The organism is Streptomyces sp. NPDC006643 (assembly GCF_042870175.1).
Taxonomy (GTDB): Bacteria; Actinomycetota; Actinomycetes; order Streptomycetales; family Streptomycetaceae; genus Streptomyces.
This window is the reverse complement of record NZ_JBIAHA010000036.1, coordinates 1-86,974: the sequence shown is the minus strand read 5'-3', so window position 1 is coordinate 86,974 and position 86,974 is coordinate 1. Positions and strand designations below refer to the sequence as shown.

The following is an 86,974-nucleotide window of genomic DNA, read 5'->3' as shown; positions in this document are numbered from 1 at the left end:
GGCGCCGGCCCGGCCCGGGGGCCCCCCGCGGGGGGGGGGCGCGGCGCCCGCCGCGCCGCGCCCCGCCCCCCCCCCCCCCCCCCCCCCCCCCCCGCCGCCGTCAGGTCGCGGGGGTGACGGCCACCTCCAGGTGGTCGAGACCGCGCAATCCGTTGTTGATCATCGGACGGCGTCCGAGTATCTCGAAGCCGGCGACCCGATCGGCGAGCCTTTCCAGCAGCGCCGTCATCTCCAGTCGGGCGAGATGCATTCCGACGCACACGTGCTCTCCCCGTCCGAAGGCGAGATGGTCCGAGGGGCGACGGGTGATGTCGAAGCGCGCCGGGTCCGGGTAGTGCCGCTCGTCGCGGTTGGCGGAGGCGTAGAGCAGCGCGACTCGTGAGCCGGCGGCCAGCGGAACCCCGCCGATCTCGTGGTCCTCGGTGAGTACCCGGCTGAACTGGGGCGCCGGGGTCTCCAACCGCAGCGACTCGTTGATCGCGTGCGGGATCAACGAGCGGTCCGCGCGCATCAGATCCCACTGGTCCGGGTTCTGGGCGAACAACGCGATCGTGTTGGTGATCGCGAGAATGGTCGTGTCCAGGCTGGGAGTGACGTAGTCGAGCATCATCACCGGGCACTTCTCGCGCGGGATCTCGCCCCGGTCCGCGGCCTCGTAGAGCTGAGCCGCCCAGCCGTCGGGGGCGATCTTCCCCGGCACCGCGTCATGCGTGGCGAACGCCATGAACTCCTCGACGACCGGCCCCGCCGCGGCTGCCCGCTCGTCGGCGGGCCCCTGGGTGTTCCAGATGGCCGCGGCCCACTCCAGCATCTTCTCCCGCCCGTGGTCGGGGAGACCGACCAGGTCCGACACCACGGTCATGGGCAGATACTCCGCCAGTTCGGTGACGACCTCGAACCGGCGCCTGTCGACCAGCCGCTCGACGACCCGGTCGGCCTCGGCCTCGATCCGCGGGGTCACCTCACGCATCCGCTCCGGCCGCAGTGGCCTCCCCAGCACCGAGCGCATCGCCGTGTGCTCGGGGGGATCACTGCACAGCGTGATCCCCTCCAGCTGGGCGTTCACGTCCGGATCGACGAACACCCCCCGCGCCGACGAGAACGTCTGCCAATCCATCAGGGCGGCGCGCACCTCGTCGTAGCGGGACAGCGCGTAGAGGTCGTAGCGGGACAGGTACACCACAGGTCCGAGAGCCCGGAGCCCGGCGTAGATGTCGTACGGGTCGCTGCGCGCCGATTCGGTGTAGAGATCGACGTCACTGGTGGGTACGGGGGACAACGGGCCTCCAGGAGAACGGGTGGAGCGAGTACGGCGACAACCGATGTGCCGGTGCCGCGAGGAAGGGAGAGCCGAAAGCGCCCGCACGGGCCGGCGCGGGGCCGGGGCCGGGACGGCCGGACGCGCCCGGCCTTGGTCAACCGCCCTCGGTGACGGGTGTGGGTGTCCCGTACGGCAATCGGCCCGCGAAGTCCAGCGACCGGTCCGGCCCTGGGCCCACCCGAAAGGGCGCCCGTGGAAAGACCCTCCCGCGACGGGCGATTCCTTCGCGTCGGCAACAACTACGTACCCCTGCCTACGTGGAGGCCCGTCCGGCACGGCGAGTCCGCGGGTCGCGTGCGAACGGGGCAGGCGTCCCATCGGGTACCGCGCCTTGAGGTCGGGTACGGCAGCGCCGTACAGGGTGGCCGCATCCCTGGATACGGGACCGGGATGCGGTTCGTTCTGCTGACGATTGCCGACAGAGCCGTATCGGCCGACCAGCCGGTCTACGCAATTTACGCCGACGCGAAGGCGCCCTCCGGCGCGCGACGGTGTCCCCATGAAACGACGCACAGCACTGAAGGCCCTCGGCATGGGAATCGGGGGCTCAGTGGTCCTCGCCGGCGGTGGTTTCGGTGTCTACTACGCCGCGGCGAAGCAGAACACGGTCGGCGAGGTCGCCTTCGACAAGGCCCTGTCGATCCCGCCGCCGGCGGAGTCGAAAATCAACGCTTCGGGTGCCCGGGTCTTCTCGCTCGGCATCCGGTCGGGCAGGACCCGGTTCAAGGCCGGCTCGGCCACCCGTACCTGGGGCGTGAACGGTACGTACCTCGGTCCGACGATCCGCGCGCGGCGTGGCGAACGGGTCGAGTTCGCCGTGGACAACGGACTGGACCGGGACACCTCGCTCCACTGGCACGGGATGCACCTGCCCGCTGCCATGGACGGCGGACCGCACCAGGTCGTCCCGGCCGGAGAGACCTGGCGACCGCGGTGGACGATCGACCAGCCCGCCGCGACGCTCTGGTACCACCCGCACGTACACGGTGCGACCGCCGACCACCTGTACCGGGGCCTGGGCGGGCTGTTCATCGTCGACGACGAGGCCACCGAGGGATCGAAGCTGCCGTCCGAGTACGGCGTCGACGACATCCCGATGATCGTGCAGGACCGTGCGTTCGACGGGGACAACCAGTTCGAGGAGCGGGTACCGCTGGGCGGCTCGCTGGGCGTCATAGGTGACGAGGTGCTCGTCAACGGCACGATCGGTCCGTACGTCGACGTGACGACCGAACTCGTAAGGCTGCGGCTGCTGAACGGCTCCAACGCCCGCCTGTACAACTTCGGGTTCTCCGACGACCGGACGTTCTCGCTCGTCGCCACCGACGGAGGACTGCTCGCCAGACCGTGGAACACCGAGCGCCTGTACCTCTCGCCGGGTGAACGCGCCGAGATCGTGGTCGCGTTCAAGCCGGGAGAGCGGGTCGAGCTGCGTTCCCACCCGTCCGAGTACGGCGGCACCCTGGGGCGGATCGACGGCTTCGACGACCGTCTCGACATCTGCCAGTTCCGGGCCGCGGCGACCCTGTCCGACGGCGCCGAAATCCCTGCCTCGCTCGGCGTCGCGCCGGACCTCGCCGGCGAAAAAGCCGCACGGGAACGCTCCTTCGTGCTCGCGTCGGACCAGATCAACAGCCGGTCGATGGCGATGGACCGTATCGACTTCGGTGTCCGCGAGGGCACCGTCGAGGTGTGGGACGTGGTCAACGACAACGGTTTCCTGCACAACTTCCACGTCCACGATGTGCAGTTCCAGGTACTCACGGTGGGCGGCGGGAAGCCGCGCCCCCACCTGCGCGGCTGGAAGGACACCGTCCTGCTGGCCCCGGGAGAGCACTACCGGCTGGCGATGCGCTTCCGCGGTCACACCGACCCGAATACGCCGTACATGTACCACTGCCATCTGCTCCAGCACGAGGACAACGGAATGATGGGTCAGTTCGTCGTCCTGGGCGAAGGCGAGAAGGTCGGCGTCGTGCCGCGGCAACACGACCACCCCTGAGATCTCCACCCCCAACAAGTCTCCACCCCTACAAGAAACAAGGAACAAGGAACTCCATGCACGTCTCCACCTCCCCTCGCCGCCCCGCCAAGAAGGCCGCCGCCGCGATCGCCGCGGCCGTCAGCCTGGCCATCGCCCTCAGCGGCTGCGGCTCCGGCGACGACTCCGACGACAAGGCCGAGGACAGCAAGACCCCCGCCACATCGGCCACCGCGTCCGCCACCGGATCGACCGGACAGGCCGAACAAGCCGAACAGGCCGGGCAGGCCGACGACAGCCAGTGCGGCGGGAAGAGCACCGACCCCAAGGCGGCCCTCACCCGCTCCTCCGACATCGACATCGACGCGCCCGTCGAACGGGTCTGGGACGTGCACACCGACGTCGAGAAGTGGAAGGAGTGGCAGGACGCGGTGCTGACCATCGAGCGCCTCGACTCCGGCGACTTCTCCTCCACCTCCAAGTTCCGGTGGACAACTCCCGTGCCCAAGTCGGACTTCGCTCCGGCGGACACTCTGGCGATCACCTCAAGCGTCAAGCACATGGAGTCGGGCGCCTGCGTGATCTGGGACGGGCCCGCGAAGGGCAAGGCGATCACCATCGACAAGGGAACGCACCTCTGGGTCTTCACGAAGACCGCCAAGGGCACCCGCGTACACACCCAGGAGTCCTGGGACGCCCCGCTGCTGGACTCCTTGCAAGGGGCTGACCGCGAGGCCGTCGCCGACATGCTCGGTGGAGGGCTGGACGTCTGGCTCAAGGAACTGAAGGCCGAAGCCGAGGCCCCGGCGAGCTGACGACCGTACACGGCGCCGCCGTACACGGCGCCGCCGTACACGGCGACTCGTGTACGGCGGGGTCGGGTCCCGCGGAGTCGTGTACGGCGGCGCGGGCGACGCCCCGGTCCGGCTCGGTGAACTACGCGCGGTAGCGTACGCGCTGTGCAAATCTTGGCTCCAACTCGTGGTCCGCTGCTCGGCAGGCAGTACGAGACACAGCGCCTGAGCGAACTGATCGGCGCGGCACGGGCGGGCCGGGGCGGCGCTCTGGTCCTGCGTGGTGAGGCGGGGATCGGCAAGAGCGCGTTGCTGGAGTACGCGAAAGAGGCCGCGTCCGGGTTCCGCGTACTGCGCGCGGGCGGCTCCCAGCTTGAGGCGGAGCTGCCGTTCGCCGGACTGCACCAGCTCTGCCTGCCGGTGCTGGGGCATCTGACCGAACTGCCCGACGAGCAGCGCCAGGCGCTCCGCGTCGCCTTCGGCCTGGCGTCCGGGAAACCGGATGTGTTCCGGGTTGGCCTGGCGACCCTGGGGCTGCTGACGGCGGCGGCCCAGGAGCGCCCGGTGCTCTGCGTGGTCGATGACGCGCACTGGCTCGACGCGGCCTCGTCGGGGGCGCTGGCCTTCCTCGCCCGTCGCGTCTCCGTCGAGTCGGTCGCCATCCTCCTCGCCGTCCGACTGCCGTGCGAGGCAAGCGAGTTGGACGCCCTGCCGGCCCTGAACGTCGAGGGGCTGAGCGACGCCGACGCACGGGCGCTGCTCGCCGCGCGGAGTCACGAGACACTCGACGAACAGGTGCGTGACCGGCTCGTGGCAGAGGCTCGGGGCAACCCACTGGCTCTGGTCGCCCTGCCCAGGGCCGGTGGGTTCGCCCCACCACGACCTACCTCGGTGCCGACGCGGATCGCGCACGAGTTCCGGACGATGCTCACCGGTCTGCCCGCACACGCGCGGCTCCTGCTCACGATCGCCGGCGCCGACCCGACCGGCGACCCCGGGCTGCTCTGGCCCGCCGCGCGCCAACTGGACATCGACCTGTCGACCGCCGGCGCGGCGGCCACCGCCACCGGACTGGTCGAGTTCGGCACCCGCGTGCACTTCTACCACCCCCTGGCGCGGGCCGCGGCCTACGACGCCGCCTCGGCGGGCGAGCGGCAGCTGGCCCATCGCGTACTCGCCGAAGTCACCGACCCGGTCGCCGACCCCGACCGGCGCGCATGGCATCGCGCCCAGGCCGCCACCGCCCCCGACGAGGATGTCGCCGCCGACCTGGAGCGCTCGGCGTCCCGCGCCCAGGCACGTGGTGGTGCGGTGGCCACAGCCGCCTTCCTCGAACGCGCGGCGGAGCTGTCGCTCGACCCCGCACGGCGGACCGAACGGACCCTCGCGGCCACACGCGCCCACCTCGACGCGGGCTCCACCGACAAGGCGGCCATGCTGCTCAAGACGGCCGAGAACGCACGGCTGGACACCTTCCAGCAGGCGGAGACCGACCTGCTGCGGGGCCGGATAGCCCTGGTCCGGGTGGACGACAGTGAGGGCCCGGAGTGGATGCTGCGCGCCGCGCGGCGGCTCGCGTCCGTCGACGTCGAGCGCTCCCGGGAGAGTTATCTGGAGGCGTTCGAGACGAGTCTGCTCGTCGGACGCGCGAACGGTGTGATGGACCTGGTCCTCGCCGAAGCGAAGTCCGCACCGGCGCACCCACCGGACGTCCTCGACGCACTGGACACGCTGGCCACGGACGGGCACCGGGCGGCCATACCCCTGATCCTGGAGGCCCTCGACGGGTCGAAGGGGCCCCTGTGGACCCGGCACCCCGCACTCGCGATCATTCTCGCGGCGGAGTTCTGGGACCCGCACACCCATATGCGGATCATCGAGTGGCTGCTGAAGTCCGGCCGTGAGTCGGGATCGCCGCTCGTCCTGAGGCTCGGTCTCGCGCAGGCCGCGTCCGCCGCCGCGCTCACCGGCGACCTCGACAGAGCGATGACCGCGATCGCCGAGGAGGAGGCGATCGCGGACGCGACCGGTGCGCCTCAAGTCATGTACCACCGGTTGCAGTTGGCCGCGATGCGCGGACGCCGCGAGGAGGCGTCCGCGCTGTTCGAAGCCGTCATGGCGACGGCGACGGCCACCGGACAGGTGGTCTCCAACGTCCACTGGGCGCGCGCCGTGCTCAACAACGGCCTGGCGGACTACCCGGCGGCACTGGACGCCGCACGGCTTGCCACCGCCGACGGGGAGCTGTTCACCGCGGGTTTCACGTTGCCGGAGCTGGTGGAGGCCGCCGTACGCTGCGGCGAGCACGCCGCCGCCGAGTCCGCGCTGGAGGAGCTGACCGAACGCACCCAGGCGTGCGCAACCTCCTCGGGCCTGGGGATCGCCGCCTACGCGCGAGCGCTGGTGACGGGAGCGGAGAACGACTACCAGGAATCAATCGCCCACCTCACCAACACACCGATGCTCCCGTACCGCGCCAGGGCCCACCTCCTGTACGGGGAATGGCTGCGACGGCGGGGCCGCAGACAGGACTGCCGACCCCATCTGCGCACCGCGCACGAGCTGTTCACCGGCGCCGGGATCGAGGGGTTCGGCCGGCGCGCGGCCGACGAGCTGCGCGCCACGGGCGAGATCGCACGCAGCCGCACCGATCACGCCCGCGACCAACTCACCATGCAGGAGCTGCACATAGCGCGGCTGGTCGCCACCGGCGCGACGTCGAAAGAGGTGGCCGCCCGGCTGTTCCTCAGCCCCCGAACCGTGGAAGCCCACCTGCGCAACATCTACCGCAAGCTGGGAATCAACTCCCGCAGACAACTCCGCGACCGGCCGGACCTGCGGCCCGCCGACTAGGAACTGTCCGCTCTGCCGGAGGAGTTGTACAGCGGCGCCGCCGATCAGCTGTCCGGCGATACCGGCCGGATCTTCGACGCCGTGACCGACTGCCCCGCGTAGCGACCGGCACGACGTGATCGCTGGGCGACGCGAGCGCGGTGCACCGGTCGCCGTCGTCCGGCATCATGGGATACGGCAGTCGAGTTCCCCTCCGGGGGACGGGAGTTGGGGGAAGCGTGGACGCTCTGACCGTCGCGAACGAGATCACTCCGTACGTCGCGGCAGCCGTCGGCGCGTACGGGACCGCCGTGCTGACCCGGGCCACCGACGCCGGCGCGGATGCCACCGTCGGCCTCGGGCAGCGCATCCTTCAGCGGATCCGGAGCGGCAGGGAAGGCTCCGCCGAGCTGGAGCGGCTGGACCAGGCCGTCGAGGAGGTCGCCGAGGCTCCCGGGGACGAGGACTTCCGGGCGGCGCTTCGCGCGCAGTTCAAGCGCGTCCTGCTGGCGGATCCCGAACTGGCCGCCGAGATCGCGCAGTTGCTGCCGTCGCGGTCGGATGTCCACCTCACCGCGTCCGGCGAGGGTTCGATCGCCGTGCAGAACAACTCCGGTGTCGTCAGTTCTGGGGGCGATGCCAGGATTCAGTGGCGCACGACATGAGCGGAGCGTCCCTGGAGGCGTCCGGCGAGCGGTCCGCCGCCGTCCACAGCAACGCGGGGATCATCAGTACGGGGCCCGGCACCACGTTCTACACCGCGCCCGCCGTGCGCCTGCCGCCCGCCCAGACCGTCGCCGGTCCGCGTGGGCCGTACAACCACAATCTGCCGCGTCCGCCCAACGCGCTGTTCGTCGGCAGGGACGACGACCTGAAGCGACTCGGTACGGCGCTGGCCGCCCAGAGACCGCTCAGTACACAGATCGTCGTCGGGCTCGGGGGCGTCGGCAAGACAAGTCTGACGCTCCAGTACGCGCACCGTCACCGTGCCCGGTACACCACCGTGTGGTGGATCACCGCCGACAGCCCGGACGCCATCACGGCGGGCCTCGCCGCGCTGACCAGTCGTCTGCTGCCCGATCTCGCGGCCCCGGCGACCACCAACGCGCTGGCGGAGTGGGCGATCACCTGGTTCCAGACACATCCCGGGTGGCTCGTCGTCTTCGACAACGCCGACGACCCGAGCCATCTCGCGCCCATCATCGGCCAGCTCGACACGGGCCATCACCTGATCACCAGCCGCCGCACGGCCGGCTGGCACCACCTCGCGCACCCGGTGCGGCTCGACACGCTCCACCCCGACGACGCGGCCGAGTTGCTGACCCGTACCGCCGGGCCGTACGCCACGGTCGAGTCGCGGGACGCCGCCGCACTCGCGGCCGAGCTGGGCCATCTGCCGCTCGCACTCGAACAGGCCGGCGCCTACATCAACAACCACGGCATCAGCTGCGGCGCGTACCTGGAGCGGCTACGCCGCTACCCGGCCCGGATGTTCGCCACCGCGTACGCCGGCAGCACCGACCGGCGCACCATCGCGCGGGTCTGGCGCGTCACGCTCAGCACCATCGCCGACCGGGACCCGCTCGCGGCGGAGATCCTGTCCACCCTGGCCTGGCTCGCTCCCGACCGGCTGCCGCAGGACCTGCTCGCCGGTTTCGGCGATCCGCTCGCCGTCGACGACGCCCTGGCGCTCCTCGCCGGATACAGCATGATCACGAAAATGCCGCCGCACCTGCGGGTGCACCGGCTCGTCCAGGCCGTGGCACGCACCGCCGACCCGGCCGACCCGCTCCGTACGGAGGAGGCGATCCTCGCCGCCCGTGAGCGGGCGGCCCGCGTCCTGCTCGACGGGCTGCCCGAGGGCGCGTCGATCGAGGTCCCGCAGTGGACGCGCTGGCGGAGCCTGCGTCCCCACATCGAGGCGTTCATGGAGCTGACGCCGCCCGCCGGCGACACCGCCGACGTGGTGAGACTGCTGCACGCGCTCTCGCGTTTCCTGCTGGACCAGGGGCACGTCGCGCAGGCCGCCGCATGCAGCGAACGTGCCCTCGCCGGCGGTGAGCGCCTGCTGGGTGCCGACAACCCCGACACCCTCACCTCGCGCAACCATCTGGGAAACATCTACCGGGCCGCCGGCGACCTCGGCCGGGCGATCCCTCTGTACGAGAGCACCGTCGCCGACCGCGAACGTGTCCTCGGCCCCGACCACCCCGACACTCTCTCGACGCGCAACTACCTCGCGAACGCCTACCGCGACTCGGGACGCGTCACGTGGTCGATCCCGCTGTACGAACGCACCCTGGCCGACCGCGAACGTGTCCTCGGCCCCGACCATATGGACACCTTCCTGTCCCGGAACAACCTGGCGAGCGGCTACCGGGACGCGGGCGACCTCAGGCGCGCCGTCCCCCTCTTCGAGGCCACGAGCGCCGACGCCGAGCGCGTACTGGGCGACAACCACCCCCGTACACTCCTCTTCCGCAACAACCTCGCCACCGCGTACGAGGCGGCGGGCGACCTGGAGCGCGCCCTGCCGCTGTACGAGCGGACGGTGGCCGACCGCGAGCAGCAGCTCGGCAGCGCGCACCCCGACACCCTCACCTCGCGCAACAACCTGGCAGGCGCCTTGCAGGAGAGGGGCGCTTCCGGCCTGGACCGGGCCGTCGGACTGTACGAGCGGACACTGGCCGAGTCCGAGCTCGTCCTCGGCCCCGAGCACCCGCGCACACTTCTCGTACGCAACAACCTGGCCGACGCCCTGTCGCAGAGCGGGGAGTACGAACGGGCCGTGGCGACCTGGGAGTCGGTCCTCGCCGACTCGGAACGCGTCCTCGGCGCGGACCACCCGGACACCCTCCTGGTGCGCGGCAATCTGGCGGCCGGGCTGCTGGAGAGGAGCGAGACGGGCGCGGCCGGCGGCGGGGAGGCCGACGGCGACGCCGATCGCGAACGGGCCGTCGCACTCTGGGAATCCGTGATCGGCGACGCCCGACGGGTCCTGGGGGACCATCACCCGGACACCCTGCTGGCCCGGAGCAACCTGGCCCGCGCGCACCGCTCGGCCGAAGCGACGGAGCGCGTTCTGGCCGACTGCGTAAGGGTCCTCAGCCCCGGCCACCCCCGCACCCTCACCACCCGCCGCGACCTGGCAAGGGCCCACCGGGCTGCGGGCGCCCTGCCCGAGGCGATCGCCGTGTGCGAGCAAGCGGTGCGCGACAGCGCGCGGGAGCTGGGCGACGACCACCGGCTCACCCTGACCATGCGGGATGAACTGGCCTCCTTGCGAAGGAAGTTGGTGACCATGGCGACCCCGTACGGCCCCGGGGCGTCATACCGGGTCGAATGGACAGCAGATTGATCAACCGGAGCGGGGGCCCCCGGCGAGGACGCGGGCGGCGGTGACGGCCGAGTGCGGGACCGCGGTGATCGCCCGGACCAGCGGCAGGGATGCGAAGGAGTCGCGCAGGATGTCGCCAAGAGGCCGGCCTCGACCACGGCGCGGGCGGCGAGTGATCTGCCGACGGCCGTGAGGATGAATCGCCGCCGGGCGGTCGAGGCCGAGCACTTCGCGCCTGAGGGCCTACACCGTGCCCGGCCTCCCCGGCCGCATCGTCATTCCCACGGAATGCTCGACGCCCTCGACGCCGTCGACCACAAGATCACCGTGGCCCACGAGCAGGCTCACCTGAACCACCACCACTACGCGCTCGTCACGCTCGCGCAACTGTCCGCCGCCGCCAACCCGCTCCTACGGCCGTTGGCCACGGCGGTCGCGTTCACCGTCGAACGCCGGGCCGACGAGGAGCGGCCCACAGCATCGGAGACCGGCGCACCGTCGCCGAAACCGTGACCAAAGCCGCCGTCGCCACCAGGCGCACCCGCACAGACACCTGCCCGGCCCCGCGCTGGGTGTCCTCGGATCCCGCCCCGGCCCGGGCGCCGGCCCCAGCCTCCTCCCGCAACACGGCCAAGCGATGCGCATCGGAGTTGAGAGCTTGGCGGCGGGGCAGCCTCGGGTCGTTGCGGTACCGGCGGGCGCCGGGCGAGGCCGTAGCCACGGCGCCGACGGTGTGCGACTGCGCGCCGTCGGCCGGCCCCGCACCCGCGTACGCGCAGGCCCGCGCTGACGGGCCCGGCGTCACGTGCCGGTGAGCTTGTCGAGGTTGGGGGCGTAGACGGTCATCCAGTGCGGGTTCAGCCGGTAGTAGACAACCTCGCGGTTCCAGTCGAAGGCGTCGCCGTCGCCGTAGAAGTCCTTCAAGTAGGCGAGGAGTTCCTGCCAGACGGCCGTGGTCTCGGCGTCCTCGGGGTTCATCTCCTCCACCGTGCCGTGGGTGAACACGCCGAGGTCCTCGCCGCGCATGTGCGCGACGCTGGCGGCCGGACGGGCCGCGAGATGACGGGCCTTGGCGGCGCTGCGCGCCGTGCCGAAGTGCCACCGGCCGTGCAGGAAGTGCCCGTCGGCGCCGCTGATCCGCGGTTCGCCCTTCGCGCTCACCGTGGAGAGGGCGAGCGTGCACATGCCGGTGAGGACCCCGGTGAGCTGCGTCGCCGAAATGGTGTGGCCCTCGACGATCGAGCGGAGGTGTGGGGTCGAGCCGGAGAGGGAGGAGTCGAGGAGGGACTGGAGCTTGTCGAGTTCCTCTGGGGTTTCACGCATACGTCCATCGTCGGCCGTAAACCCGACACCCTCTGTCGTCATTGGCTCGGCGAGCCAGCCCTCGAAGAAGAGTTCGCTGTCCTCCTCGAAGATCCCCATCTCCTCCAGGACCGTGACGACGTGGCGGACCGGGAGGACGCGGGACCGGAGCGGGGTTGAAGATCTCGCTGACCTGCATCTGTGATCTGGCAGGAGAAGACTCTGGCACAGGCTAGGAGTCCGCCGAATGCCTCGGCGAGACAGCCGGCCTCCGCGAAGTCAGCGATGAGCCGCGCGAGTTCCTCCCGGGGGTACCGGGAGGCGATTCCTGGGGTGGGACGTGTCCATAGCTACCGCTCCCTCGCGCGGTCAGCCGAGCGGCGGACCTCACGTACCCGGAGCCGGCCGCGCCCCTGTCGCTCCGTTTCATGAGCACGGCCCGAGCGGGAGGCTGTCCTGGTCGCCCGCTCGGGCCGTACGCGAGAACCGCTCGGCCTCCGACGGAGAGCGCGCGGAAAGCGTGAATCAGTCGGTGAGGGCGTCCTTCGCCTTCTCCTTGGCCTGCCGCGCGTCACCCTTGGCCTCCTCGGCACGCCCCTTCGCGGTCAGTTTCTCGTTACCCACGGTGCGACCGGCGGCCTTCTTGACCTTGCCCTTGGCCTGCTCGGTCTTGGCCTTGCTCTTCTCATCAGCAGACATCTCGCACATCCCACTCATGTCGGTGAAACTGTCCCTAACCATGTATCCGCGCCAGCGATACGCAAACGTGAACCCACCCCGGAGGGGTCGCAGAGAGAAAGACGGCGGGCCATGGCGTAGCCCCGGGCGCTCCGCGGCCCCCGCGTGAAAGAGCCACGCATGAACTCGGCGAAGGCGGGCACAAGCCGTAGCGGATCCGGTGCCCACCGCTGAGATCGGACCCGGCCGCCCCACTTCCAGGGGCTGTGCCGCGAGTCGGGCACCGAGGACGACAGGACATCCGCAACGGCGCGGAACGGACCTGTCCGCCTTGTTGACGAGAACACATCACGAGGAAGGCACCTGCCCATGCACTCGCAGGCCGTAGCAGCTTCATCGAAGGTCTTCACGTTCGACCGGATGCTTGAGACCGTGCGCTACGAAGGTGCCTACCCCACCCGTGCGCGGGCCGAGGAGTCGGTGACCTGTGTACTGACGGCTTTTGGACGGCAACTGCCAGATGGTGAACGAGCCCTTCTGGCCGCTCAACTGCCCGCCGAGGCCGCTCAACTGCTCATCGCCGCCGTCCCGGGCGAGCCGCTGACCGGCCAGGAGTTCGTACAGGAGCTGACCGTCCGCACCGGTGGAACGCCGGCCACCACACGCTGGGACACCAGCACGGTCCTCACCCTCGTCGGACAACTCGCCGGGAGCGATGTCCTCACCCGGGTTCTCACACAGCTTCCGCCGGGTTACGCCCTCCTCTTCGGCCGCGCCGAACTCGCTCAGGTCGCACGCCTGAAGCGCGAGGACACAGCGCTACCAACCGCTCACGCTCACCGGACCCCGCGCATGACGCTGAAGTCCACGTCGCCGAACCTGGGCCCGAAAATCGCGACGGCGGGGCTGTAGGTCCAGCGAAAGGCCGCGCAACGGCGTGCATGCCGTCCACCGTCCCGGCGTTCTGGTGTGTGTACACAGCGGTCAGCTCTTCCTCTGTTACGGCGAGCGTGCGGGCCAGGTCGGCGACCATTTCGGGACTCGGGCCGACGGAGAAGGTGCGCGCCGCCAACGTCGCTGTCGCCGCCCTCTCGGCCAAGGTGAACCAAAGAGCTGGACCTGCTCGCCGAGCTGTCCGACGGCAGCACGGACGGCGCGACGCCGATGGCGCCCCGGTGTCAGCGATCCGCTGACGGCCGCTCAGGGGCGACGGGATCCGGGTGCCCGCGCATGCGGGAGCGACGGGCACCCGGCCAGTTCGGCCGGAAGCCGGGCGGAGGGCCGGTGTCGTACCTCGGTGGTACACATGTTCCATGAGCCAGTTCCGCGACTTCAACCTCAAGCTGCTCGTCATCGAGGAGCTCATGTACGGCCCTGAGCCGCTCCTCCCCGTCTACGACCTGCCCGTGCGGCTGGCTGGGCGGGGCATCGGCGATCCCGCGTCCTACGTCCTGGAGAACGGCCTCCACGCGGAGGTGCTGCCGGAGTCCCAGGCCTATTTCGAGGCCCTGGAGATCCCGGCCGAGCTGCTCGCCCGCGTCGAGGAGCTGTGCTTCGACGCCGGGGCGAACGTCTTCCAGCACTGCGCCCCCGCCTGGGACGGCGAGGACGATCTGTTCGACGTCCGCTCGCTCGATGACCTCGACCTCCTGCCCAACCTGCGGGAGGTCACCTTCGTGGAGGACGGCGTCCTGGCGGTGCCGGACGCGGCGAAGGTCTTCGCCGCACGCGGAATCGACACCGACTGAGCCCCGTTCCGTCGCTGACGAACCGACACCAGTTGGTGTCGGCCTGGCCGGGACCAGCCCCGCGCCCGCGGGGATGGTCCCCTGGCCAAGAAGGACGGCACCCGGGATCTGAGCACCAAGGAACTGGGCCGCCGACTCGCGCTCTACGGCTTGACGGCCTGCATCGGCCCCAGTACGCGCGGCGTTCAACGCCCTCTACTTCCACCCCGCTGGTGAGCTTGTCGTTAATCTCGTCTCCGTTGGGGGTGGAGATGGAGCAGGCGGTTTTCGAGTCCGTCAGGTACTCCGCCGAGTGCCAGGACTGCGGTGCGGAGCTGGAGTGCCGGGGAGTTCAGGCACTGGTGGACCGTCGGTTGCGATGGGATGTTGAGTCAACCTGTTGCGCCTGTGGATTTGCGGTAGCCGTATGCGGTGGCGACATGCCGGCCGAACGGCGGGATCAGATGGTCTCCGAGCATGGATCCGCGAGACTCCAGGTGAGTAGTCCGCCGACGAAGAGCGTCGCAATCATGCGCGTGCTGCGGGCAGAGCTCGGCATTGACCTGAAGAACGCCAAGGCTGTGCTGCGCCGTGTACTGGACGGTGATTACTCAGGAACGCTGCCCGAGATGGAACACCTGGCCCGGACGCTTCGGGAGGTCGGCATCGCCGCTACCGCAACTCGCCCTTAAGGCGTCTGATCTGGCAGCTCCGTGACGGTTCGCCTGGGCTTGGCGCCCTTCTTGCGGTGAGCGGGCCGGCTGTCTGCCTGGCCGGTGGCGAGGATTCGGCCCACGTCGTGACGGGCGGCCGTGCGGTGATTTTCCGAGATGCTGCGCGGTTCGTCGGGCGCCAAGACCTTCGACCAAGCGTGTGCCGACTCCACGAGAGAATCTCTGGCTCCGTGTTCGGCGGCCAGCACCACGCGGTCGGGGCGCAGCAGAGCCGTGCCCGCGCGCAGCCACGTGGCCAGGGCGCCTGTCGTGTCAACGACGCTCGCGGGGTTCGTTGCCGTGCCGGTGCCGGCGGCGGGTTCGCTGCCGGGGGGCAGCACGGTGACGATGCGGGCGGGCAGGGCCTGTGCCAGGCGCTTCTCCGCAGGGGTGAGAGCACGGCAGGTGAGGAGGGCGAAGCTGTCTCCCAGGAGGTCGTCGAGGCGTGCGAGGCGGCCCGCGGAGGTGCGCACCTGCGGTTGGGGGCCGAGTTCGCCCGGTCGGGGCCCCTGACCAGGCAGGCGGGCGAGGCTGAGGTGTCGGCTGGTGAGGGCTCCTCCGCGCAGGGCGGGACTGAGGGTGGCCAAGGCGGCCTGCGTGAGCAGCCCGGTGTGCCGGCCGACGGCGAGCCCCGCTCGGCGAGAGACCCGGGCCACGGGGTGGGCGCTGGTCATCGCCCGGCCGATACGGACCGCGGTTCTCACCAGATGGACCGCGTGGGGCCGTCGTTCAGTTTCGTAGGTGTCGAGGAGGGACTCTGAACTCTGCCCCTTGAGGACTCGGGCGAGTTTCCAGGTGAGGTTGTGAGCGTCGCGAAGGCCCGCCCCGAGGCCCTGACCGATGAAGGGCGGGGTGAGGTGGGCGGCGTCGCCGAGAAGGAAGACGCGGTCCTGGCGCCAGCGGTCGGCGACCTGTGCACGGAAGGTGTACCGCGCCACACGGACCACCTCCAGCTGATGCTTCGGGATGGATCCCGTCCATGGCGACAAGAGTTGCAGAGTGCGGGAGCGATCGGTCGTCGCCGCCTCGGCGGCCTGGTCGTTGAGGCGGAATTCCCAGCGGTAGCGGTCTTCGCCTATGCGCATGTAGGTGGCGGGCTGCGCCGGATCGCAGACCTGGTGGACTCCTTCCCATGCGGGGAGCGGGACCGGACAGCGGACGTCGACGACGAACCAGTGCTGCGGTCTGCTCAGGACCTGCTGGCCTGAGCCGATGGCCTGGCGGGTCAGACTCGCGGCGCCGTCACACCCCAGGACGGCCGCCGCGCGCACAGTGCGCTCCGTGCCGGTGGTGAGGTCCTGCACGCGTACAGCTGTCGGCATGCCCGCGCCGGGGGCCGGGAGGGTCAGTCCGAGAATCTCGGTGTCGCCATGCAGGCTCACCAAGGGTTGCTGCTCGAGGAGGTCGCGGAGGATGTGTTCGAGTTCGGGCTGGTCGAACATGTTGGCCTGAGGGAAGCCGTGGGCTCCCAGGGGTGCGTCGCGCAGGAAGCGTGCCAGGACGCGGTGCTGGGAGTCGACGAGCTGCATGCCGAGGGATGGCCGGCTGCGGGCAGCGAACGCGTCGGCGGCTTCGACAGCCTGGAGGATCCGCATGACTTCGTCGTCCACGTGGACGGCGCGGGGCAGCGGGTAGGGGGCCGGGTGACGTTCGAAGACCTGGCACGGCACCCCGTACCGTGCGAGCAGGAGAGCCGCGATCAGGCCGACGGGGCCCGCCCCCAGCACAGCGACGGGTGTGATGCCGCTGTCACCGGGCCCTCCCGGGCAGGACGCTTGGTGTTTCTGACCGGGGGCGGGGGTCATGACTTCATGGCTTTCATCAGTGCGGTCAGGCGAGCCGGGTCGAGTTCGTTGTCCTCGCGCAGCGCGCCCAGCACGGTGCGCAGGAGGGCCGGTGAGGGGGTGGCGCCGAGGAAGTCGCGGGTGGCCGGGGGTCCCCACTGGGCGAGTCCGGAGGCGGACATGGCCGCCCATCCCGGTTCGAGGGTGTGGTCGAACAGGTCGCCGTCGGTGAAGTGCTCGACGAGGAAGCGGTCGGGGTCGCGCCAGTAGTCGAAGATCTGGCTGCCCTGGATGTGGCGGCCGATGCCCCAGGAGCGCCGGTAGCCGCGCTGGGCGAGGTACTCGCCGCCGGCGGCGAGGGTGTCGAGGTCGGCGACCTGGTAGGCGGAGTGGACGTAACCGGTGTCGGGGCCCAGGTGCATGGCCAGGGTGTGGTGGTCTGCCGGTCGGCTGCCGCGGTCACAGCGGATGAACGCCATCGTCGGCCCCCGCTGGCGCTGGCCGTCGAGGTAGAGGAAGTCGCTGACGATGAGACCGAGGTGCTGGAGATACCAGTCCAGGGCGCGGCGGAAGACACGGGTGGAGAGCACGACGTGGCCCAGGCGCTCGACGCGGGCCGGCTCGTGTGGCGGCCGCTGGGTCGCGTTGAGGCGGGCAGGCTCAGCGCCCGTGTTCAGCGGCAGCGGCTGCTGGCCGGGCAGGGCGGGATGTTCAGTGACTCCGTGAACCACGCGCACGGGGATACCGGAGGGATCGAGGAGGTCCACGGCGTGGCCCCCGCCGTACTCGGTCGACGCGTGAACGTGCCGACCAGTGGCAGCTGCGAGCCGGTCGAGGTCGGCTCGGTCCGCGGCAAGGAAGACGGGGCCCAGAAAGCGGGAGGCCGGGCCCTTGCGGATGACGAGGCAGTGCGGCCCGGGCAGGGTACCTCGCAGGTACAGGGCGTCGGGGGTGCGGGCGGCGACGGTGAAGCCGAAGTCGCGGGCGAAGGTCTCCGCGCGGTCCAGGTCGGGTTTGACGAACTCCAGCCAGGCGATGTCGACGACCTTGATGACGGGCTGCCGGTCTCGTCCGGGGTGTTCGTCGCGGCGTGCGCCGTCCTGGCTGTGCAGCCCCTGATGTGGGTCAGACGTGGTGGGGATGGTGGAAGACATGGATGGGGCTCCAGGTGTCTGGTGCTCAGGCTGCGGTGAAGGACCAGGCGAAGGTGTACCGGCCGAGGGCGGCGGTGATGCGGTCTACGTCCTCGGTGGCTGCGGGCCGGGGAAGGGTGACGGCCAGGCGTGCTCCGTCGAAACGGCAGTTGACGTCCTTCGGGTCCGACGGAAGCCCGGCGGCGGTGAGTTCGTCGAGAACGGTCTGCTGAAGCGTCCGTATACGCAGGGGAACTTTGGTGGGTTTGCCGACGGCCGTGACCGGCAGGGCGTCGAGGACGATGACGTCCTTGGGGACGGCCGCGCTCTCCTGGAGGTGGCTGCGTGCGTGGCTGATGAGGTAGCCGGGACGGGTCAGCGCCTCGGGTGCGTCGGGGCCGAGGGTGACGTAGGCGATGGGCACCTCGCCGGCGTGGGGGTCGGGGCGGCCCACCGCGCTGACTCCGGTGACGTGCGGGTGCTGGAGCAACGCGTTCTCGATGACGGAAGGGTCGATGTTGTGGCCGCCGCGGATGATGAGGTCCTTCGCGCGGCCGAGGAGATGGATGAAGCCGTCCCTGTCGACGCGCGCAAGGTCTCCCGTGTTGAGCCAGCCGTCGCGTACGGTCTCCTGGCTGTCCAGGTGCAGTCCTTCGGGGCCGTGGCCGGCGACGTAGCCGGCGAAGACGGTGGGGCCCTTGACGAGCAGGACGCCGGGGCTGCCGGGTGGCAGGTCGAGCCAGTTACCTTGCGAGTCGACCAGAGCGGTCTTGACCTGCTGGTACGGCAGCCGCTGCCCTACGGATCCGGGCCGGTGGTCGCTGCCGGTGAAACTGCGGGCCGTCGCGCACGTCGCTTCGGTCAGGCCGTAGCCTTCGCAGATCTCGACGCCGGTGTGCTGGGTGAACGCGGTGCGGACGGTGGGGGGCAGCGCTGAGGCGCCGACGACGGCGAACCGCATGGAGCTGATGTCCGCGTCCAGGGGCACCTGTGCCAGGACGGAGTAGACGGTGGGCACCGCGGACATCGCGGAGATGCGGTAGCGCTCGACGATGCGCCAGATGTGGCTGTAGAGGGCGGGTTCGCGGTAGCCGAGCGGTCCCGTCCACACCACATGCTGTCCGCGCAGCAGGGGGGCGAGCACGGTGACGACGAGAGCGTTGACGTGGAAGAGCGGAAGTCCGGCGAAGATCACGGAGTGCTCGTCCAGGAGCGAGTTGGCCGCGATGCTCCAGGCGTCCACGACCTCGTTGTGATGCGTGTGCGCGGCGAGTTTCGGCGCGCCGGTGGTGCCACCGGTGTGGAACAAGGCAGCGAGGTCGGAGGCGTTCGGCACGCCGGAGGGCCGTTCGTCCGACCTGGCAGACAGCGCGGCGTCCAGGTAGGCAACGGTGATTCCCCCCAGAGCTTCCAGAGCCGGACCGGCGCCTGTGGTGCCCGTGGGCCGGAGCGCGTAGAGAGCTACGGGCTGGAGTTCGGCCGCCACCGCCAGCGCCGTACGCCACACCTCGGGGTCGAGTTCAGGTCCGGCGGCGACGAGAATCCGGGTGCGCCCCAGGCGCAGGAGCCGGGTGATGTGGTCGGCCGGTAGATGCGGGTTGACCGGGGCGGCCATCGCGGCGGTCTGCGCTGCCAGCAACGCGGTCGGCAGGAGCGCGGTGTTCGGGGCAAGCAGGCCTACCGACTCACGGCGGCTGATGCCGTGAGATCTGAACAGGTCGACGAGCCGGTGCACTTCGGTGCGCAGTTCGGCGAAAGTGCGGGTGTGGCCTTCCTCCCACTCCTCGGCGCGGGGCAGGAAGGTCACGGCGGGCCTGTCGGGCCACAGCCCGGCAGCGCGGTCCAGCACGGCGTAGGTCGACGTCGGCAGGTTCCGCGCGGCCAGCGGCACTCCCTCGATCGTGGCCAGGGAGTCGGGGGTGGCGTAGTCGGGCCACAGGGCGGGAGCCGATGAGGTCGTCATCACAGGGCCTTCGCTGTGGCGGCACGGACCGGGGTCTGCTGGGTGCCGAGATCAAGGGAACCGTCGGCGGTGCCGATGGAGGCCGTCACGAGGTCCCCGGGCTTGAGGTAGGCGGGATTCTTCGCCTGCCGGGCGAAGAACGTCTTCCACTTCTTCCCGGGCGGCAGGAGCGATCCGATCAGCTCGATGGCCTTGCCCGGGGAGCGCAGGGCGGTGCCACCCGGGGTGCCGGTCAGGAGGATGTCTCCGGGGGCCATGGTCTGGAAGCGGGCGAGTGTGGTCAGAGCCCGGTCCGGCTTGGTGATCATTTCAGCTGTGGTGCTGTCCTGGCGGACCTCGCCGTTGACCGCACACACCAGACGCAGCCGTTCCAGCGAAGCGAGGTCGTGCTCGTCGACGAGCACCAGTCGCGGGCCGAGCGGGGTGAAGGTCGGGTAGGACTTGCTCTCGTAGAACTGGGTCTTGGGCAACTGCACGTCGCGGGCGCTGATGTCGTTGGCGACGACCAGTGCACCGATGTACTGACCGAGTGTGGCGGTGGTGACGTCGACGTCGAGGGGCAGCGGGGCGCCGAAGACGAGCCCGAGTTCGACTTCGTAGTCGAGCAGTTGGACGTGTCCGGGGCGGATGATCTCCTCGGCCGGGCCCGACACCGACCCGGAGGCCTTACGGAAGAAGGTCGTGGGCACGAGGTCGGGGTTGAATCCGGAGTCGATGGCGTGGGAGCGGTAGTTGACCATCTGGGCGACGACGCGGCAGGGCGTGGTCACCGGGGACAGCAACTCGCGCGGTCCGAGGTCCTCCCAGCCGTCCTCGGACTGTGCGGCCCGCTCGACGGCCGGCCGGTCTGCGAGGAGCTCGGCGGTGGTGGCGGCGTCGGTGCGGACCGGGTGGACCCTGCCGTCGGCGCGCTGAACCCACCAGCCCTCGCTCGTACGGACAACGGCTGTGCTCATGGGATTCTCCTGCTCGGAGTTTCGGGAGGGGCGTGAAGTGCCCGACGCACGGTGCGGAGAGGGAAAGACATCCTCTGGTTGCGGATGCGTTACCTCCACCCACCTAATCTGATAAAAGCATCACTGTTGAGTGTCTCATCTGTCAACAGTGTGTTTCCGGCGAGTGGGTCGAGCGGGAGGCTCTCGCCCGCGCCTACGCGCCGAGGGCTTCACCCAGGCGCGGAAAGAGGCGCCGTGCGTTGCCGTGCAGCAGGTCCGTGCGCGTGGCCGGGTCCAGAGCCTCCACGAGCGGGCGCGCGAGGCCTTCGACGGCCCAATCGGGCGTGAAGGGGAAGTCGCTGCCGTAGAGCAGGTGCCGGGTGTCGGTGAGGTTGAGCAGGGCGGGCAGGGCCCGGGGAAGGGCGAAGCCGGCGAGGTCGAAGTGGAGCGTGGCCAGGTCTGCCAGAACGTCGACGGGCGGACTGTCCGCCCGCATCAGGGCGAACACAGCGATGCGGTCGGCGAGGACGGGCAGGGCGGCGCCGGCATGCGGAACGATGAAGGAGATGCGGGGGTGACGCCGCAGGGTGCCCGAAAGGATCAGATGGGCCACGGCCCGGGTGGTGTCGAAGGGGAACTCGATCATGGGGCGGGGATAACCGAGGCCGGTGTCCTTCCAGCACTGGGGTGAGGTCGGATGGAGGAACACCACGGCTCGCCGGTCGTCGAGGAGCTCCATCAGCGGTTCAAAGAGGGGGTCACCCAGGTAGTGGCCCCGGTAGTGGGTCTGCAGGGCGATGCCGTCGGCGCTTAGGTCGTCGAGGGCACGTTCGGCTTCGGCGAGGGAAGCGGGAACATCCGGCAGCGGGAGCGATGCCATCAGGCCGAAGCGACCCGGACAGGTGCGGACCAGGTTGGCGCCTTCGTCGTTGACGTTGCGGGCCAGGTCCCGGACGGCACCCGGGGTGCCGAAGTCGATTCCGGGCGAGGACACCGACAGCATCGCCGTCTGAATCCCCACCTCGTCCATGTGCCGCAACGCGGACTTCGGGTCCCAGTCAGGAATGGCAGGCATACCGTCCGGCTGGGTGATGCCCGCGTCCCGCATCGCCGCGCGCAGCCGGGTGGTGAAGAAGTGGGCGTGGACGTCGATCGCGCCGCGCAGCGGCGGGGCACCGGCGGACTCGTTCGCGGCAGCGCTGTTGTCAGTCATGGGGGCTCTCCTCGCCGGTGACGGGTCGTCCCCCCATCACCTAGGTGATGGAATCGTCAATTACGCGTGGACGATCAGTCAAGGAGAAATGACATCTTTCGCACCACAGCCGGAGTGCCCGCCCTCCCCCACCGACGCGAGAGCAGTCTTGTGGAGCCTTTGGCCCGGCCCCGCGTCACAGCCGACCGCGCACGGTGGACCGCAGGCAGCGACATGGACGGTCAACGGGACAGGGCCATCACCTCGCTTCGTCCTCGCCACCTGAAGCGGAAACAGATGCCGGGGTCCGGCGGCTGCCGGTGCCGGCCGTGCCTCCGGCGGGCGGGAGGTCGTCCTGGGGTGTCTGAGGGGCCTTGCCTTCGGTGTTCCGGGTGCGAGCCGGGGCGAAGATCAGGCAGGCGAGGGCGGCCAGGGCGAGGATCGCGGAGATGACGCCCATGGCGTCGATGAAGCCGCTCATGAAGGCGTCGCGCACGCCATCGGCGAGCCGCAGGCCCTGCCCTCCGAGGTGGGATGCGACCTCGAGTCCTCCGGCGGCGGAGTGGCGCACCGTCTCCGCGGCGTCTGCGGGGAGCTGCCCGATGGTGTCGGGGAGGGCGGATCGGTACTGGGTGGAAAAGACCGATCCCATGATGGCGATGCCGACCGCGGAGCCGACCTCGCGGGTGGTGTCGTTCATGGCGGAGGCCACGCCCTGGCGGTCGGGCCCGAGGGAGTCGACGATCGAACTGGTGCCGGCGGAGCCGATCAGGCCGATGCCGAGGCCCGCGACGACGAGGGCGACGAGGAAGGCGGGGTAGCCGCTGTCGGCGTTCAGGGTGGTCAGCCAGAACATGCCTCCGGCCAGGAACAGCAGCCCGGTCGGCAGTACCGCCTTGTAGCCGAGCCGGCGGGTGAGACGGGGGGTGAGCTGTGAGACGGGCAGGACCACTGCGGCCACCGGCAACAGGGCGACGGCGCTCTTGAGCGGGCTGTATCCGAGGATGAGCTGGAGGAACTGCAGGCCGACGAAGAAGAATCCGAAGACGGCCATGAACTGCGTCATGATCGCGATCGTGCCGGCGCGGAAGCCGCGCAGGACGAACAGGCGCGGGTCGAGGATCGGATGGCGATTGCGCAATCCGAGCACGATGTAGCCGGTCAGCGCGAGGGCGGAGACGGCGAAGGCGATGAGGGTCTGGGGCTCGGTCCACCCGCGGTCACTGCCTTCGATGATGCCGTAGACGAGCGTGCCCACCATGAGGGCGGTGGTCGCGGAGCCGCCCCAGTCGAAGGGCTCCGGCTCGGAACTCTTCGATTCCGGCGCCAGGAAGAGGGCGGCCAGGGCGCAGGCGAGGGAGGTGATCGCACTGACGACGAAGATCGACTTCCAGGTCCACTGCTCCAGGAGTCCGCCGGCGATCAGCATGCCGATGATGGCGCCGGCCGCGGCGAAGCCGGACCAGGTGGCCACTCCGCGGTCCTTCTTCTCCGCGGGGAACACCGAAGTGATCGTGGACAGTGTGCCGGGCATGATCATCGCTGCGCCGACGCCCATCAGTACGCGCCACACGATGAGGCGGGTGGTGGAGTCGGCGAAGGCGGCGAGCAGGGCGGCCGCGCCGAACACCAGGTTGCCGAGGATGAGGATCTTGCGGCGGCCGAACAGGTCGCCGAGGGCGCCCAGCGGCAGGACCAGCGCGGCCAGAGCGACGGTGTAGCCGTCGGCTATCCAGGTCAGGGACGAGTTCGAGGCATCGAGGTCCACGGCGAGGTCCGGTAGGGCCAGGTTCAGCGCAGAGACCGACGCGACGACCAGGACCAGCGACAGGCACATGGCAAAGAGCACGCCACGGGTGCCGGCGCGGCCCGGGCGGAGAGGGGTTTCCCCGGTTACAGGCTTCATGGAATCGATCGTAACTGATAGTTCCATCAGTTACGATCGAAAGATCCGGTTAAGTGGAGCAGGCCACGGGCAGGCGGTGCGCCGGACTGCCGACAGGGTGCGGCGAGGGGTGCGCCCGCCGAATCGACTGGCGTGGCGGCGCCGGGTGCCGCTGGGGCGCACCGGTGGGCCGCCCGAACGCGAGAAGCGGGTGGAGGCCATACCTCCACCCGCCCGATGTGCCGCCCTGATGCGGTTGCCGCGAGACGCTGTCTACCCCAGCGCGGGCAGGGGCCTGACGGAGATTTCGTGCGCTTCCTCGGCGGGCAGGCCGAGCATGCGCAGAACCAGCTCGGCCGTCTCCTCGCCCGCTGTGGCCTTGAGGTCGCTGGTGGCCCCGACCTGGACGAGGGCCAGCACGATGCCGCCGACAGCCCCGAGAGCGACTTGGGCGTCCTTGATGCCGAAGCGCCCGGACGCCTTTCCGACCTCCAGGTCACGCAGGGCCCGCGGGCCGAGTCCGGTTCCGCTGTGGACGTGCTGAAGTCCGCGGAAGCGGAGAATCCCAGTGATCTCCGGGTGGCTGGCGGCGAGTTGCAGCGTGAGGCGGACGCTGGCGGCGAAGGTCTCGGCTGTGTCCTCGATCTCCGCCGTTGCGGCGTCCAGCAGCTGTCCGTACTCCTCCAGGGCGTCGGCGACCGCTGCGTCGAAGAGAGCGTCCTTGGTCTCGAAGTGGTTGTAGAAGGTCCCGAAGCCGACGTCCGCACGGTCCGCGATCGCCTGAATGCTGACGTCCGTGTCTCCTTGCTCGGCCATGATCTGGCGAGCGGCGCCGATGAGGGCCTGGCGGGTCTTGGCTCGCCGGCGCTCGAAGCGGTTCGCGGGCTGGGTGGTCGAGGGCTGCATGAGTAGATCCTAGTTGACAACAGAACTGATGAGAACATCAATCCATTACGATGACGGAATTCTCAGAACTGATCAACCGAGCCCACCACTCGTCTGTCGGCAAATCCGCCGGCTCACCCGTGGGCGCCGCGCTACAGGAGGTTCCATGTCCTCGCCCCGCCACCTTCGACGACGCCGCATCACGGTGCTGACGGCAGCCATCGCCTTCGGGGGAGCCGTCGCGTCTCCCCTGATTGACAGTGCCGTCGCCAACCGTGCTGAGTACAAGATCGCGACGGCCTTCCAGGAGGCCACTGGCACCCCGCGAGAGCCCGAGGTGACTGTCCACGGCTTCCCGGCGCTGACACAGGTCGCGCGGGGTCGCCTCGACCGAGTCGACATCGCCGCCCAGGGCATACCCGCCGATTCCCAGAGGCCGCTGCCGATCAGCCAACTCGACGTTGCGATGGACGGGTTGACCGCCTCCGCCGACGCGCAGGCCGCCCGCGCACGCACAGCATCCGCGACCGCGTACGTCTCCTACGAGGACCTGTCCCGGACCTTGGGGGTCGAGGTGGGCCCCGCAGCCGCCCCTGGCCGGGTCCAAGGGAGCCTGCCACTCCCTTTGGGTGAGACGGCAAAGGTCACCGCAACCGTCAAGGCCGGCCACGGCAACGCGATCACATTCGAGAACGTGAAGATCACGGGCGCCTCGCTTCCCGCCGGCATGCGCGAGATCCTCACCGGGGCCTTCGAGCATCCCGTCCCGCTGCGCAACCTTCCGGCAGGACTCCACCTGAGCTCCCTGACCACCGGGCAGCAAGGCCTTGAGGCCCGCTTCGATGGACGGAACGTTTCCTTCCAGCCCTCCGGCAAAGCCGCCTGACACCTACGAAGGCATCGCCCGCTCGGGCGCCCCTTCAAGGCCGTCTCCGGCCGCAGCACCACCATTCGGCCGACCGCCCGCAGTATCCCGCTCCCGGAGGTCACGGCCGGCCCGTTGGACGCTTGTGGGTTCGCGAAGAGGTGCCGTTATCGCTCGACAGTTCGGACCGCTGACTGTCCGGGCGGCGTCAACAGCGGGATGATGGGGGTGACATGGGAGAAATCCCCTGTCGTCCCATCGGCCTGCCCTCAACCGAGGAGACAAGGGGCCTTGGCCCGCAAACAGCCCAATCGACTTCTCACCGCTCTGCTGGACGAGGCCGACTGGAACCGGGCGGAACTGGCACGCGCCGTCAACGATCTGGGCGCGGCCCAGGGCCTGCCGCTGCGCTACGACCGTACGTCGGTCGCCCATTGGCTGACCGGCTCCCGCCCCCGTACCCCCGTACCCGACCTGGTCGCGGCGGCGTTCAGCCGCCGTAGCGGCCGTCTGGTCACCGTCGAGGAGACGGGCCTCGCCCGGCCCCCGCAGGCGACGGGAGAATCCTTCCCCGGCCCGCTGTCAGTGGCGGACCCCGTGGGAGACCGGCTGGCCGCGCTGTCGCGCGCCGACACCGACCCCGTACGCCGGGCCCAACTCACCCGCTCCGTCTACGAACTGGCCGCCAAGGCGCCCTTCTGGCACCCCGGACGCCATCCCGCGCCGCGGAAGGGCGTGGGCCCACAGGCCACGTCCGGCGATCTCGAACGGCTGCACCGGATGATCCGGGTCTTCGCCGACCTCATGGAGCGTCATGGCGGTGACCACGCGCGTTCCGCCCTGGCGGCCTATCTCGCCGAGGACATCAGCCGGCTGCTGACCACGTCCGCCGTGCCCTCCCTGCGACGGGAGTTGTTCGCCGGCGCGGGGCAACTCACCCATCTCCAGGCCCGTATGAGCATGGACGCGGGCCATCACAGCGTTGCCCAGCGCTACTTCACCACCGCTCTCGACCTCGCCCGCGAGGCCGACGACCGCCGCCTGTTCGCGATCACGCTGCGCGCCATGAGCCTCCAGGCGCTGTTCCTCGGCTTCGGGGAGCACGCGGGGCAACTCTCCGGCGCGGCCGTGGACACCGCGGGCTCCGGGACCGATGCCGCCACCCGCGCGTTCCTGCTGAGCCAGCGCGCGCTCACCCACGCCCATGCGCGGGAGCCCCACCGCGCCGTCCGCGATCTCACGGCGGCCGAGGCCGAGCACGACCGCGCCACCAGCCCCGCCGGGCCGTTCACCGGCTATCCCCGGGCGGGTCTCGACTACCAGCGCGCCCGGGTGTGCCTCGCCCTAGGGGACACCGCGGAGGCGGTACGAGCCCTGACCGCCTCAGCCGACGACCGCGCCGACGACCGTCACCGCTCCAGCGCCCTCACCCGGGCCCGGCTCGCCGAAACGCTGCTCTCCGTCGGACATCTCGACGAATCCTGCGTCCACTGGCATATCTTCCTCGATCACTACCCCAGCCTGCGTTCGGCCCCAGCGGACCAGGCTCACCGACGCCTGCGGACGTCCCTGCGCGGCTTCCGCCGCCAGCCACAGGCCGCCGCCGTGATCCACCGCGCACGGGCCTTCCCGCCACGCCGCGCCGCCCGCTGAAGCGATCACCATCCGCCGGTCCCTCGCCCCTGTCTCCGACTGGGCGGCCGGTCGGGCCGACGGGCTCAGGACCAAGTGACGGGCAATTCCGTTGGCCGGGTGAACAGGTAAGTGTCCGGTTCCCAGGCGATGTCCTCGTGCTTGGCCGCCAGCGCCAGATCCGGAAGATGTGTGAAGAGAGTCGACAGTGCCGTTTGCAGGTACTGGCGGGCGATGTTGACGCCGAGGCAGAAGTGAGGGCCGGTGCCGAAAGTGATGGCGGGATCCTCACGCGTGCTGCGGTCGAGGCGGAATCGCTCCGGCTGCTTGTAGTGTTCCGGGTCCCAGGTCGCGGCGACCCAGGGAGTGACCACGGCGTCGCCGGCCCGGATGCGCACCCCGTGCAGTTCGGTGTCGGCCAGGGCGAGCCGGGGCATGGAGGTCATGCCGTTGTGATGCAGCCGCAGCAGTTCGGCCACCGCGGTGGGCCACAGACCGGGGTCGCGCCGTACGCGGGCGAGTTGGTCGGCGTGCCGCAGCAGGGTGTACACGCCCGTGGTGACCGGGCCGGTGACCGGTTCCGCGGAGGTGACGAACAGGTACATCACCGTGGCGTGCAGATGCTCCGCGGTGATGGTCCCGCGGTGGTGGGCGCGGATCAGCGCCTCGACCGGGTCGCGCGGTTCGCCTCCGACTTCGTAGTCGGCGCTCTTGGCTTCGATGACCTCGTCGGCGAAGTCGAGCATCCACCGGGTGGAGGTGTCGATCTTGGCGGCCGGTGTCGTGTAATCGACCTGTGAGCGCAGTCGGGGCACGATCTTGCGGCGTTGGCGTGGTGCCACGCGCATCAGGTCACAGGCCAGGGTCGCCGCGAGCGGATGTGCGTAGGCGCGGTGTAAGTCGGCGGGGTTGGGGCCGTCGCGCAGTGCCGTCGCCAGGTCGGCGGCGGCCAGGGCGATGGCGGGTTCGATGGCCTTCGCGGCGGCCGAGCTGAAGAACGGCTGCACTACGCGACGTACGGTGGTGTGCTCGGGCGGGTCGAGGTTGAAGATGCCGCCGGGCACGCTGTTGAAATCGTCTCCGGCGATGCGCTGCCCGCCGGGGCAGGTGAGGTCGCGGGAGAAGTCGCGGCTTGATCCGATCGCGGTGATGTCGGTGCGGCGGGTCACCAGCCAGGCGCGGTGGCCGGAGGGGAAGACCACCGGCGCCACCGGCCGTTCGCGCCGCAGGAGGTCGAACATCTCGGGGGGCAGGCCGTGGCCGCGGGTGGGGAAGGAGTCGGGCCAGGTCAGTTCATCGGGAATCGTCGTTGTCATGGTCGTTCCTCTCATCGGTGAGCACGGACAGGGCGTGGCCCGCCCCTACGGTGAGGCCGGGGACCAGGCCGGCGGCCACCACGTCGTAGACGGGCACCCGGCGGTGGTAGACGAACAAGGCGCTGGGCCGCGCGAGCATGCCGGCCGCGTCCAGCAGCAGCGGGGCCTCGGCGAAGATGTAGCGGGTATTGGTCTCGATCTGAGCCGAAGAGGGTTCCGTGTCGGTGGAAGTGGCCAGGGCTGTCCGGGTCATCGCGTGCACCGCTTCCCGCATCGGAGCTTGGGTGCGATAGGCGTTCTCGATGCGGGCACGGCTCTTCTGGTAGCCGGGGTGGGAGGCGAAACGGGTCATCACATGGACCCGCGTGTCCGTGTCGGTCACCCCGCAGTCGGCCAGGGTGCGCCGTGCGACGTTGCGCATGTTGTGGATGACGCGCTTGGAACGCTGGACCGCGTGCCGCGGCGCCTTGCCGGCGGATATGTAGCGCAGCGCCGATTCGGGGGCCCCGGGAAGGACCACGTGCACGTCGGAGAAGGACACGGCGGCACTTTGGCAGAGGTCGGTCACGGTCTGCGTGGAGTAGAAGGAGTTGAACGGTGACAGGCCCAGCACCAGGGTGCCGTAACGCTCTGCCAGGCGTGGGTTGTGCAGATCAAATCCCTCCACCCGGAATCCGCTGGGGCCCGGGGTGTCTTGTGCCGCCGCTCCCGGGGGTCCGTCTGTAGCGGTGTGGGGCGGTGAAGCTGTACGGACTCGGCTCATAGCGGCGGCCTCATTTCTCTGGGCGGTTGGGGCGGGTCGGTTCGGAGACCTGCGGGGGGGGGTGGGTCACGTGTTCGGTGCCGACGAGGTCTCTTCGGCCGGGCAGGCACGGCTGTCGGGTGCAGATCCCGGGCCGGCGTGCGCGTCGATGATCAGGGCGTGAGGGCAGTCGAGGTAGTTCGCCCAGAACGCCTCCCCGTACTTTGCGCGGCCCTCTTCGGACACGGTCGGGCGGCCCCATGAGACGCGGTCGAATCCGGCCGCCTTGAAAGCCTGCTCGTGCGCTTCCGCGGACCAGCGGAAGAAGTCGAGGTCCAGCACCTCCGGCCCCACCCACGCCCGCAGGTGTCCCGGTGTGCCCTCCGCCGGTGACTGCTGCGAGCTCAGAAGCATGCCGTAGCCCCGGTACCACTGCGGATCCGTGGAGAAGCCCGGGTTCAGGACCGCGGCCACGAACCGCCCACCCGTCGCGCGCAGCGCTCGCCGCGCCGTCGTACAGAACCCCTCCAGTGCCTCCCTGCTGGACGCGTAGGGCAGCACGTACACGGCTGTCACCACGTCGAATGAACCGGCGATGTCCGGCAGGTCTCCGGCGGCGGGGTCGGCGGCGTTCGCTGCCACGTACTCCACGCCCAGTCCCTCGCGCTCCTCGCGCCGCCGGGCGTGCTCCACCATGGCGATCGACTCGTCCATCCCCACCGCACGCGCCGCCCCGGCACGGCGCAGCCGACGGGCGTACAACCCGCTGCCACACCCGAGGTCGAGCACATTCCGCCCGCGGATGTCACCGACCGCGTTCAGGAAGCTGTACGCCTCGACGTGCTCCCGGAACGGCATCTCTTCCATGCTGCTCTCGTACGCCGCCACCGCTGTGTCGAATTGGGAATCCACCGTCATCTCCTCGTTTTCTGTGTGTCGTTGTGCTCGGCCGGCGCTGGAGTGCGCACGGCGGGGCACGGGTGCGTTGTTCCTCGTGTGCTGTTCCGTCTTGTCGCCGCGCCCCGGCGCCGTACGCGCTCGCAAGCGGCCGGAAGCGTGCACGCGTTGAACGCCGGAGCGGCGGTGCGGGCCGTCCGCTCCAGCGTCTTCTGCACCTGGTCCTCGTCGCCGGTGATCCACACCAGGACCATGGCGCTGTCGCCACCCTCGCCGCGCAGGGCCGGGACCTTGCCCAACGTCCAGTAGGACAGGGTCTGTTCGACCCCGCCCTCGGCCCCGATGCGCTCGGTGAAGGCCAGGCGGCGGGCCGTCGCAGAATCGATCAGGTCGGGTCAGCGCACCCGGCCACGTGGTTTCAGGGCTACCGACGGGAGTTCGGGGGCCGGGAGGCGGGTGCCGCCGTGGCGGGGTCGGCCGTCACCGATGTGGGTGCCAGGACGTGCAGGGCGCGGACGTTCGCGCCGTCGTACGGCCGTGCCCGTGCGCCGCTTCGGCTTCTTCGTCCGGGTGGGGCCGTTCTTCTTCGACGCTTCCGGGGCCGCGAACAGGGCCTGGCGCGCGAGGTCGACGCCGCTCAGCCGCGGCTGCGTTGCTCGCATCGAGCCGTTGCCGCGGGGCCGGACGCCGCAGAACACATCCGGCGCCGTGCCCTTCGTCGTCACCCGGGCGGGACCTGTCTGCGGAAGTCGCTCGGCGCCATCCCGTACGCGCGGCGGAAGGCCCTGCTGTAGTCCGCCTGGTGACGGAATCCCCACCGCTCGGCGATCTCGCCGATCCGGCGGTGACCGAGGCCCGGGTTCGCGAGGTCGGCGCGGCTGCGTTCGAGGCGGAGCCGGCGGATCGTGGCGCCCACCGTCTCCGGCTCGTCGCGGAACAGCAGGTGGAGCAGCCGAACGGAGATGTGGTGGTGCGCCGCGACGGCGACGGGGCCGAGGCCGGGATCGGTGAGGTTGGCCTCGATGAACGCCCGGACCCGCGCGAGGAGGACCTGGTGCCGGGTCTCGTGGGCCATCGGGACCGGGCTGTCGGTCCGGGCCGCGAGGAACGTGGCGGAGAGCGCGAGCGCGACGGTGCCCAGCCGGCGCAGCTCCTCCGGCTCGCACCGGCCGGCCTCGGCGCGCAGCCCGGTGAGGTACGAGGCGAGTAGCGCTCCCGACCCGGTGCGGGCGGCAAGGGCGGTGCCCAGCAGCTGGTCGACGCGGTCCTGCGGCAACGGCAGGGTGGCCCTGGGCAGGCGCAGCAGACTGACATGCGAAAGCCGGCCGTCGTCCCGGAACTCGCAGCTCAGCGGGTGGGAGGTGTCGAAGAGCGCCATGTCGCCCGCCGTGAGCAGCGTGTTGTTGCGGCGCTGCTCGATGCCGATCGGGCCGCCGTGGACGAGGAAGAGGAAGTACTGCTCGGGGTCCGCGCGCCGGATGTGGGCGGCGGCCCGCAGTGCGGTCATCGGTGAGAAGGCGAAGTCGGAGACGTCTGTGTCGGCCAGCCGGATCGCCGTGGCGGTGCCGCGGAAGCGGTCGGCGTACGGGCTGGAGATGGCCACGGGCATGACGGCGTCGCCGACCATCCCGGACCACCACTCGAAGCCGTCGTGTGCGCCGACGCTCGTGGTGGAGACCGTGGTGATCCCGTTCACGCTTCCCCCTCCGTGATGTGGACACGCCCATTGTTGGGGCCGGTCGGGCCGCGGCATAGGGCGAAGTCGGTCAACCGGCCCGGTCGTGCACGCGGTGCGAAAGGAACTTGCACACGACGCCAACGACGGGCGGGGCCCGCGCACCCCACAGTGATGATTCCGACGCATGACCACGACGAAGCAGAGGTGGCCCGATGATGAAACTGACGCAGAGATCCTCACCGACCGGCGGGTGGGCGAAGGCTCTCGCCGCCCTCATGCTGACCCTCGTGGCCCTCGTGGCCACCCCCGCCTCCGCCGGAGCAGCCGACGCCGCGCCAGGCGCCCGCACCGACTTCACGGCCCAGGCCACCAGCGCGGGGCTCAACGGCACCGAGGCCAAGGGCCTCCAAGCCCGGGTCGACGGCTACCTGGCGAAGACGCCCGGGACACAGGTCGGCGCCAACAAGATCGCCCTGGCCGGCGGCGGTGAACTGCTGCTCACGCTCCCCGGCGAGCGGAACGCCCGCGACCTCACCGCCCCGGACGCGGGGCGCGGCGCGGCCGCCGGCTGCCCGTACACCTATGTGTGCGCCTACTCGGGCGAGAACTTCACCGGTGACGAACTGCGCCTGTACACCTGCAACTACCTCATCTACATCCCCTGGAGCGGGACCGGCTCCTGGATCAACAACCAGCGCTCCACCCTGTACGCCAAGTTCTACGACTCGAACGGCAACCTCGGCTGGACCTCGCCCGGCGGCTACAGCGAGGACCGCCACGCCCCTTGGGGCTGGGTGTGGTGGCTGAGCCCCTGCTGACAGCAGAGGCGTAGAGCGACGCGGCGCGCCCGGGGGACGCGCCGCGTCCGGCCGTCGGGGACGATCCGCGCGGCGATCAGGCGCGGTTGGGTGCCGTACGCGGGCGAGTCGGGGCGCAGGCCGAGCCGGCCGGTCTCCGGGTGAAAGGCGACGGCCTGGACGGAGTCGGGCAGTTGGGGGGCGCCGCTCGACCGCGTCCAGCACGTCCGGGTCGCCGGCCCGAGCAGGCACAACTGAGCCCCCTCGCCGGTCCGGTGAGGGGGCTCGGTGAAGGCCGAATATCGCGCCGTCTGTCGAGCGTCCATAAACTGAGACCCCATACGTTCCTCCTGGATTCATACGCAGCTCCTACTTCTGTCGGAGGAACTTCGACACGCAAAGGCAGAGATGAAGTTCAAACCGACTCGCAGCGGCTCAGCTGCGCAACCAGTCACTGCGGGCTTGAACCAATGGTCCGCATGGTGGCCGGTTTGGCTAACCGGCGATCGTCGTCTATGTTGCGCGCCGCATCAGATGAATCCAACAACTTCTCGGTCCGCCGGCAGGACGGCAGCTGGTATAGACGCAAGACCGGGGTCGCACCGTCCGTGAAAAGCGCCAATAGCCCATCATCCGTTGGGCGCGAGACTTCACGCTGCGTCGCGCTCGGGTACCTCAATGGCGCAAGCAACGTGCCGAGTTGCAGCTCGGCGATGTGCCGCCACGTGTGCGAGGACAGCACTGTCACGACGGCAGACTGCATTGCAACGGGTCCTCGTCGAATGGGCTGGCCGGGCAGACGGACAGCCCGGCGAGCACAGTGCCGTCGGTACCCGCCACCTGGCCGGACCAAGCGTTCAGTGCTCCGAGCGCAAAGACAGCGGAGGAAGCGAAGCGGGCGGATCGACTAGCGGGATCCAGTAGAGGCGCCTCCTACTTAGCGACCATGTCGGCGAGGCAGTCTGATGTGGTGTGAGACTGCGAACCACCGCAGCCTCAGTCGCACCGAACTGCTGCGCTGTCTGACATCCGTTTCCGGGACGTTGTACGTTGACATAGCCCTGACCGGGGGTTCCAGTCTTTTGGAACTTGTTCTTGTCTGCCGTGAGCGAATGCCCCCGCTTTACCGAAGGGGCCGTAGCACAGGGCAATCAACACGCCCTGGGCCTGGGCGATTTGCTGGCGCCGACAATCTGTCGCTGGACCTTCCGGGCCGCCGATCTCAACAGTGAGTGCACTGACCGCCGACGAAGGAACCCCACCATGCGCCGCAGCGATCTGCTCTCTCCGTACTTTCTTCCGGACGAAGAGATCGTGGATTCAAATCCCGCCACTCCGACAGCCAAAGCGGCAGCTCAGGGACCTGATCCGCATTGCGGGTCGGGCCCCTAGCCGTTTCGGGGCCATCTTGGGAGCCATTTGGGATCCGACCTGGGAATTCAGCTACCCGACTCCAGCAGAATGAGGGTCCCGAGAGCGATGAGGCCGCCCGGCTCTGGTTGTCAGAGCAGGTGCAGGGCCTGGGCGACGTTCGCGTACTCGGGCAGGCTCACGACCGTGACGCCCGCGTCTTCGAGGAGCTCGGTGCCGTCGGCGCCTGCGACGAAGGTGTCGGGCTCGCTCCAGGCGGTGACGACACGGCGGAGGCCGCTGTCCCGGATGAGCTGGGCGCAGGGGCGGGGGCGGGATGCCCGCTTGGCGCAGGGTTCCAGGTAGCTGTAGATCGTGGCGGTGGTGAGCCGGGCGTCGTCGGCGGGACCGAGCATCCGTACCGCGTCCGGCTGACCGACAAGGAGCGGCGCGATGACAAGCTGGAGTTCGTCGGCAAGCGCTGCTTCGAGGAGCTGTGTGTGGATGGTGCCGCCGCCTTCGACCATCAGACGCTTGACGCCGTACACGCCGCCAAGGACGTCGAGAGCAGCCGGCCAGACAGCCTCGGCGGGGACGCTCTGGACGATAGCGAGGTCACCGAGGTTGGGCGCGCCTTGGTGGTGGCTGCGTCGCCGACAGCCAGGACGAGCTTGTCGCCGCCGTGTGCCAGAACTTCCAGCCGGGATCGAGGTCGCCCGTGCCGGTATGCACCGCGATCATCTCGCGTGAAAGATCGAGAAGCACCAGCGGGTCGCCGTCGGGCCAGCTCAGCGAGGTCGTGGTCACCGACGGAAATCCAGCACGTAGAAGATCTTGTCGTAGCGGTGTTCGCCCACGTCGATGAAGCCAGGTGGACGGCCGTATTCGGTGAAGCCCGGCAGCTCGCCCGGGCAACGGTCTTCCGATCTGCTTTCCCGCCCCACCCGACGAGGGGCTGGGACGAAGCGACGTGGACCTGCGGATCGGAGTCCTCTCCCGCTTCTACCAGTGGTCAGTCGGGGAAGGCCACTGCGCGAACGTCCCGTTCACAACGTCATGGGCACCCGGTACACCGAGGCCGGCCCGGTGCCCGTGAAGCGCAACACCGCAACAGTCCGCACCGCCGCGCCACCCTGACGAGCGTGGCGGCTGGCCGTCCGGTGTCGACGGAACGTGGACGGCCGCCTCTGGCCGCGTAGCAAGGCACGCAGGCGGCCGGGCCGGCCAGGAACCGTCCGGCGTGCGTTGATGCGTACGTACCTGATGTGCGGGCTACACCGGATCCGCTGTCACCAGTCCCGGTTGCAGCATCAGGGTGCGAAGTTGCGCACGGGTCAGGGGCGGGGTCGGGAGCAGAGGGCCGAGTTCTCCGTGGCCGCGGAACCCGGTGCTGTCGTGAATGAACAGGGTCTGGCCGTCGGGGAGCGCGAGCTGGCCGGTGAGTTCCTCTCCCCACGCCAGGGTGGCACTGTCGTCCTGTTCCTGCGGTTGCTGCCAGATCGTCAGCACCCGGTTGCCGGAGAGCTCTTCGCGTACGCAGTCGGCGCGGGGAACCTCGGTCTGTGCGCACAGGTTGTCGGTCAGGCCGTGCCGGCCCGGCATCTTGGCCTCCATCTCTTTCCGGTCGCGCAGGGCGATCCGGAGATAGCCGACGCCGCCGCCGCGCCGGACGGCGTAACTGCCGTCCAGTGCGCCGTCGCCGACCTCGCTGATCGAACTCGCCAGGTCCGCATCCTTCACCAGCATGGCCAGGGAGATTTCCTCGATCCTCCCGGTGCCGGCGGGTAGCAGCCCGGCGAGCTTCTGCTCCCGTCCGGAGCCGCCGGTCAGTTCCGTATGAGCTGGGGAGGAGGCCGCGGCAGGGGCCCGCTCCGCTTTACCGAGGGTCATGCCGACCACGGTGGCCAGGCAGCCTGCCACGGTGGCCAGCGCGGCGCCCGCCACTACGAGGCGGTGTCTGCGGCGCACCCTGGAGGCTTCGGCAAAGACCGCTGTCGTGGCCAGCGCGGGGTGGCCGGCCTGCTCGGCGGCCCGCGCCAGCAGGTCACGCACCTCATCAGTGTGTGTCTCGTTCATGCGAATTCCTTTCCCACTTCGGCACGGAGGGCCGCCAGCCCGCGGGCTGTGTGGCTCTTCACCGTGTTCTCCCGCATCCCGAGCAGCGCGGCGGTCGCCTCGACGCTCTGGTCCTCCCAGTAGCGCAGCACCAGTACGGCGCGCTGATGTGGTGTGATGCGGGCCAACGCGGACCGCACGAGCATCCCGGTCTCCGAGTCGGATTCGGGAGCAACCTGCTCGGGCATTTCCCCGTAGGCGCGCTCGCGCCGCCAGAACCGGCGCTTGCCCGCGATGAACGTATGGAACAGCGTCTTGCGGGCGTAGGCCTCGACGTTGTCCAGCCGTTGCAAGCGCCGCCAGCCCAGGACCACCTTGACCAGCGTGCTCTGCACCAGGTCCTCCGCTTCATCGCGGTTGCCGCACATCAGGTAGGCACTGCGGAAGAGTGCCAGGCGTCTGTCGCGGACGAAATCGTGCAGCGCCTGCTCACCGCGCTCCATCGCGCCCCCTCCTTACCGGTCCGCCGGTGCGGACTCCCTCCCCTTCAAGTGCGGTGGCCCGGGCGGCGGGTTGCGGCAGCGGCGAGGCAATGTGGCGAAGAAAAGTTGCCGGCCACCGCAACGCCGCACTGCCGCCGCCGCACTTGAAGGGGGTGAGGACGTTGAATCCGCACACGCATCAGGAGTGTTCAGCATGAGTGCAGTCCACGTACGCACGAGAACGGCCGTCGCGGCGCTGACAGTGACCGTAATCGCCCTGTCGGCGGGCACCGCGCACGCCGACGCCCGGTGGTCCGCCGCGGACTTGTCAGGTGTGGGGGATGCCGCGCTGACCGGAGTCACGCGCGTGGACGCCGACACCACCTGGGCCTACGGAGTGCAGGTCAGTCAGGAAGGCAAGGTCCAGCCCAGGACGCCGCTGCTGCTCGCCCGCGACGACGACGAGAAGGCCTGGCATCAAATACCGATGCCGGCGTTCGCCGACCGCTCCAACCAGATCAGCGAAATCAGCGCCGTGTCACAGGACGACGCGTGGGCGGTCGGACTGTACGAGGAGAAGCGCGGTGCCTTTCTCACCCAGCACTGGGACGGCTCCGCGTGGCAGGTGATCGGCGCGCCGGCACCGGCGGGCAAGCGGCTCTCGGGTGCCGGCCTGCTGGACGTGTCGGCGCGGGCTTCGGACGATGTGTGGGCGGTCGGCTGGCTCATCGTCGTCGACAGTGAGGAACCCGACCCGGACAAGCCCGGGGGAACGATCCAGCAGACGCACGCGGAGGCGCTGGTCGAGCACTGGGACGGCAAGGCGTGGCACATTGTGCCGGTGCCCGACGCGACCTCACTGTGGACGAATTCCGTCACCGCCCTTGCCGACGACGACGTGTGGGTCTCCGGCTACACCTCCGAGGACCGGCCCGTGATGCTGCACTACGACGGCGCTTCCTGGTCGCGCGTGCCGGTCCCGTACGACGGGGTCAACGGCGAACTCATCGACCTGGAGGCCCGCGGCGCCCACGACATCTGGGCAGCAGGCCGCAAGCTGAACGACGACGCGGACACCGGACACGCGCTGCTGGCGCACTGGAACGGCCGCTCCTGGCAGCAGGTCCCGGCGCCCGCAGGCACCGGCCGGGTGAACGACCTGGCACTCGCACCCAAGGGAGTTGCGATCACCGGTGAGCAGACGGACGGCACGCCGTACGTGATGCGGCTACGGGACGGCCGGTGGTCGAAGCTGTCCGTACCCTCGGACAGCGCGGGCGCCGGCAGGCACCTGACCGGAGTGGCCTGGACCCCTCATGGCGTTACTGCCGTCGGATACGAAGAGGGGGCAATGGGCCTGCCCAGCCCCCTGCTGCTCACCGGCGGGAACTGACACCAGCGCCGGACCCCGCATGGAGGTATAGCCGTGCCAGAGGTTGCGCAGCGAGTGCTCAGCAGCCTTGGCGAGCGCCGCCTCGGTCGCTGTATCGAGGTCAGTGCCCTGGGCGGCGTACAGATCCTGGATGAGCCGGGCCACATCTTCCGGACGCTTGCGCAGTGTGAGCGAGGCGTGCAGTTCACGGAGGAGCTGTTCGAATGTGGGCGACGGCATGAGTCTCACCTTGTCATCACCACGACCGGGTCTCCACTGCTTATCCGCACGTCGCAATCACAGAGCGAGCTATGGAGCGTTGGTCTCGACGTACTCCTTAACGGCCAGCCTTGAATCGAACTGCCTCGCCGCTGCGATACTCGCGCCCACGAATACGACGGCTCCGGAACAAGTGCGCTGCGCCAGCACCGCTGAAGAAGTTCGGCTCGTGCCTGGAGTGCCACGACGGCACTCCGGCCGACCCGACCACCTACACCACTCCCCCGGCGTCGGGCGCATACCGGCTTGCCGCCTGACCACATGTCATCACCCGGTGCGGAGGCGCACGCCCCGCCGAACACCTGGAGGACCCGTTGAAACTGCCGTGGATGAGCCGGAACGAGCGGCAGCGGTGGCGGGCACCGCAGAGCGTCGCCGGCCTCGGGGAGCCGATGGCCCTGTGGCTGGAGGGGAGGATCCGCTCCTGGCCCGGATACGCCCCGCGTTACGGCCCCGAGGAGGAGACCACCCACCTGATCCCCACGCTCGTCGCCCTGAACCGCACCGGATTCGTCACGGTCGGCTCACAGCCCAGCCAGGTCGGGCTCGGCGTAGACGGTCAGTAGTGGGAGCAGCGCGCCGCTGTTGAGGGGTACGTCAGCCATCGGACCCTGTGCTACCGGCTCCTGGACGTGGCCGACGACGCCGGGCTCATCACCGTGACGAACGACCCCGCGCTCGGGTGCTACGAGGACCCGGTCGCCGTCACCACCTGCGCCGGTGAGCCGTACACGTGATTCGGGCACAACCTCGGCTACCGCGACATCCGCGTCCAGTGGCCGCACATCAGCCAGGCCGTCTCCGAGGATCTCGGCACCGCCGTCAGTCTCGCGGTCATCGCCCCGGAGTACGGGGGCAGCGGCGAACGCCTGTGGCGCGCCCTCGACACCCTCACGACCGGAAACAACGGCGCCGCGAAGCTGCCCAGGTGGCTAGACCCCTGTCAATTAACCGCAAGTAACCGGTGAGGCCGAGGACCACACGCCGAACCACTGCTCGGCGTCCCACTCGTCGAACCGCTCCACCTCTGTGAACCCGAGCTTCGCCGCGAGGCTCATCGAGCGGTTGTTGGCGGTCTGGGTGCAGAGCACCACCGGCTCGGCAGGGAACGCGTCGGCGAACCAGTCGAGTGCCGCTGCGCACGCCTCGGCGGCGTAGCCGCATCCCCACGCTTCCGGCAGGAACATGTAGCCGAGCTCGGCCTCCCCGGCCTCCGGACGGATGTGTCCCGGACGCTGCGCGTCGCGCCGATCGAGAAGCGTGATTGTGCCGATCATCGCCCCGTCGAGAGCGATGACGAAAAGACCAGGGCGCCGCCCGGGTACCTCGGGCGTCGCGCGTTCGAGCTCATCGCGCGGACGAGGGCCACCGAGATAGGTGCGTACCTCTGGTGAGGCGAACAGCTCGATGAACGCCGCACGGTCCCGGGCCTCGGACTCACGGAGCACGAGTCGTTCGGTCCTTATCGGAGCGGGTGGCCAGGCGAGGGGTCTGAGCTCAGTCATGGCGGGCAACCTATCGCGGCGCCGTGAGGGTGATCCAACAGGAAAGGAGCCAGCCCGAGGTTCGTCTCTCGCCGAGTCTCAATCAGTGTCGGGGCAGCCGACCGCGCTGCTCGCCGGCGCGGCCATCAACGCCGGAACGCACGCCGCGATCGACCGCGGCGCGTTACTGCTGTGGCTGGCGAAGAAGACCAAGAAGACGGGCTACATCGAGCACTGCCAAGCGGTCCGTCTCGACGACGAAGGCGCGGTCACCAAGGAGATCAACGGGCCGGGCAGTGCGTGGATGGAGCTGGACGCGGCGCTCCACCGCGCCATCGGCATCGGCGCCGCCGCCGTCACCACGTGGCTCACCACCCGCCCCGGGACCCGCCGGTGACCCGCACCCGCCTGGACCGCGTACGCGCGGTGGCCGGGATCGCCAAGCTCGCTCTCCAGCAGATCGAGAACGAACTCACCGGCGAGATCGACGCCCAGGAGCTCGCGGAGATCCTGCGCGAGTTCCACCACGAAGACCACCGCCAGGACGGCGTCTTCGGCTCCCTCACGCAGCTGCTCACCGTCGCCGCGCAGGCCGCCGGACGGATCGAGCCGGACCGCGACGGCGAGATGTCCTGCCCGCTGCACGAGGCCGCCGCGCTCATCACCGAGAACGCCGGCCTCCAGACCTACTACGCCACCCGTGCTCTTGACCCGCAAGGAAAAGTCGCATGAAGCCGTTCCGCCTGGACAACGCGCTGCCCGTCGACACGACGATCCCCGACGACTCGCTCGTGGTCCTGATCGGTGCGGCCGGGTCGGGCAAGTCGACGTGGGCGCGCACCTGGCCCGCCATGCAGGTCCTGGAGCTCGACACGTTCAGGACCCTGGTCAGTGACGACTTCTCTGTCAAGTTCAGCGTGTTGAACTGAAGCAGTCCGCCCAGCTGACCGGCCGGTGCGGCCTCGCGCAGGTGGTCGGCGATCCTTACTCTGTCCCGGCGGCGGAATGGAGCTGGAAGTCAACGACGACGCAACTGACCTGTCCGTCTTCGGTGCGGCCGGTCCAGACGGGGTAGGAGCCGTCGCCTTGGCCGGCACGGAAGGCGATGAGATTCGGCTCGGGCTCTGTGCCGGGCAGTTCGACGCTGAAATGGCTGTCGCTATCGAGGGGTATGAAGATGTCGTCGTCCAGCTGGTCTTCGGTCACGGTCCGCGTCGCATCCATGAAAGCCGCTGTGCCGGTATCCACGCCAACCCCGTAGAACTGGCCCTCGCCAAGCAGCCCCAGGTCCTCGTCGGGCCGGAGGGTCATTTCCCACCTATGGGGAGGGGCGTCCAGAAACGTCACCCTGGCCGCGGCGACATCGGCCCCGTGTTTGGTGCGCAAAAGCGACAGTGTGACCGGGAAGTCGCCTAGCGGCACTGCGACGGTCCGTGGGTTGCTGATCCAGCCGGGGTCCGAGACCGCCAGCTGCCCTGAGGTGATCCGCAGCATGCCGGCGTCAATGGGCTCGACGACGGCCGGCCCCTCCCGGGTGTCGCACGCACCCGGATTGAACAGCTGCTCAATTTTGGTGGCACGCAGCGGTCCCGATCCTTCATCCACCGACCTGTCGTTCAGCACTACGGTCGTGGCGGACTCGTGGCCCCGCTGGGTGAGGAGCGGAGCGAACACTTGCCAGTCGCCGAATTCCGGTGCGGGACAGAGGAAGTCCTCGACGGGCGTCGCGAACCGCCGTCCGGGGACGCTCGACGGGCCGGATGCTCGATCGTGCGATGACTCCGTCGATCCGCCCTGCGGTCCGGCGAACTCGGACTTCACCTCGATCTGTCCGTCGGCTGAGACGGTGGTGGTCTCTTGAACATCCCACTTCCCGTACAAGTGCGCCTCATCGTTGGGAAACTGCCATCGGATGTTCTGCTGAGCCAGCAACATCCCCGTGCCGTGCGGCTTGAGGTCGATCATCTGCATGCACCAAGACCTGTCGTCGAACAGATACACACGCCACATCCGCCCCGGCCAGTATTCGATCAGTGCCAGCGGTTGCTCCCGCGCGGACAGCAGAACCGCGTAATCCTTCCCGGCCGCATGCTTGCGTGCCGCGAGCGCGCGTGACATCGGGCTCCGATGGGTCATTCCCCGATAGGAGCCCCACATCTCGCCGTACGACACATCAAGACTGTCGAAGATCACAGCCGAACATCTCCCCCGTGGCACCAGCCACCCCCGAGCAGTGCGTTCGACGGGTGACCCCTGCCGCGACGCCCTGCCCTTCCAAAACTTCGTCGTGCCGCAGTCTGCCACTGAGGTGTGACACAGAGGTTGTGGGAGGCCCGCAGCCTGGGGTTACCGACGAAATGTGACTGCGACGACCAGGCGCTGCGCTACCTGCTCATGCCGATCCGGCTCACCAACTGACGCCCCGACCACCGGCCCAGCCCCCGATCGTCCCCGGGCGCCACTCAGCACTCCCACGCCACGCCTTCGAGCGCCGCCCCGCCCTCCCCAAGCCCGGGGCGGCGCTCCGGCCCACCATCCCGTTCGACCCCGGAGGTCCCCTTGCAGCCCATTCCCGACAAGACATGCGTCTTCTGCGCCATCGCAGCCGGCACCGCCCCGGCTGTGATCGTCCGCGAATGGCCCGATGCTCTCGTGATCCGCCCGCGCAGCGGCGGAGTCACCGAAGGCCACGTCATGGTCCTGCCGCGCGTCCACGTCGACGACGCCAGCACCGACCCCGAAGTCACCGCCGCGGTGATGCGCCGCGCCGCCGAACTGATGGCTGAGCAGCCCGCCGCGAGCCTGATCACCAGCAAGGGCCGTGAGGCCACGCAGTCCGTCTTCCACCTGCACGTCCACGTCGTGCCCCGCCAGGCGGACGACCGCTTTCCGCTGCCCTCGACTCAGGGCAGAGACCGATTGCCATAAGACGGGTAGCCCACGCCCGGAGCACAAAGTCCCTCTACGTTCAGGCCAGAAGCAAGATCCGAACCATACTCGGCCCAACGTCACCCCGACCGCACCATCAAACGGCATCTCCGCTGGTCAGCGCCGGTGCGGCAGCCCAATCACCAGCAGTCGAAGAACCTGCCGGTGCTTTACACCAGTGCGAAGACGCAAGATCCCACTGGGACTTCTCTGGGACTTTCGTCGGCATAAACAGGCATGAAGGTGAAACACCAGAAAAGCCATCGCTGCTGGTCAGTACTCCTTGCCTGCTTATCGCAGCAGGTTACAGACCGAGCGGGCCTCTTCCGCTCGATCTGACTTGCTTTCACCCTCCGCGGCCTGGGCGCGGCCGGTCCTCGGTGGGACATCTCCTCACACCTGAGACGGACTGCGGCTTTACACATCGCCCCCATGTGGGTACTCGCTGTCAGTGGCGTGCGGCACGCTGTTTTCGTCGACACCCCTGTGTCGGCGAGTAGTTGGGGCGCTGCGGCGCAGAGCAGGAGAGTGCTGGCGATGGTGAACAGCTTGCTCTGGCACACGAAGTTCGGGCTTCTGGACCTTCGGGAGCCGGAACTCGGACGGCCGGACCTTCCAGGGCTGCGGGTTTTCCTGCTGGCCGACACCCGACGCCCCCTCAGCAAAAGAGGGTTGCAATGCGGTGACGTGTGCCGACAGCGCGGCTACGAAGAATGGATGCACGTCTACGAGCGCAACGGGCTGCTCATCGCCGCTCACCAGAAGACGTCTGCCGAGAAGCGTCACCATGCGAACGAGAGCCCGGAGCATCAGGCGTACAAGGAGCGCACGGTTCGCGTGGCCGTCGAGGCCGGCCACCGGGCCGAGACTGAAGTACGCACCCCCGATGGCAAGGTCCGCAGCGACGTACTGGTCTACGGGGCCGCGGCCAAACCCACCGCTTTCGAAATACAACGCACTCATGTCCGGGCCGCATCGGTCTGGCAGCGGAACAGGGCGGCTGCCGACCATGGCATCAGTGCCGCGTGGCACACCGATGATACGCAGATGTTCGAGCGCAACGAGGTCGCCTGGACGCGCACGGACAAGGACCTGCCCCCGAAGGCCATCCGTGACGGAAAGCATCTACTGATCCGCGGCGGATACCGACGGCTGGAGATGGAGAAGTGCGACGAACGCCGGGCCAGGCCGTGCCTGACCAAGCGGACCGGCAAGTGCGGTAAGTGGCATCCCGTCTCGCACCTGCGGCAGATCGCATACGACGACTTCGTGCGCGCCGTCGCTGCCAGCGAGATCGTCCAGGCCGGAGTCCGAGAGTTCCGGACCACGTTCCACTTCTGGACATCGACCGTCGAACTGAAGCAGTACGAGGACACCCTCGGGCGAACGGCCCGCTCCCTGGGCGCGGTCCGGCAACCACCGACATCCCTTTCCGTGGCGGACGCTGGCCCAACGTGCCGGAAACGCCCGATAAGCCGGTCGCGGATCGAGGTACGGACGGACCCCTGCCTGGACTGGAGCAGCCGAGACCACTGGTCCGAAACTCCGATGCCATGCCAGCACTGCGGCCGACCAAGCAACATGCTGGACGACCGAGGCAAGCCAACACACGAGGTGTGCGCAGAAAAACGATTGCCCGCGAACTGACACCAAGGATCGCAACACGACGGGATCAGTTCCGGAAACCGACTTCTTGGTGTGACGGTCCCCCTCTCCGGGCAGACCGAGGATCGCAACTGCCTGCATGAAACCGGAAAGGGCATCCATCAGGAGTGGGAGCCCTCTTGGGACTCCCGGCCCCACCAGCCGGTACGAACCTGAAATAGCTGAAAGGTCATTCACGCAGGCCAGCAGTGATCAGCCACTCATCGCGGCAAGCCACCGCGCTCGCTGGTCTCTTACCTGATATCTGACCAGCAGGACTCAATGGATCTGCGCTCAGTGTCGCCTAGCTGCGGCGCCCTATCGATATGCGCCACCCCGACAGAGCCCGACCCGCCCACCAGCTCACCCGACACACCATCAGAACGAGCGTCATTTCAGCGTCGAGATATCGCCCGTAACGCCCACACCGCACATAACGCGCACGCATAAGACTGCAGGTCAGAAGCTCTTCGCCGCCGGTTCGAGGATCGCCAGGCAGTCCACGTGGTGCGTCATCGAAAACAGGCAAAACCTCCGTTCGACCAACGCCGACTCGGCAGGAAATACGGGAGCATTCACGTTTCGCTTCCCGCGCGGTTTGGGCGGCACATCCTCCCCGGTGTCTGACCAAGCAGGCCGCCAGCACGGCTGCCAACGCGAACTCGTCCAGCATCGCGCCAACGACCGTACGGCACCCGACCTGATCATCATCTCGATGGCAGAACCTGATTACTCGTCAGTAAGGTCAGCAAAGGGTCAGCAAGTGTTTGATTAGACCTGGTCACAGGTGCCAACACCTGCGACCGCCGCCCACTCCGAGGGAACACCACCAGCAGGCAAAGTTGAGCCCCCTCGCCGGTCCGGTGAGGGGGCTCGGTGAAGGCCAGGCGGCGGGCCGTCGAAAGAATCGATCAGGTCGGGTCAGCGCACCCGGCCGCGTGGTTTCAGGGCCACCGGCGGGAGTTCGGGGGCCGGGAGGCGGGTGCCGTCATAGCCGGTGACCTCGCCGAAGCGGGTGGAGTTCATCCAGTCCTTGCGGGCCGCCTCGATCTCCTCGTGCGAGCGGCCGATGAAGTTCCACCACATCACGATCTCCTCCTCGAACGGCTCGCCGCCCAGCAGCATCAGGCCCGCCTCGGAGTCCGTGCGGATCGGGAGTTCCGTTCGGCCGCAGCCGAGGTAGAGCATCGAGCCCGCCGGGACCGGGACGCCGTCGACCTTCGCCTCGCCCGACATCGCCAGGACCGCGTACTCGAAGTCCGGGTCGAGGGGCAGTCGCGCGTCGGTGCCCGGGGTGAGGGACAGATCCGCGCCGACCAGAGGCGTGTACGTCGTGCCCGGGGAGGTGGTGCCGTCCAGGGTGCCCAGGATGACCGTGGCCGTCAGGCCCGGGGCCGTGACCACGGGGAGGTCCGCGTGGTGCTGGAAGTGCGGGGCCACGTCGCGGTGGGCGTCGGGGAGCGCGACCCACAGCTGGGCGCCGTGCAGCAGCCGGGCGTGGGGGCGGGGGCTCTCCTCGGAGTGGCTGATCGCGCGGCCCGAGGTCATCAGGCCCAGTTCCCGGGGGCGTACGGTCTGGAGGCTGCCCAGGCTGTCGCGGTGCAGGACCTCGCCGTCGTGGAGCCAGCTGACCGTCTGCAAGCCCATGTGCGGGTGGGGCGGGACCTGCATGCCGGGCTCGTCGGCGATGTCGTCGGGGCCGTAGTGGTCGACGAAGGCCCACGCGCCGACCATGCGTCGCCCGAGGTTGGGCAGCAGCCTGCGCACCTCCGTGGACTCGCCGAGCTTGACGTGTCGGGGGCTGAGGAGTTCACGCACCGGCTCGGCGACGACGAAGCCACGGCCGCCGCAGACGGAGAGCGTCGCCTGACGATCAAGATTGCTCATGGCGCCCAACCTAATCCCGTCCGGTGCCCCGCGGCAGCATCCACGCGATAACGGTCCAGGCGGTAGTGGAATGTTCAACGACCTCGGTGTGTTGTGCCGTCATGTAAGCAGTCGCCGGGCATCGCCGGGGAGCAAGGGAGGGCAAGTGAACAGCACCTACTACGACTTCGGAACCGCCGCCGAGCGCTGGGCGCGTGCTCAGCAGTTCTTCGACGCCCAGGAGTACGTCACGGCCGCCGGCATCCTCGACGGGCTCGTGGCCGAGGTCCCCGAGCAGGTCGGGCCGCGGCTGCTGCTCGCCCGTGCCTACTACCACTCCGCCCGGCTCCGCAAGGCGGAGACGGAACTGCTCGCCGTACTGGAGCGTGACCCCGTCGAGCAGTACGCGCGCCTCATGCTGGGCCGCACGCTGGAGCGGCAGGGGCGGGACGGCGAGGCCGCGCCGCATCTGCGGATGGCCGCCGCGCTCGCGGGCGACTTCCCCGCGACCGACAGCACCGACAACACCGGCGGCAGCGGCAACACCGGCAGCACCGTCTGAGGCGGCGTCCGGAGCGCGGCGTCTACAGCAGGGCGTCCAGCCGGCGTCGCGCCGGGGCGAGCGACCTGCCCCTGGTCGGAACATCGGACCAGGGGCGGGTGCGCGCCTGCTCCAGTACGTCTCCCACCGTCCAGCGCCGCGCCGTGACCGCCGGGTCCTTCACCTGGTCCCAGCTGATCGGCGTCGCGACCGGCGCGCCTTCCCTCGGACGTACGGAGAAGGGCGCGACGGCCGTCTGCGCGTACGCGTTGCGCTGCACGTCCAGATAGAGCCGCCCGGCGCGCGCGTCCGTGCGCTGCTCCGTGGTGAGCCGGTCCGGATCACGGGCGGCCAGCACCCGCGCCACATCCATGGCGAACGCCCGTACCTCGTCGAACGCGGTACGTCTGTCCAGCCGGACGATCACATGCAGCCCCTTGGACCCGGTCGTCATCGGCAGGGCGGGCAGGGCCAGTTCGTCCAGCAGCTCCCGGAGGAGCAGCGCGGCGGCGCGTACGGGCTCGAAGTCGTCCCGCGCCGGGTCGAGGTCGAACACCAGCCGGTCCGGGTGGTCCGGGCGGTCCGCCCGTGACAGCCAGCGGTGGAAGGTGACGGTCGCCTGGTCGGCGAGATACACGAGCGTCGCCGTGTCGTCGCAGACCGGGTGGGTGACGGTCCCGCCCTTCTTCGCCATCTCGGCCCGCCGCGCCCAGTCGGGATAGTTCCCCGGGATGTTCTTCTGCATGAAGCGGGGGCCGTCGAGTCCGTCCGGGTGTCTCTCCAACATCAGGGGTCTCCCCCGGAGTTCGGGCACCATGTGGCGGGCGACGGAGCGGTAGTACTCGACGAGATCCGCCTTCGTGAGGCCCGCCCCGGTGGAGCCGGGGAACAGGACCTTCCGCGGCCGGCGGATCCGTACGGTCCGACGACCGGCCCGTACGCTCCCCTCCTCCGCGCCGGCGGAGTCCGCGCCCATCGCGCTCACGCCTCCTCGGGGCCGCGCCGTTGCCCGTGGGTACGGGGACGGCGCGTCCCGCCCGGCCCCGCCGCCTGCCGGCCGCGCTGCGCGGGCACCCTGCGTCGTTCGTTGCGGCGCATCCGGCGCCGCTCGTCCTCGTCCGTACCGCCCCAGACTCCCGACGTACGGCCGGTGTCGAGCGCCCACGCCAGGCACTGGCGCTCCACCGGGCAGCTATGACACACCGCCTTGGCCCGTGCCACCTGCTCGGCGGCGGGGTCGGACTCCCCCACCGGGAAGAAGAGTTCGGGGTCGGCGCCCACGCAGGCCGCGTCCCGCAGCCATTCCCACGTGTCCGCGCCGTATTCCGTACGGCTCCGGTCCGTCGTTCCTGTCTGATCGATCTCTGCCCGCGCAGTCATTCAGTCCTCTCCCCGCACCACGTTCCAGTCCTGATCCACCGTCTCCTGGCGTTCCGCGCCGCCGTCTCTCGCCGCGCGCTCGCGCTCGCGTTCACGTTCGCGTGTCGTGACGCGCGCCGGCACGCACGTACGCAACTGGCCGTCGCGCGCGGTCGATCGGCCGCGCGTGCCTATCGGGCCTGGGCCTCGATCGGATTCCATCTCAATCTCCTTGTCTCCGCGCCTCCGTGGCGCGGGGTCTCACCGTGCGGGTACCCGACGTCTCCGCATGGAAAAGCGTTGCCTGCGCGGAACGGGCCGGCGGGGCGGGCTGGGACGGGCCGTTGATACGGCTCGGCGACCCGGCCCGCCGTGCGTGATGTGCTGTACGCCGTCAGGCCGAGGCGAGCGACGGCACGAACGCCGGCGCCAGGGTCAGGGCCGGCATCGGCTCCTTCGCCGCGGCGTCGGTCCCGCCCACCGGGACGACGGGCAGGCGCAGGACGTTCTGCGGCGCCTCGACGCTCCTGGTGAACCAGACGACCTTGCCCTCTTCCGTGCCACACGTGCCCCAGCTGTCGCTCAGCGACGCGAGACGGGCGAGCCCGCCGCCACCGGCCGAGGTGAGCGGGGGCAGCTCGGGACCGTTGTCCGAGACGGCGGCCGTGAGATACCGGCCGGTCCAGCGGATCTCGACCATGCACTTGTTGTCCGTACCGACATGCCGGTGGACGTTGGTGAGCAGTTCGTCGATGCCCGAGCAGACCGGGTCGACGTGCGGGTCGAGATTCCAGTGTCGAAGGTGTGCGGCGACGATGCGCCGTATCTGCGATACGCGCTCCGGAGAGGCGTGCAATTCCACCACGTAGTAACGGCCGCGTGGAATCGTCATGGTCGAGGCTCCTCACACACAGAGGCTCACCGTCTTCACCTCGTTGTTGCAACGACCCCCGAATACGAAGCGTGAGCATTTGCCACTTCTGGGTCACTGAAAAGACTGACCCGACGGAGCCGAATGCGCAACTTCTCGGATTGCCACCGATACGTACGGCTACCGCCGGGGGCACCGGACCCCGCAGGTCGGAGCAGGTCCGCGGCCCATCGGACGGTCCTGCGGGCGCGGCCCGGAGGCCGGCCGGAGCCGCTTGCGTCCGGCAGCCGTGTTCACCGTGGGTGATATCGGCGCCCGGTGCCAGGTGCGTAATCCTCAGGGGCGGCGCGTCTCCAGCCGCAGCTGCGCCTCCTGCTCCTGGTCGCCTGCGGCCGTACCCAGCACCTCGACGGCGAATGCCCCGGTCAGGGCCTCTTGGAGCCTGGCGACGGCCCAGTAGCCGCCCTGGAGGTCCGCCGTGACCGGCTTGGTCAGCCGGGCCGGGTCGGCCTTGGCCCGTACCTCCGACACGTCGAAGGTCGAGCTCCAGACCGTCGGGCGGGCGCCCGCCACTTCCTGCGGTCTGTCGTCGGACGCGCGGTCGGAGGCGAAGGCGGTGCGCAGCGCGCCGAACACGGCGTGCGCGTCCTCGGCCTCGCAGCCGCTGAGTTCCACCGTGACGTCGGCGTCGGCGCTGTGTGCCGGGGTGTGGTCGGGGGTGGACTTGTGGGTGCTTTTCACCGTGGGCTCCTCCGCTGGGAAGTGAACGCCGGGCCGGTCAGCCCGACGGTTCGTCGGGGACGGGCTGCTCGGGATGCACCCCGCCCGGGTGGGGACTGCCGCGCCGGCCCGCGCCCGCCTCGTCCGGGGCGTCGGGGACGTCGGGGCTCCCGGAGGCGTCCGGGGCTCCGGAGTCCTCGGATTCATCGGCGTCGTCGGAGTCGTCGGAGTCGCCGTCGGACGAGTCCAGCCCCTCGATGTCCACGTCCAGCGGATCGTCTCCGGGCCGGGCGTGCTGGTCGGGCAGATCCCTCGGGACGGCCGCGCCGTTGCCGCTGCCGGGGCCGCTGCCCTGGTCCTGGCCCTGGCCTTGGCCCTGGCCGTTGCCTTCCGAGTCCTCCGGATGTCGCTGGCTCACGTGATGATCCCTTTCGTCGCCGGGCTCTCGCCGGGTCCTCGCCGCTTACCCACTCACCGAGCGGGAAAGCGGGCGGTCCGGTCCGGTCGTCGGTCGGTCAGCTGTTCGCAGCGGTCCGTGGTCAGCTGTTCGCAGCGGTCCGTCAGTCGTCGTCAGAGGTCCGTCAGTCGCCCTCAGCGGTCTCAGTGGCCCACCGGTCCTCACCGCTCCTCACTCGTTCCTCAGCGGTCCGTCAAGGTGAAGAGCCCGCCGTCGGGGTCCCGCAGTGTGACCTGCTCCCCACCTTCGTACGCCGTCTCCTCCGCCGCGACCACGGCGCCGCCCCGTTCCTCGGCCGCCTCGACCGCCGCTCGCACGGCCTTCACGCCGTCCACGGGGAACGACACGTGCCAGCGTGGCCGCAGATGCGGGTTGACCGCCGCCTCGACGCCGCCGCTGCTTATGCGCGCCACGACATGCCCGGAGCCGTGTCCCGTACGGAGCACGACGTGGTCCTCCTCGTAGCTGACGTCGATGCCGCCGAGCCCGTCGTCGGCCCAGTGCAGCACCTCGCCGTAGAAGATCGCCGAGGCGATGGCGTCGTACGTGCGCAGCTCCAGCCGGAAGGGCGGTGAGCCGGATTTGACCGTGGCGTCGGGCAGCGGCTCGCCTTCCCAGAAGCCGAAGACGGCCCCGTCCCGGTCGGCGGCGAGGGCCGCCCGGCCCATCTCGAAGGCCAGCGGGCCCACGGCGACCGTGGCGCTGCGCTCCCGGATCCGGGAGGCCGTGGCGTTCACGTCGCTCACCACGAAGTACGGCGTCCAGGCCACCGCCACCTGGAGGGCGGGCGCCAGCGCCCCGATGCTCGCGACCGGTACGCCGCCCGTCTCCGCCACGACGAACTGGTCGTCGAGGCCGGCCGGGCGGAAGGTCCAGCCCAGTACGGCTCCGTAGAAGTTCCGCGTGTCGTCCAGGTCGCGGGCCAGCAGGCTCGCCCAGCACGGGGCCCCGAACGCAGGATGCCTCGCCGCCATGGCCGCTCGCCTCACTCCGGTCGTGCCAGTGGATGCCCCCGCGCTCCCCTCCGCTCCTGACGACTGTGCCAGCAGAGCACGCGGCCCGCATGTCGCCCGGGGCGAGGCGGCGCGAACGGGCTGCCGGGGACCGGGGACGGCGCCCGGCGCGTGGTGGCAGACTGGCCGCCGATCCATCGAACGGAGCCTGCTCGTGCCCATGATCCGTCGCCTTCGCCGGGCGGTGCGGCGCGTCTACCGCAGCACTGTCGACCTCAGCCACCCGGCCCGGTCGCCTCTCGGCAGCGCGGTGGTGAACTGTGTGATCTACGAGAACGGGATACGTCAGCCGGGCGACTGCCCCGTCGACGAAGCCGTGCGACGGGTCCGGAGGTCCGGCAGGGGCTTCGTATGGATCGGTCTGCACGAGCCCGACGCGTCCGAGCTCAAGGGCCTCGCCGAGCTGTTCGGGCTCCATCCGCTGGCTGTCGAGGACGCCGTGCACGCGCATCAGCGGCCGAAGGTCGAGAGTTACGACGGGGCGCTGTTCGCGGTCTTCAAGACCTGCCGCTATGTCGAGCACGAGGCGCTCACCGCCACCAGCGAAGTGGTGGACACGGGCGAGCTGATGGTCTTCACGGGGGCCGACTTCGTCATCACGATCCGGCATGGCAGGCACGGTTCGCTCGGTCCGCTGAGGGAACGGCTGGAGGCCGCGCCCGAGCGGCTGGCGATGGGGACCTCGTCCGTACTGCACGCGATCGCGGACCAGGTCGTCGACGACTCCCTCGCCGTGGCGGACGCCGTCCAGGACGACATCGATCATGTCGAGACCGCCGTCTTCAACGAGGCGGCGGGCCGGGCGGGCAAGGGCGACGCCGGACGCATCTACCAGCTCAAGCGGGAACTGCTGGAGCTGAAGCGGGCCGTGGCGCCGCTGGACCGGCCGCTCGACATGCTCGCCAACCGGACGTTGCCGGCCGTCACTCCCCAGGTGCGCCCGTACTTCCGTGACGTCGCCGATCATCTGGCCCGGCTCACCGAACAGATAGCGGCCTTCGACAATCTGCTGGACTCGATCCTCCAGGCCCATCTCGCGCAGGTGACCGTCGCGCAGAACGAGGACATGCGCAAGATCACCGCGTGGGCCGCGATCATCGCGGTGCCGACGATGGTCTGCGGGATCTACGGGATGAACTTCGAGCACATGCCCGGTCTGGGGTGGACGTACGGCTATCCGACGGTCGTCGGCGTCATGGCGGCGGCGTGCTACGTCCTCCACCGCAGCTTCCGCCGCAACGGCTGGCTGTAGCGGGTACCGCGCGGCCGTAGCCCCGTACGCCCCGCGCCCGCCCACCACTCATCAGCACCCACGTCCGGGACTGTCGGCACTATCATTTCGAATGTATGTGCGATCCACTCTGAGTACGGTGTACGCTAGCTGCTCGCCGAGAAGCACGAGGAGCAGTCCGTGAACATCCCAGCCGCCGACAGTCACCACGTGATCAAGGTCCGCGGAGCCCGCGAGAACAACCTGAGGGAGGTCTCGCTGGACATCCCCAAGCGCCGGCTCACGGTCTTCACCGGCGTCTCGGGATCCGGCAAGTCCTCGCTCGTCTTCGGCACCATCGCCGCCGAGTCCCAGCGCCTGATCAACGAGACGTACAGCGCCTTCGTCCAGGGCTTCATGCCGAGCATGGGCCGGCCGGACGTCGACTCGCTGCACAATCTGAGCGCGGCGATCGTCGTGGACCAGGAGCGGATGGGCGCCAACTCCCGTTCCACGGTGGGGACGGCGACCGACGCGTACACCATGCTGCGGATCATCTACAGCCGGCTCGGCACCCCGCACATCGGGACCTCGACCGCCTTCAGCTTCAACGCCGCCGAGGGCATGTGCGCCGAGTGCGAGGGCGTCGGTCAGGTCTCGACGATAGACATCGACCAGCTCGTCAACCGCGAACTCTCCCTGAACGAGGGCGCGATCACCGTCCCCGGCTTCCAGATCGACGCCTGGTACTGGCAGATCATGGTCGCCTCGGGCTTCTACGACCCGGACAAGAAGCTCAAGGACTTCACGCCCGAGGAGTGGGAGGTCTTCCTCCACAAGACCGCGACCAAGGTCAAGGTCGGCTCCAACAACATGACGTACGAGGGCCTCATCACCAAGCTCAACCGTACGATCCTGGTCAAGGACCGGGACTCGATGCAGTCCCATGTCAGGGCCTTCGTGGACCGGGCCGTGGTCTTCGCCGAGTGCCCGTCCTGCGGCGGCAGCCGGCTGAGCGCCGCCGCGCTGTCCTCGAAGATCGACGGCGTGAACATCGCCGAGTGTTCGGCGATGCAGATCAGCGATCTGGCCGAGTACGTACGGAAGATCGACGATCCGGGCGTGGCTCCGCTGCTCGGCAATCTGCGGGATCTGCTGGAGTCGCTGGTCGAGATCGGACTGGGCTATCTGAGCCTGGACCGCGCTTCGTCCTCCCTCTCCGGCGGTGAGGCGCAGCGCGTGAAGATGGTGCGGCATCTGGGCTCCAGCCTCACCGACGCCACGTACATCTTCGACGAGCCCACCATCGGGCTGCACCCGCACGACATCCGGCGGATGAACGACCTGCTGCTACGGCTGCGGGACAAGGGCAACACGGTGCTGGTCGTGGAGCACAAGCCCGAGGTCATCGCGATAGCCGATCATGTGGTGGATCTGGGTCCCGGCGCGGGTACGGCGGGCGGGCAGATCTGCTACACGGGCGACGTGGCGGGGCTGCGCGCGTCGGGCACCCTGACCGGGCGGCACCTCGAACACCGGGCGGGGCTGCGGGAGTCGGTGCGTGAGCCGCGTGGGCAGCTGTCCATCGAGGGCGCCGATCTGCACAATCTGAAGAACGTGAGCGTCGACATCCCGACCGGTGTGCTGAGCGTGATCACCGGGGTGGCGGGGTCGGGCAAGTCGTCGCTGATCCACGGCTATCTCTCCGGCCGGGACGGGGTGGTGGTGGCGGACCAGTCACCGATCCGGGGTTCGCGGCGGAGCAACCCGGCGACGTACACAGGGCTGTTGAGCCCGATCCGTACCGCGTTCGCCAAGGCCAACGGTGTCAAGGCGGCGCTGTTCAGCGCGAATTCGGAGGGCGCCTGCCCCAACTGCAACGGGCTCGGGCTGGTTTACACCGACCTCGCGATGATGGCGGGCGTCGCCTCGGTGTGCGAGAAGTGCGAGGGCAAGCGGTTCACCCCCGAGGTGCTCACCTACCAGCTGAACGGCAAGAACATCAGCGAGGTGCTCTCGATGTCGGTCGCGGAGGCGTACGACTACTTCCCCGGCGGGCAGGCGCACGCGATCCTCGGCCGGCTCACGGATGTGGGGCTGAGCTATCTGCGGCTCGGCCAGCCCTTGAACACCCTGTCGGGCGGTGAGCGGCAGCGGCTGAAGCTGGCGATCCAGATGGCGGAGAAGTCCTCCGTCTACATCCTGGACGAGCCGACGACCGGACTGCACATGGCGGACGTGGACAAGCTGCTGGCGCTGCTCGACCGGCTGGTGGACGCGGGCAACACGGTGATCGTGATCGAGCACCACCAGGCGGTGATGGCCCACGCGGACTGGCTGGTGGACCTGGGGCCGGGCGGTGGGCACGACGGCGGGCAGGTCGTCTTCACGGGTACGCCGGCGGATCTGGTGGCGCACTCGGACACGGTCACGGCCCGCCATCTGCGGGAGTACGTCGGTACCCAGCCGTAGTCCCGGGGCGGTACGGGGAGCCCGGCGGACGGTACGTCGGAGCCCGGCGGACGATGCGTGGGCCCGGCGGACGGTGCGTGGGAGCGGCACCGCCCGCGTATATCCGCTGGGCCCGTCCCACCCCACCGGGCACAATCGCGGTCATGCCACTCACCGTCGACCGTCTGCTCGCCGCGCTCGAACCGCTGTCGTACCCGGACCGCCTCAAGCACCTTGCCCGCACTGTCCGTTCACTGCCGACGGCTGACGAACTGCCTGCCCTGGTAGCCGAGTTGGCGGGCCGTGGCACCTACGAGCGACGGCTCGCGGCGTTCGCCGCGCTGGTCGGCCGGCAGCTGGACTTCCTGGCCGATGGGCTGACCGACCGGGACCCGGTGGTCCGGGCGTACGCGCTGCGGGCCGCTCGCACGCTCCCGCTGCCGGATGCCGCGATCGAGGCGGCGTACGAGGACGCTTCGGCCGACGCCAGGCAGCGGCTGGGCGAGGTGGTGCTGGCGAGCGGGCGTACGGCACTGGCCGAGCGCCTGGTCCCGAGGCTGCGCGAGCGGTGGGGTGACCGCACGGCGGCCAAGCTGCTGCCGGTCTGTTCGGCGCAGTTCGTCGCGGCGGCGCTGCCCGAGCTCTCCTACGCCGTCGAGTCCTGGACCAAGCTCGGCCTCAACTTCCCCGATCAGGTCCTCGACCATGTGGAGAGGGATCTGGCGGACCGCCCGCGCGCCGAACGCGACGCCGCCTGGCACCGCTGGGCGGAGGGGGTGGCCGCGGCCGTCTCCGTCCGCGCCGAGCGGGTGCTGTCGATGCTGGAGCGGCACGGGCCCGAGCCGCTTCCGGCAGCGCTCGTGCAGCGGCTGAACGAGCTGGTGACCGTCGACGCGGAGCGCACCGTACGGCTGCTGCTGCCACGGGACCGGAGTAGGTCGTCGCATCCGGCGCAGCCGTCGGTGTCCGTCCTGCGGCGGCTCGTCCACGCCGACCCTCCTTCGCTGCCGGCGCTCGGCCGCCACTGGGCCGACCGCATACCCTTCCTCCTCTTCGATCTGCTCAAGGCGCTGCCGCCGCACCGCCGGAGTGATTTCTTCGACCTGGTGACGGAGGGCGTCGAGGCCGACGTCCGCGACGTGCTGCCGGTGCTCGCCCTGCTGCCGCGCGAGCGCCGCTGGGCGGAGGCCCGCCGGTGGGCGGCCCGGCGCCGCGAGACGGGCCGGTCCTGGTACGAGATCCTGGAACTGGTCGCGTACGGCCCGGTCGACGAGGCACGGACCGAGCTGCTCGCGGGGACCCGGCGCCCGAACGCGGCCGACCGCGCACTCGCCTGGCCGCTGCTCGTCGCCAACGCCGCGCGCTCCCGCGACCGGACGGCCGTGCACGAGACGCTGACCGAGCTGCTTCGGCTGCGCAACGAACAGGATCCGGTACGCGGCGCCGCGCTGCGCGCGCTCGCCGATGTGCACCCCGGCCTGTTCACGGCCGAGTGCGCGGGGACGCTGGACCGCGTCCTGCGGGACGCCCTGGAGGCGCGGGACATCTCCCACACCACCACGGAGGCCGTCAGGAAGCTGGCGACGGCCCTGCTCCGCGAGCACGCGGTGGGCGGCGAACAGGCCCTGGTGGATTGGTCGTTGAGCGCCCTGGAACGGATCGCCGCCCATGTCGGCGTGGGCCGGCTCGGCGCGCTCGACCGTACGCTGCGACGCGGCCAGGAGCACCAGGTGCTCGACGCGCTGCGCCCGTGGCTGGACGCGGTGGCGGAGAAGGGCGACTATCAGCCGCTGTTCACGCTCACGGCCTCGCTCGGCAGGCGTGCCCACCGGATGCCCGTCCTCCAGGGGCTGCTCGAAGACGCCCTGAGGCACGGCGACGACAGCGCGTTCACGACGGCGGCGGCCCACTGGCTCCGGCCGACGTCCGGCCGGGGCGAGCGGGTGGCCAGGATCCTGGAGCTCGAACCGTCGGCGGCCGTACTCGCCCCGGTGGAACGGGTTCTGACGACCCGTCGGACCGATCTGCTGGACGTGGTGCTCGGCGGGCCGCCGCCGTACGGCCGCTTCCTCAGACGCGGTACGCGTCAGCCGCTGCCTGATCTCCGTCACGCCGAACGCTGGTCGCCGCGCCAGCAGGCGGCGGCGGGCGCCATGGCCGCGGCGGCGGCCGGCGACGAGTCGCAGCCGCTCCACCGGCGCGCCGCCGCGATCCGGGCCGCCGCGACGGTCCCGGGGTACGGGCGTGCGCTCGGGCTGCGGTACGCCGGCTCCCCGGAGGTGGTGCTGGCCGAGGCCGCGCTCGGCGCGCTCGTATGGGCCGACGATCCGCAGGACTCGCTCCCGGTGCTGCTGGGCCAGGCCGGGGGCGACCGCGCCCGGGTGGCCGTGTACGCCGCGTCCCGCGCGGCGCGGTTCGTCGCGCCGTCCCAACTCGCCGAGCGGCTGGAGGCGTTGCTCACCGCCGAGGAGGGCGTGAAGGTGACGAGCCGCAAGGAGGCGGTACGGCTGGCGGCCACCCTCCTGCCACTCCCCCGCGCGGCGGCGCTGCTCTCGGCGGCCTTCCACGCGCCGGCCCGGCACCCCGACGTACAGGCGACGGTCGTGGCCTTCTCGACCGAGCTGCTCGCCGAGGAGCAGACCTGGTCCGTCCTCAGGGCGGCCACACAGGGCGCGCCCCAGGTGCTTCAGGCGGTCGTACGGACACCGGCCCGGTCCTTGCCGGAGGCTCACCGGCGCCGGTACGCCCGCCTGGTGGGTGAGGTGTCCCGGTCGGCGGACCTGGAGCCGGCGGCGGCGGGGCTGCGGGCGCTCCTCCAGTGGGTGCGGTACGCGCCGGAGGTGGTGGAGGGGCTGTCCGAGCGGGTCACCGACCTCGGCGAGGGGGACGGGGCACGCGCCGTCTGGCGGCACGCCACCACGACGATCGTCAATCTGGCCGTCTCCGGGCTGCCGCATCCCGTCGGCGGGGCCGCGCCGGGGAGCCTGCTGCACGGCACACTGGCGGCGCTGCTCCCGGCGATCGCCGCCGGCGAGCCCGGCACCGCGCCGGACAGGGATCTGCCGTCCCGGCAGCGGTTGCTCGCGCTGCTGGGCCCTCTGCTCAACCGGCCGAAGCCGGAGGCCCGTCCGGTGCTGTCGGCCGTGGCCACCCAACTGGCCGACGAGCCGTCGCTCGCCCGGGCCCGCGCCGACGTGCTCCGCGCGCTCGTCGACCTGAACGCCGATCTGCCCGAACTCACCACGCGCCTGAGGGACTTGGCGGCCAACGCACACGGCCGCCCGGCCTTGGCGGCGGCAACGGCGGACCAACTGCGCGACAGCCTCGCCCGCCACCCCCTGCCGTCGGCCCCGGCGACGACCCTGACCGCCGCCACCGACCTGGCGCACACGGGCGACCCCGCCACCGGCCTCCTGTCCGTCGCCCTGATCACCCTCATGGGCCCCCGCCTCAGCTGGCCACCCGCCTGGCGCACGCTCCTGCGGGCACTGCGGGACCATCCGTCGGCGGATGTCCGGGACGCGGCGCTGGGGGTGATCATCCCGGCGGAGTGAGCGGGGGGAGGCGTGCCGCGAGGGCGCGGCAGGGCGCGGCCGTCGTCCCCGCGCCGTGCGGGGACGACGGCCGGCCACCGGAGCCGGCCGCTAGCCCGCCCGTCCACGGCCTCGCCTCATCGGCTCGGTCCGTCGAGAGCGGGGCCGGCACGTAGGTGGCGGCACCGTCGGTGGCGTCAAGCAGCCCGGCCCGGCGAGCGCGCCCCCCTCCAGCCGCCGCTACCCCCGGTACGTCTCCAGCAGCCGCAGCCAGACCTCGCTGATCGTCGGGTACGACGGGACCGCGTGCCACAGGCGGCTGATCGGGACCTCGCCCGCCACCGCCACCGTCGCCGAGTGGAGCAGTTCGCCGACCCCCGGGCCCACGAACGTCACGCCCCGCAGGATCTCGCTGTCCAGGTCCACGATCATCCGGGCGTGGCCCTGGTAGCCCTCCGCGTACAGGCTCGCACCCGCGACGTTCTCGATGGCGTAGTCGACCGCGCGGACCCGGTGGCCCGCCGCCTCGGCCTCCGCCAGGGTGAGGCCGACCGACGCCGCCTCCGGGTCGGTGAAGACGACCTGCGGGACCGCGTCGTGGTCGGCCGTCGCCGCGTGGGCGCCCCAGCGGTCGGTCTCCAGCAGGGGTACGTGCTGCGCCCTGGCGCCGATCGCCGCGCCCGCGATGCGGGCCTGGTACTTGCCCTGGTGGGTGAGGAGAGCGCGGTGGTTGACGTCGCCGACCGCGTAGAGCCAGTCGCTGCCCGTCACCCGGCAGCTGTCGTCGACCGTCAGCCAGGAGCCCGCCTTCAGTCCGACGGTGTCCAGGCCGATGTCCTCGGTGCGTGGTGCCCGGCCGGTCGCGAAAAGGATCTCGTCCGCCTCGATCCGCTCGCCGTTGTCGAGGACCGCCGTGACCGGTCCGCTGCCGCCGTCGCGCTCGACGGACGCGACCGAGACGCCCGTACGTACGGAGGCGCCCGCCTCGGTCAGCGACTCGGTGATCCGTTCCCCCACGAAGGGCTCCATACGGGGCAGCAGCCCCTCGCCCCGTACCAGCAGGGTGACCTGCGCGCCGAAGCCGCAGTAGGCCGTGGCCATCTCGACGCCGACCACGCCGCCGCCCACGACCACGAGCCGGTCCGGCACGCTCGGGGAGCTGGTGGCCTCGCGGCTCGTCCAGGGCTTGGCGCCCGCCAGGCCCGGCAGGTCGGGCACGACGGCGCTGGTGCCGGTGCAGACGGCGACGGCGTGGCGGGCCGTGAGGACCTGTACGGGGCCCTCGGCGCCGGTGACGGTCACCCGCTTCTTGCCGTCGAGCCGGCCTTGGCCCCGGTACAGGACGGCGCCGATGGAGTCGAGCCAGGCGACCTGGCCGTCGTCGTTCCAGTGCGAGGTGTATTCGTCGCGGTGCGCGAGGACGGCCGGCATGTCGAGCGGGCCCTGGACGGACCGGCTCAGGCCCGGCACGCGGCGTGCCTCCGCACGGGCGATGACCGGGCGCAGCAGCGCCTTGCTGGGCATGCACGCCCAGTAGGAGCACTCGCCGCCGACCAGTTCGCTCTCGACGACTGCGGCGCTCAGTCCGGCGGCCCTGACCCGCTCGGCGACGTTCTCCCCGACCGGTCCCGCTCCCAGCACCACAACGTCGTACTCAATGGCTTCCGTCATGAGGACAGTCTCGTGCGGCGCCCGCCGCATGGCCACACGATCTTCGGGAATGGGCGAGGAATACGGCGGTGGCGACCACCGTTGTTGGAGGCGGCTTCATCCGGAGAGAACAGGAAGAGGTATCAGGTCATGGCCACTGTGGAACTCACCAAGGAGAACTTCGACCGGACGGTGTCGGAGAACGACTTCATCCTGATCGACTTCTGGGCTTCCTGGTGCGGTCCGTGCCGTCAGTTCGCCCCGGTGTACGAGAAGGCGTCCGAGCGCCACGACGACCTGGTCTTCGCGAAGGTCGACACGGAGGCGCAGCAGGAGCTGGCAGCGGCGTTCGAGATCCGTTCCATCCCGACGCTGATGATCGTCCGGGACAACGTCGCGGTCTTCGCCCAGCCCGGTGCGCTGCCCGAGACGGCTCTGGAGGACGTGATCGGACAGGCGCGCGCGCTCGACATGGACGAGGTCCGCAAGTCGGTCGCGGAGGCGGAGGCAGCCGCGAAGACGCCGGGCGAGAGCGCCTGAGGCACCCCCGTCCGGCCGGCGGATGCGCGGGCCGACGGGGCAGGGTCTCCCCGTGGGCGGGAATGGGGCCGTGCCAAGATCGACCGTTGCTCCCCGGGGCGCCCGGAAGGCATGCTGGGTACCGGCCGGGGGGCGCGTACCGCACGGGGCACGGAGTCTCGCCACCCTTGGCTCCGTCCACCCGATACGAGCCCCCGACGGAGAGATTCGCGCGTGACATCTGACCCGAGCGCTGCGCAGGCACACCATCGTGGGCGGGAGGCCGGTCAGGACGATCGGACGGCGCTTCGGCGCGAGCCGCGTCGAACGGCTCAAGCGGCGGCCGGGACCGTCGAGGAGTACCCGGTGTCCGGTCGCGACAGCGGCCCGTACGCGATCACCACCGGCCCGGACGGTGCGCTGTGGTTCACCATGGTGCACAGCGGCAGGATCGGTCGGCTCGTCCCCGGGGAGGAGCCGACGAACTGTCCGGTCGCCCCGGACAGCGGTCCGACGGTCATCACCAACGGGCCGGACGGCGCACTGTGGTTCACCGAGTACCGGGCGCACCGGATCGGCCGGATCACGACGGCCGGTGAGGTGACGGAGTTCGCGCCGCCGACCGCGGAGTGCGGTCCCTTCGGTATCGCGGCGGGTCCGGACGGCGCGCTGTGGTTCACCGAGACCGCCGCCGACCGCGTCGGCCGAATCACCACCGACGGAACGGTCACCGAGTACGCGCTGCCGCGCACCGGCGCGTTCCCCTCCGCGATCTGCGCGGCCGGGGACGCGATGTGGTTCACGATGAACCAGGCCAACGCCATCGGCCGTATCGGCATGGACGGCCGCGTCACGGTCCAGGAGCTGCCCACCGAGGCGGCGGCACCGGTCGGCATCGCCGCGGGCCCGGACGGGAGCGTCTGGTTCACCGAGATCGCGGCAGGTCAGATCGGTCGCAGAACGCCCGACGGCCGGATCACCGAGTACCCGCTGCCCGACCGGTCGGCCAAGCCGCACGCCGTCACCACCGATGCCGACGGCACGGCCTGGTTCACCGAGTGGGGCGGCAACCGTGTTGGCTCCATCACCTCCGACGGCACGGTCACCCTCCACGATCTGCCCACCCCCGGCTCCGAGCCGCACGGCATCACCGTGGGCCCCGACGGCGCCCTGTGGGCGGCCCTGGAGACAGGCGCACTGGCCCGCGTCGAACCGGCCGCCCTCCGCCCGGACCACCGGCGCACCTGACCCGTACGACGTCCCGGGTCCGAACCCCGCGCCCCTTCACAGGAGTTGACTTGACCCTGGCATCGGTGAGCTACCGACCTCTGACCGGCCCCGAGGAGATCGGTCTCTTCTGCCGGCTCTCCTACGTCCTCGACCATGAACTGGCCGACGACTTCGCCGCCGGCTGCCGCCGCCCCGAGTGGACCTGGGTGGCGCTGGGCGGCGACCGTCTCCTCGCCCGGCTCGCCTGGTGGACGACCCCGGGCGGTGATGTCCCGCTCCAGTTCGACTTCTTCGACGTCGACGACACGCTGCCCCGGGCCGACCGCGACGAGATCGGCCTGCGGCTGTTCAGGACGGCGACGGCGGCCGTCTTCCCGGCGGGCGCGAAGCTGCCCGAGTACGGCCGCTTCGTCCCGCCCGACTGGCGCGAGGACCCCGCGGCCCGCGAGGTGGTCGAATCCCGTACGCGCGTGCTGGAGAGCACCGGCGCACGGCTGCTGGTCGAACGGCTACGGCTCCAGTGGACCCCGCCGTCCCCGCTCCCGGAGCCGGAGTCGAAGTCCGGGTCGGACTCGGAGTCCGAAGGGCGTCTCGTCTTCCGGCCGGTGGCCGACCGCGCGGACCTGCTCGCCCTGATGACCCCGGTCATGGAGGGCACCCTCGACGCCCACGGCCAGGCGGACCTGGCATCCGGGCTGAGCCCGCGCGAGGCGGCGGAACGGCACTACGACGGCGAGTTCGCCAAGTTCAAGAGCCCGCACGAGTGGTGGCGTATCGCCGAACTCGCCGACGGTGGCGGTCCGGTGGGGTTCGTGATCCCGGCCCGGAACAACTACCACCCGATCATCGCGTACATCGGTGTCCTGCCCGCACATCGCGGCCACGGCCACATCGACGAGATCCTCGCCGAGGGCACCCGCGTCCTGGCCGCCGAGGGTGTCGACCGGATCAGGGCATCGACGGACCTCGGCAACGTCCCCATGGCGAAGTCCTTCGCCCGCGCCGGATACGTCAACTTCGAACGCTCCCTCAACCTGGTCTGGGACTGACCCCACCCGCCAGGAGAGCCGGGGGCCCGCCGTCAGACCGGCGTCGGACCGCCCTCAGACCGCCGTCGGGGCGTCCGGGGCGTCCGGGGCGTCCGGGGTGTCGGGAGTCTCGGGGGCGTCGATGACGCGCGCCGACAGGCCGTAGTCCACCTCGTAGTCGTCGATCAGCAGGCCTTCGACGGTACGGGTCTCCGGGTCGATGTCCGCGATCATGCCGCCGCCCACGTAGCGCGGATAGCCGGATTCGCCGATCTCTCCGGTCACCTCGACCACGGCCGAGCGCAGCGCGGTCGCCGCGTCCGGCGGGCCGGGGTGGTCGGCGGTGTGTTCCGGTACCAGCAGGATCTCGAAGCGCCGCGGGTAGGGGTGCCAGTGAGTGCTCATGCTGGTGACGGTAGACAAGGGGCGGACCGCGCGCATGTCGTCCCCGTGTCACCGCCTCTCCGCGCCTCCCGGCGTGGGAGGGGGCTCGCGGGCAGCGGCGGCGGGCGGTCAGGTCGACTCGCGCCGTACGGCCAGCGCGCCCATCACGTCGTGGCGCTCCGGTTCCCCGCCCGGATCGCGGACCACCCGGTCGACCAGTGCCGCCAGCCGACGGCCGGTGACGAGGTCGATCCGCACGGTGGAGAGCCGGGGCCGCAGGAGCCTGCCGAGCAGCAGGTTGTCGGCGCCGATGACCGCCGTCGCGCCGGGGATGTCGATGCCCGCGTCCTGGAGCGCCCTCATGAGGAGCATGGCGTACTCGTCGTTGTAGGCGTAGACGGCGTCCAGGCCGAGGCCGTCCCAGCGGGCGGCGAGCCGGGCGGCCGACTCCTCGGTGTACGCCAGCGGCAGCGGCTCCACGCGGGCGCCGCCGGAGTGCGCCGAGGCCGCGGCCCGCGCGCCCGCGAGCCGGGGTTCCGAGAACAGCTCCAGCCCGGGTTCCTCGGGCAGTACGACGCCGATCCGGCGGCGACCCCGCTCCAGCAGGTGGTCCACGGCCCGGCGGCCGATCTCACTCTGGTCGAGCACCAGGGCGTGCGCGCCCTCGACCTCCCGCGGGCCGAGTGTGATGACGGCCTTCGCGCCGGAGCGCTTGAGTATCTCCACTCCGTGGGGGGTGAGGGCGATCTCGCCGAGGGAGACGACGGCGACCGGGCGCAGTTCGGCCCAGGCGCGCGCCGCCTCGTCGCCGTCGAGGCCGAGGCTGCCGTACTGGACGACGGTGTAGTCCAGGCGCCTCAGCGCCCACTGGAGGTCGTTGAGGAAGCTGCCGTAGAGGGGGCCGACGGGGACGTGGGCGGTGGGGAGCAGGACAATCCTGGTGTGTCCCGCGCGCAGGCTGCGCGCGGCGGCGTGGGGGACGTACGCCAACTCCTCGGCGGCCTCACGGACCTTGCGGCGGGTGGGCTCGCTGATCCGTACGGCGGAGGTGTTGTTGAGTACGTAACTGACGGTGGCGCGCGAGACTCCGGCCAGCCGGGCGACATCGGCGCTGGTGGGGACGGGACGTTCGGCGGGGCGTCCGGGACGGGGCGGGGAGGGTGGTTCAGGTAACTGGCTCATCGCCCCCCGCATCTTTCCAGACGCGTCGTCGCCGGCTTCCGGGGCCCGTCGCCCGAACTCACCTTCGTACGAAAGGGATTGCCTTGCGACTGCACACCCACACCTGGGGCGAGGGCGACCGCGTCGCGCTCCTGATCCACGGCATCATGGCCGACCACCGGACCTGGCGGCGCGTGGGGCCCGCGCTGGCCGCGCGGGGACTGCGCGTGATCGCCGTCGATCTGCGCGGTCACGGTGCCAGCGGCCAAGGGCCTTACGCACCGCAGGACTTCGCCGACGATCTGGTGGAGACACTGCCCGCAGGGGCGGAGGTGGCGATCGGTCACTCGCTGGGCGGGATGGCGCTCGCCCTCGCGGTGGAGCGGCTGGCGCCGCGCCGCGCGGTCTACTGCGATCCGGCGTGGCACCTGCCGGGCCCGGCGGAGGGCGCCACCGAGAGCACCGGACCCGCCACGCTCGCGGCGGCCAAGACCCTGACGCGCGAGGAGATATCCGCGCTCAATCCCCGCTGGGACGAGCTGGATGTGGACCTTGAGGTGGCCGGTCTCGCCGTGTGGGACGAGACGACCGCGTACGGCATCGCTCCGGCGTTCGGCACGGATCTGCGGCCGGTCACGCCGGTGGTGCCGTCGCTGGTGACCACCGCCGATCCGAGCCCCATGGTCTCGCCCGCCGACGCGGCGGAACTGCGGTCGCGCGGCTTCGAGGTCCGTACGGTCGAGGGCGCGGGGCACACGGCGCACCGCGACGACTTCGACGCGTTCATGGCCTCGTTGGAGGGGTGGGTCTGAGATAGAGCCAGGGGTGGATCTGAGGGCGGGGATCCGACGGGCGGTCGGGGGCGGGACCCGGTCGGCGGCCGTGACCTCGCAGGCCCTACCTTCGGTCGGATGAAGCCCTTCACCGACTCCGGCGCCCCCGACCACACCCCCGAGCCCGAACTCCCCGGCAGGAGCGGTCCATCGGCGACCACCGAGGCCGACCCGCGTGACGTGGGGCCCGTACGCACCTCGTACGCGCCCGACAAGGACGGCGACCCCGATCCCGGCGAGATCGTGTGGACCTGGGTGCCGTACGAGGAACGCGACGGGCGCGGCAAGGACCGGCCGGTGCTCGTGGTGGCCCGTGAGCCGGCCGGGACCCTGCTCGCGGTGCAGCTCTCCAGCAAGCGGCACGACCGCGATCACGAGTGGGTGCCGATCGGGGTCGGGCCGTGGGACCGGCAGGGCCGGGAGTCGTGGGTGGATCTGGACCGGGTGCTGCGGATCCATGACGCGGGGATGCGGCGCGAGGCGTGCGCGCTCGACCGGGGGCGGTTCGACCGGGTCGTACGGCGACTGCGGGAGCGTTACGGCTGGCGCTGAGCCGGCACGTCCGTCAGGTCCGTCAGGTTCGTCCGGTCCGTCAGATCCGTCACGTCCGTCAGATCCGCGAACGTGCGGCGGAAAGCGGCCAGCGTGGCCGAATCGGCCGTCCGGTCGAGCACGGCGAAGACGATCTGGTCGAAGTGGCCGGCGAACCGGCCGCCGGGCCCGTCGGGCGGCGCGACGAGCAGCGCCCGGAACGCGCCGGCCACCGTCGCCGGGTCGTTGCGGAACACCCCGCAGCCCCACGCCCCCAGCACCAGACGCCGGTAGCCGCCCGCCACCGCCACCTCCAGGACGCGTTCCGCGCGGGAGGCGAGCGTGGCCGGAACGCGTGAGGTCTCCTCGGGCCGGTCGCGCGCGACGATCCCGGCGTTCGGCGCGGGCGAGGTGAGGAAACCGACGGTGAACGGGGCGCCGAGCAGCCGGCCCCGGTCGTCGCGGAAGACCGGTACGCCGGGCGAGTGGATCACGCGGTCGCTGTAGAACGGGCTGCGGTCGGCCCGGTGCGCCGCGTAGTAGTCGGGCGCGCGCAGCAGGGTGACGTAGAGGGCGGAGGCGCGGCACAGGGCCTCCTCCTGGGCCTGTGCGCCGTTCAGGTAGCCGCCGCCCGGGTTACGTGCCGACGCGAAGTTCAGGACCGCCACGGGACCGGGCGCGGCCGAGGTCATCCGCCGGGCGGCCTCAAGGCTGCTCTCGCCGGTGACCTCGAACGATGTCGTACGGGAGGTGTCCGGCGTGACGGGCACGGGCGCCGGTCCGTACAGCCGGGTGCCCTCGGTCGCGGCGGCCAGCAGCGCCGCGAGAGGCACCTCGCGGCCGTCCTCCGCGCGGTATCCGCCCGCCTCGACGATCTCCTCGGTGTGCTTCGCGATCCCCCGCAGTCGTGCGCTCATGTCACGCATCCTCGGCGAGGAAACACGCTCGGGGCAACCATGTTTCCTGCCCGAGGGGGCACTCTTGTGCGAAGCGGCGGAAGTGGCCTTAGGTTGGACGAAGCGCCCCGCCCCGGACCCCGGGACGGGGTACAGGTCACGGTCTTCGACAGGAGGATCCCGACCATGCCGTCGGACGAATTCGCAGCTGAGGGCCCGTCTCTCAACGAGGACGACGCCGAGGCGCTGCTGCGCGGCATATGTTTCAAGACAGGGCCGCCCCGCATCGTCGGTGTTGAACTCGAATGGCTCGTGCACGACCTGTACGACCCCGAACTACCGGTCCGGGCAGCCCGGCTCGACAAGGCCTACGACGGCCTTCGGGACCTGCCCCTGCGATCGGCGCTCACGTTCGAACCGGGTGGCCAGCTGGAACTCAGCTCGGCGCCCGCCGCCTCCCTGATGGAGTGTGTCGACTCCACCGCGGCGGACCTCGCCGCCGTACGCCGCGAACTGCGTACGGCCGGTCTCACGCTCACCGGCCTCGGACAGGATCCGTGGCACTCGCCGGGCAGGCTCCTGAAAGAGCCGCGGTACGACGCGATGGAGACCTACCTCGACCGGATCGGCCCCTCGGGCCGCGCCATGATGCGTTCGTCCGCCTCGGTCCAGGTGTGTCTCGACGCGGGTCACGAGGAGCCGGGCCCGCTCGGTTACGGCAGACGGTGGCAGCTCGCCCATCTGCTGGGCGCGGTGCTGGTGGCCGCGTTCGCCAACTCGCCCGTCCAGGCGCGCCGTCCCACCGGCTGGCGTTCCACCCGGCAGGCGCTGTGGACGGACCTCGATCCGGCGCGCACGAAGGCGCCCGACATGCGGCGGGAGCCGCGTGCCGCGTGGGCCGCGTATGTGCTGGACGCGCCGGTGATGTGCGTGCGGACGGCGGACGGCCCCTGGGACGTGCCCGACGCGCTGACGTTCCGGGAGTGGATCCGCTCGGGGCTGCCGCGCCCGCCGGTGCGCGCCGATCTCGACTACCACATCACCACCCTGTTCCCGCCGGTGCGCCCGCGCGGTCATCTGGAGCTGCGGATGATCGATGCCCAGTCGGGGCCCGACGGCTGGATGGTGCCGCTGGCCGTGACCACCGCGCTGTTCGACGACCCCGAGGCCGCCGAGACGGTGTACCGGACGGTCAAGACGCTCGCCGAGACGGCGGGCGCCCTGCCCGCGCCGGGCAATCCGCTCTGGGTCACGGCGGCGCGCGACGGGCTCGGCGACCCCGAGCTGCACGCGGCGGCGGTGGAGTGCTTCGCCGTCGCGCAGGAGGCGCTGCCCCGTACGGGCGCCACCGAGAGTGTGCGGGAGGCCGTCGCGGCCTTCAACGAGCGGTACGTCGTGCCGGGCCGCTGCCCGGCCGACGACATGGAGGTCCCCGCGACCGGGAAGGAACTGCGTACATGAGCGAGAACGCCGAAACGGCGGGCGGGACGGCGAAAGGAACCGGGGGACGGACCGTGGGACCGACCTCGGACGGGATCGCGGAAGGGACCGTGGAAGGGATCGCGGAGGGGATATCCGTCGAGACCCTGCGGCGCCGGGCCGTCGACGCGCTGACCACCGCGCGCGAGCGCACCGCGCTGCTCACCTCCTGTGTGGACGAGCCCGAACTGACCGCGCAGCACTCGCCGTTGATGTCACCCCTGGTCTGGGACCTGGCCCATATCGGCAACCAGGAGGAGCAGTGGCTGCTCCGTACGGTCGGTGGCAGGGAGGCCGTCAGGCCGGAGATCGACTCCGTGTACGACGCCTTCGAGCATCCCCGGGCGCTGCGTCCCACGCTCCCGCTGCTCGCCCCCACCGAGGCGCGGGCGTACGCCTCCGACGTCCGTGGCCGGGTCCTGGACATCCTCGACAGCAGTCCGCTGCGGGGCGGTCCGCTGCTGGACGCCGGATTCGCCTTCGGGATGATCGCGCAGCACGAACAGCAGCACGACGAGACGATGCTGATCACCCATCAGCTGCGCCGTGGCCCCGCCGCGCTCACCGCGCCGGAGCCGCCGGGACCCGATCCCGCCGACGCGGCCGAGCTGCCGGGTGAAGTCCTCATTCCGGCCGGGCAGTTCACGATGGGCACCTCGGGCGAGCCGTGGGCGCTGGACAACGAACGGCCCGCGCACCACCGGCTCGTGCCCGCTTTCCATCTGGACACGGCGCCGGTGACCAACGGCGACTATCTGCGCTTCATCGAGGACGGCGGCTACACCGACGAACGCTGGTGGGCACCGGCCGGCTGGGACCAGATCCGTGAACACGGCATCGGGGCACCGCTGTTCTGGCGGCGGGAGGCCGGTCAGTGGATGCGCCGCCGCTTCGGGGCGGTCGAGCCCGTCCCGGCCGACGAACCGGTTCTGCACGTCAGCTGGTACGAGGCGGACGCGTACGCCCGCTGGGCCGGACGCAGGCTGCCGACCGAGGAGGAGTGGGAGAAGGCGGCCAGGCACGACCCGGCCACCGGCCGCTCGCGGCGTTATCCGTGGGGCGACGAGGACCCGACCCCCGAGCACGCCAACCTCGGCCAGCGCCATCTGCGGCCGGCCCCGGCGGGCAGCTATCCGCTCGGCGCCTCACCGCTGGGCGTACGGCAGTTGATCGGCGATGTGTGGGAGTGGACGTCGAGCGACTTCCTGCCGTATCCCGGCTTCGTCGCCTTCCCCTACCGGGAGTACTCCGAGGTGTTCTTCGGCGGCGCCCACAAGGTGCTGCGCGGCGGTTCGTTCGCCGTGGACCAGGTGGCGTGCCGTGGCACCTTCCGTAACTGGGACCTGCCGGTGCGCCGCCAGATCTTCGCGGGTTTCCGCACCGCGCGCTCCGCCGGAGGGATGTGATGTGCCGTCATATCGCCTATGTGGGACCGCCGGTGCCGCTGCGCGAGGTGCTGATCAGCCCCGAGTACGCGCTGTACCGGCAGTCCTGGGAGCCGCGCAGGCAGCAGCACGGGACGGTCAACGCCGATGGTTTCGGGGTCGGTTGGTACGCGGACGGCGACCCGCTGCCCGCGCGCTACCGTCGTCCGGGGCCGATCTGGGGCGATCAGAGCGTCGTCGACCTGGCCAGGGTGGTCAGGAGCGGCGCGGTGCTCGCCGCCGTGCGCGACGCGACCGAGTCGGGGGCGGACGGTGAGGCGGCGGCGGCGCCGTTCGCCTCCGGCCCCTGGCTGTTCAGCCACAACGGCGCCGTGCGCGGCTGGCCGTCGAGCCTGGCGTCGCTGACCACCGCGCTCTCCCCCGCCGAACTGCTGTCGCTGGACGCCAGGACCGACTCGGCGTTGGTGTGGGCGCTGGTGCTCCACCGGCTGCGGGACGGCGACGGCATCGGCCAGGCCCTGGCCGACACGGTCCTGGAGGTGGCCGAGGCCGCGCCCGAATCCCGGCTGAATCTGCTGCTGACGGACGGTGAGACGGTCACGGCGACCACCTGGGGCGACACGCTCTGGTATCTCGCCGAGCCCGGCCGGGCGGCCGTCGTCGCCTCGGAGCCGTACGACGACGATCCGCGCTGGCACGAGGTCCCCGACCACACCCTGCTGACGGCGACCCGCGCCGACGTTCTGCTCACTCCCCTCAAGGAGCCCTCCACGTGAGCCCGTACCAACTGACCCGCACCCTGCCCGAGGACGCCACCGACGCCGCGCTGCGCGCCGATGTGCTGCACGGGCTGACCCGAAGCCCCAAGTCGCTGCCGCCGAAGTGGTTCTACGACGCCAGGGGCAGTGAACTCTTCGAGGAGATCACCGCGCTCGACGAGTACTACCCGACGCGCGCCGAGCGGGAGATCCTGCTCGCCCGCGCGCCCGAGATCGCGGCGGCGACGGGGGCCCGCACGCTGGTCGAACTGGGCTCGGGGTCCTCGGAGAAGACCCGCCATCTGCTCGACGCGCTTGCGCCGCTGCACAGTTACGTACCCGTCGACGTGAGCGGGAGCGCGCTCGCCGGCGCCGCCGACGCCCTTCTCGCCGAGCGGCCGGACCTCCATGTGCACGCGCTCATCGCCGACTTCACCAAGGAGCTGGCGCTGCCTGACACACCGGGGCCGAAGCTGGTCGCGTTCCTCGGTGGCACGATCGGCAATCTGCTCCCCGACGAGCGCGCCGACTTCCTCGCGTCGGTACGCGCGCTGCTGGTGCCCGGCGACGCGCTGCTCCTCGGGACGGACCTGGTGAAGGACGAGTCCGTACTGGTCAGGGCTTATGACGACGCGTCAGGTGTGACGGCCGCCTTCAACAAGAACGTGCTGGCGGTCGTCGACCGTGAGCTGGGCGCGGACTTCGACCCGGCGGACTTCGACCATGTGGCGCTCTGGGACAGCGAACAGCGGTGGATCGAGATGCGGCTCAGGGCCCGGCGGGACCTCACCGTGAAGATCCCCGAGCTGGATCTGGTGGTCACCTTCGAGGCGGGTGAGGAGATGCGTACGGAGGTGTCCGCGAAGTTCACTCAGGACACGGTCCGCTCCGAACTCGCCGGGGCTGGAATGGAGTTGGCGCACTGGTGGACGGATGACGCGGGTCGCTTCGCACTGTCGCTGGCGACGGCGGTCTGAACAGCTGCGGTCTGATCAGTTGCGGTCTGGACAGCTGCCGTCTGAAGAGCTGCGGTCTGCACAGCTGCGGCGTGGACGACGGCGGTCCGAACAGTGACGGTCCGGCCAACGGGGGGCGGGGCGTTCACGGTCCGAACAGTGACGGTCCGGCCAACGGGGGGCGGGGCGTTCACGGTCCGAACGGCGGCGGCGTGGTCGGACGCGGTCCGGGTGACATCGGCGCCGGCGACGGCACCCTGGGCCGCGCGGGCCAGTGAGCGGCGGTCCGGGTGGCTCCCGGCGGGGATCAGGGGCAGCACCTCGATCTCCGCCGTGAGCCCGCCGGCCACCGCGATCCGCCACAGCGAGACGGCGAGCGGGTCGTCCCCGACGAAGGCGGCGGGACCCAGCGGGCGGTAGCCGATCCGTACGGGACGGACGTCCGCGCCCGCGTCCAGCGCGGCCTGGAACACGGCGTTGGTGAACCGCCCCTGGTCCCGGCCGCACCAGGTACTGCCCTCGGGGAAGACGATCACGCGCGATCCGGCGCGCAGGGCGTCCCGGATGTCCCGTACGGTGCCCGGCAGCGCGCGGAGCCGGTCGCGCTCCACGAAGAGCGTGCCGCCGAGTTCCGCGACGGCGCCGAGGACGGGCCAGCGCCGGATGTCGCTCTTGGCCAGCACCCGCCCGGGATACAGCGTCGCGATGAGCGGGATGTCCAGCCAGGAGATGTGGTTGGCGACGACGAGCACCCCGCCGGGCGCCCCGGCCGACAGCTCGGGCCCGTCGACCCGGATGCGCAGCCCGAAGAGCCGGATCACCGTACGCGTCCAGCCTCTGGTCAGCCGGTCCCGCAGACCGGCGGCGAAGAGGGCGACCACGGGGACCAGCAGGATCCCGAGGACGACGGCGCCGACACCGGCGAGCAGCCGCGCGGACGCGGCGAACGGGCCCCTGCGCAGGCCGTCGGGGCGGGGGGCGCAGAGCTGCGGAGTGCAGGGCGCCGTGGGCAGCCAGGCGCTCATCGCGCCGGGGCGAGCGAGAGGAAGTGCTTCAGATAGCGCGGGTTGGTGCGGCGCAGCGACAGCAGGACGTACAGGTCCGCGACCCCGAACTCGGGGTCGTGCGCGGGCGCGCCGCAGACCCAGGCGCCGAGCCGCAGATAGCCGCGGAGCAGCGCGGGGAGTTCGGTGCGGGCGGCGGCGGGCACGGTGTCGCTGTCCGGGGTCCAGAGGCGGTGCGGGGTGACCCAGTACTCCTCCGGCGCGAGGTTGCGGTCCTTGACGGTGTTCCAGGTGGCCGACGCGAGGAGGCCGCCGTCGTTCAGCGGGAGGGAGCAGCAGCCCGCCATCCAGTTGTGCCCGGTGCGGGTCATGTAGCGGGCGAGTCCGGCCCAGATCAGGGCGATGACGGCGCCGTTGCGGTGCAGGGGGTGGACGCAGGAGCGGCCGACCTCCACGAGGTCGTCGCGTATGTGGTCGAGCCGCTGGAGGTCGAACTCGCTCTCGGAGTACAGCCGTCCGGCGGCGCGGGCGCGGTCGGGCGGCAGCAGCCGGTACGTCCCCACGACCTCGCCGGTCTCGGCCTCGCGTACCAGCAGGTGGTCGCAGTAGGCGTCGAAGGCGTCACCGTCGAGGCCGGGCTCGGGGCCGTCGACGAGGGCGCCCATCTCGCCGGCGAAGACCATGTAGCGCAGCCGCTGGGCGGCGCGTACGTCCTCCTCGTCGCGGGCGAGGGAGACGAGATAGCGCTGCTCGGGGTCGGGAGCGGCGGCGGGGGCGGGGAGTTGCGCGGGGACGGTGGCGGGGAGCTGCGCGGGAACCGTGGCGGGGAGTGTGGCGGGCGAGGCGGACATAGCGGTCTCCAGTGCCGGACGAAAGAACCGAGCGGTGGTGGGACGCCGCTGGCGCGGCGACCCGGCACCTTGTTTCTTCCGTGACCGGCTGGATTCGACATGACAGCCCGGGAGAGCGGGGATGTGAGACGGCTGAATGGCCGGGACCAACGGGTAACGCGTTGGCAAAGCGACCGGTCCGTGAGGGGACATGGAGCCCGGTCCGGCCGGGAAGCCCCGCCCGGAAGCCCACGTCGGGGAGCCCTCGGCGGGAGTCCACGCCCGGCAGCGTGCCCCGCAACCCGCCCCGTAGCCCGCCTGGCTGCCCGCTCCGCAGCCTCGCCCGGGGCCGCATGCCCAGAACCTACCTCAGCGCCGCCGTGATCTTCGCGTCGGCGGCCTCGGCCGCGCTCTTCGGGTCCTCACCCTGGAGGACCGCCGTCATATATGGCTTGATCGGGTTGTCCAGCTCGACGTTGGCCCACTTCGGCGAGTTGGGTGTCGCCCGCCCCTGCGCGGCGCCCGCCGCCATCGCGGCCGTTGCCTCCTGGCCCTCAATGACATCCGCGAGCGTCGTCTTGTTCGGTACGTAACTCATGGTCTTGGCCAGCTCCGTCTGCCACTTCTCACCGGCCAGCGCCTTTACCACCTCGACCGCCGCCGACCGGTGCGAGGAGTTCTTGGGGACGATGAGGTCGGAGCCGCCGGTGAATACGGCGCCGGGTGCCCCGGCCGTCTTGCCGGGGACGGGGAAGAAGCCGAGCTTGCCCTTGAGGTCGGGGTTCTTCTCCTCGATCTGGACGGCGGAGTTGGGGGTGTCGATGATCTGCGCGATGTCGCCCCGGGCGAACTGGCCCTCCTGCTCCGGCTTGACCTCGTCGGAGTCCTTGGGCCCGTCGCCGAGCGCCTGCAACTCCTTGTAGAACTTCATGCCCCTGATCGCCTCGGGGGTGTCGAGCCGGCCCTCCCACTCGCCGCCGGACTCGACGGCCAGCTCGCCGCCCTCGTCCCAGATGAAACCGGAGAGGGTGTACCAGTCCTGGCCCGCCAGATAGATGCCCTGCTGGGATCCCTGGTCGAGCTGGGCGGTGATGTCCAGCCATTCGGCGCGGGTCTTGGGCAGTTCGTCGATGCCGGCCTCCGCGAAGAGGTCCTTGTTGTAGATGACGACGCGGTTGGCCGCGTACCAAGGAATGCCGAACTGGGAGCCGTTGATACTGCCCGGCTCGGCCAGACCCGGCAGCCAGTCCTCGCTTCCCAGGTCCCGGACGGACTCCAGGGTGAGGTCCCGCAGACCGTCGCTCTCCGCGTACTGCGCGACCTGGGTGTTGCCGACCTCGATGATGTCCGGCGAGTCGTCGGCCTCCAGCGCGGCCATCACCTTCTTGCCGATCCCGGTCCACTCCTGGATCTCGACCTCCAGCCGGACCGAGGGGTTCTCCTCCTCGTACGCCTTGGTGAACCGCTCCAGATACGCGCCGGAGACGCTGTCCTTCATGAGCCAGATGGTGATGACCTTGTCGTCCCCGCCTGGGAGCATTCCGCATCCCACGAGTGCGAGGGAGGACGCGAACACGGCGGATCCGACAAGGAAGCGGTTTCTCACGTAGGTCACCTTCTGGCGTGCGGCACGAAAGAGTGAACCCGACGTGGGGGAAGCACGGAGCGCTCGCACGGGTATTGGCGCGATTTTGGTATGGACCAACGAACCGGTCAAGCCCCGTGACCTTGTCGCGGGTCCGGTTCGCGCCCTTCTTCCGCCGCGCGGCGCGCCGTGTGGTGCGGCACGGTGGAGTGACACCGCGACCCCGCGCGAAGAGGAGAACAACTCCCATGAGCAACCACACCTACCGGGTCACCGAGATCTACGGCACCTCAGAGGCGGGCGTCGACGAGGCCATCCGGAACGGGATCGACCGGGCGTCGCAGACCCTGCGCGAGCTGGACTGGTTCGAGGTGACGCAGGTCCGGGGCCATATCGTCGACGGCCGGATCGAGCACTACCAGGTCGGGCTGAAGGTCGGCTTCCGCCTGGAGGACGGCGACCAGGCGGGCTGACCCGGTCCCCTCCGCGCGGAACCTGATGTTCCGGTCCGGCTCAGGTGCGCCCCTCGTGGTCCGCCCCGCTCAGGTGCGCCCCTCGTGGTCCGGCCCGTCAGGTGCGCCCCTCGCGCTCCTGCCCGTCCCTCAGCGCCTGGGACGTGCTCGCCCAGCGGGCGCGTACGACACGGAAGCCCGCACGCTCGACCGCGTCGCACACCAGCTCGTCGTCGTCCACGAGCATGCGGATCTCCCGGCCCGCGGCCAGTTTGCGCAGCCGCTCCACCTTGGTCGTGCGGGCGGGGCGTCTGTCGTCGTTACGGCGCATGAACACCCGGCCGTCCGGGAGGCCGTTCGCCGCCAGCCAGTCCAGGGTGTCCTCGCGGCAGCGCTCGGGACGGCCGGTGAGATAGACGACCTCGCACTCCTCGGCGCTCTTCAGCGCCAGCGCGACTCCCTCGGCCAGCGGTGTGTCCTCGCCCGCCGCGCCGAAGAAGCCGGACCAGTCCTTCGGTCTGCGCTCCAGGAAGTGCTGACGGTGGGCCGTCTCGGCGAGCGTCCCGTCCAGATCGAATACGGCCAGTGGTCTGCTCTTGTCCGTCGCACGCCTGTTGTCCGTCACACGCCCAGCCTAGAGAAGGGCCGGGGAATCCTCGCGCCGTGTCGCTGTTGAAGAGGAGGTGACGTCCACGATCGCGAACACCCGATTCTCCGTACTCGACCGCTCGCGCACCCGCGAGGGCCGGACCGCTCCCGAGGCGCTGCGTGACACCGTGCATCTCGCGCGGCAGCTGGAGTCGCTCGGCTACCACCGGTTCTGGGTCTCGGAGCACCACAGCGTGCCCGGGGTGGCGGGCTCGGCGCCGACGGTCCTGGCGGCGGCGGTCGCGGCGGCGACGTCCACGATCCGCGTCGGTACGGGCGGGGTGATGCTCCCGAACCACCGGCCGCTCGTCGTGGCCGAGCAGTTCGGGGTGCTGGAGTCGCTGTTCCCCGGCCGGATCGACATGGGCCTCGGGCGCTCGGTCGGCTTCACGGACGGGATACGGCGGGCGCTCGGCAAGGACAAACACGATGTCGAGGACTTCGCCGAGCGCATCGAGGAACTGCTCGGCTGGTTCACCGGCCAGCAGAAGCTCTACCCGCAGGTCCACGCCCTGCCCGCCGAGGGCCTGCGGCCGGAGCCGTACGTCCTGGCCATGGGCGAGGGCGCCGACATCGCCGCGGCGGCGGGTCTGCCGATGGTCGTCGGCGACCTGCGCGGCCGGGACCGCATGCTGCGGGCCGTGGATCGCTACCGGGCCGGCTTCCGCCCGTCCGTCTGGGCGGACCGCCCGCAGGTGATCATCGCGGGAACGGTCGCGGTCGCCGCGACCGAGGAGGAGGCGCGCCGGCTGCTGGTGCCCGAGGCGTGGTCGATGGCCCACTCCCGTACCCGCGGCGTCTTCCCCCCGCTCGCGCCCGCCGAGCGGATCGAGTCGCTGACGATGACCGCGAAGGAGCGCGACTTCTACGAGTCGGGCCTGGGCGGCCATGTCCAGGGCACCGAGGAACAGGTCGCCGACGCCCTGGAATCGGTCATCGAGGAGTCGGGCGCGGACGAGGTCCTGGTGACCACCAGCACGTACGACCGCGACGCGCTCCTGGACTCCTTCACCCGCCTGGCAAGGGTCGCGGGCCTGGGCCGGGTCCCTGTCCCCAATTCGTCAGCTGACTCCGCCCGTTGAGGAGCGGGACGGTGAGACGGGCTACCGCGCCACCTTGCGGGTCGCCCGCAGCCACTCCTTGTTCATCGCCGTGATCGACGGCAGCGGGATGCCCTTCGGGCAGGCCGTCGCGCATTCGCCGGTCAGGGTGCAGCCGCCGAAGCCCTCGTCGTCCATCGTGGCGACCATGTCCAGCACCCGGGTCTCGCGCTCCGGCGCGCCCTGGGGCAGGACGTTGAGGTGGTTGACCTTGGCCGAGGTGAAGAGCATCGCCGAGCCGTTGGGGCAGGCCGCCACGCAGGCGCCGCAGCCGATGCACTCGGCGTGCTCGAACGCGAAGTCGGCGTCCGCCTTGGGTACGGGGGTGGCGTGGGCCTCGGGGGCGGAGCCGGTGGGGGCGCTGATGTAGCCGCCGGAGCCGATGATCCGGTCGAACGCCGACCGGTCCACGACCAGGTCCTTGACCACGGGGAACGCGCCGGCCCGCCACGGCTCGACGTCGATCGTGTCGCCGTCGGCGAAGTGCCGCATGTGGAGTTGGCAGGTGGTGGTGCGTTCGGGGCCGTGGGCGTCGCCGTTGATGACGACTCCGCACGCGCCGCAGATGCCTTCGCGGCAGTCGTGGTCGAAGGCGACCGGGTCGTCGCCGTCGAGGATCAGCTGCTCGTTGAGTGAGTCGAGCATCTCCAGGAACGACATGTCCTCGGAGATGCCGTCGATGTCGTACGTGACCATGGCGCCGGTGGCGTCGGCGGCGCTCTGCCGCCAGACGCGCAGGGTGAGCCTCATGCGTAGCTCCGCTGGGTGGGGTGGACGTACTCGAAGACGAGGTCTTCCTTGTGCAGGACGGGCGCGGCGCCGGTACCGGCGAACTCCCAGGCCGCCGCGTACGAGAAGGCGTCGTCGTGCCGCTCCGCCTCGCCGCCCTCGGTCTGGGACTCCTCTCGGAAGTGGCCGCCGCAGGACTCGGCGCGGTGCAGCGCGTCGAGGCACATCAGCTCGGCGAGTTCCAGGTAGTCGACGATGCGGTTGGCCTTCTCCAGCGACTGGTTCAGCTCCTCGCCGGTGCCGGGCACCTTGATCCGGCGCCAGAACTCCTCGCGGATCTCGGGGATGCGGCTCAGCGCCTTGCGCAGTCCGACCTCGCTGCGGGCCATCCCGCAGTGTTCCCAGAGGAGTTCGCCGATCTCCCGGTGGAAGGAGTCGGGGGTGCGGTCGCCGTCGACGGCGAGCAGCAGCCGCAGCCGGTCCTCGGTGTCGGCGACGGCTTCGGCGACCGCCGGGTGGCTGTTGTCGACCGTGTCCTGGTGCGGGTTGCGGGCGAGGTAGTCGTTGATGGTGGACGGCAGCACGAAGTAGCCGTCGGCGAGGCCCTGCATCAGGGCGGACGCGCCGAGCCGGTTGGCGCCGTGGTCGGAGAAGTTGGCCTCGCCGATCGCGAACAGGCCCGGCACGGTGGTCTGGAGGTCGTAGTCGACCCAGAGTCCGCCCATCGTGTAGTGGATGGCCGGGTAGATGCGCATCGGTACCTGGTACGGGTCCTCGGCGGTGATGCGCTCGTACATCTCGAAGAGGTTGCCGTACTTCTCCTCGACCGCGCCCCGGCCGAGCCGGCGGATCGCGTCGGCGAAGTCGAGGTAGACGCCCTGCCCGCCGGGGCCGACGCCGCGTCCCTCGTCGCAGACGTTCTTCGCGGCGCGCGAGGCGATGTCGCGCGGGACGAGGTTGCCGAAGGAGGGGTAGATCCGCTCCAGGTAGTAGTCGCGCTCGTCCTCGGGGATCTCGGCGGGCGGGCGGGTGTCGCCGTGCGCCTTCGGGACCCAGATGCGGCCGTCGTTGCGCAGCGACTCGCTCATCAGCGTGAGCTTGGACTGGTGGTCGCCGGAGCGCGGGATGCAGGTGGGGTGGATCTGGGTGAAGCAGGGGTTGGCGAAGTGCGCGCCGCGCCGGTGGGCGCGCCAGACGGCGGTGGCGTTGCTGTTCTTGGCGTTGGTCGACAGGTAGAAGACGTTGCCGTAGCCGCCGGAGGCGAGGACGACGGCGTCGGCGAAGTATGTGGAGACCTTGCCGGAGATCAGGTCGCGGGCGACGATGCCGCGCGCCCGGCCGTCGACGACGATCAGGTCGAGCATCTCGGTGCGCGGGTGCATCTCGACGGTGCCGGCCGCGATCTGCCGGGACAGTGCCTGGTAGGCGCCGAGCAGCAGTTGCTGGCCGGTCTGGCCGCGGGCGTAGAAGGTGCGGGAGACCTGGACGCCGCCGAACGAGCGGGTGTCGAGCAGGCCGCCGTACTCGCGGGCGAAGGGCACGCCCTGGGCGACGCACTGGTCGATGATCTCGACGGAGATCTGGGCGAGCCGGTGCACGTTGGACTCGCGGGCCCTGAAGTCGCCGCCCTTGACCGTGTCGTAGAAGAGACGGTGGACGGAGTCGCCGTCGTTGCGGTAGTTCTTCGCGGCGTTGATGCCGCCCTGGGCGGCGATGGAGTGGGCGCGGCGCGGGGAGTCCTGGTAGCAGAACTGGACGACGTGGTAGCCCTGTTCGGCGAGCGTGGCGCCGGCGGCGCCGCCCGCGAGTCCGGTGCCGACGACGATGACGGTGTGCTTGCGGCGGTTGGCCGGGTTGACCAGTTTGGCCTCGAAGCGGCGGGTGTCCCAGCGGTCGGCGACGGGCCCGGCGGGGGCCTTGGTGTCGACGAGGGGTTCGCCGGTCGTGTAGTCGGTGTACGTGGGCGGGAGTTGGTCGTCCATGTCAGCTCACCAGTCCGGTCATGACGCCTACGGGCAGGGAGATGAAGCCGACGGTCAGTACCAGTGCGAGGCCGTTGGCCATGATCTTCAGTACTCGGTCACGGGTGGCGCTGCCCATGCCGAGGGTCTGTGCGGCGCTCCAGAAGCCGTGCCGGACGTGCAGTCCGACGGCGAGCATCGCGGTGATGTAGATGACGTTGCCGTACCAGGTGGAGAAGGTCGCGACGACGTTCTCGTACGGGTGGCCCGGCTGCGCGTTCTCGTTGACGGTGAGCGTCGTGAGGTCGAGCAGGTGCCAGACGATGAACAGCACCAGGATGATCCCGCCCCAGCGCATGGTGCGGGTGGCGTAGCTGGCGCGGCGGCGCTTGTGCACGTAGGCGGTGGGGCGGGCGGCGATGTCGCGGCGGCTGAGCTGGTAGGCGCAGACGCCGTGCAGGACGACGGCGGCGAGGAGCACCACGCGCACGATCCACAGGGCCCATTCCTGGTGCAGGACGGGCGCGCCCATGGTGCGCAGCCAGTGGCCGTACTCGTTGAACTCGCCGGGGCCGAAGAAGATCTTGAGGTTGCCCAGCAGGTGCGCGACGAGATAGCCGAGCAGGATCAGGCCGCTGACGGCCATGACGGCCTTCTTGCCGACCGTGGATCCCCAGAGGGTGCCGAGCATCGAGGGCCGTCTGCCGGGCCGCCCGCCGCCCGGCGCGCCCGCTTTCCGGTCCGCCCGCTTGTCCGTACGCGTTGCCAGAGCCATGACACGCACGCTAGGGCCGGGCACACCAAGAGGTCCAAGACATGGATCGGCTCATGTCCATAGGCTCTTCCTATCGTGGCGTTACGCTGGACCCATGCAGTTCCAGCAGCTCGTGTATTTCGTCGCCGTCGCGGAGACCCTGCACTTCACCCGGGCCGCCGAGCGGGTCCATGTCTCGCAGCCCTCGCTCTCCCAGCAGATCCGGGCCCTGGAGAAGGAGCTGGGCGCCGAGCTGTTCGGCCGGGCGCGGGGCAATGTCGCGCTCACCGACGCGGGCGAGGCGCTGCTGCCGACGGCCCGGCGGATCCTCGCCGACGCCGAGACCGCGCGCCACGAGGTGCAGGAGCTGGTCCAGCTGCGGCGCGGCCGGGTGCGGCTGGGCGCGCCGCCGAGCCTGTGCACGGGTCTGCTCCCCGAGGTCCTGCGGGCCTTCCACGATCAGCACCCGGGTATCGAGCTGCTGATCGAGGAGAGCGGGTCGCACGATCTCGTACGCGAACTGGCGCGCGGCGCCCTGGACTTCGCCCTGGTGGTGCTCCCGCTGCCGACGCCGTCCCCCGCCCTGACGACGGTCGAGCTGCTGCACGAGGACCTGGTGGTGGTCTCGTCGGCGGCTGCGCCGGGGCCGCGCCGGCCGGTGCGGATCTCCGACCTCAGGCACGAACAGCTGGTCATGTTCCGGCACGGCTACGACCTGCGGGAGCTGACCGTGGCCGCCTGCCGGGCCGAGGGGTTCGAGCCGACGTTCACCGTCGAGGGCGGCGAGATGGACGCCGTACTCGGCTTCGTACGGGCCGGTCTCGGGGTGGCGGTGGTGCCGAGCATGGTCGCGGAGCAGGCGGGGCGCGATCTGCGGGTGACGCCGCTGGCGCCGCCGGGGCTGCGCCGTACGATCGCGCTCGCGCACCGCAGCGACGTCGCGCCGCCGCGCGCCGCGCGGGAACTCCAGCGGGTGCTGTTCAGCACGCGGACACCGAGCCGTACGGACCGCGCGGGCGGCGGCCGTACGGGCGGGGCGGCGCGCGGCGCGCCCGGCTGAGCGGGCGGCAGGGCAGGGCGGGACACGGCACAGCGCGGCGGGCGACGCGCGTAGCCGGGCGGGCGGTCGGTGCCATCGGCCGCCCGCCCGGCCACGGGCTCAGACCGCGTCGGCCATGGACAGGGTGTGCAGCATCTCCGGCGGGCCCGGACGCGCGTAGTACCAGCCCTGAGCCGTGTCGCAGCCCAGTCTTCGCAGATGCTCCGCCTGCGCCCCGGTCTCCACGCCCTCCACCGTCACGGCCAGTTCCAGGCCGTGGGCGAGGGAGACGATCCCCTCCACGATCTTGAGATCGACCGGGTCGGCCGGGTGCTGCTGCATTCCCTGGGTGAAGGAACGGTCCAGCTTGAGCACGCTGACCGGCAGTCTGCGCAGATTCGCGAGATTCGAGTAGCCGGTGCCGAAGTCGTCGAGCGCGATGTCGACGCCCATCTCGGCGAGTTGCCGCAGTGGTTTGAGCAGATCCTCGTCCGCGCCGATCAGCGCCGACTCGGTGACCTCCAGGCAGAGCGAGCCCGGCGGGAGGCCGATCCGCTCCAGGACCTCCACCGTGTCGGCGACGAGGCCGGGGTGGTGCAGCTGGGCGGGCGACAGGTTGACGTTGATCCGCACCGGGCCGGCGAACGTACCCGCCGCCAGCTCCTCCTGCCAGGCCCGCGCCTGCTGTACGGACTGCTCCAGCACCCAGCGCCCGAGCGGCACGATCAGCCCGGTGTGCTCGGCGAGAGGGATGAACCGGTCGGGGCTGAGCACCCCGTGCGTCGGGTGGCTCCAGCGCACCAGCGCCTCGGCTCCGTGCACCGTGCCGTCGGCGAGATGCACCAGTGGCTGGTACTCGATGAAGAACTCACCGCGTTCCAGGGCCGTCGGCAGCGACGTGGTGAGGCCGTGCCGGGTGATGGCGCGGGCGTCGGCCTCGGCGTCGGCGTGCTCGAACCGGTTGCCGCCCGCCGACTTGGCGCGGTACATGGTGATGTCGGCGCTGCGCAGGACCTCGGCGGCGGTCGACTCGCCCGCCCTGCCCTCCACGATGCCGATGCTGCCCCGGACGGTGAACTCACGGCCGTCCAGGCTGATCGGGGTGGCCAGCGCGCCCAGTATGCGCGACGCCAGTTCGGCGACCTCGCGCTCGGTGTCGGGTCCGGTGGTCAGCGCCACGAACTCGTCGCCGCCGAGCCGGGCGACCATCTCGCCGGGCGCCGTGGCGCAGCTCTGGAGCCGGTCCGCGACCTCGACCAGCATCCGGTCGCCCGCGGAGTGGCCGAGGCTGTCGTTGATCGCCTTGAAGCCGTCGAGATCGAGATAGCAGAGGCCGAAGCGGCCGGGCGGGGGCGCGGAACCGGATTCCTTCGCGCCGTCCTTCGCCGTCTCCCTGGCGGGGGCGAGCGCCTTCTCCAGACGCTCGAAGAACAGCGTCCGGTTGGGCAGTCCGGTGAGGGCGTCGTGGGTCGCCTCGTAGCGCAGCCGCAGGGTGAGCAGCCGCCGCTCGGTGGTGTCCTCCAGCAGCGCCAGTTGGTACTGCGGCACTCCGTCGACGTCCCGCAGCAGCGACAGCGTCAGATTGGTCCACAGCACCGTGCCGTCGTTGCGGAAGAACGGCTTCTCCGTACGGAAGCTGTCCCGCTCGCCCCGTATCAGCTCCTTGTACATCCGCCACACCTGCGGTGCGTCGTCCGGGTGCACCCACTCGCTGAAGTTCCTGCTGCGGACGTGGTGTTCGAGGCCGCCGAACATCCGGGTCAGGGTGTCGTTGACCTCCAGCACCCGGCCGTCGAGATCGGCGATGCCGATACCGATCGCCGCGCCCTCGAAGACCGCGCGGAAGCGTGCCTCCGTGGCGTGCAGCGCGTCCTCGGCCGCGCCGCGGGCCGCGAGCGCGGAGCGCGCGATGGCCTCCTGCTCGGCCAGGGTGCGTTCGCGCAGCGCCTGGGCGAAGCCGGCCGCGAACGCGTGCTGGAGCCGGGCGGAGCGCGCCCGCAGTTCCTCGGCGGCCAGCTCACCGGCCGGATCGGCCGACGCGCCGCAGTACAGCACCAGATAGGCGTCGACGACGCCCAGGGAGCGGGCGAGCGCTTCCGGGTCCGTGCAGTGCGCGGCCACGAGCGCCGCCCCGACGCCGTGCGCGGGCGCCGCGTCGAAGATCTTGTCGTGCAGAGCATCCCTCAACCGGCGTGCCAGGGGCAGCAGATGCTGCTCGAACTCGGGCCGGGTCAGCGACGTGGCGGTCGCGGGGAAGATCGCGCGGCTCCAGATCGTCACGAACCGCCTGAGCCGGTCCTCCAGACCGTCCGGTTCCGCCGCGGCGTCGGGGACCTCCGCCGGCACCATCACGCCTTGCGTCCCACACCGGCGAAGCCCGACAACGCGTACGGGTCCTCCTCACCGGCCGGGTATTCGGGCCGCCACTTCCCCATGGGCACCAGTCCGGGCTCGACGAGGTCGTAGCCGTCGAAGAACCCGGCGATCTCCTCCTCGGTCCGCATGACCAGCGGCTTGCGGATGTCCTTGTAGACGCCGACCGTCCCGGCGACCCGTTCCTGGGGCAGCGGGATGCCCGCGTACGCGGCGTGAGACACGACGACGAGACTGCCGGGGGCGAGGGCGTCGGTCAACTCGGCGACGGCGGCGAAGGGTTTGTCGTCGTCCTCCAGGAAGTGCAGGACGGAGACCAGCAGCAGCGCGACGGGCTGGGCCAGGTCGATCAGCTCAAGGGTCTCGGGGCTGTCGAGGATCTGCCGGGGCGCGCGGAGGTCGGCGGCGACGATGGTGGCGTGGTCGTTGCCGTCGAGCACCGCCTTGCTGTGCGCCACCGCGACCGGGTCGTGGTCGACGTACACGACCTTGGCGGCCGGATCGGCGGCCTGGGCCACCTCGTGGACATTGCCGAACGTCGGAATGCCGGAGCCGATGTCGAGGAACTGCGTCACACCCTCGCCAATGGCGAAACGGACCGCGCGGCGCATGAACGCCCGGTTCGCCTGCATGATCTTGGGAAGTCCCGGCATGAACTCCATTGCCTTACGGGCCGCTTCCCTGTCCACTTCGAAATTGTGCGAACCGCCCAAATAGTAGTCATAAATGCGGGAAACGCTCGGCACCGATATGTCGATGCCCTGCGGTACCCAGGCGGGACGCTCCATCGAGTTCTCCAACAAGTCGCCACGGGGGAACGGCCGTCTGCATGGCCGGTGTTCGAGCCGAGGCTACTGATCGCCCGCCAAGAGAGCGAGCTGAAACGGAAATTAGCGGTCCGTTCTCGGTCACACCCGGACCCGGCACACAAGCGGTCCGCCGTCACGCACGGGGCGTGACGGCGGACCGGTCGGTCGGAGGCGCGACGTGGGGACTACTTGGGCGCTCCGACCAGCTTGGAGTCGGGAGCGACGGCGTACCAGGTGCCGCCGACGCCCTGACCATTGGTGTCACCGGGCTTGGCATCGCCGGCGAAGGTGTAGATCGGCCAGCAGTCGATGGTCTGCTGCTTGATTCCGTCCGGCCGGTCGAACGTCACGAAGCCCTTCTTGATGATGCCCTCGGTGTCGTTCTTGTCGACCGGAGCGACAACCGGCCACTTCTCCAGGCAGGCGCCGGTGCAGGCGGTCTTCATCGGCCAGGCGCTGTCCTTCTTGAACCGATATACCGTCATACCCTTTGCGTCCACCACGATTTCGCCGAGCTTGGGATCCTTTCGTACGGACAGTCCCGCGAGATCCGCCTCGGTGCCGCCGGCCTCCTCGGCCCCGTCCGCCCCGAGAGCGGCCTTCTTTCCGTCGGGGGCGGAGGCGAACCAAGTACCGCCCACGCCTTGCCCGTTGGCGTCGCCGGGGTTGGTGTCCTTCGCGTAGCGGTACATCGGCCAGCCGCCGAGGGTCAGTTGCTTGGTGCCGTCGTCGCGGGTGACCTCGCCGATCTTCGAGGCGTCGGTGCCCGCGGCGGCCTTGACGTCGCCGGCGGCGACGACCGGCCACGCCTTCTCGCACTCGCCGACACAGGTCGACTTGGGGGGCTCGGCGGTGTCGTTGTCGAACCGGTAGAGCGTGAAGCCCTCGCTGTCCGTGACGACCTTGCCGAGCTTCTTGCTGTCCCACACGGCCAGTTGACCCGCCGTCTTGGGTTCGGCCGCCGATTCGTCGCCGTAACCGGTGTCCGATCCGTAGCCGCCGTCGGCGGGTGCGGCTGCGCCGACAGCCTGACCGTTGGGGCTCTCGCCCTTGTCCTGACCGCACGCCGTCGTCAGGGCCAGTACGGCCACCGCGGTCACCGCGAGCGAGGCGTTCCGCCAGGTGTTCATGTCAACTCCCGTAGTTCGTAAGCCAGTTGAGGCGCCAGGGCCGCGCCGTTCATGGCCCTAAGTACGCGCGGCGGGGTGAGGAGCGTTCAACGCGCCTCAAAGAATCTTCGAAAAGAAAAAGAAACGCGGAATGCCCCGATTCCCCCCGATCAGGGGAATCCGGCGCCATTTCGGCGCGCCGCGGGCCGAGTTGATTCAAGCTGCCGCCGTGTACCGATCACTTGCCCTGCGGACCCTGGCCGTCACCGGCCTCGTCTGCATACTCAGCACGCCCGTGCCGGCCGCGGCCGACGTCTGCGTCTCGGCGTGGACGGGGCCGGGCGGCACCGGCGCGGTCGTGATCATCGGGGACGGGCCGTGCTGGCCCGAGCCGCCGCCGTCACCGCCTCCGCCGTCCGAACCGCCGCCGGAGCCTCCGCCGCCCTCGCCACCGCCCTCACCGCCGCCGCCGGAACCGCCCCCGGAGCCGTCGCCACCACCGCCACCACCGCCGCCCGAACCGGAGCCCGAGCCGCCGGTGGTCGCCGAGCCCCCGCCCGTACCGCCACCGCCCGCGCCCCCGCCGGTGCGCCCGGTGGTCGAACCGCCTCCGCCCCCTCCCCCGCCGGCACCGTCACCGTCGCCGCCCGAGCCACCGCCTCCCCCGCCACCGCCGCCGAAGACCGAGCCGCCGGTGGTACGGGTCCTGCCCGCGTACAAGGCACCGGTCCGCAAGCAGCCGACGAACAGCACCTCGGTCGTGATGCTCATGCTCCTGCTCACGGCACCGGCGGTGCTGGCCGCCGCCATCCTTCGCCCCCGTTCCCGCTGACTGACGGAGACTCATGTCGGAATGGCTTGTCCTGTCCCTGGCCATGGCCGCCGCCTGCGCGGTCGTGGTGGCCATCGTCCTCATCAACAACCGCCGGATCCCGGTCGACGACGATCCCTCCGAGAGTCCCGACGTCCTCGAATACATGACGATGATGATCGGCGTGGTCTACGCGATCGTGCTGGGCCTGGCCATCGCGGGCGTCTGGGAGGCGCGCGGCGCCGCCCAGGAGTCCGTACGCCAGGAGGCGCAGGCCCTGCACGAGGTGCAGGCGCGGTCCGAGGTCTACCCGGTCGAGGTGCGCGACCGGATCCGGGGCGACGTCGACGCGTACGTCAGTTACGTGGTCGACACCGAGTGGCCCCACATGTCGGAGCACAACAGCCTCAGCGACAAGGGCACGGCACTGCTGGAGCAGGTCCGGCGCAGCGTCACCGACTACGTGCCGGCCGACGACCACGAGGCGCAGGCCTATCAGCCGCTGGTCGACCAGGTGGCGGCGGCCGACGACGCGCGGGGCGCGAGAGGGGAGAACGCGGGGGCGACCATGCCGGGGGTCGTCTGGTTCGGCCTGATCATCGGCGCCGTCGTGACGGTGGGACTGATCTTCACGCTCCAGATCCGCCGTACCTGGCGGGAACTGCTGCTGGCAGGACTGTTCAGCGCCCTGATCGCCTTCCTGCTCTTCCTGATCTGGGACTTCGACGCGCCGTACGGCCGGGGCATCGCGGCCACGGCGGCCCCGTTCGTCGACCTCTTCCCCCACATCCGGAACTAGCCCAGGTCTGTGGGGAAACCACTCCCGGGGGGGGGGGGGGGGGCCCCCCCCCCCCCCCCCCCCGCCCGGGCCCCGGGGGGGGGGGGGGGGGGGGGGGGGCCCCCCCCCCGCCCCCCGGGGGGGGGGGGGGGGGGGGTGGGGGCCGACGGTGGCGGGG

Annotated in this window: 78 protein-coding genes and 2 pseudogenes; 37 read left to right on the top strand and 43 right to left on the bottom strand. The window is 70.6% G+C overall.

The features are described from left to right. Window positions 1–100 precede the first annotated feature (100 nt). A complete protein-coding gene (locus ACFYNU_RS35860; RefSeq protein ID WP_356592284.1) occupies window positions 101–1,279 on the bottom strand; it encodes a cytochrome P450 in 1,179 nt (392 codons plus the stop codon). Between the two features lie 541 nt (window positions 1,280–1,820). Here ACFYNU_RS35860 and ACFYNU_RS35855 point away from each other — a divergent pair. The 6 genes from ACFYNU_RS35855 (at window position 1,821) to ACFYNU_RS35830 (ending at window position 10,778) form a co-directional block, all read left to right on the top strand. Next, the gene (locus ACFYNU_RS35855) at window positions 1,821–3,323 is read left to right on the top strand and encodes a multicopper oxidase domain-containing protein (RefSeq protein ID WP_356592286.1); all 1,503 of its coding nucleotides are present in this window, start codon (window positions 1,821–1,823) and stop codon (window positions 3,321–3,323) included. A gap of 56 nt (window positions 3,324–3,379) precedes the next feature. Continuing rightward, window positions 3,380–4,117: an SRPBCC family protein gene (locus ACFYNU_RS35850; protein ID WP_356592288.1), complete on the top strand. Its 738-nt coding sequence runs from the start codon at window positions 3,380–3,382 to the stop codon at window positions 4,115–4,117. A gap of 144 nt (window positions 4,118–4,261) precedes the next feature. Then, a complete protein-coding gene (locus ACFYNU_RS35845) occupies window positions 4,262–6,949 on the top strand; it encodes a LuxR family transcriptional regulator (protein WP_356592290.1) in 2,688 nt (895 codons plus the stop codon). A gap of 218 nt (window positions 6,950–7,167) precedes the next feature. Further along, on the top strand, window positions 7,168–7,593 hold the full coding sequence (locus ACFYNU_RS35840) for a hypothetical protein (RefSeq protein WP_356592292.1): 426 nt from the start codon (window positions 7,168–7,170) through the stop codon (window positions 7,591–7,593). Further along, window positions 7,590–10,286: an FxSxx-COOH system tetratricopeptide repeat protein gene (fxsT, locus tag ACFYNU_RS35835; protein ID WP_356592294.1), complete on the top strand. Its 2,697-nt coding sequence runs from the start codon at window positions 7,590–7,592 to the stop codon at window positions 10,284–10,286. Before ACFYNU_RS35840 ends, fxsT begins: the two co-directional genes overlap by 4 nt. A gap of 267 nt (window positions 10,287–10,553) precedes the next feature. Next, entirely contained in the window at window positions 10,554–10,778 is a 225-nt protein-coding gene (locus ACFYNU_RS35830) for a hypothetical protein (RefSeq protein ID WP_356592296.1), read from the top strand. Window positions 10,779–11,066: 288 nt separating this feature from the next. Here ACFYNU_RS35830 and ACFYNU_RS35825 read toward each other — a convergent pair whose 3' ends face one another. After that, the gene (locus ACFYNU_RS35825) at window positions 11,067–11,588 is read right to left on the bottom strand and encodes a pyridoxamine 5'-phosphate oxidase family protein (RefSeq protein ID WP_356592298.1); all 522 of its coding nucleotides are present in this window, start codon (window positions 11,586–11,588) and stop codon (window positions 11,067–11,069) included. Window positions 11,589–12,092: 504 nt separating this feature from the next. Beyond that, a complete protein-coding gene (locus tag ACFYNU_RS35820) occupies window positions 12,093–12,266 on the bottom strand; it encodes a CsbD family protein (protein ID WP_356592300.1) in 174 nt (57 codons plus the stop codon). A 348-nt stretch (window positions 12,267–12,614) separates the two neighbouring features. Here ACFYNU_RS35820 and ACFYNU_RS35815 point away from each other — a divergent pair. From ACFYNU_RS35815 to ACFYNU_RS35805, 3 genes and pseudogenes are all read left to right on the top strand, one after another. Further along, window positions 12,615–13,040 (top strand): annotated as a pseudogene (locus tag ACFYNU_RS35815) (DUF2267 domain-containing protein); the annotation flags it as partial. Between the two features lie 518 nt (window positions 13,041–13,558). Next, the gene (locus tag ACFYNU_RS35810; protein WP_356592302.1) at window positions 13,559–13,993 is read left to right on the top strand and encodes a DUF6892 domain-containing protein; all 435 of its coding nucleotides are present in this window, start codon (window positions 13,559–13,561) and stop codon (window positions 13,991–13,993) included. A gap of 509 nt (window positions 13,994–14,502) precedes the next feature. After that, window positions 14,503–14,664 (top strand): hypothetical protein, encoded by a 162-nt coding sequence (locus ACFYNU_RS35805; RefSeq protein ID WP_356592304.1) that lies wholly within the window; start codon window positions 14,503–14,505, stop codon window positions 14,662–14,664. On the opposite strand, the gene ACFYNU_RS35800 is transcribed toward ACFYNU_RS35805, so the two are convergent. The 7 genes from ACFYNU_RS35800 to ACFYNU_RS35770 all read right to left on the bottom strand — a co-directional run bounded on the left by ACFYNU_RS35800 (window position 14,661) and on the right by ACFYNU_RS35770 (window position 24,483). Further along, complete coding sequence (locus ACFYNU_RS35800; protein ID WP_356592306.1) at window positions 14,661–16,490, bottom strand: bifunctional 3-(3-hydroxy-phenyl)propionate/3-hydroxycinnamic acid hydroxylase; 1,830 nt, start codon at window positions 16,488–16,490, stop codon at window positions 14,661–14,663. The genes ACFYNU_RS35805 and ACFYNU_RS35800 overlap by 4 nt on opposite strands. Then, window positions 16,487–17,623 carry a VOC family protein gene (locus tag ACFYNU_RS35795; RefSeq protein ID WP_356592308.1) on the bottom strand — a complete coding sequence of 379 codons (1,137 nt, stop codon included), beginning with the start codon at window positions 17,621–17,623 and terminating at the stop codon, window positions 16,487–16,489. The genes ACFYNU_RS35800 and ACFYNU_RS35795 overlap by 4 nt, the downstream gene beginning before the upstream one ends. 25 nt (window positions 17,624–17,648) lie before the next feature. Further along, window positions 17,649–19,565 carry an acyl-CoA synthetase gene (locus tag ACFYNU_RS35790; RefSeq protein WP_356592310.1) on the bottom strand — a complete coding sequence of 639 codons (1,917 nt, stop codon included), beginning with the start codon at window positions 19,563–19,565 and terminating at the stop codon, window positions 17,649–17,651. Then, window positions 19,565–20,521 (bottom strand): fumarylacetoacetate hydrolase family protein, encoded by a 957-nt coding sequence (locus ACFYNU_RS35785; protein WP_356592312.1) that lies wholly within the window; start codon window positions 20,519–20,521, stop codon window positions 19,565–19,567. The genes ACFYNU_RS35790 and ACFYNU_RS35785 overlap by 1 nt, the downstream gene beginning before the upstream one ends. A gap of 193 nt (window positions 20,522–20,714) precedes the next feature. Beyond that, the gene (locus tag ACFYNU_RS35780) at window positions 20,715–21,713 is read right to left on the bottom strand and encodes an amidohydrolase family protein (protein WP_356592314.1); all 999 of its coding nucleotides are present in this window, start codon (window positions 21,711–21,713) and stop codon (window positions 20,715–20,717) included. Between the two features lie 238 nt (window positions 21,714–21,951). Continuing rightward, complete coding sequence (locus tag ACFYNU_RS35775) at window positions 21,952–23,598, bottom strand: MFS transporter (protein ID WP_356592316.1); 1,647 nt, start codon at window positions 23,596–23,598, stop codon at window positions 21,952–21,954. Between the two features lie 252 nt (window positions 23,599–23,850). Then, window positions 23,851–24,483, bottom strand: a complete 633-nt coding sequence (locus ACFYNU_RS35770) for a TetR/AcrR family transcriptional regulator (protein ID WP_356592318.1) — start codon at window positions 24,481–24,483, stop codon at window positions 23,851–23,853. 145 nt (window positions 24,484–24,628) lie between these two features. Here ACFYNU_RS35770 and ACFYNU_RS35765 point away from each other — a divergent pair, with 145 nt between their 5' ends. Together ACFYNU_RS35765 and ACFYNU_RS35760 are read left to right on the top strand one after the other, a co-directional pair. Beyond that, window positions 24,629–25,348, top strand: coding sequence for a DUF2993 domain-containing protein (locus ACFYNU_RS35765; RefSeq protein WP_356592320.1), 720 nt, complete (start codon window positions 24,629–24,631; stop codon window positions 25,346–25,348). A 270-nt stretch (window positions 25,349–25,618) separates the two neighbouring features. Then, a complete protein-coding gene (locus tag ACFYNU_RS35760; RefSeq protein WP_356592322.1) occupies window positions 25,619–26,980 on the top strand; it encodes a hypothetical protein in 1,362 nt (453 codons plus the stop codon). A 65-nt stretch (window positions 26,981–27,045) separates the two neighbouring features. Here the strand turns inward: ACFYNU_RS35760 and ACFYNU_RS35755 are convergent, their stop codons facing one another. The 3 genes from ACFYNU_RS35755 to ACFYNU_RS35745 all read right to left on the bottom strand — a co-directional run bounded on the left by ACFYNU_RS35755 (window position 27,046) and on the right by ACFYNU_RS35745 (window position 29,935). Continuing rightward, the gene (locus ACFYNU_RS35755) at window positions 27,046–28,275 is read right to left on the bottom strand and encodes a cytochrome P450 (protein WP_356592324.1); all 1,230 of its coding nucleotides are present in this window, start codon (window positions 28,273–28,275) and stop codon (window positions 27,046–27,048) included. Beyond that, complete coding sequence (locus tag ACFYNU_RS35750) at window positions 28,253–28,942, bottom strand: tRNA-dependent cyclodipeptide synthase (protein WP_356592326.1); 690 nt, start codon at window positions 28,940–28,942, stop codon at window positions 28,253–28,255. Before ACFYNU_RS35750 ends, ACFYNU_RS35755 begins: the two co-directional genes overlap by 23 nt. Window positions 28,943–29,104: 162 nt before the next feature. Then, the gene (locus ACFYNU_RS35745; protein ID WP_356592328.1) at window positions 29,105–29,935 is read right to left on the bottom strand and encodes a class I SAM-dependent methyltransferase; all 831 of its coding nucleotides are present in this window, start codon (window positions 29,933–29,935) and stop codon (window positions 29,105–29,107) included. Window positions 29,936–30,013: 78 nt separating this feature from the next. Here ACFYNU_RS35745 and ACFYNU_RS35740 point away from each other — a divergent pair, with 78 nt between their 5' ends. Further along, entirely contained in the window at window positions 30,014–30,223 is a 210-nt protein-coding gene (locus ACFYNU_RS35740; protein WP_356592330.1) for a hypothetical protein, read from the top strand. A 412-nt stretch (window positions 30,224–30,635) separates the two neighbouring features. On the opposite strand, the gene ACFYNU_RS35735 is transcribed toward ACFYNU_RS35740, so the two are convergent. After that, window positions 30,636–31,610 carry a helix-turn-helix domain-containing protein gene (locus ACFYNU_RS35735; RefSeq protein ID WP_356592332.1) on the bottom strand — a complete coding sequence of 325 codons (975 nt, stop codon included), beginning with the start codon at window positions 31,608–31,610 and terminating at the stop codon, window positions 30,636–30,638. Between the two features lie 197 nt (window positions 31,611–31,807). Here ACFYNU_RS35735 and ACFYNU_RS35730 point away from each other — a divergent pair, with 197 nt between their 5' ends. Next, entirely contained in the window at window positions 31,808–32,410 is a 603-nt protein-coding gene (locus tag ACFYNU_RS35730) for a peptidase inhibitor family I36 protein (RefSeq protein ID WP_356592334.1), read from the top strand. Here the strand turns inward: ACFYNU_RS35730 and ACFYNU_RS35725 are convergent. From ACFYNU_RS35725 to ACFYNU_RS35710, 4 genes and pseudogenes are all read right to left on the bottom strand, one after another. Then, window positions 32,353–32,730 carry a hypothetical protein gene (locus ACFYNU_RS35725; RefSeq protein ID WP_356592336.1) on the bottom strand — a complete coding sequence of 126 codons (378 nt, stop codon included), beginning with the start codon at window positions 32,728–32,730 and terminating at the stop codon, window positions 32,353–32,355. The two genes, ACFYNU_RS35730 and ACFYNU_RS35725, sit on opposite strands and share 58 nt — an antisense overlap. Window positions 32,731–33,891: 1,161 nt before the next feature. After that, window positions 33,892–34,465: pseudogene (locus ACFYNU_RS35720) on the bottom strand (dihydrofolate reductase family protein); the annotation flags it as partial. Between the two features lie 546 nt (window positions 34,466–35,011). Further along, window positions 35,012–35,815 carry a hypothetical protein gene (locus tag ACFYNU_RS35715; protein ID WP_356592342.1) on the bottom strand — a complete coding sequence of 268 codons (804 nt, stop codon included), beginning with the start codon at window positions 35,813–35,815 and terminating at the stop codon, window positions 35,012–35,014. Then, window positions 35,812–36,297, bottom strand: coding sequence for a SigE family RNA polymerase sigma factor (locus tag ACFYNU_RS35710; protein ID WP_356592344.1), 486 nt, complete (start codon window positions 36,295–36,297; stop codon window positions 35,812–35,814). The genes ACFYNU_RS35715 and ACFYNU_RS35710 overlap by 4 nt, the downstream gene beginning before the upstream one ends. A 193-nt stretch (window positions 36,298–36,490) precedes the next feature. Here ACFYNU_RS35710 and ACFYNU_RS35705 point away from each other — a divergent pair, with 193 nt between their 5' ends. Beyond that, entirely contained in the window at window positions 36,491–37,669 is a 1,179-nt protein-coding gene (locus ACFYNU_RS35705; RefSeq protein WP_356592346.1) for a hypothetical protein, read from the top strand. A 587-nt stretch (window positions 37,670–38,256) separates the two neighbouring features. Next, window positions 38,257–38,493 carry a DUF6919 domain-containing protein gene (locus ACFYNU_RS35700; RefSeq protein ID WP_356592348.1) on the top strand — a complete coding sequence of 79 codons (237 nt, stop codon included), beginning with the start codon at window positions 38,257–38,259 and terminating at the stop codon, window positions 38,491–38,493. A 381-nt stretch (window positions 38,494–38,874) separates the two neighbouring features. Here the strand turns inward: ACFYNU_RS35700 and ACFYNU_RS35695 are convergent, their stop codons facing one another. Continuing rightward, entirely contained in the window at window positions 38,875–39,432 is a 558-nt protein-coding gene (locus ACFYNU_RS35695) for a GNAT family N-acetyltransferase (RefSeq protein ID WP_356592350.1), read from the bottom strand. Between the two features lie 85 nt (window positions 39,433–39,517). Between ACFYNU_RS35695 and ACFYNU_RS35690 the strand changes: the two genes are divergently transcribed. The 3 genes from ACFYNU_RS35690 to ACFYNU_RS35680 are packed head-to-tail and all read left to right on the top strand — an operon-like array spanning window position 39,518 to window position 40,340. Further along, entirely contained in the window at window positions 39,518–39,808 is a 291-nt protein-coding gene (locus ACFYNU_RS35690) for a hypothetical protein (RefSeq protein ID WP_356592352.1), read from the top strand. Further along, window positions 39,805–40,143: a hypothetical protein gene (locus ACFYNU_RS35685; RefSeq protein WP_356592354.1), complete on the top strand. Its 339-nt coding sequence runs from the start codon at window positions 39,805–39,807 to the stop codon at window positions 40,141–40,143. Before ACFYNU_RS35690 ends, ACFYNU_RS35685 begins: the two co-directional genes overlap by 4 nt. Next, window positions 40,140–40,340: an AAA family ATPase gene (locus tag ACFYNU_RS35680; RefSeq protein WP_388768456.1), complete on the top strand. Its 201-nt coding sequence runs from the start codon at window positions 40,140–40,142 to the stop codon at window positions 40,338–40,340. Before ACFYNU_RS35685 ends, ACFYNU_RS35680 begins: the two co-directional genes overlap by 4 nt. Before the next feature lie 55 nt (window positions 40,341–40,395). On the opposite strand, the gene ACFYNU_RS35675 is transcribed toward ACFYNU_RS35680, so the two are convergent. Beyond that, a complete protein-coding gene (locus ACFYNU_RS35675) occupies window positions 40,396–41,604 on the bottom strand; it encodes a DUF4241 domain-containing protein (RefSeq protein WP_356592356.1) in 1,209 nt (402 codons plus the stop codon). A gap of 366 nt (window positions 41,605–41,970) precedes the next feature. Here ACFYNU_RS35675 and ACFYNU_RS35670 point away from each other — a divergent pair, with 366 nt between their 5' ends. Both ACFYNU_RS35670 and ACFYNU_RS35665 read left to right on the top strand, forming a co-directional pair. Beyond that, window positions 41,971–42,339 (top strand): HIT family protein, encoded by a 369-nt coding sequence (locus ACFYNU_RS35670; RefSeq protein WP_356592357.1) that lies wholly within the window; start codon window positions 41,971–41,973, stop codon window positions 42,337–42,339. Between the two features lie 537 nt (window positions 42,340–42,876). After that, a complete protein-coding gene (locus tag ACFYNU_RS35665; protein WP_356592359.1) occupies window positions 42,877–43,986 on the top strand; it encodes a hypothetical protein in 1,110 nt (369 codons plus the stop codon). Window positions 43,987–44,904: 918 nt separating this feature from the next. On the opposite strand, the gene ACFYNU_RS35660 is transcribed toward ACFYNU_RS35665, so the two are convergent. Continuing rightward, window positions 44,905–45,870: a pirin family protein gene (locus ACFYNU_RS35660; protein WP_356592361.1), complete on the bottom strand. Its 966-nt coding sequence runs from the start codon at window positions 45,868–45,870 to the stop codon at window positions 44,905–44,907. Window positions 45,871–46,015: 145 nt separating this feature from the next. Here ACFYNU_RS35660 and ACFYNU_RS35655 point away from each other — a divergent pair, with 145 nt between their 5' ends. Further along, the gene (locus ACFYNU_RS35655; protein ID WP_356592363.1) at window positions 46,016–46,411 is read left to right on the top strand and encodes a tetratricopeptide repeat protein; all 396 of its coding nucleotides are present in this window, start codon (window positions 46,016–46,018) and stop codon (window positions 46,409–46,411) included. Window positions 46,412–46,433: 22 nt separating this feature from the next. Here the strand turns inward: ACFYNU_RS35655 and ligD are convergent, their stop codons facing one another. From ligD to ACFYNU_RS35620, 7 genes are all read right to left on the bottom strand, one after another. After that, a complete protein-coding gene (ligD, locus tag ACFYNU_RS35650) occupies window positions 46,434–47,366 on the bottom strand; it encodes a non-homologous end-joining DNA ligase (RefSeq protein ID WP_356592521.1) in 933 nt (310 codons plus the stop codon). Between the two features lie 5 nt (window positions 47,367–47,371). Continuing rightward, complete coding sequence (locus ACFYNU_RS35645) at window positions 47,372–47,770, bottom strand: WhiB family transcriptional regulator (RefSeq protein ID WP_388768453.1); 399 nt, start codon at window positions 47,768–47,770, stop codon at window positions 47,372–47,374. Next, on the bottom strand, window positions 47,771–47,971 hold the full coding sequence (locus ACFYNU_RS35640) for a hypothetical protein (RefSeq protein ID WP_356592365.1): 201 nt from the start codon (window positions 47,969–47,971) through the stop codon (window positions 47,771–47,773). A 172-nt stretch (window positions 47,972–48,143) separates the two neighbouring features. Continuing rightward, the gene (locus ACFYNU_RS35635) at window positions 48,144–48,641 is read right to left on the bottom strand and encodes an ATP-binding protein (RefSeq protein ID WP_356592367.1); all 498 of its coding nucleotides are present in this window, start codon (window positions 48,639–48,641) and stop codon (window positions 48,144–48,146) included. A 315-nt stretch (window positions 48,642–48,956) separates the two neighbouring features. Continuing rightward, window positions 48,957–49,361 (bottom strand): hypothetical protein, encoded by a 405-nt coding sequence (locus tag ACFYNU_RS35630; protein ID WP_356592369.1) that lies wholly within the window; start codon window positions 49,359–49,361, stop codon window positions 48,957–48,959. A 37-nt stretch (window positions 49,362–49,398) separates the two neighbouring features. Next, window positions 49,399–49,758, bottom strand: coding sequence for a hypothetical protein (locus ACFYNU_RS35625; protein WP_356592371.1), 360 nt, complete (start codon window positions 49,756–49,758; stop codon window positions 49,399–49,401). Window positions 49,759–49,979: 221 nt separating this feature from the next. Next, a complete protein-coding gene (locus ACFYNU_RS35620; protein ID WP_356592373.1) occupies window positions 49,980–50,771 on the bottom strand; it encodes a VOC family protein in 792 nt (263 codons plus the stop codon). Window positions 50,772–50,970: 199 nt separating this feature from the next. Here ACFYNU_RS35620 and ACFYNU_RS35615 point away from each other — a divergent pair, with 199 nt between their 5' ends. The 3 genes from ACFYNU_RS35615 to ACFYNU_RS35605 all read left to right on the top strand — a co-directional run bounded on the left by ACFYNU_RS35615 (window position 50,971) and on the right by ACFYNU_RS35605 (window position 58,025). Further along, window positions 50,971–52,062: a magnesium and cobalt transport protein CorA gene (locus tag ACFYNU_RS35615; protein ID WP_356592375.1), complete on the top strand. Its 1,092-nt coding sequence runs from the start codon at window positions 50,971–50,973 to the stop codon at window positions 52,060–52,062. A gap of 159 nt (window positions 52,063–52,221) precedes the next feature. Further along, on the top strand, window positions 52,222–54,492 hold the full coding sequence (locus ACFYNU_RS35610; protein WP_356592377.1) for an excinuclease ABC subunit UvrA: 2,271 nt from the start codon (window positions 52,222–52,224) through the stop codon (window positions 54,490–54,492). 143 nt (window positions 54,493–54,635) lie between these two features. Further along, window positions 54,636–58,025 (top strand): hypothetical protein, encoded by a 3,390-nt coding sequence (locus ACFYNU_RS35605; protein WP_356592379.1) that lies wholly within the window; start codon window positions 54,636–54,638, stop codon window positions 58,023–58,025. A 219-nt stretch (window positions 58,026–58,244) separates the two neighbouring features. Here the strand turns inward: ACFYNU_RS35605 and ACFYNU_RS35600 are convergent, their stop codons facing one another. Continuing rightward, on the bottom strand, window positions 58,245–59,675 hold the full coding sequence (locus tag ACFYNU_RS35600; RefSeq protein ID WP_356592381.1) for an NAD(P)/FAD-dependent oxidoreductase: 1,431 nt from the start codon (window positions 59,673–59,675) through the stop codon (window positions 58,245–58,247). Between the two features lie 129 nt (window positions 59,676–59,804). On the opposite strand from ACFYNU_RS35600, the gene trxA reads away from it, so the two are divergent. The 3 genes from trxA to ACFYNU_RS35585 all read left to right on the top strand — a co-directional run bounded on the left by trxA (window position 59,805) and on the right by ACFYNU_RS35585 (window position 62,452). Next, a complete protein-coding gene (gene trxA, locus ACFYNU_RS35595) occupies window positions 59,805–60,194 on the top strand; it encodes a thioredoxin (protein WP_388768449.1) in 390 nt (129 codons plus the stop codon). A gap of 345 nt (window positions 60,195–60,539) precedes the next feature. Further along, window positions 60,540–61,421, top strand: coding sequence for a virginiamycin B lyase (locus ACFYNU_RS35590; RefSeq protein ID WP_356592385.1), 882 nt, complete (start codon window positions 60,540–60,542; stop codon window positions 61,419–61,421). A gap of 65 nt (window positions 61,422–61,486) precedes the next feature. Continuing rightward, complete coding sequence (locus tag ACFYNU_RS35585) at window positions 61,487–62,452, top strand: GNAT family N-acetyltransferase (protein WP_356592387.1); 966 nt, start codon at window positions 61,487–61,489, stop codon at window positions 62,450–62,452. A 54-nt stretch (window positions 62,453–62,506) separates the two neighbouring features. Here ACFYNU_RS35585 and ACFYNU_RS35580 read toward each other — a convergent pair whose 3' ends face one another. Then, on the bottom strand, window positions 62,507–62,836 hold the full coding sequence (locus ACFYNU_RS35580; protein ID WP_356592389.1) for a hypothetical protein: 330 nt from the start codon (window positions 62,834–62,836) through the stop codon (window positions 62,507–62,509). A 108-nt stretch (window positions 62,837–62,944) separates the two neighbouring features. Further along, on the bottom strand, window positions 62,945–63,997 hold the full coding sequence (locus ACFYNU_RS35575) for a LacI family DNA-binding transcriptional regulator (protein ID WP_356592391.1): 1,053 nt from the start codon (window positions 63,995–63,997) through the stop codon (window positions 62,945–62,947). A gap of 83 nt (window positions 63,998–64,080) precedes the next feature. Here ACFYNU_RS35575 and ACFYNU_RS35570 point away from each other — a divergent pair, with 83 nt between their 5' ends. Together ACFYNU_RS35570 and ACFYNU_RS35565 are read left to right on the top strand one after the other, a co-directional pair. Next, a complete protein-coding gene (locus tag ACFYNU_RS35570; RefSeq protein ID WP_356592393.1) occupies window positions 64,081–64,788 on the top strand; it encodes an alpha/beta hydrolase in 708 nt (235 codons plus the stop codon). 99 nt (window positions 64,789–64,887) lie between these two features. Beyond that, window positions 64,888–65,361: a type II toxin-antitoxin system PemK/MazF family toxin gene (locus tag ACFYNU_RS35565; protein WP_356592395.1), complete on the top strand. Its 474-nt coding sequence runs from the start codon at window positions 64,888–64,890 to the stop codon at window positions 65,359–65,361. On the opposite strand, the gene ACFYNU_RS35560 is transcribed toward ACFYNU_RS35565, so the two are convergent. Then, a complete protein-coding gene (locus ACFYNU_RS35560; protein WP_356592397.1) occupies window positions 65,346–66,257 on the bottom strand; it encodes a TIGR02452 family protein in 912 nt (303 codons plus the stop codon). The genes ACFYNU_RS35565 and ACFYNU_RS35560 overlap by 16 nt on opposite strands. Window positions 66,258–66,422: 165 nt before the next feature. On the opposite strand from ACFYNU_RS35560, the gene egtA reads away from it, so the two are divergent. The 4 genes from egtA to egtD are packed head-to-tail and all read left to right on the top strand — an operon-like array spanning window position 66,423 to window position 70,835. Then, on the top strand, window positions 66,423–67,697 hold the full coding sequence (gene egtA, locus ACFYNU_RS35555; protein ID WP_356592399.1) for an ergothioneine biosynthesis glutamate--cysteine ligase EgtA: 1,275 nt from the start codon (window positions 66,423–66,425) through the stop codon (window positions 67,695–67,697). Further along, a complete protein-coding gene (egtB, locus tag ACFYNU_RS35550) occupies window positions 67,694–69,121 on the top strand; it encodes an ergothioneine biosynthesis protein EgtB (protein WP_356592401.1) in 1,428 nt (475 codons plus the stop codon). Before egtA ends, egtB begins: the two co-directional genes overlap by 4 nt. Next, on the top strand, window positions 69,121–69,876 hold the full coding sequence (gene egtC / locus ACFYNU_RS35545; RefSeq protein ID WP_356592403.1) for an ergothioneine biosynthesis protein EgtC: 756 nt from the start codon (window positions 69,121–69,123) through the stop codon (window positions 69,874–69,876). The genes egtB and egtC overlap by 1 nt, the downstream gene beginning before the upstream one ends. Next, a complete protein-coding gene (gene egtD / locus ACFYNU_RS35540) occupies window positions 69,873–70,835 on the top strand; it encodes an L-histidine N(alpha)-methyltransferase (RefSeq protein WP_356592405.1) in 963 nt (320 codons plus the stop codon). Before egtC ends, egtD begins: the two co-directional genes overlap by 4 nt. On the opposite strand, the gene ACFYNU_RS35535 is transcribed toward egtD, so the two are convergent. From ACFYNU_RS35535 to ACFYNU_RS35525, 3 genes are all read right to left on the bottom strand, one after another. Beyond that, on the bottom strand, window positions 70,730–71,839 hold the full coding sequence (locus ACFYNU_RS35535; RefSeq protein WP_356592407.1) for a 1-acyl-sn-glycerol-3-phosphate acyltransferase: 1,110 nt from the start codon (window positions 71,837–71,839) through the stop codon (window positions 70,730–70,732). The two genes, egtD and ACFYNU_RS35535, sit on opposite strands and share 106 nt — an antisense overlap. Continuing rightward, a complete protein-coding gene (locus tag ACFYNU_RS35530) occupies window positions 71,836–72,669 on the bottom strand; it encodes a GNAT family N-acyltransferase (RefSeq protein WP_356592409.1) in 834 nt (277 codons plus the stop codon). The genes ACFYNU_RS35535 and ACFYNU_RS35530 overlap by 4 nt, the downstream gene beginning before the upstream one ends. Window positions 72,670–73,012: 343 nt before the next feature. Beyond that, on the bottom strand, window positions 73,013–74,254 hold the full coding sequence (locus ACFYNU_RS35525) for an extracellular solute-binding protein (RefSeq protein ID WP_356592411.1): 1,242 nt from the start codon (window positions 74,252–74,254) through the stop codon (window positions 73,013–73,015). A gap of 227 nt (window positions 74,255–74,481) precedes the next feature. On the opposite strand from ACFYNU_RS35525, the gene ACFYNU_RS35520 reads away from it, so the two are divergent. Then, on the top strand, window positions 74,482–74,706 hold the full coding sequence (locus ACFYNU_RS35520) for a dodecin (protein WP_356592412.1): 225 nt from the start codon (window positions 74,482–74,484) through the stop codon (window positions 74,704–74,706). 97 nt (window positions 74,707–74,803) lie between these two features. Here the strand turns inward: ACFYNU_RS35520 and ACFYNU_RS35515 are convergent, their stop codons facing one another. Next, a complete protein-coding gene (locus ACFYNU_RS35515; protein ID WP_356592413.1) occupies window positions 74,804–75,310 on the bottom strand; it encodes a hypothetical protein in 507 nt (168 codons plus the stop codon). 58 nt (window positions 75,311–75,368) lie between these two features. On the opposite strand from ACFYNU_RS35515, the gene ACFYNU_RS35510 reads away from it, so the two are divergent. Beyond that, entirely contained in the window at window positions 75,369–76,415 is a 1,047-nt protein-coding gene (locus tag ACFYNU_RS35510; protein ID WP_356592415.1) for an LLM class flavin-dependent oxidoreductase, read from the top strand. 21 nt (window positions 76,416–76,436) lie between these two features. Here ACFYNU_RS35510 and ACFYNU_RS35505 read toward each other — a convergent pair whose 3' ends face one another. From ACFYNU_RS35505 to ACFYNU_RS35495, 3 genes are read right to left on the bottom strand one after another with little or no spacing between them, the layout of a single operon-like run. After that, window positions 76,437–77,183 carry a succinate dehydrogenase/fumarate reductase iron-sulfur subunit gene (locus ACFYNU_RS35505; RefSeq protein ID WP_356592417.1) on the bottom strand — a complete coding sequence of 249 codons (747 nt, stop codon included), beginning with the start codon at window positions 77,181–77,183 and terminating at the stop codon, window positions 76,437–76,439. Next, on the bottom strand, window positions 77,180–79,144 hold the full coding sequence (locus ACFYNU_RS35500) for a fumarate reductase/succinate dehydrogenase flavoprotein subunit (RefSeq protein WP_356592419.1): 1,965 nt from the start codon (window positions 79,142–79,144) through the stop codon (window positions 77,180–77,182). The genes ACFYNU_RS35505 and ACFYNU_RS35500 overlap by 4 nt, the downstream gene beginning before the upstream one ends. A gap of 1 nt (window position 79,145) precedes the next feature. Then, the gene (locus ACFYNU_RS35495) at window positions 79,146–79,898 is read right to left on the bottom strand and encodes a succinate dehydrogenase cytochrome b subunit (RefSeq protein ID WP_388768440.1); all 753 of its coding nucleotides are present in this window, start codon (window positions 79,896–79,898) and stop codon (window positions 79,146–79,148) included. A gap of 94 nt (window positions 79,899–79,992) precedes the next feature. On the opposite strand from ACFYNU_RS35495, the gene ACFYNU_RS35490 reads away from it, so the two are divergent. After that, complete coding sequence (locus ACFYNU_RS35490) at window positions 79,993–80,937, top strand: LysR family transcriptional regulator (protein WP_356592421.1); 945 nt, start codon at window positions 79,993–79,995, stop codon at window positions 80,935–80,937. Window positions 80,938–81,036: 99 nt separating this feature from the next. Here ACFYNU_RS35490 and ACFYNU_RS35485 read toward each other — a convergent pair whose 3' ends face one another. The 4 genes from ACFYNU_RS35485 to ACFYNU_RS35470 all read right to left on the bottom strand — a co-directional run bounded on the left by ACFYNU_RS35485 (window position 81,037) and on the right by ACFYNU_RS35470 (window position 85,978). Next, on the bottom strand, window positions 81,037–83,265 hold the full coding sequence (locus tag ACFYNU_RS35485; RefSeq protein ID WP_388768438.1) for a putative bifunctional diguanylate cyclase/phosphodiesterase: 2,229 nt from the start codon (window positions 83,263–83,265) through the stop codon (window positions 81,037–81,039). Continuing rightward, the gene (locus tag ACFYNU_RS35480; RefSeq protein ID WP_356592425.1) at window positions 83,265–84,077 is read right to left on the bottom strand and encodes an SAM-dependent methyltransferase; all 813 of its coding nucleotides are present in this window, start codon (window positions 84,075–84,077) and stop codon (window positions 83,265–83,267) included. Before ACFYNU_RS35480 ends, ACFYNU_RS35485 begins: the two co-directional genes overlap by 1 nt. Window positions 84,078–84,283: 206 nt before the next feature. Continuing rightward, entirely contained in the window at window positions 84,284–85,228 is a 945-nt protein-coding gene (locus ACFYNU_RS35475; protein ID WP_356592427.1) for an SCO0930 family lipoprotein, read from the bottom strand. Window positions 85,229–85,423: 195 nt separating this feature from the next. Then, the gene (locus tag ACFYNU_RS35470) at window positions 85,424–85,978 is read right to left on the bottom strand and encodes a hypothetical protein (protein ID WP_356592429.1); all 555 of its coding nucleotides are present in this window, start codon (window positions 85,976–85,978) and stop codon (window positions 85,424–85,426) included. Window positions 85,979–86,052: 74 nt separating this feature from the next. Here ACFYNU_RS35470 and ACFYNU_RS35465 point away from each other — a divergent pair, with 74 nt between their 5' ends. Next, entirely contained in the window at window positions 86,053–86,817 is a 765-nt protein-coding gene (locus tag ACFYNU_RS35465) for a hypothetical protein (protein WP_356592431.1), read from the top strand. The last annotated feature ends 157 nt before the right edge of the window (window positions 86,818–86,974 follow it).

Bases quoted from the DNA above. Each gene is read 5' to 3' on its own strand.
- ACFYNU_RS35855 (WP_356592286.1), top strand. From the start codon at position 1,821: ATGAAACGACGCACAGCACTGAAGGCCCTCGGCATGGGAATCGGGGGC.
- ACFYNU_RS35850 (WP_356592288.1), top strand. From the start codon at position 3,380: ATGCACGTCTCCACCTCCCCTCGCCGCCCCGCCAAGAAGGCCGCCGCC.
- fxsT (WP_356592294.1), top strand. From the start codon at position 7,590: ATGAGCGGAGCGTCCCTGGAGGCGTCCGGCGAGCGGTCCGCCGCCGTC.
- ACFYNU_RS35830 (WP_356592296.1), top strand. From the start codon at position 10,554: ATGCTCGACGCCCTCGACGCCGTCGACCACAAGATCACCGTGGCCCAC.
- ACFYNU_RS35825 (WP_356592298.1), bottom strand. From the start codon at position 11,588: ATGCGTGAAACCCCAGAGGAACTCGACAAGCTCCAGTCCCTCCTCGAC.
- ACFYNU_RS35820 (WP_356592300.1), bottom strand. From the start codon at position 12,266: ATGTCTGCTGATGAGAAGAGCAAGGCCAAGACCGAGCAGGCCAAGGGC.
- ACFYNU_RS35810 (WP_356592302.1), top strand. From the start codon at position 13,559: ATGAGCCAGTTCCGCGACTTCAACCTCAAGCTGCTCGTCATCGAGGAG.
- ACFYNU_RS35805 (WP_356592304.1), top strand. From the start codon at position 14,503: ATGCGCGTGCTGCGGGCAGAGCTCGGCATTGACCTGAAGAACGCCAAG.
- ACFYNU_RS35800 (WP_356592306.1), bottom strand. From the start codon at position 16,490: ATGACCCCCGCCCCCGGTCAGAAACACCAAGCGTCCTGCCCGGGAGGG.
- ACFYNU_RS35795 (WP_356592308.1), bottom strand. From the start codon at position 17,623: ATGTCTTCCACCATCCCCACCACGTCTGACCCACATCAGGGGCTGCAC.
- ACFYNU_RS35790 (WP_356592310.1), bottom strand. From the start codon at position 19,565: ATGACGACCTCATCGGCTCCCGCCCTGTGGCCCGACTACGCCACCCCC.
- ACFYNU_RS35785 (WP_356592312.1), bottom strand. From the start codon at position 20,521: ATGAGCACAGCCGTTGTCCGTACGAGCGAGGGCTGGTGGGTTCAGCGC.
- ACFYNU_RS35780 (WP_356592314.1), bottom strand. From the start codon at position 21,713: ATGACTGACAACAGCGCTGCCGCGAACGAGTCCGCCGGTGCCCCGCCG.
- ACFYNU_RS35775 (WP_356592316.1), bottom strand. From the start codon at position 23,598: ATGAAGCCTGTAACCGGGGAAACCCCTCTCCGCCCGGGCCGCGCCGGC.
- ACFYNU_RS35770 (WP_356592318.1), bottom strand. From the start codon at position 24,483: ATGCAGCCCTCGACCACCCAGCCCGCGAACCGCTTCGAGCGCCGGCGA.
- ACFYNU_RS35765 (WP_356592320.1), top strand. From the start codon at position 24,629: ATGTCCTCGCCCCGCCACCTTCGACGACGCCGCATCACGGTGCTGACG.
- ACFYNU_RS35755 (WP_356592324.1), bottom strand. From the start codon at position 28,275: ATGACAACGACGATTCCCGATGAACTGACCTGGCCCGACTCCTTCCCC.
- ACFYNU_RS35745 (WP_356592328.1), bottom strand. From the start codon at position 29,935: ATGACGGTGGATTCCCAATTCGACACAGCGGTGGCGGCGTACGAGAGC.
- ACFYNU_RS35730 (WP_356592334.1), top strand. From the start codon at position 31,808: ATGAAACTGACGCAGAGATCCTCACCGACCGGCGGGTGGGCGAAGGCT.
- ACFYNU_RS35725 (WP_356592336.1), bottom strand. From the start codon at position 32,730: ATGGGGTCTCAGTTTATGGACGCTCGACAGACGGCGCGATATTCGGCC.
- ACFYNU_RS35715 (WP_356592342.1), bottom strand. From the start codon at position 35,815: ATGAACGAGACACACACTGATGAGGTGCGTGACCTGCTGGCGCGGGCC.
- ACFYNU_RS35710 (WP_356592344.1), bottom strand. From the start codon at position 36,297: ATGGAGCGCGGTGAGCAGGCGCTGCACGATTTCGTCCGCGACAGACGC.
- ACFYNU_RS35705 (WP_356592346.1), top strand. From the start codon at position 36,491: ATGAGTGCAGTCCACGTACGCACGAGAACGGCCGTCGCGGCGCTGACA.
- ACFYNU_RS35700 (WP_356592348.1), top strand. From the start codon at position 38,257: ATGAGCCGGAACGAGCGGCAGCGGTGGCGGGCACCGCAGAGCGTCGCC.
- ACFYNU_RS35695 (WP_356592350.1), bottom strand. From the start codon at position 39,432: ATGACTGAGCTCAGACCCCTCGCCTGGCCACCCGCTCCGATAAGGACC.
- ACFYNU_RS35680 (WP_388768456.1), top strand. From the start codon at position 40,140: ATGAAGCCGTTCCGCCTGGACAACGCGCTGCCCGTCGACACGACGATC.
- ACFYNU_RS35665 (WP_356592359.1), top strand. From the start codon at position 42,877: ATGGTGAACAGCTTGCTCTGGCACACGAAGTTCGGGCTTCTGGACCTT.
- ACFYNU_RS35660 (WP_356592361.1), bottom strand. From the start codon at position 45,870: ATGAGCAATCTTGATCGTCAGGCGACGCTCTCCGTCTGCGGCGGCCGT.
- ligD (WP_356592521.1), bottom strand. From the start codon at position 47,366: ATGGGCGCGGACTCCGCCGGCGCGGAGGAGGGGAGCGTACGGGCCGGT.
- ACFYNU_RS35645 (WP_388768453.1), bottom strand. From the start codon at position 47,770: ATGACTGCGCGGGCAGAGATCGATCAGACAGGAACGACGGACCGGAGC.
- ACFYNU_RS35640 (WP_356592365.1), bottom strand. From the start codon at position 47,971: ATGGAATCCGATCGAGGCCCAGGCCCGATAGGCACGCGCGGCCGATCG.
- ACFYNU_RS35635 (WP_356592367.1), bottom strand. From the start codon at position 48,641: ATGACGATTCCACGCGGCCGTTACTACGTGGTGGAATTGCACGCCTCT.
- ACFYNU_RS35620 (WP_356592373.1), bottom strand. From the start codon at position 50,771: ATGGCGGCGAGGCATCCTGCGTTCGGGGCCCCGTGCTGGGCGAGCCTG.
- ACFYNU_RS35615 (WP_356592375.1), top strand. From the start codon at position 50,971: ATGATCCGTCGCCTTCGCCGGGCGGTGCGGCGCGTCTACCGCAGCACT.
- ACFYNU_RS35605 (WP_356592379.1), top strand. From the start codon at position 54,636: ATGCCACTCACCGTCGACCGTCTGCTCGCCGCGCTCGAACCGCTGTCG.
- ACFYNU_RS35600 (WP_356592381.1), bottom strand. From the start codon at position 59,675: ATGACGGAAGCCATTGAGTACGACGTTGTGGTGCTGGGAGCGGGACCG.
- trxA (WP_388768449.1), top strand. From the start codon at position 59,805: ATGGCCACTGTGGAACTCACCAAGGAGAACTTCGACCGGACGGTGTCG.
- ACFYNU_RS35580 (WP_356592389.1), bottom strand. From the start codon at position 62,836: ATGAGCACTCACTGGCACCCCTACCCGCGGCGCTTCGAGATCCTGCTG.
- ACFYNU_RS35575 (WP_356592391.1), bottom strand. From the start codon at position 63,997: ATGAGCCAGTTACCTGAACCACCCTCCCCGCCCCGTCCCGGACGCCCC.
- ACFYNU_RS35565 (WP_356592395.1), top strand. From the start codon at position 64,888: ATGAAGCCCTTCACCGACTCCGGCGCCCCCGACCACACCCCCGAGCCC.
- ACFYNU_RS35560 (WP_356592397.1), bottom strand. From the start codon at position 66,257: ATGAGCGCACGACTGCGGGGGATCGCGAAGCACACCGAGGAGATCGTC.
- egtA (WP_356592399.1), top strand. From the start codon at position 66,423: ATGCCGTCGGACGAATTCGCAGCTGAGGGCCCGTCTCTCAACGAGGAC.
- egtB (WP_356592401.1), top strand. From the start codon at position 67,694: ATGAGCGAGAACGCCGAAACGGCGGGCGGGACGGCGAAAGGAACCGGG.
- egtC (WP_356592403.1), top strand. From the start codon at position 69,121: ATGTGCCGTCATATCGCCTATGTGGGACCGCCGGTGCCGCTGCGCGAG.
- ACFYNU_RS35535 (WP_356592407.1), bottom strand. From the start codon at position 71,839: ATGAGCGCCTGGCTGCCCACGGCGCCCTGCACTCCGCAGCTCTGCGCC.
- ACFYNU_RS35530 (WP_356592409.1), bottom strand. From the start codon at position 72,669: ATGTCCGCCTCGCCCGCCACACTCCCCGCCACGGTTCCCGCGCAGCTC.
- ACFYNU_RS35520 (WP_356592412.1), top strand. From the start codon at position 74,482: ATGAGCAACCACACCTACCGGGTCACCGAGATCTACGGCACCTCAGAG.
- ACFYNU_RS35505 (WP_356592417.1), bottom strand. From the start codon at position 77,183: ATGAGGCTCACCCTGCGCGTCTGGCGGCAGAGCGCCGCCGACGCCACC.
- ACFYNU_RS35500 (WP_356592419.1), bottom strand. From the start codon at position 79,144: ATGGACGACCAACTCCCGCCCACGTACACCGACTACACGACCGGCGAA.
- ACFYNU_RS35495 (WP_388768440.1), bottom strand. From the start codon at position 79,898: ATGGCTCTGGCAACGCGTACGGACAAGCGGGCGGACCGGAAAGCGGGC.
- ACFYNU_RS35490 (WP_356592421.1), top strand. From the start codon at position 79,993: ATGCAGTTCCAGCAGCTCGTGTATTTCGTCGCCGTCGCGGAGACCCTG.
- ACFYNU_RS35485 (WP_388768438.1), bottom strand. From the start codon at position 83,265: ATGGTGCCGGCGGAGGTCCCCGACGCCGCGGCGGAACCGGACGGTCTG.
- ACFYNU_RS35480 (WP_356592425.1), bottom strand. From the start codon at position 84,077: ATGGAGCGTCCCGCCTGGGTACCGCAGGGCATCGACATATCGGTGCCG.
- ACFYNU_RS35475 (WP_356592427.1), bottom strand. From the start codon at position 85,228: ATGAACACCTGGCGGAACGCCTCGCTCGCGGTGACCGCGGTGGCCGTA.
- ACFYNU_RS35470 (WP_356592429.1), bottom strand. From the start codon at position 85,978: ATGAGCATCACGACCGAGGTGCTGTTCGTCGGCTGCTTGCGGACCGGT.
- ACFYNU_RS35465 (WP_356592431.1), top strand. From the start codon at position 86,053: ATGTCGGAATGGCTTGTCCTGTCCCTGGCCATGGCCGCCGCCTGCGCG.